General features: G+C 64.0%; 114 protein-coding genes, 1 tRNA gene and 2 pseudogenes (2 of these 117 only partly in view). 71 read left to right on the top strand and 46 right to left on the bottom strand.

Translation table 11 applies throughout. The features are described from left to right. Positions 1 to 337: the beginning of a tartrate dehydrogenase gene (locus ACQY46_RS17850; RefSeq protein WP_428697347.1), read on the bottom strand. It extends 740 nt beyond the left edge of the window; the window shows 337 of its 1077 coding nt (coding positions 1-337); its start codon is at positions 335 to 337; its stop codon lies beyond the left edge, outside the window. A 254-nt stretch (positions 338 to 591) separates the two neighbouring features. Beyond that, positions 592 to 1485 (bottom strand): LysR family transcriptional regulator, encoded by an 894-nt coding sequence (locus ACQY46_RS17845; protein ID WP_428697346.1) that lies wholly within the window; start codon positions 1483 to 1485, stop codon positions 592 to 594. 107 nt (positions 1486 to 1592) lie between these two features. Here ACQY46_RS17845 and ACQY46_RS17840 point away from each other — a divergent pair, with 107 nt between their 5' ends. From ACQY46_RS17840 to ACQY46_RS17825, 4 genes are all read left to right on the top strand, one after another. Beyond that, positions 1593 to 2504, top strand: a complete 912-nt coding sequence (locus tag ACQY46_RS17840) for an NmrA/HSCARG family protein (RefSeq protein WP_428697345.1) — start codon at positions 1593 to 1595, stop codon at positions 2502 to 2504. Continuing rightward, a complete protein-coding gene (locus ACQY46_RS17835; RefSeq protein ID WP_428697344.1) occupies positions 2497 to 2757 on the top strand; it encodes a DUF2798 domain-containing protein in 261 nt (86 codons plus the stop codon). The genes ACQY46_RS17840 and ACQY46_RS17835 overlap by 8 nt, the downstream gene beginning before the upstream one ends. A 152-nt stretch (positions 2758 to 2909) precedes the next feature. Then, positions 2910 to 3125 (top strand): DUF1697 domain-containing protein, encoded by a 216-nt coding sequence (locus ACQY46_RS17830; RefSeq protein ID WP_428697343.1) that lies wholly within the window; start codon positions 2910 to 2912, stop codon positions 3123 to 3125. After that, positions 3122 to 3700, top strand: a complete 579-nt coding sequence (locus tag ACQY46_RS17825; protein WP_428697342.1) for a helix-turn-helix domain-containing protein — start codon at positions 3122 to 3124, stop codon at positions 3698 to 3700. Before ACQY46_RS17830 ends, ACQY46_RS17825 begins: the two co-directional genes overlap by 4 nt. Here the strand turns inward: ACQY46_RS17825 and ACQY46_RS17820 are convergent. After that, the gene (locus tag ACQY46_RS17820) at positions 3697 to 4410 is read right to left on the bottom strand and encodes an aspartate/glutamate racemase family protein (RefSeq protein ID WP_428697341.1); all 714 of its coding nucleotides are present in this window, start codon (positions 4408 to 4410) and stop codon (positions 3697 to 3699) included. The genes ACQY46_RS17825 and ACQY46_RS17820 overlap by 4 nt on opposite strands. A gap of 55 nt (positions 4411 to 4465) precedes the next feature. Beyond that, positions 4466 to 5161, bottom strand: a complete 696-nt coding sequence (locus ACQY46_RS17815) for a TetR/AcrR family transcriptional regulator (protein WP_428697340.1) — start codon at positions 5159 to 5161, stop codon at positions 4466 to 4468. 194 nt (positions 5162 to 5355) lie between these two features. Between ACQY46_RS17815 and ACQY46_RS17810 the strand changes: the two genes are divergently transcribed. Then, the gene (locus ACQY46_RS17810; protein ID WP_428697339.1) at positions 5356 to 5844 is read left to right on the top strand and encodes a RidA family protein; all 489 of its coding nucleotides are present in this window, start codon (positions 5356 to 5358) and stop codon (positions 5842 to 5844) included. A gap of 27 nt (positions 5845 to 5871) precedes the next feature. Here the strand turns inward: ACQY46_RS17810 and ACQY46_RS17805 are convergent, their stop codons facing one another. After that, entirely contained in the window at positions 5872 to 6765 is an 894-nt protein-coding gene (locus ACQY46_RS17805; protein ID WP_428697338.1) for a LysR family transcriptional regulator, read from the bottom strand. Between the two features lie 159 nt (positions 6766 to 6924). On the opposite strand from ACQY46_RS17805, the gene ACQY46_RS17800 reads away from it, so the two are divergent. Together ACQY46_RS17800 and ACQY46_RS17795 are read left to right on the top strand one after the other, a co-directional pair. Next, a complete protein-coding gene (locus ACQY46_RS17800; protein WP_428697337.1) occupies positions 6925 to 7557 on the top strand; it encodes a nitroreductase family protein in 633 nt (210 codons plus the stop codon). Between the two features lie 152 nt (positions 7558 to 7709). After that, positions 7710 to 8597, top strand: a complete 888-nt coding sequence (locus tag ACQY46_RS17795) for an EamA family transporter (protein WP_428697336.1) — start codon at positions 7710 to 7712, stop codon at positions 8595 to 8597. Positions 8598 to 8624: 27 nt separating this feature from the next. On the opposite strand, the gene ACQY46_RS17790 is transcribed toward ACQY46_RS17795, so the two are convergent. Beyond that, positions 8625 to 8903 carry a PilZ domain-containing protein gene (locus tag ACQY46_RS17790; protein ID WP_428697335.1) on the bottom strand — a complete coding sequence of 93 codons (279 nt, stop codon included), beginning with the start codon at positions 8901 to 8903 and terminating at the stop codon, positions 8625 to 8627. 129 nt (positions 8904 to 9032) lie between these two features. Further along, a complete protein-coding gene (locus tag ACQY46_RS17785) occupies positions 9033 to 9368 on the bottom strand; it encodes a TraR/DksA family transcriptional regulator (RefSeq protein WP_428697334.1) in 336 nt (111 codons plus the stop codon). A 156-nt stretch (positions 9369 to 9524) separates the two neighbouring features. Here ACQY46_RS17785 and ACQY46_RS17780 point away from each other — a divergent pair, with 156 nt between their 5' ends. The 5 genes and pseudogenes from ACQY46_RS17780 to ACQY46_RS17760 form a co-directional block, all read left to right on the top strand. Continuing rightward, a complete protein-coding gene (locus ACQY46_RS17780; RefSeq protein WP_428697333.1) occupies positions 9525 to 10100 on the top strand; it encodes an NnrU family protein in 576 nt (191 codons plus the stop codon). Positions 10101 to 10270: 170 nt separating this feature from the next. Next, the gene (locus ACQY46_RS17775) at positions 10271 to 10945 is read left to right on the top strand and encodes a tetratricopeptide repeat protein (RefSeq protein ID WP_428697332.1); all 675 of its coding nucleotides are present in this window, start codon (positions 10271 to 10273) and stop codon (positions 10943 to 10945) included. After that, positions 10945 to 12291: a PQQ-binding-like beta-propeller repeat protein gene (locus tag ACQY46_RS17770; protein ID WP_428697331.1), complete on the top strand. Its 1347-nt coding sequence runs from the start codon at positions 10945 to 10947 to the stop codon at positions 12289 to 12291. Before ACQY46_RS17775 ends, ACQY46_RS17770 begins: the two co-directional genes overlap by 1 nt. Positions 12292 to 12437: 146 nt before the next feature. Next, positions 12438 to 13904 carry a ribosome biogenesis GTPase Der gene (gene der, locus ACQY46_RS17765; protein ID WP_428697330.1) on the top strand — a complete coding sequence of 489 codons (1467 nt, stop codon included), beginning with the start codon at positions 12438 to 12440 and terminating at the stop codon, positions 13902 to 13904. Between the two features lie 337 nt (positions 13905 to 14241). After that, positions 14242 to 15321, top strand: a pseudogene (locus ACQY46_RS17760) (adenylate/guanylate cyclase domain-containing protein); the annotation flags it as partial. A gap of 44 nt (positions 15322 to 15365) precedes the next feature. Here ACQY46_RS17760 and ACQY46_RS17755 read toward each other — a convergent pair. Next, positions 15366 to 16124 (bottom strand): DUF599 domain-containing protein, encoded by a 759-nt coding sequence (locus tag ACQY46_RS17755; RefSeq protein WP_428697329.1) that lies wholly within the window; start codon positions 16122 to 16124, stop codon positions 15366 to 15368. 525 nt (positions 16125 to 16649) lie between these two features. On the opposite strand from ACQY46_RS17755, the gene ACQY46_RS17750 reads away from it, so the two are divergent. The 4 genes from ACQY46_RS17750 to ACQY46_RS17735 all read left to right on the top strand — a co-directional run bounded on the left by ACQY46_RS17750 (position 16650) and on the right by ACQY46_RS17735 (position 20199). After that, on the top strand, positions 16650 to 18134 hold the full coding sequence (locus ACQY46_RS17750) for a methyl-accepting chemotaxis protein (protein ID WP_428697328.1): 1485 nt from the start codon (positions 16650 to 16652) through the stop codon (positions 18132 to 18134). A gap of 151 nt (positions 18135 to 18285) precedes the next feature. After that, positions 18286 to 18555 carry a hypothetical protein gene (locus tag ACQY46_RS17745; protein ID WP_428697327.1) on the top strand — a complete coding sequence of 90 codons (270 nt, stop codon included), beginning with the start codon at positions 18286 to 18288 and terminating at the stop codon, positions 18553 to 18555. Between the two features lie 51 nt (positions 18556 to 18606). Next, complete coding sequence (locus tag ACQY46_RS17740; protein WP_428697326.1) at positions 18607 to 19008, top strand: DUF6157 family protein; 402 nt, start codon at positions 18607 to 18609, stop codon at positions 19006 to 19008. Positions 19009 to 19785: 777 nt separating this feature from the next. Then, positions 19786 to 20199, top strand: a complete 414-nt coding sequence (locus ACQY46_RS17735) for a rhodanese-like domain-containing protein (protein WP_428697325.1) — start codon at positions 19786 to 19788, stop codon at positions 20197 to 20199. Between the two features lie 6 nt (positions 20200 to 20205). Here ACQY46_RS17735 and ACQY46_RS17730 read toward each other — a convergent pair whose 3' ends face one another. Beyond that, positions 20206 to 20778: a hypothetical protein gene (locus ACQY46_RS17730; RefSeq protein WP_428697324.1), complete on the bottom strand. Its 573-nt coding sequence runs from the start codon at positions 20776 to 20778 to the stop codon at positions 20206 to 20208. Between the two features lie 107 nt (positions 20779 to 20885). Between ACQY46_RS17730 and ACQY46_RS17725 the strand changes: the two genes are divergently transcribed. The 3 genes from ACQY46_RS17725 to ACQY46_RS17715 all read left to right on the top strand — a co-directional run bounded on the left by ACQY46_RS17725 (position 20886) and on the right by ACQY46_RS17715 (position 25310). Then, positions 20886 to 21533 (top strand): glutathione S-transferase family protein, encoded by a 648-nt coding sequence (locus ACQY46_RS17725; protein ID WP_428697323.1) that lies wholly within the window; start codon positions 20886 to 20888, stop codon positions 21531 to 21533. A gap of 149 nt (positions 21534 to 21682) precedes the next feature. Beyond that, positions 21683 to 23290, top strand: a complete 1608-nt coding sequence (locus ACQY46_RS17720; protein WP_428697322.1) for a carboxyl transferase domain-containing protein — start codon at positions 21683 to 21685, stop codon at positions 23288 to 23290. Positions 23291 to 23354: 64 nt separating this feature from the next. After that, the gene (locus ACQY46_RS17715) at positions 23355 to 25310 is read left to right on the top strand and encodes an acetyl/propionyl/methylcrotonyl-CoA carboxylase subunit alpha (RefSeq protein WP_428697321.1); all 1956 of its coding nucleotides are present in this window, start codon (positions 23355 to 23357) and stop codon (positions 25308 to 25310) included. A 12-nt stretch (positions 25311 to 25322) separates the two neighbouring features. Here the strand turns inward: ACQY46_RS17715 and ACQY46_RS17710 are convergent, their stop codons facing one another. Continuing rightward, a complete protein-coding gene (locus ACQY46_RS17710; protein ID WP_428697320.1) occupies positions 25323 to 26210 on the bottom strand; it encodes an NAD-dependent epimerase/dehydratase family protein in 888 nt (295 codons plus the stop codon). A 144-nt stretch (positions 26211 to 26354) separates the two neighbouring features. Here ACQY46_RS17710 and ACQY46_RS17705 point away from each other — a divergent pair, with 144 nt between their 5' ends. Then, positions 26355 to 26789 (top strand): DUF1489 family protein, encoded by a 435-nt coding sequence (locus ACQY46_RS17705; RefSeq protein ID WP_428697319.1) that lies wholly within the window; start codon positions 26355 to 26357, stop codon positions 26787 to 26789. Positions 26790 to 26810: 21 nt separating this feature from the next. On the opposite strand, the gene panC is transcribed toward ACQY46_RS17705, so the two are convergent. Next, positions 26811 to 27677, bottom strand: coding sequence for a pantoate--beta-alanine ligase (gene panC / locus ACQY46_RS17700; protein WP_428697318.1), 867 nt, complete (start codon positions 27675 to 27677; stop codon positions 26811 to 26813). A gap of 153 nt (positions 27678 to 27830) precedes the next feature. Here panC and ACQY46_RS17695 point away from each other — a divergent pair, with 153 nt between their 5' ends. The 3 genes from ACQY46_RS17695 (at position 27831) to ACQY46_RS17685 (ending at position 29732) form a co-directional block, all read left to right on the top strand. Next, positions 27831 to 28574: a VWA domain-containing protein gene (locus tag ACQY46_RS17695; protein WP_428697317.1), complete on the top strand. Its 744-nt coding sequence runs from the start codon at positions 27831 to 27833 to the stop codon at positions 28572 to 28574. A gap of 94 nt (positions 28575 to 28668) precedes the next feature. After that, positions 28669 to 28908 carry a DUF3955 domain-containing protein gene (locus ACQY46_RS17690; protein WP_428697316.1) on the top strand — a complete coding sequence of 80 codons (240 nt, stop codon included), beginning with the start codon at positions 28669 to 28671 and terminating at the stop codon, positions 28906 to 28908. A gap of 110 nt (positions 28909 to 29018) precedes the next feature. Next, complete coding sequence (locus ACQY46_RS17685) at positions 29019 to 29732, top strand: DnaJ domain-containing protein (protein ID WP_428697315.1); 714 nt, start codon at positions 29019 to 29021, stop codon at positions 29730 to 29732. A gap of 48 nt (positions 29733 to 29780) precedes the next feature. Here the strand turns inward: ACQY46_RS17685 and ACQY46_RS17680 are convergent, their stop codons facing one another. After that, the gene (locus ACQY46_RS17680; RefSeq protein WP_428697314.1) at positions 29781 to 31250 is read right to left on the bottom strand and encodes a serine hydrolase; all 1470 of its coding nucleotides are present in this window, start codon (positions 31248 to 31250) and stop codon (positions 29781 to 29783) included. A 648-nt stretch (positions 31251 to 31898) separates the two neighbouring features. On the opposite strand from ACQY46_RS17680, the gene ACQY46_RS17675 reads away from it, so the two are divergent. The 6 genes from ACQY46_RS17675 (at position 31899) to ACQY46_RS17650 (ending at position 37589) form a co-directional block, all read left to right on the top strand. Continuing rightward, positions 31899 to 32231: a phasin family protein gene (locus tag ACQY46_RS17675; RefSeq protein WP_428697313.1), complete on the top strand. Its 333-nt coding sequence runs from the start codon at positions 31899 to 31901 to the stop codon at positions 32229 to 32231. Positions 32232 to 32777: 546 nt separating this feature from the next. Further along, positions 32778 to 33107, top strand: a complete 330-nt coding sequence (gene clpS, locus ACQY46_RS17670; protein ID WP_306028376.1) for an ATP-dependent Clp protease adapter ClpS — start codon at positions 32778 to 32780, stop codon at positions 33105 to 33107. 9 nt (positions 33108 to 33116) lie between these two features. Further along, entirely contained in the window at positions 33117 to 35549 is a 2433-nt protein-coding gene (gene clpA / locus ACQY46_RS17665; RefSeq protein ID WP_428697312.1) for an ATP-dependent Clp protease ATP-binding subunit ClpA, read from the top strand. A gap of 140 nt (positions 35550 to 35689) precedes the next feature. Continuing rightward, positions 35690 to 36478: an AzlC family ABC transporter permease gene (locus ACQY46_RS17660; protein ID WP_428697311.1), complete on the top strand. Its 789-nt coding sequence runs from the start codon at positions 35690 to 35692 to the stop codon at positions 36476 to 36478. Beyond that, positions 36475 to 36828: an AzlD domain-containing protein gene (locus ACQY46_RS17655; RefSeq protein WP_428697310.1), complete on the top strand. Its 354-nt coding sequence runs from the start codon at positions 36475 to 36477 to the stop codon at positions 36826 to 36828. Before ACQY46_RS17660 ends, ACQY46_RS17655 begins: the two co-directional genes overlap by 4 nt. Before the next feature lie 110 nt (positions 36829 to 36938). Then, positions 36939 to 37589, top strand: a complete 651-nt coding sequence (locus ACQY46_RS17650; protein ID WP_428697309.1) for a glutathione S-transferase family protein — start codon at positions 36939 to 36941, stop codon at positions 37587 to 37589. A 33-nt stretch (positions 37590 to 37622) separates the two neighbouring features. On the opposite strand, the gene ACQY46_RS17645 is transcribed toward ACQY46_RS17650, so the two are convergent. From ACQY46_RS17645 to ACQY46_RS17630, 4 genes are all read right to left on the bottom strand, one after another. Then, the gene (locus tag ACQY46_RS17645) at positions 37623 to 38051 is read right to left on the bottom strand and encodes an HIT family protein (protein WP_428700519.1); all 429 of its coding nucleotides are present in this window, start codon (positions 38049 to 38051) and stop codon (positions 37623 to 37625) included. Between the two features lie 222 nt (positions 38052 to 38273). After that, a complete protein-coding gene (locus ACQY46_RS17640; RefSeq protein ID WP_428697308.1) occupies positions 38274 to 39530 on the bottom strand; it encodes a GNAT family N-acetyltransferase in 1257 nt (418 codons plus the stop codon). A gap of 112 nt (positions 39531 to 39642) precedes the next feature. Further along, positions 39643 to 40416, bottom strand: a complete 774-nt coding sequence (locus ACQY46_RS17635; RefSeq protein ID WP_428697307.1) for a glycerophosphodiester phosphodiesterase family protein — start codon at positions 40414 to 40416, stop codon at positions 39643 to 39645. 25 nt (positions 40417 to 40441) lie between these two features. Further along, positions 40442 to 40906, bottom strand: a complete 465-nt coding sequence (locus ACQY46_RS17630) for a RidA family protein (RefSeq protein WP_428697306.1) — start codon at positions 40904 to 40906, stop codon at positions 40442 to 40444. Between the two features lie 194 nt (positions 40907 to 41100). Here ACQY46_RS17630 and ACQY46_RS17625 point away from each other — a divergent pair, with 194 nt between their 5' ends. Together ACQY46_RS17625 and ACQY46_RS17620 are read left to right on the top strand one after the other, a co-directional pair. Beyond that, positions 41101 to 41958, top strand: coding sequence for a cell envelope integrity EipB family protein (locus ACQY46_RS17625; protein ID WP_428697305.1), 858 nt, complete (start codon positions 41101 to 41103; stop codon positions 41956 to 41958). A 27-nt stretch (positions 41959 to 41985) separates the two neighbouring features. Then, positions 41986 to 42678: a hypothetical protein gene (locus ACQY46_RS17620; RefSeq protein ID WP_428697304.1), complete on the top strand. Its 693-nt coding sequence runs from the start codon at positions 41986 to 41988 to the stop codon at positions 42676 to 42678. 64 nt (positions 42679 to 42742) lie between these two features. Here the strand turns inward: ACQY46_RS17620 and ACQY46_RS17615 are convergent. The 4 genes and pseudogenes from ACQY46_RS17615 to ACQY46_RS17600 form a co-directional block, all read right to left on the bottom strand. Next, positions 42743 to 42946, bottom strand: a pseudogene (locus tag ACQY46_RS17615) (ion channel); the annotation flags it as partial. A 341-nt stretch (positions 42947 to 43287) separates the two neighbouring features. Further along, positions 43288 to 44640: a DNA polymerase IV gene (locus ACQY46_RS17610; RefSeq protein ID WP_428697303.1), complete on the bottom strand. Its 1353-nt coding sequence runs from the start codon at positions 44638 to 44640 to the stop codon at positions 43288 to 43290. A 29-nt stretch (positions 44641 to 44669) separates the two neighbouring features. Further along, positions 44670 to 45350 (bottom strand): hypothetical protein, encoded by a 681-nt coding sequence (locus tag ACQY46_RS17605; protein ID WP_428697302.1) that lies wholly within the window; start codon positions 45348 to 45350, stop codon positions 44670 to 44672. Then, positions 45347 to 45649, bottom strand: coding sequence for a DUF3572 domain-containing protein (locus ACQY46_RS17600; RefSeq protein ID WP_306028390.1), 303 nt, complete (start codon positions 45647 to 45649; stop codon positions 45347 to 45349). Before ACQY46_RS17600 ends, ACQY46_RS17605 begins: the two co-directional genes overlap by 4 nt. 154 nt (positions 45650 to 45803) lie before the next feature. On the opposite strand from ACQY46_RS17600, the gene ACQY46_RS17595 reads away from it, so the two are divergent. Together ACQY46_RS17595 and ACQY46_RS17590 are read left to right on the top strand one after the other, a co-directional pair. After that, positions 45804 to 46172: a response regulator gene (locus ACQY46_RS17595; protein WP_067216017.1), complete on the top strand. Its 369-nt coding sequence runs from the start codon at positions 45804 to 45806 to the stop codon at positions 46170 to 46172. A 15-nt stretch (positions 46173 to 46187) separates the two neighbouring features. Then, complete coding sequence (locus ACQY46_RS17590; RefSeq protein ID WP_428697301.1) at positions 46188 to 47609, top strand: PleD family two-component system response regulator; 1422 nt, start codon at positions 46188 to 46190, stop codon at positions 47607 to 47609. A gap of 62 nt (positions 47610 to 47671) precedes the next feature. Here the strand turns inward: ACQY46_RS17590 and ACQY46_RS17585 are convergent, their stop codons facing one another. The 6 genes from ACQY46_RS17585 to topA form a co-directional block, all read right to left on the bottom strand. After that, the gene (locus ACQY46_RS17585) at positions 47672 to 48319 is read right to left on the bottom strand and encodes a DUF2799 domain-containing protein (protein WP_428697300.1); all 648 of its coding nucleotides are present in this window, start codon (positions 48317 to 48319) and stop codon (positions 47672 to 47674) included. A 764-nt stretch (positions 48320 to 49083) separates the two neighbouring features. Continuing rightward, a complete protein-coding gene (gene rpmG, locus ACQY46_RS17580) occupies positions 49084 to 49251 on the bottom strand; it encodes a 50S ribosomal protein L33 (RefSeq protein ID WP_306028395.1) in 168 nt (55 codons plus the stop codon). 158 nt (positions 49252 to 49409) lie between these two features. Continuing rightward, positions 49410 to 50153 (bottom strand): NUDIX hydrolase, encoded by a 744-nt coding sequence (locus ACQY46_RS17575; protein ID WP_428697299.1) that lies wholly within the window; start codon positions 50151 to 50153, stop codon positions 49410 to 49412. Next, on the bottom strand, positions 50150 to 50635 hold the full coding sequence (locus tag ACQY46_RS17570; protein WP_428697298.1) for a DUF983 domain-containing protein: 486 nt from the start codon (positions 50633 to 50635) through the stop codon (positions 50150 to 50152). The genes ACQY46_RS17575 and ACQY46_RS17570 overlap by 4 nt, the downstream gene beginning before the upstream one ends. Continuing rightward, the gene (gene rnr, locus ACQY46_RS17565; protein WP_428700518.1) at positions 50632 to 52872 is read right to left on the bottom strand and encodes a ribonuclease R; all 2241 of its coding nucleotides are present in this window, start codon (positions 52870 to 52872) and stop codon (positions 50632 to 50634) included. Before rnr ends, ACQY46_RS17570 begins: the two co-directional genes overlap by 4 nt. Positions 52873 to 52958: 86 nt before the next feature. Then, a complete protein-coding gene (gene topA, locus ACQY46_RS17560) occupies positions 52959 to 55646 on the bottom strand; it encodes a type I DNA topoisomerase (protein ID WP_428697297.1) in 2688 nt (895 codons plus the stop codon). Between the two features lie 445 nt (positions 55647 to 56091). Here topA and ACQY46_RS17555 point away from each other — a divergent pair, with 445 nt between their 5' ends. Continuing rightward, a complete protein-coding gene (locus tag ACQY46_RS17555; RefSeq protein ID WP_306028403.1) occupies positions 56092 to 56286 on the top strand; it encodes a hypothetical protein in 195 nt (64 codons plus the stop codon). Between the two features lie 257 nt (positions 56287 to 56543). Here ACQY46_RS17555 and dprA read toward each other — a convergent pair whose 3' ends face one another. From dprA to ruvX, 6 genes are all read right to left on the bottom strand, one after another. Beyond that, entirely contained in the window at positions 56544 to 57701 is a 1158-nt protein-coding gene (gene dprA, locus ACQY46_RS17550; RefSeq protein WP_428697296.1) for a DNA-processing protein DprA, read from the bottom strand. Then, positions 57698 to 58318: a glycerol-3-phosphate 1-O-acyltransferase PlsY gene (gene plsY, locus ACQY46_RS17545; protein WP_428697295.1), complete on the bottom strand. Its 621-nt coding sequence runs from the start codon at positions 58316 to 58318 to the stop codon at positions 57698 to 57700. The genes dprA and plsY overlap by 4 nt, the downstream gene beginning before the upstream one ends. Positions 58319 to 58350: 32 nt before the next feature. Further along, complete coding sequence (locus ACQY46_RS17540; RefSeq protein WP_428697294.1) at positions 58351 to 59646, bottom strand: dihydroorotase; 1296 nt, start codon at positions 59644 to 59646, stop codon at positions 58351 to 58353. Between the two features lie 11 nt (positions 59647 to 59657). Next, positions 59658 to 60614: an aspartate carbamoyltransferase catalytic subunit gene (locus ACQY46_RS17535; protein ID WP_428697293.1), complete on the bottom strand. Its 957-nt coding sequence runs from the start codon at positions 60612 to 60614 to the stop codon at positions 59658 to 59660. A gap of 85 nt (positions 60615 to 60699) precedes the next feature. Beyond that, positions 60700 to 61626: an AEC family transporter gene (locus ACQY46_RS17530; protein ID WP_428697292.1), complete on the bottom strand. Its 927-nt coding sequence runs from the start codon at positions 61624 to 61626 to the stop codon at positions 60700 to 60702. Continuing rightward, positions 61623 to 62129, bottom strand: coding sequence for a Holliday junction resolvase RuvX (gene ruvX / locus ACQY46_RS17525; RefSeq protein ID WP_428697291.1), 507 nt, complete (start codon positions 62127 to 62129; stop codon positions 61623 to 61625). The genes ACQY46_RS17530 and ruvX overlap by 4 nt, the downstream gene beginning before the upstream one ends. 138 nt (positions 62130 to 62267) lie before the next feature. Here ruvX and ACQY46_RS17520 point away from each other — a divergent pair, with 138 nt between their 5' ends. The 6 genes from ACQY46_RS17520 (at position 62268) to gatA (ending at position 67114) form a co-directional block, all read left to right on the top strand. After that, positions 62268 to 62975: a metal-dependent hydrolase gene (locus tag ACQY46_RS17520; protein WP_428697290.1), complete on the top strand. Its 708-nt coding sequence runs from the start codon at positions 62268 to 62270 to the stop codon at positions 62973 to 62975. A 187-nt stretch (positions 62976 to 63162) separates the two neighbouring features. Next, on the top strand, positions 63163 to 64011 hold the full coding sequence (locus tag ACQY46_RS17515) for an NYN domain-containing protein (RefSeq protein WP_428697289.1): 849 nt from the start codon (positions 63163 to 63165) through the stop codon (positions 64009 to 64011). A 71-nt stretch (positions 64012 to 64082) separates the two neighbouring features. Continuing rightward, positions 64083 to 64574: a nuclear transport factor 2 family protein gene (locus tag ACQY46_RS17510; protein WP_428697288.1), complete on the top strand. Its 492-nt coding sequence runs from the start codon at positions 64083 to 64085 to the stop codon at positions 64572 to 64574. A 186-nt stretch (positions 64575 to 64760) separates the two neighbouring features. Next, a complete protein-coding gene (gene gatC, locus ACQY46_RS17505; protein ID WP_428697287.1) occupies positions 64761 to 65048 on the top strand; it encodes an Asp-tRNA(Asn)/Glu-tRNA(Gln) amidotransferase subunit GatC in 288 nt (95 codons plus the stop codon). Between the two features lie 4 nt (positions 65049 to 65052). Further along, positions 65053 to 65541: a GNAT family N-acetyltransferase gene (locus ACQY46_RS17500; protein ID WP_428697286.1), complete on the top strand. Its 489-nt coding sequence runs from the start codon at positions 65053 to 65055 to the stop codon at positions 65539 to 65541. A 97-nt stretch (positions 65542 to 65638) separates the two neighbouring features. After that, positions 65639 to 67114, top strand: a complete 1476-nt coding sequence (gatA, locus tag ACQY46_RS17495; RefSeq protein ID WP_428697285.1) for an Asp-tRNA(Asn)/Glu-tRNA(Gln) amidotransferase subunit GatA — start codon at positions 65639 to 65641, stop codon at positions 67112 to 67114. Positions 67115 to 67369: 255 nt separating this feature from the next. Here the strand turns inward: gatA and ACQY46_RS17490 are convergent, their stop codons facing one another. Then, positions 67370 to 68005 (bottom strand): LysE family translocator, encoded by a 636-nt coding sequence (locus ACQY46_RS17490; RefSeq protein WP_428697284.1) that lies wholly within the window; start codon positions 68003 to 68005, stop codon positions 67370 to 67372. 283 nt (positions 68006 to 68288) lie between these two features. Here ACQY46_RS17490 and ACQY46_RS17485 point away from each other — a divergent pair, with 283 nt between their 5' ends. Then, positions 68289 to 68435 (top strand): hypothetical protein, encoded by a 147-nt coding sequence (locus tag ACQY46_RS17485; protein WP_428697283.1) that lies wholly within the window; start codon positions 68289 to 68291, stop codon positions 68433 to 68435. Here ACQY46_RS17485 and ftrA read toward each other — a convergent pair. Continuing rightward, positions 68417 to 69439 carry a transcriptional regulator FtrA gene (gene ftrA, locus ACQY46_RS17480; RefSeq protein WP_428697282.1) on the bottom strand — a complete coding sequence of 341 codons (1023 nt, stop codon included), beginning with the start codon at positions 69437 to 69439 and terminating at the stop codon, positions 68417 to 68419. The two genes, ACQY46_RS17485 and ftrA, sit on opposite strands and share 19 nt — an antisense overlap. A gap of 119 nt (positions 69440 to 69558) precedes the next feature. Between ftrA and ACQY46_RS17475 the strand changes: the two genes are divergently transcribed. Then, positions 69559 to 69963, top strand: a complete 405-nt coding sequence (locus ACQY46_RS17475) for a rhodanese-like domain-containing protein (protein WP_428697281.1) — start codon at positions 69559 to 69561, stop codon at positions 69961 to 69963. A 186-nt stretch (positions 69964 to 70149) separates the two neighbouring features. Continuing rightward, positions 70150 to 70623, top strand: coding sequence for a hypothetical protein (locus ACQY46_RS17470; RefSeq protein WP_428697280.1), 474 nt, complete (start codon positions 70150 to 70152; stop codon positions 70621 to 70623). A 98-nt stretch (positions 70624 to 70721) separates the two neighbouring features. Here the strand turns inward: ACQY46_RS17470 and ACQY46_RS17465 are convergent, their stop codons facing one another. Beyond that, positions 70722 to 71138 carry a hypothetical protein gene (locus ACQY46_RS17465; RefSeq protein ID WP_428697279.1) on the bottom strand — a complete coding sequence of 139 codons (417 nt, stop codon included), beginning with the start codon at positions 71136 to 71138 and terminating at the stop codon, positions 70722 to 70724. A gap of 244 nt (positions 71139 to 71382) precedes the next feature. On the opposite strand from ACQY46_RS17465, the gene ACQY46_RS17460 reads away from it, so the two are divergent. Then, a complete protein-coding gene (locus tag ACQY46_RS17460; protein WP_428697278.1) occupies positions 71383 to 71778 on the top strand; it encodes a hypothetical protein in 396 nt (131 codons plus the stop codon). A gap of 80 nt (positions 71779 to 71858) precedes the next feature. Here ACQY46_RS17460 and ACQY46_RS17455 read toward each other — a convergent pair whose 3' ends face one another. Continuing rightward, on the bottom strand, positions 71859 to 72116 hold the full coding sequence (locus tag ACQY46_RS17455; RefSeq protein ID WP_428697277.1) for a YjhX family toxin: 258 nt from the start codon (positions 72114 to 72116) through the stop codon (positions 71859 to 71861). Between the two features lie 316 nt (positions 72117 to 72432). On the opposite strand from ACQY46_RS17455, the gene ACQY46_RS17450 reads away from it, so the two are divergent. Further along, complete coding sequence (locus ACQY46_RS17450) at positions 72433 to 72744, top strand: phosphatidylglycerophosphatase (RefSeq protein ID WP_428697276.1); 312 nt, start codon at positions 72433 to 72435, stop codon at positions 72742 to 72744. 38 nt (positions 72745 to 72782) lie between these two features. Here the strand turns inward: ACQY46_RS17450 and ACQY46_RS17445 are convergent, their stop codons facing one another. Further along, positions 72783 to 73037, bottom strand: coding sequence for a DUF6455 family protein (locus ACQY46_RS17445; RefSeq protein ID WP_428697275.1), 255 nt, complete (start codon positions 73035 to 73037; stop codon positions 72783 to 72785). 175 nt (positions 73038 to 73212) lie between these two features. Here ACQY46_RS17445 and ACQY46_RS17440 point away from each other — a divergent pair, with 175 nt between their 5' ends. The 6 genes from ACQY46_RS17440 to ACQY46_RS17415 all read left to right on the top strand — a co-directional run bounded on the left by ACQY46_RS17440 (position 73213) and on the right by ACQY46_RS17415 (position 76858). After that, a complete protein-coding gene (locus ACQY46_RS17440; protein ID WP_428697274.1) occupies positions 73213 to 74469 on the top strand; it encodes a flagellar hook-length control protein FliK in 1257 nt (418 codons plus the stop codon). Next, a complete protein-coding gene (locus tag ACQY46_RS17435; RefSeq protein WP_428697273.1) occupies positions 74466 to 74735 on the top strand; it encodes an EscU/YscU/HrcU family type III secretion system export apparatus switch protein in 270 nt (89 codons plus the stop codon). The genes ACQY46_RS17440 and ACQY46_RS17435 overlap by 4 nt, the downstream gene beginning before the upstream one ends. Before the next feature lie 175 nt (positions 74736 to 74910). After that, complete coding sequence (locus tag ACQY46_RS17430; protein ID WP_428697272.1) at positions 74911 to 75936, top strand: fatty acid desaturase; 1026 nt, start codon at positions 74911 to 74913, stop codon at positions 75934 to 75936. Positions 75937 to 76007: 71 nt separating this feature from the next. Continuing rightward, positions 76008 to 76205, top strand: coding sequence for a hypothetical protein (locus ACQY46_RS17425; protein ID WP_428697271.1), 198 nt, complete (start codon positions 76008 to 76010; stop codon positions 76203 to 76205). A 6-nt stretch (positions 76206 to 76211) separates the two neighbouring features. Further along, positions 76212 to 76616, top strand: coding sequence for a type II toxin-antitoxin system death-on-curing family toxin (locus tag ACQY46_RS17420; RefSeq protein ID WP_428697270.1), 405 nt, complete (start codon positions 76212 to 76214; stop codon positions 76614 to 76616). A 62-nt stretch (positions 76617 to 76678) separates the two neighbouring features. After that, the gene (locus tag ACQY46_RS17415; protein WP_428697269.1) at positions 76679 to 76858 is read left to right on the top strand and encodes a hypothetical protein; all 180 of its coding nucleotides are present in this window, start codon (positions 76679 to 76681) and stop codon (positions 76856 to 76858) included. A 124-nt stretch (positions 76859 to 76982) separates the two neighbouring features. Here ACQY46_RS17415 and ACQY46_RS17410 read toward each other — a convergent pair whose 3' ends face one another. Beyond that, complete coding sequence (locus ACQY46_RS17410) at positions 76983 to 78509, bottom strand: P-loop ATPase, Sll1717 family (protein ID WP_428697268.1); 1527 nt, start codon at positions 78507 to 78509, stop codon at positions 76983 to 76985. Between the two features lie 380 nt (positions 78510 to 78889). On the opposite strand from ACQY46_RS17410, the gene gatB reads away from it, so the two are divergent. From gatB to ACQY46_RS17370, 8 genes are all read left to right on the top strand, one after another. Further along, positions 78890 to 80374: an Asp-tRNA(Asn)/Glu-tRNA(Gln) amidotransferase subunit GatB gene (gene gatB, locus ACQY46_RS17405; RefSeq protein ID WP_428697267.1), complete on the top strand. Its 1485-nt coding sequence runs from the start codon at positions 78890 to 78892 to the stop codon at positions 80372 to 80374. A 1158-nt stretch (positions 80375 to 81532) separates the two neighbouring features. Further along, positions 81533 to 83146 carry a glucan biosynthesis protein gene (locus ACQY46_RS17400; RefSeq protein ID WP_428697266.1) on the top strand — a complete coding sequence of 538 codons (1614 nt, stop codon included), beginning with the start codon at positions 81533 to 81535 and terminating at the stop codon, positions 83144 to 83146. Next, on the top strand, positions 83143 to 83559 hold the full coding sequence (locus ACQY46_RS17395) for a hypothetical protein (RefSeq protein ID WP_428697265.1): 417 nt from the start codon (positions 83143 to 83145) through the stop codon (positions 83557 to 83559). The genes ACQY46_RS17400 and ACQY46_RS17395 overlap by 4 nt, the downstream gene beginning before the upstream one ends. 57 nt (positions 83560 to 83616) lie before the next feature. Continuing rightward, positions 83617 to 85419, top strand: coding sequence for a glucans biosynthesis glucosyltransferase MdoH (gene mdoH, locus ACQY46_RS17390; RefSeq protein WP_428697264.1), 1803 nt, complete (start codon positions 83617 to 83619; stop codon positions 85417 to 85419). A gap of 127 nt (positions 85420 to 85546) precedes the next feature. Next, entirely contained in the window at positions 85547 to 86782 is a 1236-nt protein-coding gene (locus ACQY46_RS17385; RefSeq protein WP_428697263.1) for a DUF3419 family protein, read from the top strand. Then, complete coding sequence (locus ACQY46_RS17380) at positions 86779 to 87459, top strand: SAM-dependent methyltransferase (RefSeq protein ID WP_428697262.1); 681 nt, start codon at positions 86779 to 86781, stop codon at positions 87457 to 87459. The genes ACQY46_RS17385 and ACQY46_RS17380 overlap by 4 nt, the downstream gene beginning before the upstream one ends. Positions 87460 to 87495: 36 nt before the next feature. Beyond that, positions 87496 to 88005, top strand: a complete 510-nt coding sequence (locus tag ACQY46_RS17375) for an N-acetyltransferase family protein (RefSeq protein ID WP_428697261.1) — start codon at positions 87496 to 87498, stop codon at positions 88003 to 88005. A gap of 206 nt (positions 88006 to 88211) precedes the next feature. Next, positions 88212 to 88925, top strand: coding sequence for a glutathione S-transferase family protein (locus tag ACQY46_RS17370; RefSeq protein WP_428697260.1), 714 nt, complete (start codon positions 88212 to 88214; stop codon positions 88923 to 88925). A 20-nt stretch (positions 88926 to 88945) separates the two neighbouring features. Here ACQY46_RS17370 and ACQY46_RS17365 read toward each other — a convergent pair whose 3' ends face one another. Together ACQY46_RS17365 and ACQY46_RS17360 are read right to left on the bottom strand one after the other, a co-directional pair. Further along, a complete protein-coding gene (locus ACQY46_RS17365) occupies positions 88946 to 89314 on the bottom strand; it encodes a DUF2147 domain-containing protein (RefSeq protein ID WP_428697259.1) in 369 nt (122 codons plus the stop codon). 104 nt (positions 89315 to 89418) lie between these two features. Then, the gene (locus tag ACQY46_RS17360; protein WP_428697258.1) at positions 89419 to 89853 is read right to left on the bottom strand and encodes a DUF2147 domain-containing protein; all 435 of its coding nucleotides are present in this window, start codon (positions 89851 to 89853) and stop codon (positions 89419 to 89421) included. Between the two features lie 442 nt (positions 89854 to 90295). On the opposite strand from ACQY46_RS17360, the gene ACQY46_RS17355 reads away from it, so the two are divergent. Next, entirely contained in the window at positions 90296 to 90565 is a 270-nt protein-coding gene (locus tag ACQY46_RS17355) for a hypothetical protein (RefSeq protein ID WP_428697257.1), read from the top strand. Positions 90566 to 90821: 256 nt separating this feature from the next. Here ACQY46_RS17355 and ACQY46_RS17350 read toward each other — a convergent pair whose 3' ends face one another. The 3 genes from ACQY46_RS17350 to ACQY46_RS17340 all read right to left on the bottom strand — a co-directional run bounded on the left by ACQY46_RS17350 (position 90822) and on the right by ACQY46_RS17340 (position 93128). Further along, entirely contained in the window at positions 90822 to 91040 is a 219-nt protein-coding gene (locus ACQY46_RS17350; RefSeq protein WP_428697256.1) for a hypothetical protein, read from the bottom strand. Positions 91041 to 91216: 176 nt separating this feature from the next. Then, a complete protein-coding gene (locus tag ACQY46_RS17345) occupies positions 91217 to 91789 on the bottom strand; it encodes a helix-turn-helix domain-containing protein (RefSeq protein ID WP_428697255.1) in 573 nt (190 codons plus the stop codon). Positions 91790 to 92408: 619 nt separating this feature from the next. Continuing rightward, positions 92409 to 93128, bottom strand: coding sequence for a LuxR family transcriptional regulator (locus ACQY46_RS17340; RefSeq protein ID WP_428697254.1), 720 nt, complete (start codon positions 93126 to 93128; stop codon positions 92409 to 92411). Between the two features lie 262 nt (positions 93129 to 93390). Between ACQY46_RS17340 and ACQY46_RS17335 the strand changes: the two genes are divergently transcribed. The 5 genes from ACQY46_RS17335 to ACQY46_RS17315 all read left to right on the top strand — a co-directional run bounded on the left by ACQY46_RS17335 (position 93391) and on the right by ACQY46_RS17315 (position 98583). After that, positions 93391 to 93480: transfer RNA gene (locus ACQY46_RS17335), tRNA-Ser, on the top strand. 98 nt (positions 93481 to 93578) lie between these two features. Then, on the top strand, positions 93579 to 95282 hold the full coding sequence (locus ACQY46_RS17330) for a DUF6538 domain-containing protein (protein WP_428697253.1): 1704 nt from the start codon (positions 93579 to 93581) through the stop codon (positions 95280 to 95282). Between the two features lie 11 nt (positions 95283 to 95293). Further along, the gene (locus ACQY46_RS17325) at positions 95294 to 96265 is read left to right on the top strand and encodes a hypothetical protein (protein ID WP_428697252.1); all 972 of its coding nucleotides are present in this window, start codon (positions 95294 to 95296) and stop codon (positions 96263 to 96265) included. Positions 96266 to 96500: 235 nt separating this feature from the next. Then, a complete protein-coding gene (locus ACQY46_RS17320) occupies positions 96501 to 97598 on the top strand; it encodes a hypothetical protein (protein WP_428697251.1) in 1098 nt (365 codons plus the stop codon). Further along, positions 97591 to 98583, top strand: coding sequence for a site-specific integrase (locus ACQY46_RS17315; RefSeq protein ID WP_428697250.1), 993 nt, complete (start codon positions 97591 to 97593; stop codon positions 98581 to 98583). Before ACQY46_RS17320 ends, ACQY46_RS17315 begins: the two co-directional genes overlap by 8 nt. 23 nt (positions 98584 to 98606) lie before the next feature. Here ACQY46_RS17315 and ACQY46_RS17310 read toward each other — a convergent pair whose 3' ends face one another. Then, complete coding sequence (locus ACQY46_RS17310) at positions 98607 to 98975, bottom strand: helix-turn-helix domain-containing protein (RefSeq protein ID WP_428697249.1); 369 nt, start codon at positions 98973 to 98975, stop codon at positions 98607 to 98609. A 32-nt stretch (positions 98976 to 99007) separates the two neighbouring features. On the opposite strand from ACQY46_RS17310, the gene ACQY46_RS17305 reads away from it, so the two are divergent. From ACQY46_RS17305 to ACQY46_RS17280, 6 genes are all read left to right on the top strand, one after another. Beyond that, positions 99008 to 99463 carry a hypothetical protein gene (locus ACQY46_RS17305; protein WP_428697248.1) on the top strand — a complete coding sequence of 152 codons (456 nt, stop codon included), beginning with the start codon at positions 99008 to 99010 and terminating at the stop codon, positions 99461 to 99463. 360 nt (positions 99464 to 99823) lie between these two features. After that, a complete protein-coding gene (locus ACQY46_RS17300) occupies positions 99824 to 99994 on the top strand; it encodes a type II toxin-antitoxin system Phd/YefM family antitoxin (RefSeq protein WP_428697247.1) in 171 nt (56 codons plus the stop codon). An 11-nt stretch (positions 99995 to 100005) separates the two neighbouring features. Next, entirely contained in the window at positions 100006 to 103035 is a 3030-nt protein-coding gene (locus ACQY46_RS17295; RefSeq protein ID WP_428697246.1) for a type I restriction endonuclease subunit R, read from the top strand. Next, the gene (locus ACQY46_RS17290; RefSeq protein ID WP_428697245.1) at positions 103035 to 104357 is read left to right on the top strand and encodes a restriction endonuclease subunit S; all 1323 of its coding nucleotides are present in this window, start codon (positions 103035 to 103037) and stop codon (positions 104355 to 104357) included. The genes ACQY46_RS17295 and ACQY46_RS17290 overlap by 1 nt, the downstream gene beginning before the upstream one ends. Beyond that, positions 104357 to 105517 carry an anticodon nuclease gene (locus ACQY46_RS17285; RefSeq protein WP_428697244.1) on the top strand — a complete coding sequence of 387 codons (1161 nt, stop codon included), beginning with the start codon at positions 104357 to 104359 and terminating at the stop codon, positions 105515 to 105517. Before ACQY46_RS17290 ends, ACQY46_RS17285 begins: the two co-directional genes overlap by 1 nt. After that, the gene (locus tag ACQY46_RS17280; RefSeq protein ID WP_428697243.1) at positions 105514 to 107151 is read left to right on the top strand and encodes a type I restriction-modification system subunit M; all 1638 of its coding nucleotides are present in this window, start codon (positions 105514 to 105516) and stop codon (positions 107149 to 107151) included. The genes ACQY46_RS17285 and ACQY46_RS17280 overlap by 4 nt, the downstream gene beginning before the upstream one ends. Positions 107152 to 107566: 415 nt before the next feature. On the opposite strand, the gene ACQY46_RS17275 is transcribed toward ACQY46_RS17280, so the two are convergent. Together ACQY46_RS17275 and ACQY46_RS17270 are read right to left on the bottom strand one after the other, a co-directional pair. Then, complete coding sequence (locus ACQY46_RS17275) at positions 107567 to 108154, bottom strand: GNAT family N-acetyltransferase (protein WP_428697242.1); 588 nt, start codon at positions 108152 to 108154, stop codon at positions 107567 to 107569. A 217-nt stretch (positions 108155 to 108371) separates the two neighbouring features. Beyond that, a protein-coding gene (locus ACQY46_RS17270; RefSeq protein ID WP_428697241.1) for a LysR family transcriptional regulator crosses the window boundary here: on the bottom strand, positions 108372 to 108796 show its 3' portion. Its footprint extends 481 nt past the window's final position; 425 of the gene's 906 nt are visible here — the last part of the coding sequence; its start codon lies off the right edge, out of view; it ends in the stop codon at positions 108372 to 108374.

Raw genomic sequence — 108796 nt, 5'->3', positions numbered from 1 at the left:
GCACCGGGCGGAGGTTCACATACTGGTCGAAGCGGCGGCGGAACTGCAGCAGCGAGCCCCAGAGCGAGATATGGTCCGGCACCTTTTCCGGCCAGCCGACGGCGCCGAAGAAGATGCCGTCATAGCGGCTCAGCGTCTCGAACCAGTCGTCGGGCAGCATCTTGCCGTGCTTGAGGAAATAGTCGCAGGAGGAGAAGTCGAACCAGTCGAGCGAGAAGTCGAGGCCGAAGCGCCCGATGGCCGCTTCCAGGACGCGCACGCCCTCCGGCATCACCTCGGTGCCGATGCCGTCGCCCGGAATGACGGCGATGCGGCGGGCGGTGTTGGAAAGGCTCATGCGGATCTCCGGGGTTTCGGCGGTGTCCGGGCGCGCTTGCGTGCCGGGAAGGGACACGGCGCGGACCGGACGGCCAAGGGAAGAAAGGCGGGCAGGGACCGGCAGGTCGCCTGCTCGCCGCGCATGTTCGCGCCGCTCGCAAGCGATTTCAAGAGGTGCCGGCCGGTCATAGGTCCAGCCTATGGCACACGGGGTGCGGCGGGGCCGAAGGCAAGCCAGTCGACCTCCCGGTCGGTCGCGTTGGACAGGTCCGCTCAGAAGTCGTCCAGCCGCAGTCGTGTTGCCAGATAGTCGACAAGCGCGCGCGTTTTCGCGGGGGGCAGCCGGTTCTCCTGCCACAGCACATGGATCGGCACCGGCGTCGGTTCAAACTCCTCCAGCACCAGCCGGACCTCTCCCTTTTCCAGAAGATGCCCGATCTGCCAGAGCGGCGAGTAACCCAGGCCGAGCCCTGCTTTCACGGCGGAGTAGATTGCCGTCATGGTGTTGGAGCGAAACCGGCCGCGGACCTTGATCGAACGGACCTTGCCGTCGACCTTGAAGGTCCACTGGCCGGGACGCGTATCGACGGTTCTGACAATGCAGGAATGCCGGCGCAGGTCTTCCGGACGCTCAGGCCGCCCGTGCCGGGCAAAATACGATGGAGCCCCGAAGATGACACGCCGCAAGGCGCCGAGACGCTTTCCCTGCAATCCGGAATCCGGCAGGTCGGCGATGCGGATGACAAGGTCGAGCCCCTCGGCAGCAAGGTCCGTGAACGAATCCGAGAGATGGAGCTCCACCTCGACCTGCGGATAATCCTGCATGAACGTGGCGATGATCGGAACCAGGAAATCCGGGCCGAAGAGCACGGGAGCCCCGATCCGCAGAATGCCTGCCGGTTCGATGCGGCGGTCGGAAACCTCGCGCCGGGCCTCCTGAATTTCCGCCAGGGCGGGCTTCACCCTGAGAAAGAACGCGTGCCCGGCCTCGCTGAGGCTGGAATGGCGCGTGGTGCGATGAATGAGCTCGATCCCGACGTCGGCTTCCAGCGTGGCCAGGGACCGGCTGACGGCTTGAAGAGAGCGTCCAAGCTGGCGGGCGGCCTCCGTCAGGCTGCCGAATTCCGCCACCGCGACGAATGCTTCCAGATATTCGATGCGTCCCATTTTTCTCTCGAATTTCGGTATTTAGAATCAAAATTAACATCAATTGTTCCGTCTAACGAGAGATTTTATCTTGTCGCCAGTACCCGATATTCCTGAAAGGAAACGCAATGGGAAACGCGACGCCTACTGTCCTTGTCGTGGGAGCAACCGGCAAGTTTGCCGGATTGGTCGTCCCCGAACTGCTCAACCGGAACGTGACCGTGCGAGCGCTTGTTCAAGGCGAGGCACGGGGCGCGGTCGCCCGCTCCCTCGGGGTCACGGAGGTCGCCATAGGGGACCTGCGAAACCTCGACAGTCTCGCCAGGGCCGTTCAAGGCGTCGACGGGATATTCCATATCGGTCCCGCCTTCGCGCCGGATGAAGCGGCGCTCGGCGTTGCGCTGGTCGAGGCAGCGGATCGCGCCGGCGTGCGGAAGTTCGTGTTCTCGTCGGTGATCCAGCCGACCAACACGCGCCTCAAGAACCATGCGAGCAAGATACCGGTCGAGGATGCCCTCTACTCGTCCGGGCTGGAATACACCGTCCTGCATCCGGCCAATTTCATGCAGAACATCGCCATGGCCTGGCCCGCGATCATCGGGCATGGCGGATTCGGCGAACCGTTCCCCAAGGAGGCCAGGATCGCGCGGGTGGACTATCGGGATGTGGCGGAGGTCGCGGCGATCGCGCTGACCGAAGACCGGTTGGCCTTTGCCACACTCGAACTCTGCGCCGGAATGTCGAGCCGCATTGATGTCGTCGAGGCCTTGTCCGAAAAACTGGGACGCCCGGTGGAGGCTCTGGAGCCCGGTTTTGCGGACTGGGCGAAGGCGGCGCGACTGCCTTACAACGGGCATCAGCTGCAGATGCTGTCGAAGGTTCACGACCACTACCGGAAGCACGGTCTTGGCGGCAACAACCTGTCCCTGAAAGCCGCTCTCGGGCGCGATCCCCGGTCCTTGCGCGACTACATAGGGGACCTGGTGCAAGAGAAGACGTCCGCCGGGCACGACAATCTGCGGGAGGTTCGACATGCATAAGCATCAACACGGACCGTCCTGGCGGAAGCTTCCGCCCCGCTATGCGCGTTTCCTGATGCCGCTGGTTCTCTCGGTGTTCATGTCGGCCCTTGTCTCGGCGGTGGCGACGGTTGCGAGCGTCGGGCCGGGAGCGGCGTTTGTCGCCCATTGGCCCGGAGCCTGGGGTGTCTCGTGGCTGGTTGCATTTCCCGCCCTTCTCGTTGCAATGCCGCTCGCGCGCCGGCTGGTTGGCCTCCTCGTCGAGCAGCACTGAAGACCGGGCGAGTGCGACCCTGCCGCGTGGCATGGCGGGCCGCACCCGCCCGGTATTGAACGGCAAGGCCGATCGGTCCTACAAGGACAAGGAGCGTTTCACAGGGGGTGTCCGAGGCCCTTGGTGCGATGAACCGGAGGACACCGGCACCGATGCAGCAGCTCGTCTTTCTTCTTCGTGCGGTCAATGTGGGAGGCAACGGAAAGCTGCCGATGGCAGACTTGCGTGCGATGGCCGAAGCTTGCGGCTTGCGCGAGGCGCGTACCCGAAGCGGCAAGGACGGCGCTCGTGACCCGGCTTGCCGAGATGGCATGCAAGACGTGAGGTCGGGCGTCCTGCACTGGGTTGAAGAGAGGGACGCCGGATGAACGGTCCAGATGATACCCTGCCGGAGCGGGACGGGTTGCGCGCCGCCTTCGCCGCCGCCTTGCGGCGCGAGCGCGGGCTTGCCGGGCTTTCGGCGAGCGAGCTGGCGCGTCGCGCCGGGCTTGCCAAGTCGACGCTGTCGCAACTGGAGGCGGGACAGGGGAATCCCGGCATCGAGACCTTGTGGGCGCTCGCGAACGCGCTCGCCATTCCCGTCAGCCGGCTGCTTGAGGTGCCGCGCTCCGAGATCGAGGTGATCCGCGCCGGCGCCGGCAAGGGCCTGCGTTCCGGCCATGCCGACTATGTCGCAAGGCTGCTGTCCACAGCGCCGGCGGCCGGGCGGCGCGATATCTACATGATCGAGGCAGAACCCGGCGAGCCGCATCGCTCGCCGCCGCATGCGCCGGGCACGCGCGAGCATGTCGTGCTGCTTGCCGGGCGGGCGCGGATCGGGCCGCGAGGAAGCGAGGCGGAGCTTTCCGCCGGCGATTACATCGCCTATCCGGCCGATGTCGCCCATGTCTTCGAGGCGCTTGCACCCGGCACCCGGGCGGTTCTGCTCATCGAGCACTGTTAGGTGTTCAGTCCCGGCAATCGCTCCTCGACCGCGTGGCGCAGCGCGGCGCGGGCAAGCAACCGGGTCGAATCGAGCACCGGCAGCGGGGCGTTTTCCTCGTTCATCAGCAGCGGGATCTCGGTGCAGCCGAGCACCACGGCATCGCAGCCGTCATCTCCCATCCGCTGCATGATCCGCCGGAACGCCAGCTCCGCCTCCACCGTGAAGCGGCCATAGACGAGCTCGTCCATGATGATCCGGTTCATCTCCTCGCGCTCCTCCGCCAGTGGCAGGACAAGCGCGATGTCGCGCCGGCCGAGCGCTTCGCGGTAGACGCCGCTCTCCACCAGCCAGCGCGTTCCGGTCAGCCCGAGATGCCGGAAGCCGCGCCGGTGCGCCTCGGCGGCAACCGTGTCGGCGATGTGCAGGAAGGGCAGCGGCAGACGCCCCGCGATATGCGGCAGCGCCTGGTGGATGGTGTTGTCAGGGCAGACGAGAAACTCGGCGCCGGCAGCGGCCAGCCGTTCTGCCGTCTCCAGCATCAGGGCGCCGACGCCCTCCATGCATCCCGCCTCGAGATGGCGGACATAGTCGGCAAGCGAGGGCATGTTGAGGCTGATCGGCGGGTTGCCGTGCGGGCCGAGAGGCTCGGCCGCCTCGGCGCAGATGGTGCGATAGCACTCCGCAGCACCTTCGGCCGAGCAGGCCATGATGCCGATGTGAAGGGGCATGTGGGGCGTCCGTTGTTGCCAAACAACGTTCATTATATCGAACTTTGTTCGACGATCAACCGGCCGGCTTGAGAGGAAGTCCGTCCAGAAGGAAGCCCAGTCCCTTCCTGAAAGCGCCGTCCCAGTCCTCGTCCAGGAGCAGTCGAGATGCTTCGATCGCCGGATAACGTTCGCCGGGCCGTTCAAGGCGCTGCTGCGCGTCCCGCTTGCTGTCCTCGCTGGGGGTGCCGAAGTTCGTCCGGGTCACGGTGGCACCCATCACATGGTTCCAGATCGACCAGATCGCGGCGTTGAGGTCCGCCTCGCAGATGCCGGCCCGGGACAGCATTTCACTCAGGAGTTCCAGTCGGGCGAGGACGCTTGCCCCCAGCGCCCGGCGTGGCAGCAGTGCTGCCGACCAGGGGTGGCGCAGCATGCAGGCGCGCCAGTCCTCCAGCATGTGGATGACGTCCTCGCGCCAGTCCGGGGACGGGGAGGCCTGCGCCGGACCCCTGTACTCCATGACGGAATCGAGGGCCAGGTCAAGGACGCCTTCCTTGCTGTCGACATGCCAGTAGAGGCTCATCACGCCCGAGCCGAGGTGATCGGCCAGACGGCGCATCGTCAATCCGCCGAGGCCGCGGGCATCCATCAGTTCCACCGCGGCCTGCACGATACGCTCCAGCGAAAGAGGCGGTTCCTGCGTCGACTGAAGGGGCTTTCCGGTCCGTTGTGACCGCTTGGGCCCGGTGCTGCTGGATCTGGTGGCCATTCGTCATCCTGGGTGATCGGGTCGTCGAGCCTGGCCGACAATGCGACAGTTTTCGGTTTCGGGCAATTGACTCGTACGACGTACGGTGCAATCTGTTCGTACGGTGTACGAGTCGGCCGGCGGACGTTGAGCGGAATGGCAATCGCCCCGCTCGCCGGCCCCGTCGCCCGCGGAGCTCAGGGCCAGGGAAAATCATGTCACGCGCAATCAAGCATCTGCTTGTCGGAGGGCTACTCATCATGACCACGGGAATTTCCGCCGCGACGACGGCGAAGGCGAGCGATCTCACGCTGAAGATCGTGAACCCGCAAAACCTCTACGATCCCACGCCGAACGGATACAGCACGGCGGTGATCGTGCCGGGCGGCGCGCGCGTCGCCCATGTCTCGGGGCAGGGAGGGCAGGACGGCACGGGAGCACTGTCACCCGATTTCGCCGTCCAGGTCGAGCAGGCCTACGCGAATCTCGGCGCCGTTCTCGACGGGCTCGGCGCGCGGCCGGATCAGGTCGCCAAGCTTACCGTCTACGTGGTCGATCACGACATGTCGAAGCTCGAGGTCCTGACCCGGAACGTCAAGAAGATGTTCGGCGAGAGATTGCCCGCCCAGACCCTCGTCCCGGTTCCAAAGCTTGCCATCGACCCCATGCTGTTCGAGGTGGAAGCCGTGGTCATGCTTGACTAGACAGGGGCTCCTGAACGCCTCCCCCGCTCACATCTCCTCGCGCAGGTCCTCGGCGAGGAAGTCGACGAAGGCACGCACCTTCGGCAGCAGGTAGCGGCGCGAGGGATAGACGGCATAGACCTGCGTCACCACCGGGTCCCAGTCGTCCAGCGCTGTTTCCAGCCGGCCGGCGGCGATGTCGTCCTGCACATAGAGGCGGGGGATCAGGCTCACCCCGAAGCCGGCGCGCAGGGCATCGCGGATGGCAAGGCTTGATGTCACCTTGTAGCGGCCGGTGACCTGCACCTTCTGCGTCTCGCCGTCGCGGCTGAACTCCCATTCGCCGGCATGGCCGGAGAGCGAGAACTGCACGCAGTCGTGGCCTGCCAGCTCCATCGGCGTTTGCGGACGTCCCTTCGCGGCGAAATAGGCGGGCGCGGCGCATACGACATGGCGCAGGGCCATGATCCGGCGGGCGACGAGGCTCGAATCCTCCAGCCTGTCGCTGCCGCGAATGGCAAGGTCGAAGCCGTCCTTGACGATGTCGACGCGCCGGTCGTCGAGCTGCAGGTCGAGGGAGAGGTCCGGATAGGCCTGCATGAAGCGGACAACGGCGCCCGAGAAGCGGACGAGCGAGAGGCTCATCGGCGCGCTGACGCGCAGCAATCCGCTCGGGCTGTGGCTGAGGGGCTGCATCGAGCCGTCGGCATCCTCGAGGTCGTCGAGGATGCGGCTCACCTGCTGGTAGTAGCGGGTCCCGGCCTCGGTCAGGCTCATCCGCCGCGTCGTGCGGTTGAGCAGACGGACGCCGAGATGCGCCTCCAGTTCGCCGACATTCTTGCTGACGGCGGCCGGCGACAGGCGCAGCTTGCGCGCCGCGGCGGCAAAAGCACCCCCCTCCACCACCTGGCGGAAAACCCGAAGCGCAGTCAGTTGATCCATGATTATTCACTATCAGTTGTGAGTGTGACCATCGTAATGCGGATTATTGCCGGATCATAATTGAATTATCTGTTGCTCCAACGGGAGCGATCCCGCCCTTCGTTTCACCGCCCGCGCTGCGAATGCCGCCGCGCCGGGCCAGCCGAAAGGATTGGAACCATGACGGTACATGTCTTCCCGAGCGAAATCGTCTCCGCCATCGAAAGCCGCATCTCCGCCAATCTCTACGATCGCGACCATCTGCTTTCCAGGGAGCAGATCGAGGAGCTGGTGCGCCTCGCCAGCCTGGCGCCGAGCGCTTACAACCTGCAGAACTGGCGCTTCATTGCCGTTTCCAGCCCGGAGGCGAAGGCCCGGCTGACCGACGCCGCCTACGGCCAGCGCAAGGTTCTCGATGCGGCCGTGACCTTCATCATTGTCGGCCAGTTCCCCTCGCACAAGGCGCTGGCGCGGCGGCTGGAACCTTCGGTTGCCGCCGGATTCATGCCGCGTGAAATGGCCGAGAGCTGGGTCGGGGTCATCTCCGACACCTTCGACGGCAAGGCAAGCGCCAGCCATGACGAGGCGATCCGCTCGGCCACCTTCGCCGCCTCCTTCCTGATCTTCGCCGCCCAGTCGATGGGGCTCGCCAGCGGCGCGATGACCGGTTTTGAGGCCGAACGCGTTGCCCGCGAGTTCGGTCTGGGGGCCGGCGAGGTGCCGGTGATGTTGATGACCGTCGGACGGGCCGCCGAGGGCAACTGGCCGCAGAAGCCGCGCGTGCCGGTCGCCGAACTGATCGAGCATGTCTGATCAACGCCTGATCAACGCCTGAATACACACCTGAGCGAATGCGTGACCCTTGCGTTTCGACCCTTCCGGTCGAGACGCCGGGGCGCCCGGGAAAGCACCTGCCGGAAGGCTCCCGACAGGCTCCATCCGTTCTTGCCCAAGGGGGCTTTGCCATGACACGTCTTACGGACCTGCTTCTGACCGCGCTTGCGCCGGTTGTCTGGGGCAGCACCTATATCGTCACCACCGAGTTGCTGCCGCCCGGGCATCCCGTCTTCGTTTCCGCCGCGCGCGTGCTGCCGGCCGGCCTGCTGCTGCTCTTGCTGGTGCGGGAATTGCCGCGCGGCGTCTGGGTCTGGCGTTCGCTGGTGCTGGGCCTGCTGAACTTCGCCATCTTCATGGTGCTTCTGTTCGTTGCCGCCTACCGGCTCCCCGGCGGCATTGCCGCCACGGTCGGCGCCGTGCAGCCGCTGATCGTCATCTTCGTCGCGGCCGTGCTGCTCGGCACCGCGATCCGGCCGCTGGCCGTTGCAGCGGCCCTCGCCGGTCTTGGCGGCGTCGCGCTGCTGGTCCTGAGGCATGGCGCGGCGCTCGACACGGTCGGTATTGCCGCCGCTCTTGGCGGGGCCGTCTCCATGGCCTTCGGCGTGGTGCTCAGCCGACGCTGGCAGCCGCCGGTCTCGCCGCTGACCTTTGCCGCCTGGCAGCTCACGGCCGGCGGGCTGCTGCTGCTGCCCATGGCGTTTCTGATGGAGCCGGTGCCGCCGGTGCCGGATGCACGCAACCTGACGGGCTTCCTCTATCTCGGCCTTTCGAGCGCGCTCACCTATGTGCTGTGGTTCCGCGGCATCTCGCGGCTGGAGCCCTCGGCGGTCTCCTCGCTGGGCTTCCTCAGCCCGACGACGGCGGTGCTGCTCGGCTGGGTGCTGCTGGGTCAGGCCCTGTCGCCGGCGCAGCTGGCGGGCGTCGCCATCGTTCTGGCCAGCGTCTGGCTGGCCCAGCGGGCCGCGCGGCTGAGGGTGCCGGCACCGGCTCCCGCCGGCAAGCCGGTCGGGGCGTAAGGGTGCAGGCGGAGCGGGGCAGGAGCATCAGTCCGCCGCGGCGGACTGCTCCATGCGCTCGAACTGGACACCGAGCTCGGTCGCCGTGCGCCAGCGCACGACGGCCATCTCGCGGATGTCCTCGTTGACGATGCGCAGCTCGAAACGGTCGGGAATGCCGACGGTGCTGGGCAGCTTCAGAAGGGCACCGTCCTCGGACAGGTTTCGCACCCGGCAGTCATAGACCGTCGTGTGGTTGTCCGGCACGATCTTGCCGCTTTTCAGCGTGCGGTGGCGCGGACTGCTGCGCCGATCACGATCCGTCATCTCGTCCCCGCCTCTCCCAGCCAGCGGAATATGCCCTTAACGGAAGTGATTCTCCAAGCCACTTGGGGCTTCAGTAGGTCGGGAATCCGGTTTTTTTGGCGCAAGCCTCAGTTGCGCCCGGCAAAGGCCTCAGTTGCGCCCGGCACAGGCGATGCACAGTGCGGCGGCCGGGTCGACGGCGAGCCGGCGCGGGGCGATCGCGTCCCCGCATTCCAGGCAGTCCCCGTAGGCGCCGGTATCGAGGCGGTGCAGCGCGGCGGCGATCCGGCCCAGTTCCGCCGTCCGCTGTCGTTCGTTCGCCAGCGCCATCGCCTGGCCCTGCATGGCGTCCATGCGTGACAGGCGGCCAACGGACTGCTGGTCGAGTTGCACGACGTCGCGGGCCTCCCGCGCCGTTTCCGACAGGGCCTCGAGTTCCGCCCTGCGTGCCAGAAGTTGCGCACGGGCCGTCGCATCATCCGTCATCTGCTGCTCCGTCATCCGGCCGTCATGCCCCGTCAACGACAGTCTCGCGGGTGGCGACCCGCGTTGCAAGACGTGGGCGGGTCTGTGTCGTCCGGCTTGACCGGGGGCAGGGAAACCAGTCAAGTCGCCCGGTGACTTTGAGGGAGAATCTTTGCCATGACCTTGCTCGTGCTCGGCCTGGTCGCCTTTCTGGGCGTCCACATGCTGCCCATCCTGACCAGTGTGCGGACACGCCTTCGCACCCGCCTTGGCGAGAACGGCTACAAGGGTCTGTTCACGGTCCTGTCGATCGCCGGCTTTGTCCTGCTGATCTACGGCTATGGCGTTGCGCGCTCGCAAGGCCCGGCGATCCTCTACGATCCGCCGCTGTGGATGCGCCATGTCACCCTTCTGCTGATGGTGCCGGTGTTCGTTTTGCTGGTCGCTTCCAATGCGCCGGCGGGGCGGATCAAGGCGGCAACCAAGCATCCGATGATCCTGTCGGTGAAGATCTGGGCGCTGGCGCATCTGCTCGCCAACGGCGATGTGGCCTCGGTGCTGCTCTTCGCCGCCTTCCTGGGCTGGGCCGTTCTCGACCGGATATCGCTGAAGCGGCGCGGCAATGCCGGGGGCGCGGTGTCGGCGTCCCCCTCGATGGCCGGAGACGTGGTTTCCCTGGTGGTCGGTCTCGGCCTCTACGTCGCCTTCGTCCTTTATCTGCATGAGTGGCTGATCGGCGTTTCTGTCGTCTGAGCGGCCAGCGTCTGGCCGGCTGCCTCACTTGCGCCACGAAGACGCGCAAGGGGAGGGTGGCCATGCCCGAACGGGCCGTTTGCCAGTGCAGGGTCAAATGGATATGGTGGCGCCGCGCCGGGCCGGGAGGCCGGGTGCAGCCCACGCCAAGTTTCAGGAAATTGTAGCGTATGTCGGACATTTTTCGCGAGGTCGACGAGGAGATCAGGCATGAGCGCTTCAAGCGCCTGTGGGATCGGTTCGGTCCTTATCTGATCGCGCTTGCGGTCCTGATCGTCGTCGGCACCGCCGCCTATCGCGGCTGGCTCTACTGGCGCGAGACGCAGGCCCAGGCATCCGGCGACGTTTTCGTCAGCGCAACCCGTCTTGCCGAGGACGGCAAATTCGCGGAGGCCGAGGCGCGGCTGGCCGAGCTTGCCGACGCGCAGGGCGGATATCCGACCCTGGCGGGCATGCGCGCGGCTGCCCTGAAGGCGGAGGCCGGCGACCCGGCAGCGGCCATGGCCGCGTTCGACGCGATTGCCGACGACGGGCGCAAGGATCCGCTCCTGCGCGACATCGCAAGGCTCAGGGCCGGCTACCTGGCCATGGATCTTGAGGATTACGCCGGCGCCACGTCGCGGTTCCAGGTGCTCTCGGGCGACGACAACGCATGGCGCTTCCTGGCGCGAGAGGCACTGGCCCTGTCGGCCTGGAAGCAGGAGGACGCGGCCGCCGCGCGCCGCTGGATCGACGGCATCGTCGGCCAGGAGGGCGCGCCGAGCGACGTGGTGACGCGGGCGCGCACGGTCCTTGACCTGATCAATGCGGCTGAGGGCAAGCCGGACGAGGAGGCGAAGTCGTGATGGCGCGCGTATCCGTACGGCCGGCTTCTGGGCTCGCCTCGAAACTGGTCTTCGTGATGGTCTCGGCGCTGGCGCTTGGCGCCTGCGAGACCTTTACCGATCTCAATCCCTTCACCAAGGAAAAGATCCTTCCGGGCGAGCGCGAGGCGCTGTTCGACACCGCCGACCCGCTTGCCACCGAAGGCTCCGGCACGGCCAGCGTCGGAGCTGCCGGTTCCGTCGAATGGCGCCAGGGCGCGGGCGACGGCGCCAACAATTCGGGCAATGTCGCGGCGACGATCTCCGGCGGCCGGGCCTGGCGGGCGTCGATGGGCGGTGGCTCCGGCGGGGTCTTCTCCGGCACCGTGCGCACCGCGGCGCGGCCCGTTTCGGCCAATGGCCGCATCTTCGTCTACAGCCAGAACGGCGACGTGACAGCGCTGTCGACCAATGGCGGCCGGTTGTGGCGGCGCTCGCTGCGTCCCGAGGGCGAGCGGGACGTCGCCTCCGGCGGCGGTGTCGCGGCCGAGGGCAATCGCGTCTTCGCGGCGACCGGCTACGGCCAGCTCGTCGCGCTCGATGCCGGTTCCGGCGCCGTGATCTGGAACAAGGATATCGGCGCCCCGGCCCGTCAGGCTCCGGCCGCGTCCGGCGACGTCGTCGTCGCCGTCACCCAGACCGGCGAGGTCCACGCGGCCGCGCAGGGCGACGGCGAGGAGCGCTGGACCTATAGCGGCATTGCCGAGAACAGCGGCCTGCTCGCCTTCGCCAATCCGGCGATTGCCGGGGGCACCGTGATCGTGCCCTTCACCTCGGGCGAGGTGATGGCGCTCGATCTCAAGAGCGGCGAGCCGAAATGGATCGAGGGCGTCACGCGGTCCTACCGCACGCGCGCCGTCTCGGGCTTCGCCGATGTGGCCGCAAGCCCGGTCGTTGCCGGCGACATGGTCTATGCCTCGGGCGTCTCCGGCCGGCTGGTGGCCTCGAAGCTGCGCACGGGCGAGCGCGTCTGGGAGCAGGATGTCGGATCGCTGCACACGCCGGTCGTTTCGGGCGGCGCCGTGTTCCTCATCGACATTGAGGACCGCATGGTGGCGATCGACCGGCGCAACGGCGAGGCGCTGTGGCGCACCGTGCTGCCGAATGTCGAGGGCAAGAAGAAGCGGATCAACTGGGCCGGGCCGGTGCTGGCGAACGGCGTTCTCGTCGCGGTATCGAGCGACGGGCGGATGATCCGCATCGACGCCGCCTCGGGCCGGGTTGTCGGCACCTCGTCGACCTCCGAAGACATTTACGTGACGCCGATCATCGCCGGCGGACGGATGGTGACCATCACCTCCAAGGGCGACGTCGTCGCGTTCAACTGACACGAACGGGCGCTGGCGCCCGTTCTCATGTAGCCTTCCCGCATCCCGCGTCGCCATGGCGCGGGATGCATTCGTTCTTGCCGGATGCCCGAACCGGGACAATCATGTCCCGGTTCGGGCTTTCGCTTTGCCGGGATCTGGATACCGTGCCTGCCAAAATCGCAATCATCGGGCGGCCGAATGTCGGCAAGTCCACCCTCTTCAACCGTCTTGTCGGCAAGCGCCTGGCGCTGGTCGACGACACGCCGGGCGTCACCCGCGACCGCCGGGCGGGCGATGCCAAGCTCGGCGACCTGCGCTTCACCATTCTCGATACCGCCGGTCTCGAGGAGGCGGACGCACGCACCCTGGAAGGGCGCATGCGGGCCCAGACCGAGGAGGCCATCGCCGCTGCCGACGCGGTCCTCTTCGTCATCGACGCGCGCGCCGGCCTGACGCCCAGCGACAGCCATTTCGCCAACATGCTGCGGCGGACGAGCACGCCTGTCGTGCTGATCGCCAACAAGGCCGAGGGACGCTCGGGCGAGGGCGGTCTCTACGAGGCCTTCAGCCTCGGCTTCGGCGACCCGATCGCCATGTCGGCGGAGCACGGCGAGGGGCTTGCCGATCTCTACCGGGTGCTGTTGCCGATCGTCGATGCGGCCGATGCCGCCGACGAAGCGGCCGCGAGCGAGAAGGACGCGGTCGCGGCCGGCGAGATCGCCGTGACCGATGTCGATGTGGTGACCGAGGACGAGGACGAGGAGCCGGTCGACACGGGCCCCGCCGCGGGCAGTTCGACGCGGCCCTTGCGCGTTGCCGTGGTCGGCCGCCCCAATGCGGGCAAGTCGACGCTGATCAACCGGTTCCTGGGCGAGGAGCGACTGCTGACGGGCCCCGAGGCCGGCATCACGCGCGATTCCATTTCCGTCGACTGGGTCTGGCGCGACAAGCACGTGAAGATCTTCGACACCGCCGGCATTCGCCGCAAGGCGCGGGTGCAGGAGAAGCTGGAGAAGCTCTCCGTCGCCGACGCGCTGCGGGCGATCAAGTTCGCCGAAGTGGTGATCGTCACGCTCGATGCGACGATTCCCTTCGAGAAGCAGGACCTGCAGATCATCGATCTCGTCGCCCGCGAGGGCCGGGCGCTGGTCATCGCCATCAACAAGTGGGACCTGATCGAGGACCATGCCGAGACGATGCAGCGCATCTCCGATGCCTCCGAGCGCTATCTGAACCAGATCCGGGGCGTGCGCATCGTCACCCTGTCGGGCCTGCACGGGCGCGGGCTGGACAAGCTGATGGACGCGGCGTTCCAGTCCTACGACATGTGGAACCGCCGTGTCTCGACCTCGCGGCTCAACCGCTGGCTCGACGGCGTGCTGGTCCATCATCCGCCGCCGGCTGTTGCCGGACGCCGGGTGAAGCTGCGCTACATGACCCAGGTGAAGGCGCGTCCGCCGCACTTCGTCATCTTCTGTTCGCGGCCCGAAGTGCTGCCGGAAAGCTACACCCGCTACCTCGTCAACGGCTTGCGAGAGCGGTTCGAGATGCCCGGCACGCCGATCCGGCTGAGCTACCGCAAGGGCGATAATCCCTATGCGGCCAAGGCCCGCAAGCGCAAGATCCAGTAGCGACGCCGGCACCGGCCGACCGGATGCCTCGCGTGCTCCCGCCCGGCGCGACCACGCGAGGCGTCGGGGATCGCAACGGCGGCAGGGAGGGAAGTCGCGATCGGGTCTTTTTTTGGCCCGCCTCAATACCCATCTTGCGGATGACGCGGGGCCGGCAGGGTGCCCCGCCTTCTCCGATCGTCTGCCGCGCGTTCGCTCGCGGGTGCCGGCCGGCCGAACTGGGACGACCAATCCGCTTCCGCCAGGGTGCGGATCGGCCGCCCCAGGCATCGATACGAACAAGGTCGGGGATCCCGCTCGGTTTGCGGGAGGCGCCGGCGATCCAGGGGCGTGACGCATGACAATCAGTGCAAGTCTCATCGCCGCCGAAGTCATGGAATGGCTTCACGGCGACGCGGTGCGGATCGAGGACGCCTCGATGCTGGTGGAAACGCTGGCGATCCGGCTCAACGATGCCGGCGTTCCGGTCGACCGGGTCACCACCGGCATTTCCATCCTGCATCCCAATGTGCGCACCGAGGGCGTCACCTGGACCACCGATGCGGGCACCGAGCTGCGCCGCTACATGGAGACCCCGGAAAGCCTCAAGGCTTACCAGAGCAGTCCGTTCAAGGTGGTCTTTTCGGAGAGCCGCAGCGTGCGGATCCGTCTGCGCGGCCCCGCTCCGCTGCCCGACTACGGCATCGTGCCGGAGCTGGTCGAGGCCGGCTATACCGACTATGTCGCGCTGCCGCTTCCCTTCTCCGACGGTTCGATCAAGGGCGTGACCTTCGCCACCCGGGTCGGGGGCGGCTTCTCCAGCGCGCAGCTGTCGCTGTTCGAGACGATTGCCCGGCCGCTGGCGCTTCTGTGCGAGTTGCAGACACTCAAGAGAATGAGCCACACGTTGCTCGACACGTATGTCGGGCGGCGGGCCGGCGCGCGGGTTCTGGCCGGCACGGTCAAGCGCGGCGATGGCGAGACGATCTCCGCCGTGGTCGGCTTCTTCGACCTGCGCGGCTTCACCGAACTGTCCAACACGCTGCCGGGCGACAAGCTGGTCGGCCTGCTCAACGCCTATTTCGATGCGGTGACGCGGGCCGTGGAGGCGCATGACGGGGAGGTTCTGAAGTTCATCGGCGACGAGGTCATGGCGGTGTTTCCGTATGGCTGCGAGGAAAGCGCCCGCAACGCGGCGAGCCAGGCCCTGCTGGCGGCGCGCGAGGCGGGTGAGAACATCTCCGCGATCAACCGCACCTGCTGCGAGACCTCGCCCGAGCTTCGCGTCGGCATCGCCCTGCATGCTGGCGATGTCTTTTTCGGCAATGTCGGGGCGGAGACGCGGCTCGATTTCACGGTGGTCGGGCCGGTGGTCAACCTTGCCTCGCGGATCGCCGGGCTGACCCGGGAACTGAGCCAGGACATCCTCGTCTCCGAGACCATCGCCGATCTCATGGGTTGCCATGCCGGGGCGCTCGGCCATTACCGGGTGAAGGGGTTCACCGATCCCGTTTCGGTCTTCATGCCGCCGGCCGGCTCGATCGGGGCGGACGGCAGCTGGTGCAGCGACGCCGCCAGCGCCCTGGCGCGCGAGGCGAACTGACGCCGCGCCAGGACGGCGAGCACGAAGAAGGTGGTGGCGACCAGCAGGCGCGGGTCGACGAACCAGCCGAGATAGCCGATCGAGAAAAAGAAGGCCCGCTGGCCGCGGTTGAAGTGGTTTCCCGCCAGCACCATCACGCCGGCCGCCTTGTCGGCGAACGCTTCGCGCGTGGCGATTTCCGCCTCGTCCTCCGGCATGGCCCCCATCAGGATGGTGGCGTAGTTGAACAACCGGTAGGCCCAGCCGAACTTGAAGAAGGCATAGGCGTAGATCAGCGTCAGGCCGATGACCTTGAGCTCCCAGTTGGCGACGCTGTCGCCGTCTTCCAGCCCAAGGTCGCTCATGATCTTGAAGATCGAATCCGTCGAGGTCAGCAGTGCGAAGCAGCCGCCGATGGCGAGCAGCGAGGTGGAGGCGAAGAAGCCGGTACCCTGCTGCAGCCCGGCCGCGATCCCCACATCCATGATCCTGACCGGCCGGTGGCTCATCGTGCGCATCCAGCCGTGACGATGCAGGTCCATCTGGTAGGAGAGCGTCCGCCGTTTCAGTGGCGACAGCTCGACCAGGATGTTGAAACCGAGCCAGGCCGCGATAAACCAGGCAAGCGCGGCCAGATCCGTCGCCGACATGTCAATCATGCAGTCGTTCCCGTGCCGTTGGTCGCCATGTGTTCCGCTGGGCTGGTGTTTGGTTCCGGCGTTTGCATTCCCCGCAACAAGCGAGTTTGCAAGGCCGGGAATGTCCAGACAACGAGCAAAACGTATTCTCCGGCGGATCGCCCGCGTCTGGTATTGCTCGCCGCACCGTCGCTAACGGGTGCCAGATATCAGGTTCGATATACCAGCGATACCAACCGTCCGGGAGAGGCGCAACTCGCCCGGCGCGAAACTCCACTTCGATGAAGACGGTTTCATGTACCGCAGGTGATCTTCTTACGTTACGGGCCGCTTTTGTTCATTAGTACAAATACGCCCAATGTTTCTTGTGTTAACTTTGGTTGCGTATTTTTTTCTTTCATATCAAATGTATCTCACGGCTTCAATTTCGCGAGGCTTCTGAATATTTCAAGACCCAAGAATATCCTGATTTTTCGCAAGCCCCGTTAACGCCATTTCAACACGCTTCACCGCATTGTGCTGCCAAAGCAACGGAGATATGCGGCAATGGTCACTGTGCCTATGTTCTACGACAAGAAAAAAGCCCTTCTTGACGCGATCAGCCAGTCCCAGGCGATGATCGAGTTCACGCCCGACGGAAAGGTCCTCGACGCCAACAGCAATTTCCTTGCGGCGGTCGGATACGGCCTGAACGAGATACGCGGCAAGCATCACAGCATGTTTGTCAGGAAGAGCGAGCGCGACAGCGACGAATACAAGAAGTTCTGGGCGAACCTTGCGCGGGGCGAGGCGCAGACCCGCGAGTTCCGCCGTGTCGGCAAGGGCGGGCGGGACGTCTGGCTGCAGGCCTCCTACAATCCGGTCTTCGACCGGGCCGGCCGTACCGTGATGGTGGTCAAGCTTGCCACCGACATCACCGGCGAGAAGCGTCTCAACCTTGAAATGGCCGGCGAGATCGAGGCCATTCAAAGATCGCAGGCGATCATCAGCTTCGACATGGACGGCACGATCCTCAATGCCAATCAGAATTTTCTCGATGCGATGGGCTACACGCTCGACGAGATCCAGGGCAAGCATCACCGCATGTTCGTTGGTTCGGAGCATGCAGGGAGCGCCGAATATCGCCAGTTCTGGGACAGCCTGAAGACCGGCAAGTACCAGGCGAACGAGTATCTTCGTTACGGCAAGGGCGGCAAGGAAGTCTGGATCCAGGCCACCTACAATCCGATCCTCGACGAGGACGGCCGGCCGGTGAAGGTGATCAAGTTCGCCACCGACCGCACCGTCCAGGTGCAGATGCGCAAGCACCGCGAGAAGGTGCAGAAGCAGATCGATACCGACCTGGATTCCGTCGCCACCTCGATCGCGCAGGCCAACATGCAGGCGACCGACGCCTCGTCGTCGTCCCTTCAGGCATCGGCCAATGTCCAGGCGGTCGCGACGGCCACCGAGGAGCTTGCCGCGTCGATCGACGAGATCACCCGGCAGGTCAACCAGGCCATGGCTGTGGCCCAGCGGGCCGTTGTCGAGGCGCAGCAGTCGACATCCGTGATGACGGGGCTTGCCGCCGACGCGCAGAAGATCGGCGAGGTGCTGGAACTGATCGACAGCATTGCCGGGCAGACCAACCTCTTGGCGCTGAACGCGACGATCGAGGCAGCGCGCGCCGGCGAGGCGGGCAAGGGTTTCGCGGTCGTGGCTGGCGAGGTCAAGAGCCTCGCGGCGCAGACATCGAAGGCGACCGAGGACATCAACACCCAGATCGTCTCGGTGCAGAACTCCTCGTCGATGGCCGAGGCTTCCATCCGTTCGATCATGGGCATCATCGAGGAGATCAGCGGCATCTCCGCCAATGTCGCCTCGGCCATCGAGGAACAGTCGAGCGTCACCCGCGATATTTCCGACAACATGCACCAGGCCTATGCGGGCGTCGAGACGATCACGCGGAACATGCAGCACCTGTCGCAGGAGACCGGTCGGGTCGAACAGGCGACGGTCAAGCTGCGCGAGGCGTCGCGCTCCATCGCGTAAGCGGTCGAGCGCCGCTCCAGCCGTCGGCCGGCCGTCGCGCCCTTCGCTCGTGAAGGCGGACGCCGGCCGCTCCTGTGCCCGTTGCCGGCACAAATGCTAAACTCCTCACGCTGCGAGGTGAAAGGCGCGTCCTTTCCGCGGGAGGCGAGGCATGGACGAGGACGAACGGGAGCGGGCGCATCTGGTCTGGCTTGCGCGGAACATGCCGCTGATCGCCAGCGCGATGGGGCTTGCCGCCTATGCCGCAATCCGCATGGCCGGTCACGGCAACGGCAAGGCGATCCTTGTCGGTGCGATCATGTTCGGTTTCGCCCTCTCCATCTGGAAGTTGCGCCTGTGGTTCGGCATACGCGGCGCCATCGCTGTTGCGGGCTCCCTTGCGGTTCTCCTGTGGGCATTGCAGAAATACGGCTGGCTCTGATCCGGACCGGCCGGCCGAGCCTTGCCGGCTTGCGAACCGAAGCGGGACGTCATGCACACCACCAATTATTTCCAGACGCTCATTCTCGTCTCCGACGATTGCAAGCGCGATGGCCCGACGCCCCCCGAGCGCGCCGGATCGATCGCCGCCCTCCAGTTCGAGCTGTTGCAAGGGGCGCCGCATGCGATGTCGAGCGACGACCTCCTGTGGCGCGTCGAGGTGGCGCGCAACCCGGACCTTTCCGATACGGATGAAAACAGGCAGGCCTATTTCTCGAAGGGGCGGGCGTGCCTGCGGACCTCTCCGCTGGTCAAGTCATACGGCTGGGGCATTCACAGCGATGGAGAAGGCCGGGTGGCGCTGGTCGGCGGCGGCAGTCCCGAATATCTGGCACTCGTTGCCGACGGGGACGTGAAGAAGGTGCCGGGCATCCGCTCCTCGCGGAAAAAATAATCCCCGCATTTCACCGCAAACCGGGTGTCGGGGCGTTCCAGGACGAGACTTGTGTGCGCATCGGTCCCCTTGTCCCCTCCGGATCCCCGTTCCTCATTGGTCGATCAGGCCTCCGTCGCCGGCCCGGCCATGCGCATGTTTGATGCAATTTCGATATTGTTTGCGACAATTTTTCGAAGTTTTTTGTTCGAAATTGTCGAAATTGCACAAACTGAGCGGCTGGCGGATCGGTGTTTTCGACGAGGGGGCGGGTGTCCTTTTGCGGCGGGAAACCCGTCCGGCATGCGTGACGCGCACGGCAGGTCGCACATTTTTTGCGCTTGCGAAAAGATTGCCAAATCGTTAAATCCGCGTTCAGACCGAAGGCGGCACGGGGGCAATTCGTTCGCCGCGACAATCGGACAAAAGGGCTTCAATGGACGAACAGCTTCAGAAATCCTGTTGGGGCGTAACGGCTTGGGCCGTTCTCCTGGCAGGTGGCATTCTCGCGCTCATGTATGTGTTCGGCGGGGATGTGTCTTCCGCGACCGTGGTCGCGGTCCAGTAATTCCCGCGAGAGGCCCGGAGCGATCCGGGCCGGCGCGCGGCAGGGATCGCGACCGGCGAAAGCGACCGGTGAGCGGATCCTTCAGATTGCAGATCAGGGCGCGGGGGATATCCTCCGCGCCCTTTTTGCGTTTCGCGGGGATCACTGCTTGCCATCGGACGTCGGCGCGGAAACACTTGCCCGGCCGGACAGTCAGCCACACCGGCAGGAGACCAACGGGGAGGTTGAGGATGGGCGGAAAAATCACCAAGGGTTACAAGGCGTTGCTCGAGGAGGCGAATGCCGTCATCGAGACGCTCAGCGTGGCCGACGCGGTTGCCCTGCATGGCGACGATACGGTTGTCTTCGTGGATATCCGCGACGTGCGCGAGTTGCAGCGCGAGGGCAAGGTGCCGGGTGCCTTGCATGTTCCGCGCGGGTTGCTGGAGTTCTGGGTCGATCCGGACAGCCCCTACTTCAATCCCGCCTTCGGCGAGGACAAGCGCTTCGTGTTCTTCTGCGCCGCCGGCTGGCGCTCTGCGCTCGCCACCCGCGCCGTGCAGGAGATGGGGCTCGCCCCGGTCGCCCATGTGGATGGCGGGTTCGGCGCCTGGCGGGAGGCCGGCGGACCGGTAGAAGAGCCGAAGGCTAGGGCGGAAAGCTGAAGTTTCTCAATCCGCAAGGGCGGAAGGGGAGGGCCCGGGCCGGCGCGCGGGACGATCCTTGGGGCGGTTGCGGACAGTCATCTGGCGGAAGATCATCTGGCGAAGCCTGCGCACGCCCGACGGTGTGCTGGAGAGCATCCCGGCATAGGTCTCTGCGTCCAGTTCGAAGAGGACAAGCGTGACCGGACCGAGCCCTGGCCAGTCGACCTCGGCGCCCCATGTGGGGACCTCGGCCGCCGTGGACCGGCCGGTGATCGCGGGAATGTCCTCGCGCGCCAGGGTTATCCCCGTCTCCGCCGGCCATTCGATCCGCTCCAGTCCGCTGGGAATTCGCCACAGTTTCAACTGGGTGCCGATATCGAGCGTCAGTTCGCCGCCACCCTCCGCAAGGTCGATATGCACGAGCCGCTGATCGAAGCCGGTCGGCATGACGACGATCTCGCTGCCCTCGCGCGCCAGTGTGGCGGTGTTGGCGAGCCGATAGGCCACCGGCTCCGCGCGCACGGGAACAAGGCCAGCCAGAGCGGCAATGCCGGCGGCGGCAAGCAGGGCAACCAGAGAGCGGGAAGCTTGCAACATCAGCGTGTTCATCCGAATCTGACCCCGCGGGGCCGGTCGGGAACAGACTAGCGCCACCATATTTACGAAGGCTTGCACATTCGTGCGCCGAAGGCAGGGGATTTCGCATGAAACTGGTGATCGGCAACAAGAGATATTCCTCCTGGTCGCTCAGGGCCTGGCTTGCGGCGCGGCTGGCGGGCCATCCGTTCGAGGAAGTGCTCGTTCCTCTCGACACGCCAGAATTCTCCAGCCGGATCAGGGAGATAACGCCGGCGGCCCGGGTTCCGGTGCTGATCGACGAGGACATCACCGTCTGGGATTCGCTCGCCATCATCGAATATCTGGCCGAAACCTTTCCGCGCTCCGGCCTGTGGCCGGCGGAGCGGGCGGCCCGCGCCCATGCCCGGGCGATCTGCGCCGAGTTCCATTCAGGCTTTGCCGACCTGCGCGGGAATTACCCGATGAACCTGCGCCGTGTGCCGGCGCTTCACCCCGCCCAGCCCGACGCATCGCGCGATATCGCCCGGGTCGCCGGGATCTGGCGCGACTGCCGCGCGGCCCATGCGGGCGAGGGGGATTTCCTGTTCGGTGCCTTTTCCGCCGCCGACTGCTTCTACGCGCCGGTCGTCTCCCGGTTCCTGACCTACCTGTTGCCCATGAGCGAGGTCGAGCGCAGCTATGCGCAGGCGGTGATGGAGCATCCCCTGATGCTCGAGTGGCGGAGTGCGGCGGCAACCGAACCGTGGGTACTTCCGGCTGAAGAGGTCGATTAGATGCCATTCAACATTCTGTATTAAAACACGAAAACTGAAACTATTGACTAAAACGTAAGCGTCATTCAATGTCCGCGTGACAGGCGATAACGGCGGCGCGGGGAGGGAGCTTTCGGGCACCCGCGCGACACCAAACGGGGGGACACCAGGTGGCGATCCTGCGCAGCAATTCCACGACCCACGGACCCGAGGTGGAGGCCAATCGCGCCGCCTGGGGCGAGATCCGCGCCGACCTTGTCGACAAGCGGCGGACGGCCGCGCTCGGGGGCAACGAGCGTGCCCGCCAGCGGCACCTCTCACGCGGCAAGTTGCTCCCGCGCGAGCGTGTCGCCCGGCTTCTCGATCCCGGCAGTCCGTTTCTCGAGATCGGGGCGCTCGCCGCCCACGGCCTTTACGGCGACGCGATCCACGGCGCCGGGCTTATCACCGGCATCGGCCGGGTCTCGGGCCGCGACTGCATGATCGTGTGCAACGATGCCACCATCAAGGGCGGCACCTATTATCCCATGACGGTGAAGAAGCACCTGCGGGCGCAGGAAATCGCCATGGAGAACCGGCTGCCTTGCATCTATCTGGTCGATTCCGGCGGCGCCAACCTGCCCAACCAGACCGAGGTCTTCCCCGACCGCGACCATTTCGGCCGCATCTTCTTCAACCAGGCGACCATGTCCTCCATGGGCATTCCGCAGATCGCCGTGGTGATGGGATCGTGCACGGCCGGCGGTGCCTATGTGCCTGCAATGTCGGACGAAACCATCATCGTGCGGAAACAGGGAACGATCTTCCTGGCCGGCCCGCCGCTGGTCAAGGCGGCGACCGGCGAGGAAGTCTCGGCCGAGGACCTGGGCGGTGCCGACGTGCATGCCCGCGTTTCCGGCGTTGCCGATCACTATGCGGTCGACGACGATCAGGCGCTGGCCCAGGCGCGCGGCATCGTCGCCAACCTGAACACGGTCAAGGCGCCGGAACTGGCATTGTCCCCGCCGCGCGCGCCGCTGGTCGACCCGCGCGACCTCGACGCGGTGGTGCCGGTCGATCTGAAGAAGCAATACGATATCCGCGAGGTGATCGCCCGCATCGTCGACGGGTCGCAGCTCGACGAGTTCAAGGCGACCTATGGCACGACGCTGGTCACGGGCTTTGCCCGCATCCAGGGTATCCCCGTCGGCATCATCGCCAACAACGGCATCCTGTTTTCAGAATCCGCGCTCAAGGGCGCGCATTTCGTCGAGCTGTGCTGCCAGCGCCGCATTCCGATCCTGTTCCTGCAAAACATCACCGGTTTCATGGTCGGGCGGGAATACGAGGCCGGCGGCATCGCCAAGGACGGGGCCAAGCTGGTCACCGCGGTTGCCTGCGCGAAAGTGCCGAAGATCACGGTGATTGTCGGCGGCTCCTATGGTGCCGGCAATTACGGAATGTGCGGGCGGGCCTACTCTCCGCGCTTCCTGTTCATGTGGCCCAATGCGAGGATATCCGTGATGGGCGGCGAGCAGGCGGCGAGCGTTCTGGCGACCGTCAAGCGGGACAATATCGAGGCTGACGGCGGCAGCTGGAGCGTCGAGGAGGAGACCGCCTTCAAGACGCCGATCCGCGAGAAATACGAGGCGGAGGGCCATCCCTACCACGCCACGGCGCGGATGTGGGACGACGGCATCATCCTGCCGGAGGAGACCCGCACGGTGCTCGGCCTCGCCCTGTCCGCGACCCTCAACGCGCCGGTTCCCGAGACCCGGTTCGGCGTCTTCCGCATGTAATCCCCGCTGCGGGCCGTTTCGCCGGTTCGTGCAAGCCAAGCCTTTTACCACGAGGACCCATCCCATGCTGGAGTCGGTGCTGATCGCCAATCGCGGGGAAATCGCCTGCCGCATCATCCGGACCGCGCGCCGTCTCGGCCTGCGCACCATCGCTGTCTATTCGGAAGCCGATCGCGACGCGCTGCATGTGGCGATGGCCGACGAGGCGGTGGCGATCGGCCCGGCGCCGAGTTCGGAAAGCTATCTGGTGGGCGAGCGGATTCTCGACGCAGCCAGACAGACGGGCGCGGCCTCGATCCATCCCGGTTACGGCTTCCTGTCGGAAAACGCTGCCTTCGCGGAGGCTTGCGCTGTCGCCGGCATCGTCTTCGTCGGGCCGTCGGCCGCCGCCATCCGCGCCATGGGATTGAAGGACGGGGCCAAGACGCTGATGGAAAAGGCTGGCGTGCCGGTGGTGCCGGGCTATCACGGCGACCGGCAGGAGCCGGAATTCCTCAAGCAGAAAGCCTATGAGATCGGCTATCCGGTGCTGATCAAGGCGGTTGCCGGCGGCGGCGGCAAGGGCATGCGCCGCGTGGACAAGGCAATCGAGTTCGAGGCGGCGCTTGCCTCGGCGCAGCGCGAGGCGAAGTCCGCCTTTGGCGACGCGCGCGTGCTGATCGAGAAATTTGTCCTCAATCCGCGCCATATCGAGATCCAGGTCTTCGGCGACGGCAAGGGCAGTGCCGTGCATCTTTTCGAGCGCGACTGCTCCGCGCAGCGCCGCCACCAGAAGGTGCTGGAGGAGGCGCCGGCTCCCGGCATGACCGCCGAGACCCGCGCCGCCATGGGCGCGGCTGCCGTCGCGGCGGCCAAGGCCGTCAATTATGCGGGCGCCGGCACCATCGAGTTCATCGCCGACGGGTCTAGCACGCTCAGGCCCGACGGCTTCTGGTTCATGGAGATGAACACGCGGCTGCAGGTGGAGCACCCGGTGACCGAACTGGTGACCGGGCAGGACCTTGTCGAATGGCAGTTCCGGGTTGCCTCGGGCGAGGGACTGCCGCTGGCGCAGGACGAGATTTCGTTGTCCGGCCATGCGGTTGAGGTGCGGCTTTATGCCGAGGACCCGGACACGGGCTTCCTGCCTTCGACCGGGCGTCTCGACCTTCTCGACCTTCCCGGCGGCGAGGGCATCCGCATCGACACCGGCGTCGAGACGGGGGCGGAGATCTCCGCCTTCTACGACCCGATGATCGCCAAGATCATTTCCCACGGGCCAGACCGGGCGACCGCGCTCGACCGGCTGGCGGCGGCGTTCGACGGCTCTCTGATTGCCGGGCCGAAGAACAATCTCGCCTTCCTTTCGGCGCTCGTTGCCCATCCCGAGGTGCGTGCCGGCGGTTTCGACACCGGCCTGATCGACCGGGATCTGGCCGCGCTGACGAGCGGCGGCGTTTCCGATGCGACGGTGGCGGCGGCGGTCGCCGCCCTGGTGACGCCGGAGGCGGGTGCTGGCGAACCGACCGGGTGGAGCGATCCCTTTGCCGCGACGAGCGGTTTCGAGATGGCCGGCCCGCGCCGGTCCGGCGTTCCGGTCGAGGTCGACGGCGACCCGCGCCTCGTGACGCTCGGCTGGCGCGACGGGCAGGCGGTGGTGATCGACCCGGACACGGGGCAGGAAGCCGCCGCTGCCGGGGTGGCGGGGCGCGTGGTGCGTGCGGGAACCGACGTCTACGCCATCGAAGGCGGACGGGCCGTGCGGGTGACGCTTGTCGACCAGCTTTCCCGCGCCGCCGACGATGCGGACGGAGCTGCGGCGATCAAGGCGCCGATGCACGGCAAGGTGATCGCCGTCGATGTGGCTCCGGGCGATGTCGTTGCCAAGGGCGCACGGCTTGCCGTGGTCGAGGCGATGAAGATGGAACATGCCATCACCGCGCCGCGCGACGGCACGGTGGAAGCGGTTTTCGTCACCGAAGGCGCCCAGGTCGACCAGGGCGCGCCTGTGGTGGCGCTGGCGGAAGAGGCGGCCGATTGAGGCATCGCCCGTTCAGGCCGGCGCATCGACCAGTGCAAGCACAAGGCTTTCTGCATCGGTGAAACGCGGCCGCCAGCCGAGTTCTCGTCCCGCGGCCTCGCCGGAGGCGCGCTGCGACAGGGCGTAGCCGGCGGCGATGTCGAGATCGGGTGGGACGTCGGCGGCAGCGGGTTCCCGCTCCAGCCGTATGTCCGCGCCCCTGCGCCGCGCGACGAGGGCGGCGAGATCGCCGGCCGAGACCGCCTCGATGCCGCTGCCGATTACTTCGACGCGGCGATCCGATTCCACTACCAGCCTATAGAGATCCGCAAGATCGCCCGCCTCGACCAGCGGCCACAGCGTGCCCGCCCCGGCGCGGGTCACGAAGGGCTCTCCGCTTTCCGCCGCCCTGGCCATATCCGCCAAGGGACCGCTGTCCGGGGCGCAGACAAGCGCCGGATGGACGACCGCCAGCGAAAGTCCCTTGATCGCCTGCAGCTTTCGGATCGCCTCCGCGACATGGATGAAGGCCGGGATCGGTGCGAAGGGTACGGTCTCGTCCAAGGGAACGGGCGAGTTTTCCGGGTAGAGCCAGATGCCGCCGGTATGGACGAGGCGGAACGGCGTCTTGCGGTCGGGGACGGTCCGCGCGAGGGCATCGACGAGCGCCGTCTCGGCTGCCTGCGCGTCCGCATCGAAACTGTTGGCGAGATGAATGAGGGCATCGCCGGCGAGGGCGATGTCGAGCCACTCGGCAAGCTTGCCGATGTCGCCGCGCACCACCCGGGCACCGGCCTCCCGCAGCAGGGCGGCGCTTGCATCCGAGCGGGCAAGGGCGGTGACGCGGTGGCCGCGCCCGACCAGTGCGGAGAGAACGGCGCGCCCGATCGTGCCCGATCCGCCTGTGAGAAAGATGTTCATGGGCAGGGAGATAGGTCGGCCGGGCGCATGTGCAAGCGGTTCCGTGGCCCGTTGGGCGCGAAATTCCCGATCGCCTGTGCATAGCGGGCAAGCGGGCGGTCTTGCGGGGTTTGCGGGCGCACGTCAGGCCCTATAACTGGGACCATGGCGCTGAACCTGCTCAAACTCTGTGTTGGCGTGGAGTCCATCGAGGACCTGCAGGCCTCGATCGACTTCCGGCTGGAGGAAAAGCGCGCCAGCGGCGCGCCGGTCGAGCAATATCACACGACGCGGATGGTGCCCTCGCGGCGCGACGAGATCCTTGATGGCGGCTCGCTCTACTGGGTGATCAAGGGATCGATCCAGGTGCGCCAGTTCCTCACCGACATCCGTCCCTTCACCGACGCCGCCGGTATCAAGCGCTGCCATCTGGTGCTGGAGCCGGTGCTGCATCCGACACGGCCGCAGCCGCGCCGTCCGTTCCAGGGCTGGCGCTATCTCACGGCCAAGGATGCGCCGCCCGATATCCGCAAGCTGGAGGGCGGCGGCGACATTCCCGACGCGATGCGCCGGGAACTTGCCGAACTCGGCCTGATCTGAAGCGATAGAACCGCTTGCTCCTCAGCGCCAGCCGTTGGCCGGGCGGGCAAGGCTCATGTTGTCGATCAGCCGGGTCTGGCCCAGCTTCGCGGCGACGAGCACCCGTGCCCTGGCGCTTTGCGCGTCGACCGGCGCCAGCGTTTCGGCGTCCCTGAGTTCCAGGTAGTCGACCGCGAAGCCCCCTTGCGTGAGCCTTGCCGTGCCCTCGGCGAGGACGGTGGATGCCTCTTCACCGGCATCGATGCGCTCGATGGCCTCGTTGAGCACCTGCGGGACGAGGGCTGCCGTCCGGCGGGCTTCTGTGCCGAGATAGCGGTTGCGCGAGGACATGGCGAGACCGTCCTCCTCGCGCACGGTCGGACCGCCCAGGATCTCGACCGGAATGTCGAGATCGCGGACGAAGCGCCGGATGACGCAGAGCTGCTGGTAGTCCTTTTCGCCGAAGATCGCGACGTCGGGCAGCGCGGCGAGGAGCAGCTTGGTGACGACGGTGGCGACGCCGCCGAAGAAATGCGGCCGGGTGGCGCTTTCCAGCCCTTCGGCCGGGCCGCCGACCGACACGACCGTCGCGAAGCCCGGCGGATAGATCTCCGTCGCCGGGGGCATGAAGACGCCCTCGACGCCGAGACCCGCCAACAGCTTCAGGTCGGCCTCCGAATCGCGCGGATAGGCGTCGAAGTCCTCCGTCGGGGCGAACTGGGTCGGATTGACGAAGATCGACACGATGACATGCCCGGCATGCTCGCGCGCGGCGCGCACCAGCGACAGGTGTCCCTCGTGCAGGGCACCCATGGTGGGAACGAGCGCGACGCGCTCGCCTGCCGCTCGTGCCGCGTCAACGGCCTGGCGCATGTCGGCAACGGTCTCGTAAACCTTCGGCCCGATCATTCTTCCGGTGTCCTCCCGTATCGATCGCCGGTCCCGCGCCGGCGCCGGGTACGCTGTTTAGCGTCTTTTGCGGGCGGGGTTTGGTTTTTTCCGCAATGGGCGCCATATGCAAACCGACTGCCCGCAGGCAGGCGCGCAGGATGAGGGGACGACGTGGCAGACGAGCGCAAGATCGAGACGACACGCAGTCGCACGCCGGCCGGGACGAGGGACGGCAAGCCGCCCGCCGCATCGGCGCGAAGCGAGATCGCCGCGTTTCTCGGTGCAGCGAAGGAGACGCGCGATCTTGCACAGGCCGGGCGGCTGGTGATCGCGCTGGACGCGACGATGAGCCGGCAGCCGACCTGGGATCGGGCCTGCACCATCCAGGCCGAGATGTTTGCAGCCGCCGGCAAGGTCGGCGAGCTTGCCATGCAGCTTGTCTATTTTCGGGGCTTCGGCGAGTGCGCCGCCTCCAAATGGGTGAGCGATGCCAGGGCGCTGGCCGGGCTGATGACCGGGATCGACTGCCGGGGCGGGCAGACCCAGATCCGCAAGGTCCTGCGCCATGCCATCGACGAGACGAAGCGACGCAAGGTGCAGGCGCTGGTCTATATCGGCGACTGCGTCGAGGAAGACGTCGATGCCCTTTGCGCGAGAGCCGGCGAACTGGGGCTGCTCGGCGTGCCGGCCTTCGTTTTCCAGGAAGGTCGGGACGGGCACGCGGAAACGGCCTTTCGCGAGATCGCCCGCCTGACCGGCGGCGCGCATTTCCGTTTCGACAGCTCTTCGGCGAGCGAACTCGCAGACCTGCTCAAGGCCACCGCCGTCTACGCAACGGGCGGGCGGGGCGAGTTGGAGAAGCTGATGCGGAGCGGCGATGGCGGCGCCGGGAAACTGCTGTCCCATCTGCGCTGAGAAGAGTTCCGCGGGTGTTCATGTCGGGTTCAGGCGCGCGCGCCTAATCCGAGTGCCGGACGGCGCGTGTGTCTGCGCCGGGCGGGAGTGCGTCATGAAAACCTATTCGATCCTGTTCATCATCGGTTGTGCCGGGCTTGCCTGCGGCCTTGCCTACAATGTCATCGGTTCGCGGATCGACGCCTACGGCCACGTCGAGGAGCCGTTTTTCCTGATCCCCGTTGGATTGCTTCTTTCCCTTGCCGGTTTCGGCGGAATGGCGCTGGCCGGCATCTGGCGTGCCGCGCGCCTGCTTCTGAAGAGGGGGCAGGAAGCAGGCCGCATCGACGAGTGAGGCAGGGCGGCAGCCAAAGCGGTGCGCAGAAAGTATTGCGGTCTCGAAGGAGACGCTTGCTGCCCCTATATTCCCTGCCACGACACATTTGATGCAAGGGGACGAAGCGAATGGGATATCTGCTGCTCGGCGTCGGGGCGCTGGGTCTTTTCCTGGCATTCGCGCAGATGGTCACCCGGCGCAATCCGGCCGATCTTGCCCGGCATGTGAAGACGGTCGGCGGCGTCGCCTTGCTGGTGCTGGCGGTCGTGTTCCTCGTCGTGCGGCGGATCGACCTGGCGATGCTGGCGGCCGGCGGCGGGCTGACGCTTCTGGGCCTGCGCGGAGCGCGCGGATTTCGTCCTGCGGGAAACGGTTCGGCCGGCGCGGGCGCCGGCCAGGTATCCATCGTCAGGTCCGCGTATTTCGAGATGTGCCTCGATCACGAAAGCGGGGCAATGACCGGCGAGGTGCTGGCAGGCCGTTTCGAGGGCAGGGCGCTCGACGGGGTGTCGCGCGCGGAGCTTGTCGAGCTTTACCGGGAGACGGCCGCCGATGGCGACAGCCGGGCCCTACTTGAAGCTTATCTCGACCGCCGGGAGCCCGGCTGGCGTGTAGACTTCGATGCGGATGCCACAGCGGGGCATCGACCCGCGCCGGGCACGGGCGCCATGACCGAGCAGGAGGCCTACCAGGTTCTGGGGCTTGCGCCCGGCGCCGGCGAGGCGGAAATCCGGGCGGCGCACCGCCGTCTTATGAAGCGTCTCCACCCCGACCAGGGAGGAAGCGGATTTCTCGCTGCCAAACTCAACGAGGCGAAGGACCTGCTTCTCGATCGTCATTGAACTCACCAATACGCGTGACAAAGTGATCTTTGGCGGCGCGGCCTGCCTTTACTGGTAGACCGCGTAACAGTTGAACCGCTTGCGCTTCAGGCTGCTGCAGGCATTCCAGGCAGCGGTCTTGGTCTCGAAGCCGATGAAGCGGGCGCGGTAAAGTGTCGTGCCGCCCGACTCGACCGGCTCGGTATAGGGGTCGTAGCCGCGCAGGCCGGAGCCGAGCGCGCCCTTCGCCTTCTTCAGCATGGCAATCGCGGCATGCTCGGATTCGGCCGCGGCGATCTGCACCTGCCAGCCGGGAACCGGGTCGGCGGCATTGTTGGCGGCGACCGTGACGGAAGCGTTGGCCGGTGCATCGGGCAGGTCCGGCGCCATTGCGGCCGGAGCGGCGGCGGCCACGGCATCCGGCTTTGCCGTGACGCGGATGGTCTGGGTCTTGACGCTGCGCACGGCCGGCGCACGCGGTGCGGCAACGGGAGCACGGGGGGCGTTGAGCGAGGCAACCTGCAGGGCCTTCTGGCGAAGCATCGCCTTGAGGTCGGGCTTCTGCGGAACCGGGATGATCGAGCCGGTGACGATCTCGGCCTGGTCGGCCTTGCTTGCCTGGGCAAGCTGGATGAGCTGAGCCTGCGGCTTGATGTCGGGAACCGGCACATTGCGCAGTTCGGCATAGGCCAGCGGCTTGGGGGCGGCCACGGCCGGCGCACGGGCGACGAGGGCCGGTACGGTCCGCTTGCCGCGGGTCGCCTTGGGCAGGTACTGGCCGATCAGCTTCTTCATCTGGGCATTGCGCGAGGCGCCCGAGCGGCCGCCCATGACAACGGCGACGATGTGCCGGCCGCCGGTCTTGACGTTGGTCACCAGGTTGAAGCCCGAGGCGCGGATGTAGCCGGTCTTGATGCCGTCGACACCCTTCACGCGGCCGAGAAGGCGGTTGTGGTTGCCGTAGCGCCTGCCCTTGTAGGTGTAGGAACGGGTGCCGAAATACTTGTAGTACTTGGGGAAACGGTCCTGGATGGCGCGTCCGAGAAGGGCCATGTCGCGGGCCGTCGTGATCTGCTTGGAATTCGGCAAGCCGGACGGATTGTGGAAATTCGTGCGCTTCATGCCGATCTGGCGGGCCGTGCGCGTCATCCTCTTGGCGAAGGCAGGCACCGAACCGGATACGTTCTCCGCGACGACCACCGCGACGTCGTTCGCCGACTTGGTGACGAGCGCCATGATCGCGTCCTTGACCCGGATGGTGCTGCCCTTGCGCAGACCCAGCTTGGAGGGCGGACGGCTCGCGGCATGCGCGGACACCTTCAGCGGTGTCTGCAGCGACATGCGGCCGGCCTCAAGCTCCTCGAACAGGACGTAAAGCGTCATGATCTTGGTCAGCGAGGCGGGGTACCGCTTGGTGTCGGCCTTGTAGCTGTAGAGCGTGCGTCCCGACTTCACGTCGACGACGATGCCCGAATATTTGGAATTGGCGAATGCGGGAGCAGAGAGGGCTGCCGTCAGTCCGAGGGCCAGACCGGCCACGATCGTTCCGCGAAGCCCGATTGCCATGGCGCGCCATGCACGCCGCACACCTTTACTCAGCACAATGTCACCCCATCGGGTCAGGTGTTTCGTGAGCGGAGACGTCGGTTCCCTGCCGGTCCCGCCGCCCGTCTCCGCGCGTTCTCTCAAGCATGCTCGAAATACGGTTACGAATGTCCAAACGCGATCGAACAGGAAAACCGATTTTCGAGACTTTCAGCCGATTTGTCGTCGGCACCTTGTGAGCGAAGAGTCGCAAATGGCAGTTAATGCGCCGTTACCGATGGCCGGCAAACTGCACGCAAATCGTGCGGCAAGCGGCCGGCAATCGCAAGGCTTGCCGAAAACGCCCGTGCGTGCGGCCACTTGACCCTCTGCCGGGGGCCGGGTCCCGCCGCTGTCCGTAGTGTTTCTTAGGTCGAATGTTTATGCTGCAGTGCAAAATGGATTCTTGACAAAAATTTGTGCACCGCATATATCTGGGGTCGTTATCAAGCGCTCGACGTCGAGGCGTGCCCCGCGGCCGATCCAACGGATCGGCTCACGGACGACAGGACATTCGGGCACATGACATGTCGCCGGATTGACGATGTCGATCGGCGGGCAGGCACACGGCCACCGCGCCAAACTCAACGCTCAGAGGTCACTATGATGAACAATTTCGAAGACATCCAGAAGCTCGGCAAGGACAACATGGACGTCATGATGCAGAGCTTCGGCACCATGACCAAGGGCTTCCAGGCGATTGCGTCGGAAGTTGCCGACTACCAGAAGAAGTCCTTCGAGGAAGGCTCCGCCGCCGTCGAGAAGCTGGTCGGCGCGAAGTCGCTGGACAAGGCCTTCGAGGCGCAGAGCGACTACGTCAAGACCGCCTACGAGAGCTTCGTCGGCGAAGTCACGAAGATCGGCGAGATGTATTCCGAGATCGCCAAGGACGCCTACAAGCCCTACGAGGACGTGCTGGCGAAGGTCGGCAAGTAAGCCTCACCGTCTCCCGAGACGATCGCAGGCGGCGCTCACGCCGCCCGAACATCCCGCGTCCCATGGCCGCGGGATGTTTTCGTTTCAGCCCGCGCCCGTCGCGGGTTTTTTGCGTTTGACGGCGGGGACAGGCGGACTTCTGCAACAAATCGACGTGTTGCGAAGGCGAACGCATGTTGGCAGCATTGAGCTTGGCGACGGATGCCATACATTAAGGAACGAAGCGGTCGGCCTGTCCTGTTTCGGCAGGCCGCCGAAAGGCCGGCCGCACCAGCGTCGGGGGCCTGGCATTGAAGTCGCAAGGCGATGTCCGCGGTGGCGGGCCGGAAGCCAGGGACAAGACAAACGTCCCGACTCCGGCGATGCTGCCAGCGGGGCGGTGCCCCGGCATCGCCGCAGCCGGCGAGACAGTCCGACGCGAACGCAACCGCCGGCATGACCGGCAGACCGACCGAAGGACGCGTATGTGACCGCAGCGAAGACGACAACACGGGTGCCGGCACCGGCCGCAACACCCGGCTGCGGAACAGGGGCGATGGAGAGGCAATGACGAACGGACCGAAACGCGGCGATGGCGACGACACGGGCAACCTGGTCGTTACCAAGACGCGGACCGTCGCCAAGCGGCCGAACCTTTATCGCGTCCTGCTCTTGAACGACGACTACACACCGATGGAATTCGTCGTGCACGTGGTGGAGCGGTTCTTTCAGAAGAACCGCGAGGAAGCCACGCGCATCATGTTGCACGTCCATCACCATGGCGTCGGGGAATGCGGTGTCTTTACCTACGAGGTGGCTGAGACCAAGGTCACGCAGGTCATGGACTTTGCCCGCAAACACCAGCATCCTCTGCAATGCGTGATGGAAAAGAAATAGGGGTCGCCCGTGCCGTCATTCTCTCGAAGCCTTGAAAAGGCCCTGCATCAGGCACTCTCGTATGCCAACGAGCGCCAGCAGGAATACGCGACCTTGGAACACCTGCTGCTGGCCCTGATCGACGATCAGGACGCGGCGGCGGTGATGCGCGCCTGCAGTGTCGATCTCGACACGCTGAAGCGGAACCTGGTCGAATATATCGATACCGAACTGGAAAACCTCGTCATCGACGGGGATGACGATTCGAAACCGACGGCCGGATTCCAGCGCGTCATCCAGCGCGCCGTGATCCATGTCCAGTCGTCGGGCCGCGAGGAGGTGACGGGGGCCAACGTGCTCGTGGCGATTTTCGCCGAGCGCGAGAGCCACGCCGCCTACTTCCTGCAGGAGCAGGACATGACCCGTTACGACGCGGTCAACTACATCTCGCACGGCATCGCCAAGCGGGCCGGCATGTCCGAGGCCCGGCCGGTGCATGGCGCCGAGGAGGAGGCGACGATCGAGGAAGGCGCGGAAAAGCCCAAGCAGAAGACGGATGCGCTCGAAGCCTATTGCGTCAACCTCAACGAGAAGGCCAAGTCCGGCCGCATCGATCCCCTGATCGGGCGCGCGGCCGAGATTTCGCGCACCATCCAGATCCTCTGCCGCCGCTCCAAGAACAACCCGCTCTTCGTCGGCGATCCGGGCGTCGGCAAGACGGCAATCGCCGAGGGCCTTGCCAAGCGCATCGTCGACGGCGACGTGCCGGACGTGCTGATGGATGCGACCATCTTCTCGCTCGACATGGGCGCGCTGCTCGCCGGCACCCGCTATCGCGGCGATTTCGAGGAGCGGCTGAAGCAGGTCGTCAAGGAGATCGAGGATTATCCCGGCGCGGTGATGTTCATCGACGAGATCCACACGGTGATCGGCGCGGGTGCGACTTCGGGCGGGGCGATGGACGCCTCGAACCTGCTGAAGCCTGCGCTCGCCTCGGGCACGATCCGCTGCGTCGGCTCGACCACCTACAAGGAATACCGGCAGTTCTTCGAGAAGGACCGGGCGCTGCTGCGCCGGTTCCAGAAGATCGACGTGAACGAGCCGACGATTTCCGACACGGTCGAGATCCTCAAGGGGCTGAAGCCCTATTTCGAGACCTTCCACAAGGTCCGCTACACCAACGACGCCATCAAGACGGCGGTGGAACTGTCGGCGCGCTACATCAACGACCGCAAGCTGCCGGACAAGGCGATCGACGTGATCGACGAGTCCGGTGCCTCGCAGAAGCTCGTTCCCGAAGGCCGGCGGCGCAAGACCATCGGCGTCAAGGAGATCGAGACCACGGTCGCGACCATGGCCCGCATCCCGCCGAAATCCGTTTCCAAGTCGGACGAGGAGGTCCTGTCGAACCTCAACGCGACGCTGAAGCGGATGGTCTACGGCCAGAACGACGCGATCGAGACCCTGTCGTCGGCGATCAAGCTTTCCCGGGCGGGCCTTCGCGAGCCGGACAAGCCGATCGGCAACTACCTGTTCTCCGGTCCCACCGGTGTGGGCAAGACCGAGGTTGCCCGCCAGCTTGCCGCCTCGCTCGGCGTCGAGCTGCTGCGCTTCGACATGTCGGAATACATGGAGCGGCACACGGTCTCGCGGCTGATCGGCGCGCCCCCGGGCTATGTCGGCTTCGATCAGGGCGGTCTTCTGACGGACGGCGTCGACCAGCATCCGCATTGCGTGCTGCTGCTGGACGAGATCGAGAAGGCGCATCCGGACCTGTTCAACATCCTGTTGCAGGTGATGGACCATGGCCGGCTCACCGACCACAACGGCAAGCAGGTCGATTTCCGCAATGTCATCCTGATCATGACGACCAACGCGGGCGCCTCCGACATGGCCAAGGAGCCGATCGGCTTCAACCGGGTCAAGCGCCAGGGCGAGGACCAGGAGGCGATCAACCGGCTGTTCACGCCCGAGTTCCGCAACCGGCTCGACGCGGTCATTGCCTTCGGCTCGCTGCCGACAGAGGTGGTGCACCGGATCGTCGAGAAGTTCGTCATGCAGCTCGAGGCACAGCTTGCCGATCGCGGCGTGACCTTCGAGCTGACGGAGAACGCCATCGCCTGGCTTGCCGACAAGGGCTATGACGAGCGCATGGGCGCCCGTCCGCTTGCCCGCGTCATCCAGGAGCACATCAAGCGGCCGCTGGCCGACGAGGTGCTGTTCGGCAAGCTGCGCAAGGGCGGCACGGTCAAGGTCTCGGTCTCCGAGGACGCGGCCGGGCTGCTGCTGGAGAGCGTCGAGGAGACACGGGTCAAGCCGAAGACGGAAAAGCCGAAGACCGCGAAACCGAAACGTCGCCGCAAGCCGGCCGCGAAAAAGGCGGAAGCAGTCGAACCGACGCCGAAAAAGGGCGGTGGCTCCTCCAAGAAGAGCCTGATCCCGAAGGTTCCGCTGGCCGATTGAGGCCCCGGTTTCGGATTTTTGTGCAGACGGCGCCCTTCGCGGCGCCGTTTTGCATTTCGCCGCGTTGCTGTTAGGAAAGGGGCCTCCCTCAGGCGGTCCGTCTTTTGCGATTCGACCGCGATGCTCCCGGTTCCCTGCCCATGCCGACGCCACCGTCCGCACCTGATTCATCCGCGCCCGATCCTTCCGAGCCTGCCGATCAAGGCGCTGGCGGCGACGCTGTTGCCGCCCATGTCTGGGCCCTGCGCGGCATGCGCGCGGCGGTCTCCATTCCCGCGCTGATCCTGACAGCCGCCTTTGTCGGTTATGCGGGCCTGGCACGCGAAAGCGGCCTGACGCTCGGCGAGACGCTGGCCATGGCGGGTCTCGTCTGGGCGTTGCCCAGCATTGTCGTCCTGACCGGGGCGATCTCGGCCGGCATGGGACTGTTGCCGGCCGCCGTCGCGGTGGCGCTGGCTTCCGTGCGCCTGATGCCGATGACCATGGCCCTGATGCCGATCATCCGCGTCGAGGGCAAGACCCGGAAATGGCACCTGCTGGTCGCCTCGCATTTTGTTGCGGTGACGGCCTGGGTCTTTGCCATGCGTAATCTGGAAAACTATCCGCGCGAGGCCCGGCTGCCGTTCTTTATCGGCTTTGGCGGCGGCCTGACCGGTTTCGTCTTCTGCATGACCGGCGTCGCCTATCTGCTGGTCGAACGGATGCCGGTGCTGCTGGCCGGGGCGCTGTTCATGCTGACGCCGGTCTATTTCGTCTGCTCGCTGTGGGGGGCGGCGCGCGCCGCGGCCGACAAGGCGGCGATGATCGCCGGGCTGGCGCTCGGCCCGCTCTTCCACCTGCTGCTGCCGGGTCTCGATCTTCTGTGGACCGGACTTGTCGGGGGTACGCTCGCCTATGGCGCGACGCGGGCATGGCGGAGGTTCTCATGACCGGCGCCGGCGATATCTGGTGGTGGCCCTATGTGATGATCCTCGTCGCCGGCTGGCTTGCCACGGATATCTGGCGCTGGCTGGGGGTTTTCGCCAGCGGCCGGATGCGCGAGGACAGCGAGGTGATGGTCTTCGTGCGCTGCGTGGCCACCGCGCTCGTTGCCGGCGTGATCGCCAAGCTGATCCTGTTTCCAACGGGAGCGCTGGACAATGCGCCGGTGGCGCTCAGGATCGGGGCGGCCGTCTGCGGGTTTGCCGCCTTCTTTGCCTCGCGGCAAAAGGTGGTGGTCGGAGTTGCCGTCGGCGAGGTCGTTCTGGTCGGCGGCTGGCTGCTGCTCGGTATCGGTTAGGGCGTGCGCCCCATCGAAGACTGCTGACACAAGGCTGTCAGGAGGGGGCTGTTAGGACCCACGTCGACGGCGCGAGGGCGCGCCCTCGACAGACGACGAGGAAACCGACGATGTCCGATGACAAGCTGACGCTCTATTACACCCCCCAAAGCCGCGCCAGCACCACCCGCGTGCTGCTCGACGAGCTTGGCGCTCCCTATGACCTCCATGTGCTCAACATGCGTGCCGGCGAGCTGAAGTCTCCCGAGTTCCTCGCCATCAATCCGCTCAGCCGGGTTCCGGCCCTGCGTCACGGCGAAACGATCGTCACGGAATCGATTGCCATCGCTCTTTACGCAGCGGACCTTTTCCCGCAGGCGGGGTTGACGCCGGGGCTCGACGATCCGCGTCGTGGCGCCTATCTGCGCTGGATGGTGTTCTACGGATCGTCCTTCGAGCCGGCGGTGGTCGACAGGGCGTTCGAGCGCGAGCCGAGCCCGCAATCGCCCTATGGCACCTATGAGCAGGTGATGGATCTCCTGGCCGAGCAGCTTGGCAAGGCGCCCTACATCCTTGGCGACAGGATTTCCGTCGCCGACATCCAGTGGGGCTCGGCCCTGCGCTGGACGCTGATGTTCAAGATCGTGCCGGACCTGCCGGTCTTCACCGAATATGCCGAGCGCATCACCTCGCGGCCGAGCTTCCAGCGCGTCTTCGAGGACGAGGCCCGGCTCGTGGCCGAGCACGAGGCCGCCGCCGCCAGGTCCGGCAGCGGCGCTTAGGCGGGGCCCTGCCGGGGCTCAGGCCGGCGAGGCTCAGGCGAGGGCGGCGCGGATCTTTTTCGCGTTTGCCTCGAGCTCGGCCTGGTCGGCCATCTCGCCGGTATGCGGGCGCAGCGAGACGCCGGCAAAGCGCGGGATCACATGCACATGCGTGTGGAACACGACCTGGCCGCCGGCGCTTTCGGAAAACTGCTGGATGGTGGTTCCGTCGGCGTTGAAGGCGCGGGCCACCGCATGGGCCATCTTCTGCACGGTGGCCATGACGGCGAAGAGGTCGTCATGGCCGATGTCGAAAATGTTGCGCGAGGGTGCCTTGGGAACGACCAGGACATGGCCGTCGCCGCGCGGCATGATGTCCATGATGACGATGGTCTTGTCGTCCTCGTACACCTTGTGCGCCGGAAGCTCGCCCCGCAGGATTTTCGCAAAGACATTCTGGTCGTCATAGGCGACGGCTTCTATCGGCATGTTCTGCTCCCGTGATGCGCCCGCGCGGGCGGTGTCTCGTTCCAGTCTTCTTGGCAGCACAGGCGGCGGTGCGGTTCAAGTTCTGATTCAGATTCAAGCTGAGAAATCGAATCAAGACCTTGCGCCGCCGCCTGAGCCGGACGTGATCGGCGGGTTCGGAAACTGATTCAGCCCTGGCCAATTCGCGAGTCGGAAGAATCGGTTGCCGGCCGGCCTTCACCCTTTGCGAAAGGGCGTGTGTTCTGCGGCGATCACCGCGCTCTCGTGCTCGACGGCGCGGCGTTCGCGGGAGAGGTAATCCTCGACCGCGTCACGCAATCCCGGATGCGCGATGAAGTGGGCCGAGCGGGTCACTGCCGGAAGGTAGCCGCGGGCAAGCTTGTGCGCGCCCTGCGCTCCCGCCTCGACGCGGGCAAGGCCGTTTGCGATGGCGAAGTCGATCGCCTGGTAGTAGCAGACCTCGAAATGCAGGAAGGGGTGGTCTTCGAGGCAGCCCCAGTTGCGGCCGAACAGGGCGTGCGAGCCGATCAGGTTGAGCGCCCCGGCGATATAGCGCCCCTCGCGCCGCGCCATCACCAGGAGCACCCGTTCGCCCAGCCGCTCGCCAAGCAGCGAGAAGAAGGTCCGGTTGAGGTAGGGGCGCCCCCACTTGCGGGCGCCGGTGTCCTCGTAGAAGGCGTGGAAGGCGTCCCAGTGGTGCTCGCCGATGTCGGATCCGGTCAAGCATTCGATCTCGATGCCGGAGCCAAGCGCTTCGCGGCGCTCCTTTCTGATCTGCTTGCGCTTGCGCGAGGCAAGGTCTCCCAGAAAGCCGTCGAAATCCGCGTAGTCGCGATTGTGCCAATGAAACTGCTGGTCGAGGCGTTGCAGGTAGCCCTCAGCGCCCGCCACGTCCCATTCGGCCTCTGTCATGAAGGTGATGTGGGCGGAGGAGGCCTGCCGCAGCCGGCACAGGTCGCGCAGGCCGCCGGACAGCGCGGTGATGGCGGCGTCGCGATCGATCTTGCGGGAGGTGAGGAAGCGACGCCCGGTTGCCGGCGTGAAAGGTACCGAGCACTGGAGTTTCGGATAGTAGCGTCCCCCGGCGCGCTCATAGGCATCGGCCCAGGCGTGGTCGAAGACATATTCGCCCATCGAGTGCGACTTCAGATAGGCGGGCAGGGCGGCGACGGGCTCGCCGTCCGGATCTTCCAGGACCAGGTGCTGGGGCAGCCAGCCGGCGGCCTGTCCGACGCAGCCGCTCTCTTCCAGGATCGAAAGAAAATCATGCGATATGAAGGGGTTGTATTCCGTTTCCGGAGAATCTGATTCAACGCCTTGCGATTCTGATTCAGGATCGGCGACGGGCGCCCCGGCGTCTGAAAGCCGCCAGCCGGGATTGGCCATCGCATCCCATCGCTCGCGCGTGATCTCGCTGAGCCCGCCAATCGCCTTGAGGCGGAATTCGCGGGTTTCGTCATCGCATGCGGTCACTCGGGCAGACCTCGGACATTGCGGCGGTCCGGCGCGGGAAGGGGCGGCGGGCCGCGAATGAAAGACCGGTTCCGAACTTAGGGCGCGATGGCCGGCCTTGCAAAGGCGGATGTCAGCGCGGGGCGGTTGCCGCGTCGGGATCGAAACCCTCGAAGACGATCTGGTCGGCAAAGGCGCGGGCCCTTGCAAGATCCTCGGGCGTGCGCACCGTCCAGGCGATGATCGGCAGGCCGAACAGCTTGCGATGGATCGAGGGAGCGAGCGCCGGCAGGTCCTTGACCCAGTAGGAGACGAAGCTCGGCCGGGTCCGCAGGCTGTGCAGCATGTGGCGCAGGGCAAAGCGCTCGATGCGGCTGGCGCGGCCCCACTCCTTCATGTCGCGCGCGCCATCGCCGAGCGCGCCGCGCGGAATGTCGGGGGCTGCCTCGCGCATCAGCGCCGTCATTTCCGGATCGAAGGACTTCACCGCGACGGGCCCGTCATAGCGGGCAAGGCTTTCGGCGATCGCCTTGACGAAGGCGCGCTCGGGGGTGCGGCCGAAACGCGACTTGATCTCGATGCAGAGCCCGACCCTGCCGTCGACGAGTGCCAGGAGATCGTCCAGCCGCCAGAGCCGGTCGTCGGTGCCGCGCATCATGACGCGGGAGAGCTCGTCGGCGGTTCTGGCGCGGACCGGACCGGTCTCGAAGGTGAGCCTGTCCAGCGTGTCGTCGTGGAAAACGACGGGGACGTCATCGGCGCTTTGCTGGAGGTCGACCTCGATGGAGAAGGACTTCTCCACCGCAGCCGAGACGGCCGAAGGGCTGTTCTCTATGCAGCCCTTCGCCGCGTCATGATAGCCGCGATGGGCGATCGGGCGGGTGGTCAGCCAGGAAATGTCACGCATGATCCGCCCGCCCGCCCGGATAGTGTCATTCGACTTCGAAGATACCTTCGACCTCGACGGCGACGCCGAAGGGAAGACCCGCGACGCCGACGGCGGAGCGGGCATGGCGACCGGCATCGCCGAGCGCTTCCACGAGGAAGTCGGACGCGCCGTTCATCACCTTCGGCTGGTCGCCGAAATCGGGCGCGGAATTGACGAAGCCGACGATCTTGACGAGGCGGACGACCTTGTCGAGGTCGCCGAGGGCGGCCTTTGCCTGGGCCAGAAGGTTGATCGCGCAAAGGCGCGCTGCAGCCTGGCCGTCCTCGACGGAGACCCCGGCGCCAAGCTTGCCCTGGTATTCGATGCCGCTCGCGCCCATCGGAATCTGCCCGGAGACGAAGAGCTGGTTGCCCGTGCGCACGAAGGGCACGTAATTGGCCGCCGGCGCGGCCGCCTGCGGAAGCGTTACGCCCAGTTCGGCAATGCGTGCCTCAATCTTACCCGACATCCGTGTCCTCCTTTGCGACTGCGGCCGCGACATTGGCGCAATTCCCGTGCTGCTTCAAGCCGGCGCGCCGGGCGAGGGAACAGAAACGCGTGGACGATCCCGCGCGCTGACGGTTTGCCGCCTGCGAATGGGGCTGGTGGCGCGGCGCAGGATGGGCAAGACTGTTTCGCGAGTGTTCGAAGGAGACGTGCTTGATGGTTCATATTGGCAAGGGGCGGGCGCTGGCGATCGCCACGGTGGCGGCGACGACTGTTGTCCTCGGCGCGGGTGTCGTGCCGGCTGGCGCAAGCGGGGCGCTGCAGCCGCACAGGGCGGTCTATGACCTGGCGCTTGCCGACACGTCCCAGGCAGCCGGTGTTTCCGGCGTTCGCGGGCGCATGGTCTACGAGTTCACCGGCGGTCCCTGCGAAGGCTACAGCGTGTCGTTCCGCTTTGTGACGCAGGTCTCCGACGAGGGCGGCAACGTCCGGGTCACCGATCTCCAGACGAGTTCCTTCGAGGAGCCGGCCGGCAAGGCGTTCCAGTTCGTTTCCAAGACCTTCGTCAACCAGAAGCTCAGCGAGGAGACGCACGGACGGGCGGAGCACAAGAGCTCCGCCATCGCGCTGGACCTGAAGAAGCCGGCGGCGGAGGAAGTGACGCTGCCCGGCAACGCCCTGTTCCCGACCGAGCACCTGACCCGGCTGATCGAGAATGCCAGCAACGGCAAGCCGATCTTCGTCGCAGATATCTTCGACGGCTCGGATTCCGGGCAGAAGATCTACGAGACCACGGCGGTGATCGGGCTCAAGCGCGACGGGCCGGGGGCCGCGGAAAAGGACGACCCGAAGGCGGTCGAGACGATCGGCGGGCACCGGCACTGGCCCGTGACGATCTCCTATTTCGACGGCTCGGGCGACCATACCGGAGAACGCACGCCGATCTACCAGCTCAGCTTCCTGCTCTACGAGAACGGCATCAGCCGCAGGCTGCTTCTCGACTATGGCGACTTCGAGCTGCGCGGCAACCTGGTGGAACTGACGCCAATCGACGCGACGCCCTGCAAGGACTGAGGCGCGCGCCGGCAGAAAGGCATCGCCGTGTACTCGACGCTCAAAAGCACGATCGGAGTTACCGCGGCGCTTGGGCTGACCCTTGTTGTCGCGGGACCCTATTACACGGCACAAGCCAACGGGTGCCCGATTGCCATCGATCTCAATGACGACGGACGCATCGGCATTACCGGCCTGGGTACCTCGCGGCTGAAGCCCTACAACCTCTTCGTTCCGCTTTTCAATGTCCTGTTCGACCTTGACGGCGATGGCGAGAAACAGTCGGTCGAATGGCTTGACGGCGAGGGCGACGGCTTTCTGCTCGACATGCGCAATTTCGACGGAACCGGCCAGCCCACTGGCAACAATCTGTTCGGCACGGCTGGCGGCTACGAGAACGGCTTCGTCAAGATCGCGGAACTCGATGCGGATGGCGACGGTGTGCTGCGTGGCGGCGAACTGGATTTCGTCGGGGTGTGGCAGGACGACGGCGATGCGGTTTTCCAGCCGGCCGAACTGAGGAAACTGGCGGATTTCGAGATTGTCGAAATCCGGGTCATTCCAAAGGAGGTGCCTGGTCCGGACGATCTTCCGTTGCTTGTGAGTTCCGCCGTTTCCGCCTCAGGCGAAATCTATATGGAAGATATCTGGTTGCTGGACGCGTCGGTTGCCTGGTCCTTGGCGGATCTTGCCGAGAGGTGGTCGAGGCCGCTTGCTCGGGACCGGGTGCCTGAAGCATAGAGCCTATGATGATGCCGCTGGCGAAGGGCAGCATGAACGTGCCGATGAAGGCCTCAAGGCCCGCGAACAGGCGGATATGCTCGCAAGGTTTGAAGTCGCCGTATCCGAGCGTGGTGAAGGTGACAATCGAAAAATAAAGCGTATCGGAGAAACCGATATCGACTGTGTCTTCTTGGGCTGAAGTGTCGACTATTCCAAAATAGTAATAAATAACTGCGAATAGAAGTATTGTCTTTGTGAAATTCGACAATATAAAAACAAGAGTCATCGCCGGAGTTATGCGCTGGGAGGGTGTTCCTGGAGGGCGCGAAATCAGGTTTCTAGTGAAATCAAAGGCCGGAACAATCAGAATTCCGGCGATAACGACATAGATCGAAACGAAGACAAGATCTTGTGCTATCGCGTCCACGTAGATATAGCGGCAAGCTGTCCGAGGGCCGGTTTCACTAACAATCAGGGCGCACAGCCCCGCCACCAACGAGATTTCCAGAAAAATATACAGGTAGAATCGAGTTTTATTATTCATGCCGGCATGCACTCAAAACTGGTTGTGATGCGCCTTTTTGCTACCATTAGATAAAGATCGGCCGGCTGTAAACGCCGAGCCTTTCAGCCGTCGCGCTGGCGGCGCGGGTCGCCGGATCGCGCGAGGCCGAGTTCCACCGCCTGCTTGCCGAATTTCGAGCGCAGGGCATCGATCGCCCGCTCCGCTTTGGCGCGCTGGCCGGCGGCCGGATCGACGAGATCGTCGGGATCGGCCTGCGCCGCGCCGGCAAGTTCCGATACACCGATGCCGATCAGGCGAAAACGCCGCCCGTCCGCCACAGTGCGCAGCAACTCGTCGCCGGTGCGGAAGATGCGGTCGGCCAGCTGGGTCGGATCGCCGAGGCTGCGCGAGCGCGTTACGGTCTTGAAGTCCCCGGTCCGGAGTTTCAGCGTGACGGTGCGGCCGGACAATTCGGCGGCCTTGAGGCGTGCGGACACTTCCTCGCTGAGGCGGCGAAGGATGGCACGCAGCTTCTCAGGGTCGGAAATGTCGGTGTTGAAGGTGGTTTCGCTGGAAACGCTCTTGGTCTCCCGGTCCGGCGAAACGCGGCGATCGTCCCGGCCCCAGGCAAGGCTTGCAAGACGCAGGCCCATGGCGCCGTAACGCCGGGCGAGGGTCGTCGCGTCCATCTCCTGAAGCTGGCCGATGGTTTTCAGCCCGTCGGCGGCGAGCTTTTCCTGGAAGACCCGCCCGACGCCCCAGATCAGGCCGATCGGCTGCCTGGCCAGAAATTGCGAGGCCTCCTGCGCGCCGATCACCGAGAAGCCGCGCGGCTTGTCGAGGTCGGAGGCGATCTTGGCGAGGAACTTGTTGGGAGCAAGCCCGATGGACACGGTGACGCCGATGTCACGTTCGATTTCTCGGGCAAGGCGGGCAAGGATCTCTACCGGCGGTGCATGGTGCAGGCGCTCGGTACCGGTCATGTCGAGAAACGCCTCGTCGATCGACAGCGGCTCCACCAGCGGGGTCAGTGCGCGCATGCGCTCGCGGATCTCGCGGCCGACCCCGACATATTTGGCCATGTCCGGCTTGATGACGATCGCCTCGGGGCAGGCCTCGCGCGCCTTGAACATCGGCATGGCGGACCGCACGCCGTGGATCCGGGCAATGTAGCAGCAGGTCGAGACGACGCCCCGGGTTCCGCCGCCGATGATCACCGGCTTGTCGAGAAGGTCGGGGTTGTCGCGCTTTTCGACGGAGGCATAGAAGGCGTCGCAGTCGATATGGGCGATGACGAGATTGTCGAGTTCGGGATGGGAGAGCACACGGGGGCTGCCACAGGCGGCGCAGCGCGGGCGCCCGGCGCGCGCGGGGGCCGGTGCGCGCGATCCGCAGTCGCGGCAGAGCACGGGCGCCCGGGCCGTGCCGCCGCCTCCGTCCGCCGCTTTCGCACCACGCCCGACCGTGCCGGTCATGCCCGCACCTTTCGCCCTGGCGCCTGCCGTCAGGCGCCGATCCGGTTGCGAATATAAGCTCCCGCGTCGCGCCAGTCATGGGTCTTCAGCGCGACGCCGTCGATCTCGCCGGCGCCGGTGAAGAAGCGTCGGTCCGCGATGAAATGGACAAGCGTGCTCATGGCATGACTGTTGCGCACGGAGAGAATGTTGGTGGCGCTGTCGTCGATAAAGATCACCGGTGCCCGGCGGCCCGCTGCCAGGGCGGCGACCGCGCCGCCCTTGGGGCCGGAATTGGTGAGCAGCGGGTACTTCATGCCGTGACCGGCAAGGTTGGAGATGCGCGGTTCCCGGTTCCAGTCGCCGGGAAGATTTGTCAGAAAGACGATGTCGGCCCTGTCGGACAGGGACCGCAGCGCCTCGGCCGCACCCTCGACCGGCTCCTGTCGGGGTGCCCAGTCGTCGAAAAAGCCCTGGATCAAGGCGCGCACGGCGGGTCCGTCGAGCAACCGGCCGGCGGTGTCGGCGATATTGCCTGTGAGCTTGTACTCATGCGACAGGAAGGCGAATCCCTGTTCGCCGAGATGCACCTCGAAAGGCGCAAGGAAATGCAGCACGACCTCGTCGACATCGCAGATGACGAGGGCGCGCTCCGGATCCGCCGGATGACGCCTCTCGTGCTCGCGGATCTGGGCCAGCGTCCGGGGCAGGACCGGGGTCGGCTGGCTCATTCCAGCGGACCTTCCGCTCCGCCATCCAGCGCATAGCGGGCCGTGGCGATGGATGTCGGGCGCAAACCGCGTGCCTCGCAGAAGGCAAGCAGCAGCGATTCGTGCGCCATGTAGAATTCCAGCACGCCGACGAGGAAGCCGGGCTCCCTGGCCGCGTCGCGCAATTCCGCCGGGCCGATGCCCGCGAGCGCCAGGAAACGGCCGAGATGTTCAAGGTCCGCAGCGAGATAGCCGAGGGCGTCGGTTGCGAGCGCCTCCGCTTCATCCGCGCCAAAACGGGTCGGGTGCCGCGCCGTCATTTGCGTTTGCCTTTCCGAAACGAATTACGTCTACGATATATGGTACCTATCGTGGGAAAGGGGCCGACGCCAGTCACGCTCTCGCCATGCCGGCGCATCTTCGCCCGGCACGTGAGCCGCAGGTGGCCCGGGCGCGGGGACGAAGGCGAGTATTATGGCTAAGACCGTGCTGATTGTTGAGGACAACGAACTCAACATGAAGCTGTTTCATGACCTCCTGGAAGCACATGGCTACCAGACGCTCCAGACCCGCACGGGCATGGAGGCGCTGGAGCTTGCGCGCGAACATCGCCCGCAACTGATCCTGATGGATATCCAGTTGCCGGAAGTGTCGGGCCTCGAGGTCACGAAATGGATCAAGGAAGACGACGACCTCAAGACCATTCCCGTCATCGCCGTCACCGCTTTCGCGATGAAGGGCGATGAGGAACGAATCCGGCAGGGGGGCTGCGAGGCCTATATCTCCAAGCCGATCTCGGTCGCGAAGTTTCTCGAAACCGTTCGTTCCTATCTGGGCGACTGACCAACAGGCGGAGGCATGAGCGGGCGCATACTCGTTGTCGACGACGTCAAGGCGAATGTAAGGCTTCTGGAAGCCCGGCTTGGCGCGGAGTATTTCGATGTCCGTTCCGCCGCCAATGGCGAGGAGGCGCTCGCGCTGATCGCCTCCTGGCCGTGCGACATCGTCCTGCTCGACGTGATGATGCCGGGGCTCGACGGCTTCGAGGTCTGCCGTCGCATCAAGTCCGACCCGCGCAGCGCTCATATCCCCGTCATCCTGATCACCGCGCTGGACCGGACCGATGACCGGATCCAGGGCCTGCGTGCCGGGGCCGACGAATTCCTGACCAAGCCCGTCAACGATGTGGCGCTGGTGGCACGGGTGAAGAACCTGGTGGCGCTGAAACGTGTCACCGACGAGTTGCGGCTGAGGGCCCAGACAGGCTCGCAGCTCGGCCTGACGACGCCCTTCGATCCTTCGGGGGAGGAAGAGGCGCGGCTGCTGCTTGTCGACGACCGGCCGACCTCCAGTTCACGGCTGGTGGAGGCGCTGGGACGCGACTGCGCCGTCGACATAGAGGGCACGGCGCCGCAGGGACTGATCGCGGCGGCGGAAAAGCCCTATGACACGATCCTGATCAATCTCGGCCTTGCCTCCTACGACGCCCTGCGGCTCGTGTCGCAGCTTCGCGCGCTGGAGCGCACGCGGCTGGTGCCGATCGTTCTTATTGCCGATCCCGACGATACCGCCCGCACGACGCGGGCGCTGGAACTCGGCGTCAACGACTATGTCCTGCGCCCGGTCGAGCGGACGGAGTTGCTGCTGCGGGTACGGTCGCAGATCAGCCGCAAACGGGGCAACGACCGGCTGGCGGCGGATGTGGAGCAGACCATCGCGATGGCGATCACCGACCCGCTCACGGGCCTGCGCAATCGACGCTATCTGGAGACCCACCTTGTCAGCCTGGTGAGGCAGGCGCGCGAGGCGGAGCTGCCGCTGTCGGTGCTGGTCATCGATATCGACCACTTCAAGCGCATTAACGATCTTCACGGGCACGATGCCGGCGACAGGGTGATCCGCGAGGTGGCGCGGCGCTTGCGGGCGCACACACGCAGCCTGGACATGGCCTGCCGCTACGGGGGCGAGGAATTTGTCATCCTGATGCCGGAAACCACGCTGGACACGGCGGAAGGCGTTGCCGAGCGCCTGCGCAAGCTGATCGAGGCGGAAGCCTTCGCGCTGCCCTCGCAGGACGAGATGCTGGTCACGGTCAGCATCGGCGTCGCCGGGTTCGCGGGCCGGGACGACAATGGCGACGCGATGATCAAAAGGGCCGACCAGGCGCTGTACGAGGCCAAGGGCGCCGGGCGCAACAAGGTGGCGCGGGACCGCAAGACCGTGGCCCCGCAGCCGCCGGAGACACATGCCGGGTCCGGCAGGGCCGCCCTGACCGGATAGGCCGGCGTCCGACTGCCGGAGGAGGCCAGGGCCGGAAGGCGAGGGGCCCGGCCAGGAGATCCCTATTGCGGCACGTATCCGGGGATCGTGCGGGCGGCGTCGCGGTCGACCCGTGCCAGTGTCAGCTCGTAGTCGCGCCGCCGGTCGTTCAGCTCGAAACGGGCGTCCTGCAGGTCGAAGCGGGCATCCTGCACTTTCTGGCGCAGGTCGTTGCGCCGGTCGCGGCACCCGGCCCGCTCGTCACCCTTGAGGCTGCGACAGTCGAGCCTGTCGAGATCCGAACGAAGCCGGTCGATCTGCCGGTCACGATCGGCAATGCGCCGTTCAAGCCGCTCGACACGGTCGCGCGCCACCCAGATCCGCGTGCCGAGCCTGTGCGCGCCGTCCACTTCGCCGGCGAGATGGGGCGGGCAGATGGGAGAAACCCGCCGGTTCTGGCGGCCGAGACGGAACCCGTTCATCGGCGTGCAATACAGCAGGACGCCCGAGTTCCAGCCGGCCAGATAGGCCTGCGGGTCCGGGGTGATGCCGTGGCGGCCGCAATCCTTGGCGACATCCTCGAAACGGGAGGAGGGATGCCCCTGCGCGGCATCGGCACGCCCCAGTTCCGACCAGTCGCCGGCGACGCATTGTTCCTTGGAAACCGTCTCGCAGCCGGCGAGAAGAAATGCGCCAAGAACGACGGAGACAACACAAATCCAGGGCTTCATTGTCGAAATCCATGAAACTGAATGAGCGTGAAAAGGCAGGGCCGGCCGGCCGGCCGGGGCGGGACAGGACAGGCCCTGTTTAAAGGCAGTGCGGCGGGGAGCGCAATGGCAGCGGGCCGGCACTGCGGCGAAGGCCGGAACGGGCGAAAAGGCCAGAGCGGTTGTTCCTGCGTGCGGCGCGTCGGCAGGACGCCGGCGGAGGCTCCGCCAGACGCGTGGCCGGGCACGGCTGATGCCGAAGGGCATGGAGGATTCAGGCAAGGAAATCACGGTGCTTGAGCAAGAATGTTGCGCGTTCGGACCGTTAACCGAATTCATTTACATAAAAGGAAAATAAATTCTTAACAAAACGCTCCGGTCTATTGATTCGAAAGGAGCTTTGGGTAGTCTGCCGTTGAAAGAACGGTGGTGTTTCGCACTGGAACATCGGCGTCCGACCCGGAAGCGCGCCGCAGCAGTGGCCAATCCGGGCAGTTTCCCACGGAAGGTTCAGGTCCGCCGCATCTCCTGACACCGTGGGTTTGATCGGCGTCCCGCGGGTTGGAGTGGCCTCCTCGTGTAAGCCCGGCAGGGACGCCGATCGCCTCTTTCCTCCAGAAAATCCGATACTATCGGGTGCCGCATTCGGCAGTCCGGCCATGCCCGGTTGCCTGCCGCTCACGCGGGCTTCGGCGCCGCGTCGGTTCCCGGCCGTACGGGCGAGCAGAATCGAAAAAGGCTCCCGAAGGAGCCTCTGTCTCTGTCGCCTGCGGAAAGCCCGGATCTTACTTGATCTTGGCTTCGCGGAACTCGACATGCTTCTTTGCGACCGGATCGTACTTCCGCTTGACCATCTTCTCGGTCATCGTGCGGGAATTCTTCTTCGTCACATAGAAGAAGCCGGTGTCGGCGGTCGACAGCAGCTTGATCTTGATGGTGTTCGCCTTGGCCATCGTTCTTGTCCTTGCACTGGTGTCCGGCCGTACGTCGGAGGCTCCGTAAGATTCGGAGAAGACGCTCCACCGGGTATTCTTTGGAAACTGAGCGCGCACCATACGTTTCGCGCGCCCAAAGTCAAGCAGGATCGCGGGCCTGCCGCAGGCATTCGGCGTCAGATTTCCTCGCGGACGAATCCCGAGCCGCGCCAGTAGTAATAGGGCACCGGAGTCGCCGGGTCGAGATCCGGATCGACGGCCAGGCGCGCCTGCAATTCCTCGATAATCGTCAGCGTGATGGTCGGCAGCTCCAAGGCCTTTGCATCGTCCAGCGACAACCAGTGGACGTCTTCCAGCTCGCCGGACGGGCCGGTGCCGGAGGGCAGGCGGTCGGCGATGGCGTCGGCGAATACGGCGAGGAAGCGGGTGTCGAAGCGCCGCGGCCGGCGGGGCGGAGTGATGGCCCTGGCGATCAGGCGGATCGGCGTCAGGTCGGGCAGCAGGCGGCGTTCCGAGAAGGCGGCCATGTCGTCCTTGCCCTGCCAGGCAAGATCGCTGGGGGTGCCGACCAGCAGGCCGGCTTCCTCATAGGTCTCGCGAACCGCCGCCACCGTGAAGGCACGCGCGCGCGCCTCGGTCCTGGGAGCCTTCATGGCATGGGTGAGCTTGCGCGCCACTTCCGGATGATAGCTGCCCGTCACCGGTATGCGACTGTCGGCCGGATCGACCCGGCCGCCGGGAAAGACGAACATGCCCGGCATGAAGCGGTGGCGCATGTGCCGGCGACCCATCAGGACGCGCGGGCTGCCGCCGCCGCTGCGATCGAGAACCAGCAGTGTCGCCGCATCCTTCGGCCGCAGGTTCGGGTTGTTCATGTGGCGCTCGGCCTGGGAGAGGCGTTGCACGAGATTCTCGCTCATGCGGGTTTGCCATCGCCGCCGAAATCGATGCCCGGCTCGTCGTCGCCGATCGCGTTGGGATCGAACCCGTGCATGTAGTTGGCCCATTGCAGGCCGATCAGCGCGCCCTTGATCGGCGGCAGGCAGAACAGCGTCATCGCCACGATGAGCGGCAGCCAGAGCACGAAATGGACCCACATGGGGGGCACCATCATCACCTCGACGGCCAGCGCGATCGGCAGCACCACATGCCCGACGACGAAGATCGTGCAATAGGGCGGGGCATCGTCGGCGCGGTGGTGGTGAAGTTCCTCGCCGCAGGACGCGCAGACCGGCTCCACCTTGAGGTACTTGCCGTAAAGACGGCCGGTGCCGCAGTTGGGGCAAAGTCCCTTGGCGCCGAGCAGCATCGCGCGGGCGACATCGCGTCGGGGCTTCGCGGCCACGGAAGCAGGGGTGGCGGGGCCACCGATGCCGGCGGTACCAGCGTAGGTCACAGTCATTTGCGCCGTCCTTTCGGGGGGCCGCCGGGTTTCCCGGTTCGGCCGGCGCCACCGCCGCGTGCGTGCTTGCGGTTGCGCGAGATCGTGCGCTCGCGCGCACTCTTTCGCTTGTGATAGTGACCTTCGCTCAAAAGTTCAAACCGCAGCGCACCGGCATAGGGGGCCGCTTCGACCAGTCGTACCTCGACGCGGTCGCCCAAAGCGAAGGTTTCGCCTGTGGTTTTGCCGCTCATCGAATGCGACGATTCGTCGTAATGATAATAGTCGTCGCCGATGGTCGAGGCGGGCACGAAGCCGTCGGCGCCGGTATCGTCGAGCCGCACGAACAGGCCGGACTTGACGACGCCGGAGATGCGGCCGGTGAAGCGGGCGCCAACCTGGTCGGCGAGCCACAGCGCGATCAGTCGGTCGACGGTGTCGCGCTCGGCCAGCATGGCGCGACGCTCCGCGCTCGACACATCGGCGCCAATCGCCTCCAGCTTCGTCTCCATACCATCGGGAAGGCCGTCATCGCCGATCTTCAGCGCGCGGATCAGGCCGCGATGGACGATGAGGTCGGCATAGCGGCGGATCGGCGAGGTGAAATGCGCGTAGCGGCGCAGGTTGAGGCCGAAATGGCCGATATTCTGCGGCGAGTACTCGGCCTGGGCCTGGCTGCGCAGGATCACCTGGTTGACCAGTTCCGCTTCGGGCGTGCCGGCGACCTTGTGCAGGATCGTGTTGAAGGCGGAAGGGCGCAGCCCGCCGCTGGCGGCGAGCCTGACGCCCAGGGTCGAGAGGAACTCCTTGAGCGCCTCGAGCTTTTCCGGGCTGGAGGCATCGTGCACCCGGTACAGCAGCGGCACGCCGGCCTTTTCCAGGGTTTCCGCCGCCGCGACGTTGGCCTGGATCATGAACTCCTCGATCAGCTTGTGCGCATCGAGGCGTTCGGGCGTGTAGACACCCTCGACGGTGCCGTCGGGCTTCAGCCGGATCTTGCGCTCGGGAAGATCCAGATCGAGCGGCTCGCGGGCGTCCCGTCCGCGTTTCAGGCAGGCATAGGTCGCCCAGAGAGGCTTGAGAATGTCCTCCAGGACGGCCTGCGGGACCTCTTGCGAGGTGCCGTCGATGGCGCCCTGGGCCTCTTGGTAGGAAAGTTTCACAGCCGAGCGCATCATCACCCGGTGGAAACTGTGGTGCAGCTTGCTGCCCTTGGCGTCGAAGACCATGCGCACGGCCAGGGCCGGCCGGTCCTCGCCTTCCTTGAGCGAGCACAGGCCGTTCGACAGCGCCTCCGGCAGCATCGGGATGACGCGATCGGGAAAATAGACGGAATTGCCGCGCAGATGGGCTTCCCGGTCAAGCGGCTCGCCGGGACGCACGTAATAGGCGACATCGGCGATGGCGACGGTCGCCACATAGCCGTCCGGATTGGCCGGGTCGGTGTCGGGCTCCGCGTGGACGGCGTCGTCATGATCCTTGGCGTCGGCCGGGTCGATCGTGATCAGCGGCAGCTTGCGCCAGTCCTCGCGCCCCTTCAGCGCCGCCGGCTTCGCGCTCTCGGCCGCCTCGATCACGCGGTCGGGAAAGCTGTGCGGGATGCCATGTGTGTGCAGTGCGATCTCGGAGACCGCCATCTCCGAATGCATCGCGCCGATGCGCTTGTCGATCCGGCCGCGGGGGGCGCCGTAGCGGCCGGACCGGGCGATGGCGACCGTGACGAGGTCGCCGTCGACGGCGTCCTTGAGGTCGCTCGTGTCGATGTCCATCTCCTTCTGGCGCCGGTCGATCGGCTCCAGGAAGGTCCGGGGTCCCGATTGCCGCAAGATGCCCAGCACGCTTGCCGCCTGCCGCTCGAGCAGCTTGACGACGCGTCCCGCACGGGTCGCTTCGGCGCCCGGATCGTCGGAGGACAGGCGGATCAGCAGGCGGTCGCCAAGACCCGGCGCGCGCGTTTCGGAGCGCTTGCGATCGGGGACCACGAGGATCTTCGGCGGTGCGCCGTGCTCCTCCGCGTCCCAGCTGGCCGGCTCGGCGACCAGTTCACCGTCCGCGTCGCGGCCGCTCACATGCACGACCAGCACAGGCGGCAGGTCGCCGGGGCGGGCAAGCTTCTTCTGGCGCTTTTCCAGCAGGCCGTCATCGGCCATCTCGCGCAGCAGGCGCTTCAGGTAGATGCGGGCGCCGCCGGTGATACCGAAATGACGGGCGATCTCGCGCTTGCCGGCCATTGCCGGGTTGGCGGCGACAAAGGCCATGATCTCGTCGCGGCCAGGGAGTTCGGCGCTGCCCTTTGCCTTGGCGCCCTTTTGGGCTGCGGGCGGACGTTTGGGACCCTTTGTGCTCAAGAGCCGCCATCCGTGGTCGCGGCCGTCTTTTTCGATGCCGCCTTCTTCGCAGGCGCTTTCTTGGCCGCCGGATTCTTGGCGGGGGCCTTCTTGGCCGCCGGCTTCTTGGCGGCAGCCTTCTTGGCCGGAGCCTTGCCGGATTTCGCCGCCTTGGCGTTGACGAGCTCGACCGCTTCCTCAACCGTGATGGTGAGCGGGTCCTTTCCCTTGGGCAGGGTGGCGTTGACCTTCGCCCATTTCACGTAAGGACCGTAGCGTCCGTCCTGGACGGTCATCGCGCCGCCATCGGGATGGTTGCCAAGCTCCTTCAGCGGGGCTGCGGTGGCGCGGCCGCGGGCGCCCTTGGCACGCTTTTCGGCCAGGGCGTCGACAGCACGGTTGATGCCGACCGAGAACACTTCCTCGGCGCTTTCCAGATTGGCATAGGTGCCCTCGTGCAGGACGAAGGGGCCATAGCGCCCGATGCCGGCGGAGATCATCTTGCCGTCTTCGGGATGCGGGCCGACGTCGCGCGGCAACGACAGGAGCTGGAGGGCCTTGTCGAGGTCCATCTCGGACGCCTGCCAGCCGCGCGGCAGGGACGAGCGCTTGGGCTTGGCTTCCTCGCCGAGCTGCACATAGGGCCCGAACCGGCCCGAGCGCAGGGTGACGTCGAGGCCGGTTTCCGGATCCTGGCCAAGCAGCTTCGGGCCGTCGGCGATCTCGGTGTCGCCGTCGCCGTTTCCGGCGGACAATTGCCGCGTGTATCCGCAATGGGGCGGGTTCTCGTTGGGAACCTTGCCCTCGAGCTTTTCCTTGTCGTAGTGGGAACATCCCACGAAGGCGCCGAAACGGCTGACCTTCAGCGACAGGCGGCCGCTGCCGCAGGCCGGACACTTGCGCGGATCCTCGCCATTGCCCGCGTCCGGGAAGACGTGGGCGGCGAGCATCTCGTTGAGCGCCTCCAGCACCTCCGATACGCGCAGATCCTTGATCTCGTGCACGGTGTTGGAGAATTCCTTCCAGAAATCGCGCAAGACATCCTTCCACGACAATTCGCCGGCGGAGATGCGGTCGAGCTTCTCCTCGAGCGCAGCGGTGAAGTCGAACTCGACATAGCGGTCGAAGAAGCTTTCCAGGAAAGCCGTGACCAGACGGCCCTTGTCCTCGGGAACGAGGCGCTTGCCGTCGAGATTGACGTATTCGCGGTCGCGCAGGGTCTGCAGCGTCGAGGCGTAGGTCGACGGGCGCCCGATGCCGAGCTCTTCCATCTTCTTGACGAGCGTTGCCTCGGTGAAGCGGGCAGGGGGCTCGGTGAAGTGCTGGGCGGTCTCGACCGACTGGCGGCTGACGGCCTCGCCCGCCTCCATTGCCGGCAGCCGGCGGCTGTCCTCGTCCTCCTCGTCGTCGCGGCCTTCCTGGTAGAGCGACAGGAAGCCGTCGAACCGGACCACCTGGCCGGTCGCACGCAGGACGGCCGTGCCGGACGGCGCCTTGGCGTCGATGTCGGCCGTGGTCCGTTCCAGAACAGCCGATTCCATCTGCGAGGCGATGGTGCGCTTCCAGATCAGTTCATAGAGGCGCGCCGCATCCGGATCGAGATAGCGGGCAACGTCGCGCGGGCGCCGGGTCAGTTCCGTCGGCCGGATGGCCTCGTGCGCTTCCTGGGCGTTCTTCGCCTTGGAGGAATAGTGGCGGGGCTTTTCCGGCACGTATTCGGGACCGTAGTCCTTGCCGATCACCTTGCGGGCGGAGGCGATGGCCTCGCCGGCGATCTGCACGCCGTCGGTACGCATATAGGTAATGAGACCGACGGTCTCGCCGCCGATATCCGCGCCCTCATAGAGCTTCTGCGCGACCTGCATGGTGCGGGCGGCGGCGAAGCCGTATTTGCGCGAGGCCTCCTGCTGCAGCGTGGAGGTGGTGAAGGGCGCTGCCGGATGGCGGCGCTGCGGCTTGGATTCGACATTGGCGACGGTCAGCGTGGCGGCGCGCAGGGCGGCGGCGATCTTTTCCGCCTGCTCCTCGTTGGCAATGTCGAGGCGCCCGAGCTTCTTGCCCTCGAAGGTCGCGATGCGCGCCTGGAAGGCGGCGCCGGCCGAGGTCTGCAGGTTGGCAAGCACCGACCAGTATTCCTGGCGCACGAAGCGCTCGATCTCCGCTTCCCGGTCGCAGACGAGACGCAGCGCGACCGACTGGACGCGCCCGGCGGAGCGGGCGCCCGGCAGCTTGCGCCAGAGGACCGGCGACAGGGTGAAGCCGACGAGATAGTCGAGCGCGCGGCGCGCAAGATAGGCATCGACCAGCGGTTCGTCGATGTCGCGCGGATTGGCCATCGCGTCGAGCACCGACTTCTTGGTGATGGCATTGAAGACCACGCGCTGGACCGGCATGTCCTTCAGCGCCTTCTTCTGCCGGAGCACCTCCAGCACGTGCCACGAAATGGCCTCGCCCTCGCGGTCGGGGTCAGTGGCGAGAATGAGCCTGTCGGCGCCTTTCACGGCACGGACAATGTCGTTCAGGCGTTTCTGGGACTTGGCGTCCACATCCCAGGTCATGGCGAAGTCGTCGTCCGGAAGGACGGACCCGTCCTTGGCGGGGAGGTCGCGGACATGGCCATAGGAGGCAAGGACCTGATAGTCCGAGCCAAGGTACTTGTTGATTGTCTTGGCCTTGGCCGGCGATTCCACGATGACGATATTCATGAGACCCCAAAAGGAACACGGGCGCTCCGCTCCGGCGGAGCGGCGGTACAATTTTGACCAGCATGCGCGACTGACGCGGGACGATCCCCCAATTGCATGGCCGCTGTCAAATGACCTTTCCCGCGGGACGGGTCAAGGGCTGCAGGGCGCACAGGGGGCCGATTGTCCTGCGGACAGCGGACGCAGCGGGAACAATTCTGCTCCCGCCAGTTGCGGGACGAGGCCCGGCATCCTCTCGCGGGAGAGCGGGTCGGAGGTGGGCGCAGCGCTTTTCGTCGGTCAGGGAAAGGATCGAGAAGCGCCTTCACCTGTCCGGTTGGCGACAATTGAAAATCGAAGGGCTACCTTGCAACCAATCGTTTTTAACGTGTAGTATGATTGTAGAAAACCAAAGGTTGTATAACTTTCGCCAGCCGTCAAAATCGGCCAATTATCGGGTCACGAAATGCCGATCGAATCCCACAAGGACCGCTCCGAAGCCGCGCGCTACTGCGCCCAGATATGCCGGGAGTTGAGGGATCTGGCATCTCATAACGAATTGGATTTCTTAGCATATTTACTTGAGATGGCACGCGTTGAAGCTTTCGACCGGCATGCCGACATCGAGCATGCGACCGCGGAAAAGGTCGCGCAAAGGTGAATTTTACCTGAGGTTGTGTTCGTAGCGGAAGTTGCACGGTGTCTTGATGACCTTTGCAGAACTCCAAAAATAGGTTGTATTTTATGCAATCACAACCCAACCCGGGGTAGGCAGCGGCGCCATTCGGGTTGTTGGCGTTCCCGATGAAGACGTGACGACGACGGCTATGCCCGGGAACGGCAATGCCGATCGGATTTGGCGAACCCGCTTTGCGATCGGCAACAGTTTGATTTTACGGATGGAAATCCGCCTGGCGGTCAGCGGCTGTCGATCAGGCTGATCTTCTGGCCGCGGTGGCGCTCAAGGCGACCGGCAAGCTCGAGTTCCAGCAGGATGACATGGACGATGCGCGCCTCGACGCCGGTGTGGCGGATGACCTCGTCGACCTCTACCGGCGAACCGCCAAGCGCCGCAAGAACCCTGTCTCTCGCCGTGTCGTCGACGCTCGGCGGACGAGGCTGATGGTCGGGAGCGGCAGGTTCGGCGATGTCCAGCGGTATGATCGGATCGCCGAGCTGCCGGCGGGGGCCGAGGCTTTCCAGCACGTCCTCGCCGCTGGCAACCAGTGTCGCACCCTCGCGAATGAGGCGGTTGCCGCCTTCGGAACGCGGATCCAGCGGCGATCCGGGAACGACGAAGACCTCGCGGTTCTGCTCGGCGGCGAAGCGGGCCGTGTGCAGGGAGCCGGAGGCGCGCGCCGCCTCGATCAGGACGGTTGCAAGCGACATGCCCGAAATCAGGCGGTTGCGGCGCGGGAAATCGCGGGCGCGAGGCTTCCAGCCGAACGGCATCTCGCTGACGATGGCGCCGCCGCGCTCGGCTATATCCCGGTAAAGGTCCCGGTTTTCCGGCGGATAGACGACATCGACGCCGCCGGCGAGGACGGCGAGGGTGCCGCCGGCAAGGGCGGCGCGATGGGCGGCCGCGTCGATCCCGCGGGCAAGGCCCGAGACGATCGTGTAACCGGCGGAGGAGAGATGAGCGGCGATTTCGGTCGCGATCTTCTGCCCGGCAAGCGAGGCGTTGCGGGCGCCGACCATGGCGATGGCGTCCTCTTGGGCGAGGCGGTCGTCCGAGCCGAGCACGGCGATCAGCGGCGGCGCCCCGTCGACATGGCGCAGCAGCGGCGGGTACCCGTATTCGCCCAGTGCGCGGAAGCGCCCGCCGAGACGCGTCAGTGCTGCGGTCTCTTCTTCCGCCTCGGCCTGCGAGGCGACGCGAATGGTTCTCTTGCCGCCCTTGCGGGAAAGCTCGGGCAGGGCGGCAAGCGCGGCCTCGGCCGAACCGGTGTGGTTGATCAGTTCGCGAAAGGTGATCGGCCCGACATTCTCGGAGCGGATGAGGCGCAGCCAGGCAAGCCGCTGGCGATCCGTCAGGACGCGGCCGCGCCCCGCTTCGGATCGCTCCGTGGTCATCCCTTGGATCCGATGCGGCCTTCAGTGCCCTTGAGAAGACGTCCGATGTTCTCGTGATGCCTGGCCCACAGGATCAGTGACAGGAGACCCATCAGTTCGGCGAACTGCACCCGGTCGAAGACGAGGTAGAGCAGGAGCGGTGTCGCGAGACTGGCGACCAGCGCCGAGAGCGAGGAATAGCGGGAGACAAGGGCGACGCCGATCCAGATGACGGCGAAGGCAAGCGCTGCCGGCCAGAACAGGCCGAGCAGGATGCCGAGATAGGTGGCAACGCCCTTGCCGCCGCGAAACTTCAGCCAGACCGGAAAGAGATGCCCGAGGAAAGCGCCCAGGCCGGCCATCACCATGATGTCGGGTCCGCCGAAGCGCCCGGCCACCCAGACGGCGAGCGTGCCCTTCAGCATGTCGCCGATGAGGGTCAGTGCGGCGAGATGCTTCTTTCCGGTACGCAGCACGTTGGTCGTGCCGATATTGCCGGAGCCGATCTTGCGAATGTCCCCTTCGCCGGCAAGGCGGGTGATGACAAGGCCGAAGGGTATGGAGCCCAGCAGATAGCCGAAAACGAGGGCTGCTAGAAAATAGGGCAGGGCCAGGCTCCAGCTGATCGGGTCGGGCACGCGCAGCCTCCGGTTGTGATCGTGGTGCAATCCTAGGACGAGACGATGCGTCCCGCAACGATGGTCTGGAGGACCTGCCCGGAAAACCGCGCGTCCTCGAAGGGCGTGTTCTTCGAGCGTGAGCGGATCCGGGCCTTGTCGAGAACCCAGGGCCGGTCCGGGTCGAAGACGACGAGATCGGCCGGAGCGCCTTTGGCAAGGCTTCCCCCCGGAAGACCGAGACGGCGGGCGGGATTGCAGGTCATGGCCGCCAGCAGGGCCGGGAGCGGCACCTCGCCGGCATGCACGAGCCGCAGCCCGGCCGCCAGCAGGGTTTCCAGGCCGATGGCGCCGTCGGCGGCCTCCGCGAAGGGATGGCGCTTGGTCTCGACGTCCTGCGGGTCGTGATTGGAAACGATGACATCGATCGTGCCGGCGGCGAGCGCCGCGACCATGGCCAGGCGCTCTTCCTCGGCGCGCAGCGGCGGCGACATCTTGAAGAAGGTCCGGTAGGGGCCGATGTCGTTCTCGTTCAGCGTCAGGTGATTGATCGAGATGCCGCAGGTGACGTCGAGGCCGTTCTGCTTCGCGCGGCCGACGGCGGCGGTACTGTCGGCGCAGGAGATCGTCTGGGCGTGATAGCGGCCGCGCGTCAGCGCGGCGAGGCGCAGGTCCCGCTCGACCATGATGATCTCGGCCTCGCGCGGGCTGGAGGGCAGGCCTTTCCAGCTCGCCGAAAGGCTCTCGTTGATGACGCCACCGCCGGCCAGGTCCGGATCCTCGGTATGGTGCATCACCAGCGCGTCGAAGTCGCGGGCATAGGTCAGCAGCCGCCGCATCATGCCGGAATGGGTGACGGAGCGATGGCCGTTGGAGAAGCCGACGGCGCCGGCCTCGCGCAGCAGGCCGATCTCGCTCATCTCCTCGCCGCCGAGCCGCTTGGTGAGGGCGGCAAGCGGGTGGACATTGACCACCGCCGTGTCGCGGGCGCGCCGCAGGATGAAGTCGACGAGCGCCGGATCGTCGATGACCGGGTCGGTCTGCGGCGAGGTGACGATGGTCGTGACGCCGCCGGCCGCCGCCGCCTGGCTGGCGCTTGCAAGCGTCTCGCGGTGTTCGCCGCCGGGTTCGCCGACGGTGACGCCGATGTCGATCAGGCCGGGGGCCACGACCGCGCCGGCCACGTCGATCACCTGCGTGCCCTCCGGCATGCCCTGGTTGAGGGCGCTTGCCCCGGCAGCGGCGATGCGGCCGTCGATGAGCAGCACGGAGCCTGGTTCATCAAGACCGCCGGCCGGGTCGATGACGCGGGCATTGGCGAGAAGGATCGGGGTCGGGATCGCCGCCATGGTTGTCCTCCTCAATTGTTCGGCAGGTGGGCGGCAAGCGCCTCGAGAACGGCCATCCGCACGGCAACGCCCATTTCGACCTGCTCGCGGATCAGGCTTTGCGGCCCGTCGGCGATCTCCGGATCGATCTCCACGCCCCGGTTCATCGGGCCGGGATGCATGACGAGCGCGTCCGGTTTGGCGCTGTCGAGCTTGTCCCGGTCGAGGCCGTAATAGCGGAAATACTCGCGCACGGAGGGAATGAAGGAGCCGGCCATGCGTTCGCGCTGAAGCCGCAGCATCATGACGATGTCGGCACCGGCCAGCCCCTTGCGCATGTCCTGGAACACCTCGACACCCATCTGGGCGATGCCGTTCGGCAGCAGGGTGGAGGGCGCGACGACCCGCACCCTTGCACCCAGCGCATTGAGCAGGATGATGTTGGAGCGGGCGACACGCGAATGCAGGATGTCGCCGCAGATGGCGACCGTCAGGCGGGCGATCCCGCCCTTGTGGCGGCGGATCGTCAGGGCGTCGAGCAGTGCCTGGGTGGGGTGCTCGTGGGCGCCGTCGCCGGCATTGACGACCGAGCATCCGACCTTCTGCGCCAGAAGATGCACCGCGCCGGCTGCGTGATGGCGAACGACGATGATGTCGGGATGCATCGCGTTCAGCGTCGCGGCCGTGTCGATCAGCGTCTCGCCCTTCTTCACCGAGGACGAGGAGACCGACATGTTCATGACGTCCGCGCCGAGCCGCTTGCCGGCGATCTCGAAGGACGACTGCGTCCGCGTCGAGGCCTCGAAGAAGAGGTTGATCTGGGTGCGGCCGCGCAGGACGGACTTTTTCTTCTCCACCTGCCGGCTGATCTCGACGGCGGCTTCCGCCCTGTCGAGAAGGGCGGTGATCTCGTGGGGCTGCAGGCCCTCGATGCCGAGAAGGTGGCGGTGCGGATAAAGCTCCGCGAGAGGAGATGTCGGTGTGCTCATTAAAGCCTACCCTATAGGCGCTGCGGGCCAGGGGCTCAAGCGCCGAGACTGCTTCTCCACCGGGTTGGCCGCACGCATAGCGCTGCTAGGCGGCAAGAAGCAGGACAAGCGGCATGGTGACGGCCGCGACCAGCGTCTGCAGTGTCAGGATCTCGGCCATCAGCGGTGCATCGCCCCCCATCTGGCGGGCCAGAAGATAGGCATTGCCGGCGGAGGGAACCGACATGGCGATCATCACCGCCGTGAAGGCCGGCCCGTGCACGCCGATCAGGGTGGCGAAGAGGAAGCCGAAGAGCGGCATGACGGCGAGCTTGAGGATGGTGGCGCTCGTCAATGCGGGGCCGGGTCGGCGCAGGGAGCCCAGATTGAGCCCGGCGCCGACGCAGACGATGCCGATGGGCAGTGCCGCGCTGCCGAGGATCTCCAGCGTCGACCAGGCGAAGCGCGGCAGCGGCAGGCCGGTCACGTTGATCGCAAGCCCGACGGCGGTCGACCAGATCAGCGGGTTGCGGGCGAGGTCGAGCGCGATCTTGGCGGCGCCCGGCGCCTCGCCGCTGGCAAAACGCGACAGCACCAGGACGTTGATGATGTTGAGAAGCGGGATCATCGCCACCACCGCCACGGCCAGCAGGGCGACGCCGTCGGCGCCCAGCAACTCGTCGGCGATGGCCAGCGCGACAAAGGTGTTCCAGCGCGTCGCGCCCTGGAAGACGGAGGAAAAGCGCGGGCCGTCAATGCCGAAGCTGCGCTTGAGGAGCGGTTGAAGGGCAAGGGTCAGCGCCGTCATCGCGAAGATGGACAGGACCAGGGCGGCACTCATCTCGAAGGCGGGAATGGCCATGAAGTCGGTGCGGGCGACGGTCGAGATGATGATGGCGGGAAACAGCAGGAAATAGGCGATCTTCTCGATGCCGCGCCACTGGTCGCCGGTGATGAGGCCCATGCGGGCAACGACATGGCCGGCGGCAATGACGAGGAGGACCGGAACGAGCGCGTTGAGGATGCCGTTCACGGCGAGAGATCCCGTTGCTGCGCGCTGCGCGCCAGATGGGCGAGACGGTCGAGATAGCCCTGGAGGATGAAGGCCGCGGCCATCTTGTCGACCAGTTCGGCGCGGCGCGCGCGCGAGCGGTCGGCCTCGATCAGCGTGCGCGTGACGGCGGCCGTCGACAGGCGCTCGTCCCAGGCGGTCATCGGCAGGTCCGTCAGCGGTGCCAGGTTGCGGGTGAAGGAGCGGGTTGCCTGGACCCTGGGCCCCTCGGAACCGTCCATGTTCAGCGGCAGCCCGATGACGAGGCCGCAGATCTCGTGTTTGGCGCAGACTTGCAGCAGGAGGGCGGCGTCGAGACCGAACTTCTTCCGGCGGATGGTCTCCAGCGGCGAGGCGATGCCGCGCCCGAGATCCGAAAGCGCAAGGCCGATCGTCTTGGTGCCGAGATCGAGCCCGAGCAGCCGGCGCCCCGGGGGCAGGACAGCGGCGAAATCTTCGTGCGACAGGAGTGGATCGTGGGCCATCTTCCGGCTTTAGCACGGCGATGCGCGGGCGAACAGATCGCGGGATTGCCCTCGCTGCACAGGCGGCTAGATTCCCACCGGACATTCAGCCTGCGGGAGCGGATCCCGGGGCAAACCCGAAAACCTTGAGGCAACGCAATGAAGATCACCCATCTCGGCCATGCCGCCTTTCGCGTGGAAATTCCCGGCGCGACGATCCTGATCGACCCGTTCCTGTCGCAAAGCCCGTCCTTTCCCGCCGATATGAGCGTCGAGCAGGCAAGCGAAGGGGTTACCCATATCCTGCTGACCCACGGGCATGACGACCATATCGGCGACACGATCGCCATCGCCAAGGCGACCGGTGCGCAGGTCACGGCGAATTTCGAAGTGGCCATGTGGGTGCAGTCGCAGGGGCACGAGAACATCAACCCGATGGGGTGCGGCGGGACCGTCGATGTGGGGCCCTTCACTGTGTCGCTGACCCAGGCGCACCACAGTTCTTCGTCGCTCGCCGGCGGCTGGCCGCCGGTCTATATGGGCCAGCCGAACGGCGTGGTGGTGCGCGCCGCCGGACAGCCGGTGCTCTACCACATGGGCGATACAGACATTTTCGGAGACATGGCGCTGGTCAACGAGCTCTACGCGCCGAAGGTCGGCATCGTGCCCATTGGCGACCGCTTCACGATGGGCGCGCGCACGGCCGCACTCGCCTGCCGGCGCTTCTTCGACTTCGACACGGTCATTCCCTGCCACTTCGGCACGTTCCCGATCCTCGACCAGTCGGCGGATGCCTTCGTCGCCGAGATGGGCGACCAGGCGGACCGCGTGAAGGTGACGGCGCCCGGCGGATCGCTGGAGGTGTGAGGCCGGGGCCTTGTCTGGGCGTGTTTGTTGCCTATGTATCGATCGAGTGCGCCGCCTATTGCACGGCAGGGGCGGTTGTGCGAATAATCGATTACTCCGTTGCGTCCCGCTACGTTTTAAGGTCGTAACGGCATAAAAGGGCTCCTGCGGGAGCCCTTGCTATTTCTGGATCTTGATTGGATTGCGAATGGATCGTTGCGCCGTTTTCGTAGACGCGGGCTATCTTTTTGCGCAGGGAAGCGCGGCAATCACAGGCAGCAAGAAGTCGCGTGACCAATTGCTTCTGAATGCCTCGGTTGCTGTTGATGCGTTGATAGCGTTTGCCTGCAGGAAAGCGACGGATTGCCGGATTCTCCGAATCTACTGGTATGATGGCGCGATAGGTGGAGTACGTCCCACATCCGACCAAGCCCTCGTTGCGAACTTTGATAATGTGAAACTGAGGCTTGGCTTCGTAAACAGTCATGGTCAGCAGAAGGGCGTCGATTCCCTCATTGTGACGGATCTTATCGAACTTGCCCGCCTGAAGTCGATTACGGATGCTGTTTTGCTTTCTGGCGACGAAGACGTCCGTGTCGGCGTTCAGATTGCTCAGAACTATGGCGTGCGGGTCCATCTGCTTGGGATCGCACCAAGCCGCGGCTCGCAGTCGCAGCAGCTTATGCAGGAAGCCGATACGACGAGCGAGTGGGACGGCGGGTTCGTGTCGACATTCTTGAGCTTGCGTGAAGGGTCCGGTGCCCCTTCGGAGGCGGCAGAACTGGCAGCGGCAACACCACTCGCCGACAACGGAACGTTCGACACCGATAAGATCAAAATTGCCGTGACGTCCTTTGTCGAGAAGCTCGAAGAGACGGACATCAAGGGAATTGAGGCGTACTGGGAGATGAATCGTGGCGTTCCGCCGGATCTTGACCGGAAACTGCTCCCCTTCTGTGGTTCTGCCCTTCGGCGAAACCTCGAGAAAGACGAAATCCGGTTTATGCGATCTTTTTTTCGAGCAGTCGTGAAAGCGCGGGGCAATTCGCCGAGCTGAAGCATGCCAGACGTCTGGACAGACAGAGAATGTTCACGTAATGTTCTCACCTGTCCAGAACGGGTGTCGCCATGACCAACATTGTCCGTCCCTTTTCTCCCGGTGCGAAAGCGTTGCCGTTTCGTTCCCGCCTTGACGATTACATCGTGGCCCTGTCGCGCGGCGACCTTGCCGGTGCCGCCCGCGCCCATTTCGCGCCCGACATCCGTCTCTACGACAACGGCTCGCTCGCCGCCGACGGGCTCGAGGCGGTGCTGCGCAAGATGATGCCGGTGTTGCGCCGGTTCACCATGCTGCGCGGCACGGTCGACGATCTCGTCTGCGACCGGGCCCGGGAAATGGCGGAGTTCGCCTGCCGCTTCGACGGGGTGGATGTCGACGGCCGGATGGTGCGCGAGACGGTGATCTTCCGCCAGAGCTGGCGGCTGGGGCGGATCGTGGAGGAACGCCAGGAGCGGGGCGGGCGCGTCGACCGGGCCTTTGGCGACGACCGGCTGCTGCGCAGTCTCGTCAGCGGCGCGCGGGCGATGCCCGCTGGCGACGGCGGGCGTATTTGCGCCTGAGCGTGGGCATGAGCGCGGGCCTGATCGTGGGCTGTGTCTTGCAGGCCGAAGGAAGCGGGTGGTATAGGCCGTCGGGCAAGGCGGAGCGTTCGCGTCGCCAGCCGTCATTCTGGAGAGGCCGTACCGGGTTGTCCCGCGTGGGGCCGCCGGAGGAACGGGCCGGTTCCAAGCTTCTGGAGAATTCGCATGTCCGTCGATATCGATACGGTGAAGCGCGTCGCCCATCTGGCGCGGATCAAGGTCACGGACGACGAGGCCGGGAAGATGACCGGCGAGCTCAACACGATCCTGGCCTTTGTCGAGCAGCTTGACGAGGTCGACGTCGAGGGCGTCGAGCCGATGACCTCGGTGGTCAAGCAGGAGATGAAGAAGCGTCAGGACGTGGTCACCGATGGCGGCTATCCGGACAAGGTGACGGGCAACGCGCCGGCTTCCGACGACAATTTCTTCATGGTCCCGAAGGTCGTGGAATAGGATCATGGCCTTCGTGGTGGGTGTCGAAAGCCCGCTGAGCAACGAGATGCGGAGCCTGATCGGCGAGTTGAACGCCGTCCTGCTGACGCTGTCGCCGCCCGAGCACTGCCATCACATGAGCGTCGAGGAGATGGCGGCTCCGGACACGACCGTCTTCGTCGCCCGCGATGCGGAAAGCCGAGCGGCGCTGGGCTGCGGCGCGCTGCGCCGGCATGGCGGCGGCATCGGCGAAGTGAAGCGCATGTATACCCGCGCGGCGGCGCGAGGGCTTGGCGTCGGCGGCGAAATCCTCGGCCGCGTCGAGGCCCTGGCGCGCGAGGAGGGGCTTTGCGAACTGGTGCTGGAGACCGGCGGCCGGCACGAAGCGGCCTGGCGGGTCTATGAGCGCGGCGGCTTTTCCCGCTGCCCGCCGGTCCTCGATTATCCCGATACGCCCTTTTCCGTCTTCTACCGCAAGGCGCTGGCGGAGGCCGGCGAGGCCTTGCGGACTTGACGGGAGCCGCGCGGGGCGCGAGACAGGCGCAACGACATGCCGTGACCGTGCGGCGCAGACCATTCCAGCGTGACCAAGTCCCAGCGAGACGACCCTGATGACCGAGCTGACGAAACTGACCCTGGCCGAGGCCCGCGACCGGCTCGCCGCCCGCGAGATCAGCGCAACCGATCTGACGAACGCCTATCTTTCGGCGATCGAGGCGGCCAATCCGTCGATCAACGCCTATGTCGCGGTCACGGCCGACCGGGCGCGGGAGATGGCGGCGCGCTCGGACGAGAAGCTCGCCCGGGGCGAGGGCGGGGCGCTGGAAGGCATCCCGCTCGGCATCAAGGACCTGTTCGCCACCGAAGGGGTCCACACCCAGGCCTGCAGCCACATCCTCGACGGCTTCAGGCCGCCGTATGAATCGACCGTGACCGCCAATCTGTGGGCCGATGGCGCGGTCATGCTCGGCAAGCTGAACATGGACGAGTTCGCCATGGGGTCGTCGAACGAGACGTCCCATTACGGCAATGTCGTCAATCCGTGGCGGCGCGCCGGCTCCAACGAGGCGCTGGTGCCGGGCGGCTCGTCGGGCGGTTCGGCCGCGGCCGTTGCCGCATCGCTGTGCCTTGGCGCGACGGCGACGGACACGGGCGGCTCGATCCGCCAGCCGGCGGCGCTGACCGGCACTGTCGGCATGAAGCCGACCTACGGGCGCTGCTCGCGCTGGGGCGTCGTCGCCTTTGCCTCCTCGCTCGACCAGGCCGGACCGATCACCCGGACGCTGCGCGACAACGCGATCATGATGCGCTCGATGGCCTCGACCGATCCGAAGGACACGACCTCGGTCGACATGCCGGTCCCCGACTACGAGGCGGCGATCGGCCGTTCGGTCAAGGGGCTGAAGATCGGCATTCCGGCCGAGTACCGCGTCGAGGGAGTGCCCGACGAGGTCGACGCGCTGTGGGCCAAGGGCATCGAGTGGCTGAAGGCGGCCGGCGCCGAGATCGTCGAGATCAGCCTGCCGCACACGAAATACGCGCTGCCGGCCTATTACATCGTCGCGCCGGCGGAGGCCTCGTCCAATCTCGCCCGCTATGACGGCGTGCGCTATGGCTTGCGGGTTCCCGGCGAAGACATTGCCGACATGTATGAAAACACCCGCGCCGCCGGTTTCGGAGCCGAGGTGAAGCGGCGCGTGCTGATCGGCACCTATGTGCTTTCCGCCGGCTATTACGATGCCTATTACCTGCGTGCCCAGAAGGTCCGCACCCTGATCAAGCGCGACTTCGACGTGGCTTTCGAGGCCGGCGTCGACGCGATCCTGACGCCGGCAACGCCGGATGCGGCCTTCGCGCCGGGCGCCTTCAGCGGCGATCCGGTGCAGATGTATCTCAACGACATCTTCACCGTGACGGTGAACATGGCCGGCCTTCCGGGGCTTGCCGTGCCGGCCGGCCTCAACCGCGACGGGCTGCCGCTCGGGCTGCAGCTGATCGGCCGTCCGTTCGACGAGGAAACGCTCTACACGCTCGGCCATGTGCTCGAGGAGGCCGCCGGCCGCTTCGAGCCGGCGAAGTGGTGGTAGGCGGATCCTGAATCAATTTTCGCGCAGAATCCTGCAGGAATTGCGCGAAACATTATCGAAATTGTCGCATCGAATTGCGCGTCAACAGGCCCGGAAGGTACGCCGTCCGGGCTTTTTTCGTTTTCCGGCCGCCTGTACGCCCCTCAATCCGGTCCAGTGCCGGCGGATCATGCGCCGGAACAGGCTCCAAAACAGGGCTCCAGAATAGGCGCACAAACAGGAGCGGGGACAGACAAGGGCGTGCGCTTCCGGATTTCAGCTCGCGGCGGCGCGCCGCCAGCCGGCGGCCAGTAGGCCGGCGCCGATCATCATCGAACCGCCGGCCCGGTTGATCCACATCCGCACACCGGGCTTGCGGATGCGGGTGCGGACCATCGACGCCATCAGCCCGTAGGCGGCGGCGTTGAGCGTGGCCAGCGCGATGAACGTCACCTCCAGGATCGCCATCTGCGGCAGCAAGGGCTGCGCCGTGTCGAGGAACATCGGCAGGAAGGCGACGAAGAAGACGATGCTCTTCGGGTTGAGCGCCGTCACCGCATAGGTGTGCAGGGCGATCCGCAGGGCCGGCGCGCGCGGTGCGCCGGGTTCGACATCCGGGGTGACTGCCACCGGCGCCCGCCACAGCTTGATCCCGAGCCAGACGAGATAGGCGCCGCCGATCCATTTCAGCGCGGTAAAGAGCGTCGCCGAGGTGGCCAGCAGCGCGCCGAGGCCCAGCATCGAGGCCGTCATCGCGGTCAGGTCCCCAAGGGCGACGCCGATGATCGTCGCCGAGGCCGCCGCGCGGCCGTGCCCGAGCGCGTAGGCGACGACCAGCAGAATGGTCGGGCCCGGGATGGCGAGAAGCACGAAGGAGGCGGCGGAAAAGGCCAGCCATGTTTCAAGGGTCATGCATTGCTCCTGTGTCTGTTCGCTCCGCGAAGCAATCCACAGTCGCGCGCGCCTGAAAAGGGAAAAACGGGCCGGATGTCCTTTTGGGTAGAGAGGCGGTTCGCGAAGGGCCGTCCTTTGGGCGGACTGGCACCCTGGCGGGCTGGCACCCTGGCGGGCTGGCACCTTGGCTGACTGGCACCCTGGCGGACTGGCACCCTGGCGGACTGGCACCGGGGAACCAACCGGGGTGCGATGCGTTGGCCCAACGTGTCCCAACCCGGCTCAAGGACCGAATTGTTCAATGAACGATACCCCCACCGAGAAAACCCCGCAGGAGGTCCGGCAAGGCCGTCGCGGCCGTCCGGTGCTGCTTGTGCTTGTCGTCAGTGCCGCGATTGCCGCGCTTGGCCTGGCCATCGTCGGCCTGATCTATTCCGCCGGCGCATGATCTCCCGTCGAGGAACCGGACAGGCCGCGCCGACCATCGGCCGAAGGCGGTCCGAAACGCCTGCGATAGCTTGACGGCGTCACGCCGAAACGCGCGCGGAACTGCCGCCGGAGACTGTCCGCGGAGCCGAAGCCGCAGGCAAGCGACACGTCCTCGAGCGGCCGGTCGGGCCGTGTTTCGAGCAGCAGTTGCGCGGCGCGCAGCCGCTCCCGCAGGACGAAGGCGCCGGGCGTCAGCCCGGTCGCGCCGATCACGCGACGGTGAAACGTCCGCTCGCTCATGCCGGCACGCCGCGCCAGGGCGTCGATGCTGATCGGGGCGCCGAGGTTGGCCCGGATCCAGTCGAAGACCGGGCCGAGCCGGCCGCTTTCATGCGCGCGCGGCACCGGAGCAGCGACGAACTGCGCCTGGCCGCCGTCGCGATGCGGCGGCACCACCAGGCGGCGGGCGACATCGTTGGCGAGGCGCGCGCCGAAGTCGCGGCGCACCACATGCAGGCAAAGGTCGATGCCGGCAGCGGACCCGGCCGCCGTCAGGATGTCGCCCTCGTCGACATAAAGCGTGTCCTCGATGAAGTCGATTTCCGGAAAACGGTCTTTCAACACAGGCAGATAGCGCCAGTGGGTCGTCGCGCGGCGGCCGTCGAGAATGCCGGCCTGCGCCAGCACGACGGCTCCCGAGCACAGCGACATCAGCCGCGCCCCGCGCCGGTGCTGTTTCCTGAGGGCCTCCGTCAACCGGTGCGGGACCGGCTCGGCAAGGCCGCGCCAGCCGGGAATGACGATGAGATCCGCCTCGTCCAGCGCGTCCAGCCCGGCATCGACCGAGACGGAGAGCCCGCCTGCGGCCCGCAAGGGCCCGTCCTCGGCGGCGCAGACGGAAAAGCGGTACCAGCCGGGACCGGCTTCCGGCCGGGGCAGGCCGAAGACCTCGTAGGCGACACCGAACTCGAACGTGCAGAGCCCGTCATAGGCGATCACATGGACATTGGGCGGGGTGTTCATGCGGGGGCTCGCGACGACGGGATTGGCAGGATCTGTCGGATCATAGTTCTTCCTGCCACTGGCCGCCAGCCGGCGTGCCGCGCAATATCGGCCGGCAACATCCTGACCGGAGAATTTTCATGGCCAGCCCCGTTACCGAAATCGCGCCTGCCACCGCCGACGTGGTGCTCGCGCATTACCGCAAGCGTCTTTCCTTCGAGACCGACTGCGCCGATGTCCATGCGGCGCAGGCAGCGGGCGCGGCGGACTTTGTCCTCTGCGATGTGCGCGGCACGGAGGCCTACGGACGGGCGCATGTGCCCGGCGCGATCAGCCTGCCGGTCGGCAAGATGAGCGAGCGGCGCATGGCCGAGTGGCCGGCGGAAACGCTCTTCGTCGTCTATTGCGCCGGGCCGCATTGCAACGGCACCGACAAGGCGGCGATCCGCCTCGCGAGCCTTGGCCGCAAGGTGAAGGTGATGATCGGCGGCATGACCGGCTGGGCCGACGAAGGGTATGCCTTTGAGGGGGAGGGGGTGCCGTGAGCGCCGCCGGGCGAAGGGCGGCGATCCGGTGGGACATGGCGCGTCCGGTGTCGTCGCCTTCGGCTGCTGCTCAGGCGATACCGGATGCTCGGCAGCCAGTATCTCCAGTGAGGTGGCAGGATCCGGCAGAAGTTACGAAGGCGTTTTAACGTCAATCCGTTATGAAGAAGCAGTGCCAGGCGACATGTGCTTTCCGAAAACCGCTATGCTTTGGGAATTGCCGCCCAAGGCGGCCCGAAGAAGAGTGCGCGTCACACGGGCTTCGTCGGCGGCGGCGAAGCCGCAGATGCGCCCCTGATCGAGAGGGTTGGAATGAACGGTATCGAGCTTGAAGACTGGCTTCTTATACTGGTCGTATTGGCGATACCGGCCGTGGCCATCGTCGCGTTCAGATGTTCCTCCATCGCTTGGGTCAGGAGAATTTGGTGGATTCCGCTGACCCAACTCTTCTTGATGTTGGCGCTAATTTTCATAGACGAGCAGTGCGAAGGCGGATTTAAGTTTCCATGGGTCAACTGCGGTTATAAATTTTTGGATCAGTATGCAAATTCAATAGCCGGTCTGCTCGTCGTCAATATGATGTCAATTGCGTTCCTCCTTCCGGTAGCACTTGTAGCTCTAGCGATTACAGAAGTGATCTTGCGAAGAAACCGAAGATAACGCTCCTGCACTGGCAAGATTGGATGCATACCGTCCGGAAGACGGAACGGGAACTACCGCTAGAGACGCCCCAAAAACAGGGGGGCGCTACCGCCATTCTAGTCTCTTCCCGAAAAATACAGTTTCTTAGCGGCCTCATTGAAGACAATTACGGCGTTATGACTAGGGTTTGTCATTATTAAGTTGTCATTTTTCCCGTGAAATTCCATGAATTCATCTCTGATGCGATTGTCTGCGCATGCTTTTCCGGAAAGCAGTGTTATGCCGATGAATTGTGCTTCGAGAGACTCTTCGCTCTTGTAATTGGAAACGACGAAACCACCGGTTTCGATGCTGTCGGGATCGAAACGTTCGATATCATAAACCGCGAGCGTGCAGTCCATTTGCGAATTGAAGTATGTCAGCCTTGCGATCTCGAACCCGCCCGGGATTTGGGAACGGACCGCCGGTTCATACAACAAGTCGCACCCAAGCAAGACCGAGCACATGAGAACCGGAATGATCTTTTTCGGCATCGCGTTGGTTCATCTTGTTTGAGCTACCAACGGGTTCCTATCGTATGGGAATTGCATAATCCATCGGAACAGGTCCGGGTTTTCCATAGATTGGCGCAGAGCGAATTCGCGGAGCCTGACGGTCGGCAAGGTGAGCGATTTGCTATTGCCGAAATAAACTGTTGTCTCTATTCGATGGGACAATTGTTCACTGAATCAGTTTCCGCACTTTTTGAAAAGTAGCTGCAAATCGAGGTTGGTTGGCATGCGCAAGTGGTTTGTTCGATTAGTAGCTTTGGTAGTAATCGCGGGTGGAAGTTACACTGCCTATGATTATTACCGCGCCGGGTTTCATAAGCGACCAGATATGCCCGAGGGGGCTTTCTCCCACTCTTATAAAAATGGGCTGCGCGCTATCCTAGTTGGCATTTCGAACGAGGAAAAAACAAGGCGATATTTTGGCTTTCCTTTTGATGTTCCGTTCTATCTCAAAGATGAGTGGTCGTTTTGCTTCTCACCGGGTGAGGATGACCAAGAGAACGTCGTAGCTTTCATGAAAGAAAGAGATTGGCCTGGAATGAGATTCGAGGCCATTTGCAAGATCGAGGTGGGCGACGAAACTGTAGTGCGTGGTGTCATCGCATCGGTCCCGAGGCTTTAGCGACGCGCGAAGGCGTCAGGCGTTCTGCGGTTCGGCACTCCACCCCGGGAAGCCATTCCAGGCTCCCCGGGGGTTGGCTTCTACCTGTTGTCGACCTGGGCGCGCACGCGCACCAGCCCGAGCCGCGTGATGCGGTAGGGGCCGGAGTTGGACGAGGCGATCAGGCGGCGGCGCTTGAGCTTGCGGAAGAGCTCCAGCGTCATGCCGGCATGGTGCCAGCCTTCGCGGGTGACAATGCGCAACACGTCGATGCGGCCGCGCTCGTTCTTTTCGACGAGCACGCAGCCGCCCTGAGCGAGCAGGTGCAGGACCCGCTGCTCGGTCCTTGAAATATCCATCGGGATGTCAGTTCCGGAAGATGCAATTCGACCGTCGACTGCCGCAGCCCTTTTCGCATGCGGCGTCGTTCTGGGTTCTCGCCCGGTCGTCAATCAGGACCGGGCTTTACCGGGCCTCGCGGTTTCCGCGCATAAAATCTCCATCGAAAGACGATATCCCGATACCGCCAATGGCCGGCGGTTGCAATCGCGCCGGCAAGGAGGGCGGTCGCTCCGCCCGCCACCGTTGCGGATTTGCCGCAAGCGGCGGGTGCGTTGGTCGCAGGTCTGGTGGCAGGTCTGGCGGCTTTCCTTTTCAGCGCGGCGGACCTAAAACATGCTCATGACACCCGCCGAATCCCTTTCGCTGCTCTTCGGCCTGGCCGGCCTTCTCAACCCGTTCGCGCTGCTGATCGGCGCGGTGCTCGGCTGGTACGCGGATGCGCGCGCCAAGCTGATCATCGCCGCCTTTGCCGCGGCGGCCTTGAGCGTTTTGATCGACGCCTCGCTCAACCTGAGCGGGGTGCGCCCCGTCGGCGGCTATGACGGCGGGCCGCTGGCCGTGCTGCCGTTCCGCTTCGTCGGGGCGCTGCTGATCGCCATGTTCGTCTACGGCATCCGCAAGCGCGCGCGCCGCAAGCGCAAGTAGACCGGGCGAGGCTCAGTCCCGGTTTTCAGTCCATGTTTTCAGTCTTGGCCGGTCCAGCGGGCGAACAACTCGCCGTTGCGGCAATAGCCGGGCGTCCGCTCGGCACCGTCCTCATGCGCATCGAGCCAGCCGGCGCAGTCTCGCGGCCGGTCGCAGCCCATGCAGCGGTGGATGGCTGAGCGCAGCGTCGCCTCGAGGGTGATGTCCTGCGGCATCGCGTCGGTCGCCCCGACAGTGCGCATCATCCGGCCCATCAGGCCGGCCCTCTCGTCCAGGCGTTTCATCAGTCCCATTGTCGCGTCCTCCTGCTCCTCGCCATGCGGCGCCGGACCCCAGCCTATAATGGTTGCGGGTGAAACCGTTTGATCAGGATCAAGGCGAGAGGCGGGAGAAAGGCGGGCCGCGCCAAGCTCTCCGCGAATCTGCTAATGTCGCAGCGGTGCAACATCCGCACAGGCGGGGCTCCGCATGATCTCGCGTGTTTCGACCCCGACGGGCGTTGTTGCCGTCACCCCGATCACCAGGCTGCCGCCGCTCAATGTCGGCGATGTCATTGCCGTGCGGGTCGCCCGCCACATGGCCGACAATGTCATGCGCCTCGTCTCCGGCACGTTCCAGCTCGATGTCGAGGGCGAGGAGATGCTGCCCGTCGGGGCGCGCGCGAAACTTGCCGTGGAGCGGGGCGCGGACGGCGTGCGCTATCACGTCAGCCCCGAGGGCGAGAGCGCCGGGCGCTTCGCTGCCGCGGGTGCAGGCGCGCCGGCCCGCGAAGCCGCCGCCCTTGCCCGCATCACCGACCTGGCGACACGGCTGGCGGCGGACCAGGACGGGCTGGCGCCGCTTTACGCCGGCGCATCGGCCGCGGCACGCACCATGGCCGCCCTGCCGCCCGGCAACACGCTCTTTCCCCCGGCGGTGGCCGGCGCGCTGGCCGCGATCCTCGGGTTCCGGCTCGACGCGGGCGGGCGGCTCGATGGCACGGCACTGCGTCAGGCCTTGATGCGGATCGCCGGGCAGTCGGCGGGCGGCACGGGGCAGCCGCCGCCGGGCCTCGACACGCTTGACGAGGCGCTGGCCGGGCTGCTCCGCGCCTTGCGCGGCACGGCGGGAGAGCGGCAGGCGCCATCGCGCCAGGCCACCCCGCCGCCGCTGCCCGGCCTGACCCGACATCCGCGCGGGGAACGCCCGGCCCGGGCCAGCGGCGAGTTGCTCTCCGCGCTCGGCCGGCGCGATGCGCAAGGGGCGGCCGCGATGCTTGCGGCCAAGAGCGAGGCGGCACTGGCGAGGGGGCGGCTGGCGGCGCTTGCCTCGCGCGGGCTGCTTGCCGATGCGGGGGCGGGCGGCGACGCGGCGCTGTTCGACCGGGTGCTCGACCTGCCGCTGCTGATCGGCGGCGAGACGGCAGTGATTTCGCTGCAGGTCGGCCGCGACGACACGCCCGGCCACGAGGGCGAGGGCGCCCACGCCGCCTGGCGGCTGCGCTTTGCGCTCGACACGGACGGCACCGGCCCGGTGGAGGCGGTGGTCGGGCTCGACGGCGCCCGGCTCTTCGCCAGCATCTGGGCGGTGCGCGAGGAAATCCGCATGGCGCTCAACCAGCGCCTGCCGCGCCTTGCCGTGACGCTTGCCGATCTGGGGCTGGAGGTGATGGACCTCAAGGTGCTGGTCGGCCTGCCGGACGATCCGCCGGCGGCCTCCGGCCAGTTCGTGGACCGGGTCTCGTGAGCGGCGAGCGGCGGGAGCCGCCGGCCGTTGCGGTTGCGCTTCGCTACGACCATGCGGGTGCGCCGCGCGTCACCGCGAGAGGGCGCGGCGCCGTTGCCGCCCGCATGCTGGAAATCGCCGTCGAACACGGCGTGCCCGTGGAAGAGGACGAGGCGCTGGCCGAAGCGCTGTCGCAAGTGGAACTCGACCGGGAAATCCCGATCGAGCTCTTTGAGGCGGTTGCCGCCGTGCTGCGCTTCATCCTGGCGGAAAAGGGGCGGCTTTGAGGGAAGCGGACGCGCTGCGGCAACGAAATGACTTGCCAAACCTGAACCGAAATGGGAGTTCCGTCTCCCAAGCCGCCCGCACGCGCCCCCCTGGCGCGGCGGGGCAGTGTTCCGGGCGGGTCGTTATCTCATCCCCTCCTTCAGGGGGCTCGCTCCCAGGATTGGAAAGCCATTGTTGAACACCGACTGCCCGCCGAAGGAAAAGCCCCGCTCCTGGAACGCCTCGCTTGCCAGGTACCGCGAACCGAGCACGGCGCGCAGCGTCTTCGAGATCCTCGCCAGCCTGCTGCCCTTCGCGGCCCTGTGGGCGGCGGCGGCGCTGTTGGTGGCCAACGGCCAGTGGTGGGGCCTCGTCCTGACCGTGCCGGCGGCCGGGCTGCTGGTGCGGCTGTTCATGTTGCAGCACGATTGCGGGCACGGATCGCTGTTTACGCGGCGCGGGCTCAACGACTGGACGGGGCGGGCGCTCGGGGTGCTGACCTTCACCCCCTATGACTACTGGCGGCGCACCCATGCGATCCATCACGCCTCGACCGGCAATCTCGACCAGCGCGGCATCGGCGATGTCGACACGCTGACGGTGCGCGAATACCAGGCGCTGCCCCGGGCCGGCCGGCTGCGCTACTGGCTCTACCGGCATCCGCTGGTGATGTTCGGCCTCGGCCCGGCATGGCTGTTCGTGTGCCAGTACCGGCTGCCGGTCGGCCTGATGCGCGGCGGGCTGGAGCCGTGGGTCTCGACCCTTGCCACCAATTTCTGCATCGCCGGCATGGCAGCGCTGCTGATCTGGGCGGCCGGGCCCGTCCCGTTCCTGACGGTCCAGGGGCTGATCATCCTGATCGCGGCGACGGTCGGCGTCTGGCTCTTCTACGTGCAGCACCAGTTCGAGGAAACGCACTGGTCCGAGGCAGGCGAGTGGAACTACACGACCGCAGCGCTGGAGGGCAGCTCGCATTACGACCTGCCGCCGGTCCTGCAGTGGTTCACCGGCAATATCGGCATCCACCACGTGCATCACCTGTCGAGCAAGATCCCGTTCTACCGCCTCACCGAGGTGATGCGCGACTTTCCCGAGCTGCACGACATGAACCGCATCACCCTGCGTGAGAGCCTTGGCTGCGTGAAGCTGGTCCTGTGGGACGAAGACACCCGCCGGCTGGTCTCGTTCCGCCAGGCCCGTATGGCAAGGGCCGCGGCCTGAGGGGGAGAGGGGTGAGTTGATCATTCCGGCGGGCGGCGCCATATTGCCTGTCTGGCAATGGAGATGCGCGAATGTCCGCCCCGAACGCCCCGCCTGACAACAAGACCCGCAGCGACACCGGGCACGGCGCCAAGCCGCGCAAGCCGGGTTTCACCGTCGAGACGGCGGCCCAGCTGCGTGAGCAGGGTGCGGCGCGCCCGTCGGTCAAAGAGATTGTCACGGACACCAATATCCGCTTTGCCGAGACGCTTCGCCGCCTCGGCGAGTGATCTGCGATGCTGCAACCCGACTGGCTGGACCCGCGCGACATCGACGAAATCGTCGCGCAACTGGCCGTCGCCTTCCCCTCGCATCTCATCCGACCGCTCGCCGCCAAGCAGAACGATCTGTTGAGCGGCCTCGACCGACCGTGTCAGCGGTTCGCCTATGGTGGTGACGGGGACCTTTTGAACCTTGCGGCCGAATATGTCTTCGGCATCACCAAGGCCCATGCATTTGCCGATGGCAACAAGCGGGTGGCACTGCATGCGGCGCTGGTCTTCCTTAGCCGCAACTACGTCACCATTGACGAGCCCGTTCCCGGCTATCTCGACCTGCCGATCCGCCGGCTGGTGACGAACGAGCTTTCGGTCGAGCAACTGGGCGCGATCCTGCGGGAGCATGCGCGATTTCTGGTTTGAGAAAAGTGGCGGAAGACTGCCAACTTGCGCTAGTCTCGGGCGAAGACCGGGAGAGCATCGCCATGAACGACAATCCGCATATCGGCGAAAGCTTCGAGAGCTTCCTTCGTGACGAAGGGATCCACGAGGAGGTCACGGCAACCGCGATCAAGCGCACGCTGGTGATGCAGATCGAGCAGGAGATGGCGGCAAACAACATCTCCAAGTCCGAGATGGCGCGGCGCATGAAGGGCAACACCTAGTAGCTCACCCGCTCACTCGACATGGGGCACGGCCGCATCCAACTCGACACGCTCATCCGCGCCGCCGCTGCGGTGGCGGGCGGGGGATCGGTGGATCTGTGCGAGCTGGAGCCGTCTACGTACCTTACTCATCGTCGACTTCTGCTCCGACAACATCATCTAGCTTTCGTTCAATAATACGAACAATTCTGGGATCCGAAACAGAGTACCTGTTTACAGGCTTGCCGCCTAACTCGCTCGGCACAGTTCCGTCTTGACGAACCAGTCCAGCTTCTTCCCACAGTTTAATTTTATTCCTAGCGCCCTGGTCGCCAATCTTAAATTTTGACTGAACATCTTTATTGACGAAAGATGGGAGGCCAAGGCGCAAAACTTGTTGAACTAATTTTGTTTTGTACCAAGTGCCTATCGTCTCTGTGCAATACTTATCACATGCATTGTCTACGTCGTTTTCAGTTATAAGGCCATCCACTCCTCTGGAATCGTGCTCTCGAATTATCATGTCGAAAAGACGAATGATCTCCCGAGGAGATCGAATAGCTAATTTGATCAAATCAGCAACCAGCAGATCAAAGTCAATGTCGGGTTCAAAAAAATTCGCTAAGATCAATTTTCCATCTGAGAAATATGCAATCCTAGCATCCAGCATTTCTCGAAGTCCCAACTCGTTCCAAGTAATATTTGCATGTGTAATTTTGTCCAGGCGCACAGTTAATTTTTCTCCTTGGAAATGACCCTGAACATTACTCCAAAGAAAAAACGTCCATGCGAAGCCTGGAACTTCAAGTAATTGTATGTGTGCAAGGATAGGATAAACAAGCTCAGCAGTGGATTCTGCAGAATTTGTAGTTAAATGTGTTTCGTCGATTTTATCCAGAAGAACGCATATGCCAGAAAACCCCAGACTTTTGGAGAGTTCTACAAGTTCATTCAAAATTGCCCTAGATGTATTACTTGATAATGATTTAAGAGATGAAATTATCTCTTCTATTTCTTTAGATACATCGGTATTTGTTTTAGTCTTGTTTGCTAGAATGGCTGCGAGGCAACTGCTGAAAATTTTGTTTATTGGGTCCCATCGACGAGCCAGCCATGTGGCGCTCTTTGTTGTCCATGCGGCATTTAATAAACGAAACGCCTCAGAGCTGGATAACTTTCTGTCCATCTCAGGAATTGGAGAATAGAATTCTTCGATGAGAGCTATGAAACGCGCGCGTTCGCTGTTGTTGATTCCTTCGAGATAGATTGCTCTCTCTTCTTCAGGGAGCGAAGAGAACCAAATTAATGATTGTTCGATGACAGCAAACGCTATTATTTTCACAATCTTGTTGTCGTCTAGTGTGCCTTTTTGTAAGTAGGGAAGCAGCGTCGAAAAGTCTGTGACATTGACGGTTAAGGGATGGCGGTTTCCGCCACTTTCATTCGATGCCCTCTCCCAGAGGTCATTGAAGACAGTGATGCGTGTGGCGCTTTTACCGGCACCTCTGTCACCAAACAGAATAAACGAACCGAGCGCGCTGTTACGTTCTACGATAGTGGCTAGATAAGGTGGGCGAACAGCATATCGTGCAATATTCGGCTCGGTTTCTGCGGCATAGTGTTCAAACGGATTTGCTGTTAGATTGAGTTTGTATTTTATAGTCTTTGTCATTTTAAACCTTTTATATTTCTTAAAGTCGTTGTCGTCAGCTGGAATTTTTCGATACTGATTTTAAGTTTCGGGATTCGTAATGTATTTCTACTGATGTCTATTGATTTCAATATTGCATCATGTTCATTCTATCGAAAATATGCCGATGAACGCAAGCGGATGAATTGATCGCGCCTAGTGCAGTGCCCGAGTCCACTCCCCCACCTCCCCCCTTGCGGGGAGGGCAAAGACCCACTACCCACACACTCAAGCGTTCTGGCGCGCGTTTCGGCGCGCGGGGCACACGTTTCAGGACATGTCCGTTCCCCGTTTTCGCGCGCGTGCGCGGGGGCTTGAGGGAGCGGGCGACAGGCACGACAAAACGGGCAGGATCAAACGGCATGAGCATCGTCGATACCCGCACCCCCGACCCGAAGAAGTTCATCAAGGGCGCCACGGGCGACTGGGAAATGGTGATCGGGCTGGAGGTGCACGCACAGGTCACCTCGAACGCCAAGCTCTTCTCCGGCGCCTCGACCGAGTTCGGCAAGGAGCCGAACGCCAATGTCAGCCTCGTCGACGCGGCGATGCCGGGCATGCTGCCGGTCATCAACGAGGAATGCGTCAAGCAGGCCGTGCGCACCGGGCTGGGCCTGAAGGCGGCGATCAACAACAAGTCGGTGTTCGACCGGAAGAACTATTTCTACCCGGACCTGCCGCAGGGCTACCAGATCTCCCAGTTCAAGCAGCCGATCGTCGGCGAGGGCGAAGTGCTGCTCGACATGCCCGGCGGCGAACAGGTGACGGTGGGCGTCGAGCGGCTGCATCTGGAGCAGGACGCGGGCAAGTCGCTGCACGACCAGCACCCGACCATGTCCTTCGTTGACCTCAACCGGTCGGGCGTCGCGCTGATGGAGATCGTCTCCAAGCCGGACCTGCGCTCGGCCGACGAGGCGAAGGCGTATCTGACCAAGCTGCGCACCATCCTGCGCTATCTCGGCACCTGCGACGGCAACATGGACCAGGGCTCGATGCGCGCCGACGTCAATGTGTCGGTGCGCGCGCCGGGCGGCGATTTCGGCACGCGCTGCGAGATCAAGAACGTCAACTCGATCCGCTTCGTCGGCCAGGCGATCGAATACGAGGCGCGCCGCCAGATCGGCATCCTGGAGGACGGCGGCACAATCGACCAGGAGACGCGACTGTTCGACCCGGGCAAGGGCGAGACGCGCTCGATGCGCTCCAAGGAGGAGGCGCATGACTATCGCTACTTCCCCGACCCGGACCTTTTGCCGCTCGAATTCGACCAGGCCTTTGTCGACGCGCTGGCCGTCGATCTGCCGGAACTGCCGGACGACAAGAAGGCGCGCTTCGTTGCCGACTATGGCCTGAGCCCCTATGACGCCGACATCCTGGTGGCGGAAAAGGCCTCGGCCGACTTCTTCGAGAAGGTGGCGAAGGGGCGCGATGCCAAGCTTTCGGCCAACTGGACGATCAACGAGTTCTTCGGCCGGCTCAACAAGGAGGGGCTCGACCTCGTCGACAGCCCGCTCTCGGCCGACCAGCTCGGCCGGCTGATCGATCTCGTCGTCGACGGCACGATTTCCGGCAAGATCGCCAAGGACCTGTTCGAGATCGTCTGGAGCGAGGGCGGCGATCCGGCCGAGATCGTCGAGGCGCGCGGCATGCGCCAGGTGACGGATCTCGGCGCCATCGAGGCGGAGGTCGACAAGATCATCGCGGCCAATCCGGACAAGGTCGAGCAGGCGCGGGCAAAGCCCGGCCTCATCGGCTGGTTCGTCGGACAGGTGATGAAGGCGACCGGTGGCAAGGCCAACCCGCAGGCGGTCAACGACCTGCTGAAGGCCAAGATCGGCATTGAGTAAGGGGGCTTCGTCTCTCCATCCCTGTGCGCTTCTGCTCTCCCGCGCCAGTCTCCCGCGCCAGACCTCACCGTTCGTCACCCCGGGCAAGGCGAAGCCGTGACCCGGGACCGGAGAGGCACCGCGCTTGCGGGTTTCCTTCGGAGTGCGCGCCATATGCCCTCGGCTCTCCGGTCCCGGATCGGCGCTGGCGCGCCGTCCGGGAGGACGCGGGGAGAGGGGCTGCGATCAGCACGCCGCCGGAGAGCGCAGTGCGGGCGGGATGATGCCGGAGGTGGGGCGCGCTCCCGCGCAAGACCTCGCCGTTCGTCACCCCGGACGCAGGCGAAGCCGGAGATCCGGGGCCGGAGAGGCACAGGTGCTTGCGGGTTTCCTTCGGAGCGCGCAGCGCTTGCGGGGTTCCTTCGGAGCGCGCGCCATATGCCCTCGGCTCTCCGGTCCCGGATCGGCGCTGGCGCGCCGTGCGGGAGGACGCGGGGAGGGGGGCTGCGATCAGGACGCCGCCGGAGAGCGCAGTGCGGGCGGGATGATGCCGGAGGTGGGGCGCGCTCCCGCACAAGACCTCACCGTTCGTCATCCCGGGCAAGGCGAAGCCGTGACCCGGGACCGGAGAGGCACAGGTGCTTGCGGGTTTCCTTCGGAGCGCGCAGCGCTTGCGGGGTTCCTTCGGAGCGCGCGCCATATGCCCTCGGCTCTCCGGTCCCGGATCGGCGCTGGCGCGCCGTCCGGGAGGACGCGGGGAGAGGGCTGAGACAGGGTGACGTCTGAGAGGCTCGTTCACCCGTATCAGGCGGGAGAGCCCTGCGGAACCTGATCCTGCAAGATGCTCTTGCGCCGGGATATTTTGCAGTGCAATATATATCAAGGTGGCGGGAAGGCGTTTGCCCCTGCCATCCAATTGCCGCGATTGCGTCTGATTTTCCCAAACATCTTGGTGAGATAGCTTGGCTCGCCGGAACGTGCTGCCTGTCCGCGGGCATGCGGAACCAAACTCCGCATGCTGCGTTTGCACAGTGGATTGGCATGCCGGTTCGCACGCGGGTCGGGCAAGGAAGTATGGGGTGATCCGGGATGCGGGTCGCGAGCCGGGCGGGCCATGTGTGCCGTGTCCCGGAGGCCGCGAACCGATGCACATCCCTGATCGAAGTGCCAGTAGGTGACATGACAACGATCGACAAGCGCAGTTTTCTGACCGGCAGTGCCGGCTTGCTCGCAACCCTGCTTGGAAGCGTTGCGCTGCCGGCGTTCGCCGACGAGGCAGCTCCGGCAACGCCCCCGGCGGGAAGCGAACCGCCGGCCAAGGCGGCCGGCACGCCATTCGACTGGGAGGGACTGGTCGCCCGGATGAAGGCCAGGGCAGGCGAGCCCTACGAGGCGCAGGCAACGGAGTTTCCCGAGGCCATCGCCAATCTCACCTATGACGCCCACCGCGCGATCCGCTTCCGGCCCGATCATGCCCTGTGGAAGAGCGAGGAGCGGAATTTCGAGCTTCAGGCGTTCTATCCGGGCTGGGTCTTCGCCCATACGGTCGACATGTTCGAGGTCGTCGAGGGCGAGGCCCGTCCGATGGGCTTTTCGGCCGGAGATTTCGAGTATCGCGAGCCGCTCGACCCGGCAGCGTTCAACGGTGTCGCCTTTCCGGGCGCGGCCGGGTTCCGGCTGCATTATCCGCTGAACCGCAACGACTATCGCGACGAGCTCATCACCTTCCTGGGCTCGAGCTATTTCCGGGCGCTGGGGCGCGGCAACGTCTACGGCCTGTCGGCGCGCGGGCTGGCGGTCGACACCGCCTCGGGGAGCGCGGAGGAGTTTCCCCGCTTCAGCCGGTTCTATATCGAGCGGCCGGAAAGCGGTGCGCGCGAGATCCGGCTCTATGCGGAGCTGGAAAGCCCGCGCGTTTCCGGCGCCTATGCCTTCACCATCCTGCCGGGCGTGGAGACGCTCATCGACGTGGAGGCGGCGATCTTCCTGCGCGGCGACGTTTCGCGTCTCGGCCTTGCCCCGCTTACCTCGATGTATCTGTTCGGCGAGAACGACCGGACCGGCTTCGACGATTTCCGCCCGGAGGTGCATGACAGCGACGGGCTCGCCCTCCTGCGCGGCAACGGGGAGCGGGTCTGGCGGCCGCTTGCCAACCCGGCGCGGCTGCAGCTTTCCGTCTTCGGCGACGAGAACCCGCGCGGGTTCGGCCTGCTTCAGCGCGACCGCGCGGCCGACAACTATCTCGACGCCGAGGCCCGCTACGAGCGCCGTCCGTCGGTGTGGATCGAACCTGTCGGCGACTGGGGCAAGGGCGCGGTGCTGCTGGCCGAGATCCCGACCGATTCGGAGGCGAACGACAATGTCGTTGCCTTCTGGATGCCGGAAGGGGGGCTGTCGGCCGGTTCCGAGCACCGGCTGCGCTACCGGATGATCTGGGCGCGGGACGTGGAGGGCGATGTGCCGCTGGCGCGGGTGCTGCGCACGCGCACCGGCCGGGGCGGCAACTCGGCCGCCGAGGGCGATGCCAATGTCCGCAAGTTCCTGGTCGATTTCTCCGGCGAGACGCTTGCCGGGCTGGGCGAGGAGTCCGCCGTTGAGGCCAAGCTCGGCGTCAACAACGGAAAAATCGCGCACCTGATATTGAACCAGATGCCGGGTAGCGACGTTTGGAGACTGATTGTCGACGTCAAGCGGGTCGATGCGGACCAGCCCGTCGAACTCTCGGCCGCCCTTCTGCTGGAAGGGGAGCGCCTGACCGAAACCTGGACCTACCAATGGGGGCAAGCCACATGATCGCTGAAGTCCTTTCGCCGGAACCGGACCTCGCCCTCCCGCCGGAGGAAGCCGGGAACCGGCGGGCGTTTCTCGACCGGTTGCGCCAGCATTTCGATCGCCACGATCTCGACGACGCGGCGCTTGAAGAGGCTGTGACCGATGCCGTCGGACGCCTGTGCGACGGGGAGAAGGGCGCGGTGCTGGAGCGTCTTTACGCGGGCCGTGCCAGCGCGGACCTCCTGCAGAGCCTTGTCGTGTCGCTCTGCCTGCCGGCGCCGCGGGCGGCTCTTGCCATGCCCGTGCAGGTGCTGGAGCGCCGGGGCGCCAGGGCGGGCGGCCTGTTGCCGCGGCTCCAGATGCCCCGGTTGCAGAGGCCCCGCTTTCAGACGCTTCGGGCCTTCTCCCGCCGCGATCGCGTCGGCGAGAGATAGGGCCGGGCCGTGTCATCGCGGCGCCGGAGGACGGTGCCGCCGTTCGGGAGTGGGTGAATGCAGCCGGGTGTTTCCAAGCCATCGCTGAAGGACAGCGTCCTGGTCGGCGTTCGCCGGACCGGCGCGGTCGTGCTGACGCTCGCACTGACGGTCGCGGCCGCCGCGATGTTCGGGTCGGTGGCGGTTGCCGACGGGTTCGACTGGGTCGACGTCCTGCGCGTGTCGCTCGTCGCCTTCTGCGCGCTGTGGCTGTCCTGGGGCGCGTGTATCGGCATTCTCGGACTGATCTTTTCCAACGACAAGGTGCCGGTGCACGAAGGCCGGCCGAGCGGCCGGACGGCCGTCGTCATCCCGGTCTACAACGAGGCCGCCGACGCGGTCTTCGCCCGGCTCGATGCCATGTATCGCGCGCTCGACGAGCTGGGCGTGATCTCCACCTTCGACTTTCACGTCCTTTCGGATTCCACCCGGGAAGAGGCGGCCGCGGCCGAGCGGGCGCTTCACCGCCGCGCCGTCGAGGTGCTGGGGGCGGGCGGGCGGCTGTTCTATCGGCACCGTTCGCCCAATACCGGCCGCAAGGCCGGCAACATCGCCGATTTCATCCGCACCAGCGGCGGCGCCTACGAGTACATGCTGGTGCTCGATGCCGACAGCCTGATGAGCGCGGACACCATCGTGGAGATGGTGCGGCGCATGGAGGCGGCTCCCGGCCTCGGCCTGCTGCAGACGGTGCCGTGCATCATCGGCCGCAAGACGCTGTTCGGCCGCATGATCCAGTTCTCGGCGAATTTCTACTCGCCGGTCTTCTCGCGCGGGGTCGCGGCGCTGCAGGGCCGGCAGGGCCCGTTCTGGGGCCACAACGCCCTGATCCGCACGCGGGCCTTCGCGGCCACCTGCGGGCTGCCGGCGCTGGCCGGCAAGCCGCCCTTCGGCGGCGAGATCCTCTCCCATGACACGGTGGAGGCGGCGATGCTGGCGCGCGGCGGCTGGCAGGTCCGGCTCGACGCGGATCTCGGCGGTTCCTACGAGGAGGCGCCCGCCAATCTCATCGAATACGCCAAGCGCGACCGGCGTTGGTGCCAGGGCAACCTCCAGCATGCCCGCGTGGTGTTCGCGCCCGGACTGCCGTTCTGGAGCCGCATCAACATCCTGCAGGGCATCATGGCCTATCTGGCCTCGCCCGTGTGGCTCATGTTCCTGCTGGCCAGCGTCGCCGCGCCGCTGTTCGCGCCGGCGCCCGTCTATTTCATTTCCGGCTCGCCGTTTCCGCGCTTCCCCCATCCGGAGACGGAAAAGGGGCTGGCGCTTTTGTTCGGCGTCGTCGGGCTTCTCATCCTGCCCAAGGCCCTGCTGCTCCTGCGCGCCGTGCTGACGCGCGGAGCTGAGGCCTATGGCGGTCCCGCTCGGGCGGCGGTGTCGGCGCTCTACGAGTTGCTGCTCGCCTCGCTGATGGCGCCGATCCACATGATGTTCCAGAGCCGCTCGGTGTTCCAGGTGCTGTCGGGGGCGGATTTCGGCTGGCCGTCAAGCGACCGCGAGGACGGTTCGCTGGATCTTGCGACAAGCGCGCGGGCGAGCTGGTGGATGGTGCTGTTCGGCGCCGCGACGCTTGCCTTCGCCTATTACTTCGCATCCGGCCTGCTTGCCTGGCTGCTGCCGGTGACCCTGCCGCTGGTGCTCGCGCCGCTGGTCATCTACTGGACGGCCTCTCCTGACGCCGGGGCGCGGGCACGCCGGCGCGGCCATTTCATCACGCCGCAGGAATGGCGCGACGTTCCCGTGATCACGGCAGCCGCGCTTGCGCGGGACACCTATCGCCGTCCCGACACGGGCTCGGAACAGGCACGCGAGGTCGCCTGAGGAGGCGTGCGGCCGGCCCCGGCGCTCCGTTCGAACACTGCGCGCGGACGCGGCCTGTCATCATCCCGTTACGAGAACGGCTTACCCGGCTCACCTCAAGGAAACTCGAGCGAGTCGGGAGGTCTACATGCTGACTGGTCAGTCGAATGCGGGCAGGGGCGAACTGCTTGGCCGTGCGGTCCATCGCAACAAGGCCTTGTCGGGCGAGGGCGCGCTCGAGCGTCTCTTCACCTGGGCGTTCAAGGGGCTTGTCTACCCGCAGATCTGGGAAGACCCCGAGATCGACATGGAAGCGCTGGAAATCGGCCGCGACCACAACGTCGTCACGATTGCCTCCGGCGGCTGCAACGTCCTGTCCTACCTGACCGCCGACCCGGCCTCGATCACGGCCGTCGATCTCAACCAGGCGCATGTGGCCCTGACGCGGCTGAAGCTTGCCGCCGCCCGTAACCTGCCGAGCCACGAGGCCTTCTACCGGTTTTTCGGCAAGGCGGACGAGGCTGCCAATATCGAGGCTTACAACCGGTTCCTGCGCGACCGGCTCGATCCGGACAGCTGTGCCTACTGGGAAAAGCGCGGGCTAACCGGCCGCAAGCGGATTTCGCTCTTTGCCCGCGATCTCTACCATCATGGCCTGCTCGGCTACTTCATCGGCGCCGGTCACCTGGTCGCGCGCGTCTACGGCATCAATCCCAAGGAGATGCTGCGGGCCCGCTCGCTGGAGGAGCAGCGCACGTTCTTCGACACGGCGCTGGCGCCGCTCTTCGACAAGCGCATGGTGCGCTGGGCGACGTCGAAGCGGGTGTCGCTCTACGGGCTCGGCATCCCGCCGGCGCAATACGAGGCGCTGGCCGGCGGCGGTTCGATGGCCACGGTGCTGCGCCAGAGGCTGGAGCGGCTTGCCTGCGGCTTTCCGCTCTCGGAGAACTACTTTGCCTGGCAGGCCTTCGGCCGCGGCTACGCCAATGACGAGGCGGGCCCGCTGCCGCCCTATCTCCGGGCCGAGCATTTCGACACGATCCGCGAGCGGGCCGAGCGCGTCAGCGTCGTCAACCGCTCCTTCACCGACCATCTGGCCGGCCTCGAGCCGGCGAGCGTCGACCGCTATGTGCTGCTCGACGCGCAGGACTGGATGTCGGATGCGGTGCTGAACGGGCTCTGGGCGGAAATCACCCGCACGGCGCGCCCCGGCGCGCGGGTCGTGTTCAGGACGGCGGCCGAGCCGAGCCTGCTGCCGGGGCGGGTCGAGCCGGCGATCCTCGACCAGTGGCGCTATGACGCCGAGCGGTCCCTCGATCTTGGTCTCAGGGATCGCTCGTCGATCTATGGCGGCTTCCACATCTACGTGAAAGACGCGGCGTGAGTGCCGGTCCGCGCAGCGCTGCCCCGGCCGGCAGCGCGGATCTGATGGACGGCATCTACAGGTGGCAGCGCCATATCTACGATGCCACCCGCAAATACTATCTGCTGGGCCGCGACCGGTTGATCGAGGAGCTGGCTCCGCCGCCGGGCGGCACCGTCCTTGAGATCGGCTGCGGCACGGCCCGCAACCTGATCCTTGCCGCGCGGCGTCATCCGGACGCCCGATACCTTGGCATCGACATCTCGGCGGAGATGCTGGCGAGCGCCAAGGCCTCGATTGCCCGGGCCGGGCTGGGCGAGCGCATCACCGTTGCCGAGGGCGATGCGGCGGATTTCGACATGCGGGCCCTGTTCGGCATCGAGCATGCCGACCGCGTGTTCTTCTCCTACAGCCTGTCGATGATCCCGCCCTGGCGCGAGGCTCTGGCCGCCGGTGCTGCCGCGCTGGCGCCCGGCGGCCGGCTGTCGGCGGTCGATTTCGGGCAGATGGGCGGCTATCCGGCGGTTTTGCGCCGACCGCTCCGCGCCTGGCTGGCGGCCTTTCACGTGGAGCCGCGCGGAGGGTTTGCCGAAGCCCTTCGCGAGGTTGCCGGCGCCCACGGCCTTGATGCGACAACGCGCGAGCTCTATAGCGGTTATGCCGTCCACGGCGTCATCGCTCCGCCCGCGTCGTCCTGACGCGGGCCTTTCGCCCGCTCCGTTTTCGAGGTTTTCATGTCGCAGACTGACGATGTGCGCGCCAGCAACCTGCCGCCCGTCGAGGGCCTGGTGATCGAGCCGGCCCGCGAAGCCGACATTCCGGCCTGCGTCGCCTTGATGAGCGCCAATGCCACCGGTGCCCGGGTGGGGCAGGAGGTGGAAGACCTTGCGCCCTATCTCGATGCCTTCCGCCGCATGGCCGAAGGCGGGCGCACGGTGCTGCACGTGGCGCGGCTTCCCGGCATGGGGCCGGGCGAGATCGCCGGCATGTTCGAACTCACCATCCTCGACGGACTGTCCTTTGCCGGGCGCCCCAGGGCGCAGGTGGAGAGCGTGCATGTCGACCCGGCGCTGCGCAGCCAGGGGCTCGGCGCGCGGATGATGGCCTTTGCCGAGGAGCACGCCCGGGCGCGGGGCTGCGTTTTGCTGCAGCTTGCCTCCAATGCCGAGCGCACACGCGCCCATGCCTTCTATGAGCGGATCGGCTACGACCGCTCGCATGTGGGCTTCAAGAAGGTGCTGTAGGCGGATGCCGATCCGTCCGGGCGCGAATATCATTCGCATGACTTGATCCAGCGTTCAGTCTGCGGGATTTTCACGGTGACGGTCGACCTTGGGCGTTGCGGGTGCCCGGTCGGGCCCCACTTGAAGGAGCGACCCGGCAGTTCCCGCCAGCGATCTTTCTTCCGGCCCGGACTGCCACATCCCGATGTAAAGACGGAGTTTCCCGAATGAGCACAGAGCAGAAGACGCCGATCGAGCTGCACTACTGGCCGACACCGAACGGCTGGAAGGTAACGATCCTGCTGGAGGAGCTGGGCGTTCCCTACGAGGTGAAATACGTCAATATCGGCGCCGGCGACCAGTTCAAGCCGGAGTTCCTGAAAATCGCCCCGAACAACCGCATGCCGGCCATCGTCGACCCGGAAGGGCCGGGCGGGGAGCCGATCTCGATCTTCGAATCCGGGGCGATCCTGCAGTATCTCGGCCGCAAGTTCGGCCGGTTCTACCCCGCCGACGAGCGCAAGCGGGCGAAGGTGGAGGAATGGTTGATGTGGCAGGTGGGCGGCTTCGGCCCGATGCTTGGCCAGAACCACCATTTCCGCGTCTACGCGCCGGAAAAGCTGCCCTATGCGATGGATCGCTACCTCAACGAGACCCATCGCCTGTATGGGGTGCTGGACAGGCAGCTAGAGGGGCGCGACTTCGTGGCGGACGAGTATTCCATCGCCGACATGGCGATCGTCGGCTGGGCGACCGGCTGGGAGCGGCAGGGCATGGAGCTTGAAAAGGACTTCCCCAACGTGGCGCGCTGGCTTGCCGCGCTGAAGGCCCGCCCGGCGGTGGAGCGCGGCCTTGCCGTTGGTCGCGACATGCGCGAGCAGCTGGATCTTGCCAGCAACAAGGACGCCCAGTCGGTGCTGTTCGGACAAAGGGCGCGCTAAAGGGAGACGAGGGCGCCGGACTACTTCGCCCGGCGCCAGACCTCCGTCCGGCACATGTCGACGACCACCCGGACGCAGCCGCGAAGACGAAGGCGGCCGGGCGGATCGAGCGTGGCGCTTACAGAGGCGCTCAGCCCGCGGCGTGGATCGTAGGCGCGCCCGCGCCAGCCATTCTCCCCGTCGCTGGACAGGTTCCACAGGACCGGAATGCCGAGCAACTTGCGGTCGCGCTTCTTCCGGTCGCGGTTGTTGGCATCCCGGGTGGTCTCACGCGTGAAGCCCGGCGGCGGGGGAAAGTCGACGAGCAACCCGCACGGGGCCTCGCCGCAGGGGCCGATGCGCACCAGGCCGTTGTCCGGAGTGACCCACTCGCCGAAGATCGCCTCCATGCCCTGTGCCGGCGCCGATACGGGCAGGGCCAGCGCAAGCGCGAGCGAGAGCGCGGCGGCGTGGCAGACGACCCGGAAGGCGGCCCGACCGGTGGAGCGAAAGGCTAGCGCACCCGCGTCCAGGTCTCGCCCTTGCAGATGAGGCCGCCAAGCACGCAGCCCTCCAGCTTGAGACCGTTGTTGCCGACCAGCGTCATCACGCCGCTGTAGGTCTTGCCGTCTTCCGCGTTGTAGACCTTGCCCTTCCAGCGATTGTCGCCGGACGGTTTCATGCCGATCACCGTCCGCGTGCCGAGGAGCGGCCGGCTGTGCTTCGAGGCGTCCGGATTCTTCGTGTCGTTGCGGGGTTCGCGCAGCCAGACGATCTTGCCGCAAAGGGCGGACCCGCAAGGGGCGATCTGGATCTGCGAGCTGCCGCTCGGCCGCTTCCAGACCCCGGTTGCCTCGCCCGCCCGTGCCTCCATGCCCGTTGCGAACAAGAGGGCGATTGCCGCCATCGCGGCCAATGCGGTTGCTGTCCCTGATACTGTCCTGGCCATTGCCCTTGCTCTCCTCCTCCGGCGTCGGGATCCTGTTCATGTCATTCCCTTTACGCAAACGTAACCTATCGAGAGTGGGTCGCTGAGACCAGCCGTGACGTAACGGCAGATGGCGGATTTTTTGTGTCGGCGTGCGCCGAACATTTTTTTCCTGTTTCAGACAAGGTGAATCAAGGGTTTCCGGAGCGATGAAAGTTCGATTCAAAGATGTCTGATTCCAAAGCGCTTTCGGCAGGAAATAGATGAATCCTTCGTGAAGTTTACCGATTGGTCTTGAACTGTTTGCTTCCTGTTAAGCGAGAATTTTAAGCGCTCGTTGAAGGCGTCCGGACACACTCGAACGTGAAGATTGCAGGCAGCAAGGACAAGAGGCCGGCAGGATCTTCACCAGGCCCGACCCGGCAGAAGCCGGTCGGGGTCCAACGAAAGACAGGAGTGTGAAATGGCTCGTTTGGATCTTGGAACTCCCGATCTTGCCGCGATGGGCGGTCAGCCCGCAGGACCGGACATTCTGCTGCAGATGGGACTCGACTGCGCCTGCGGCCGCCACGGCGTCGCCGACCTGGTCGCCGCGCACAAGTGGTTCAACATCGCCGCCATGAAGGGCAGCACGGACGCGGTGCGCTACCGCAAGGAGATTTCCGTGGAAATGAGCCGGGGCGACATCGCCGACGCGCAGCGCGCGGCCCGCGAGTGGCTTGCCCTGCATTGAACGTTTCGGCCGCCCGTCCCGGCGACAGGGACATGCCGACGATCGTTCTCAACCAGACCACGGCGCGCTGACAGGTTTCTTCCGCCCGCGCCGTGGTTGGTGTCCGGCCCGCCCGGATGCCTCGATCTCTTGAGATCGCGTTTCCTGCCGCGCATCCGCACCGCGCGATCCGGCCCGACCCTGGTGGCTCATGCCCGCCGGGCGATATACGGCCCGATACTGCCGGCCAGCTCCGGCGCTCGCCACCGACACGCCATCACCCGTTCTTGCCGTCTTCCGGTTCCCGACCGAAGGGTCTTGCCTCTTCCTGCAGGGCGGGCCGGGCCGCCGCAAGCTGCAGGGCTGCCAGCTTCCGGATTTCCCTGAGCCGTTCCGACAGAGACGACAGTTCCGGATGCCGCGAGAGCATGCCGATGACGCGCGTCAACCGCTGCTCGATCTCGTCACAGGCGGCGCGTCGCTTGTCGCTGTCCATCGGTCGATCCCCAAACTCCCCGCTCCGGCCAATGCTCCGGATGCCATCTGTCAGCGACCGGGTTGCAATGTCGCCCGTCTTTAAACCACCATGACATATGCGTGGCGGCGAACCGTTCGTCCATCGTGGAAAAGCGGGATTGATTTCCAGCGGATACATGCGGTCGCCGCGCCGTGTCAGGCAATCACGCCCAGGCGTAGCGCCTTCGTGACCAGGTGAACCTTGTTGTTTGCGTTCAGTTTCCGGCGGGCAGCCCCGATATGGGACGCAACGGTTGCCGGAGCAATTCCCAGGATGCCGGCGGTCTCCCACTCCGTCTTGCCTTCCGCCGCCCAAAGCAGGCAGTCGAGCTCGCGCGGGGTCAGGGCGGGAGGCTCGGGGCGGGGGCGCTGATCCTTCTGGAACTGCGCAAAGCCCCGCTGCGAACGTTCGTCGATCCACTGGGAATAGACAATCAATGCGGGCATGCCGTCGGCCATCTGCGTGGGAAGAATAATGCGGAGATATGTGATCGGATCGGGTGTCTGCAATGTCTGAAAAGCGCCGCTGGTCACGACCTCCGCGACCGGTGTCTTCTCGCTTGCCGAGAGGAAATACCCGCGTTTCAACGCGCGCCGGTACTCCTGCGGAAAGTGCCGGACCGGCGAGCCTGCCCGCAGCCCGGTTCTCACCGATTTTGCAAGTGTCCGGTCTCCAATGAAGAGAAGGTCCGGCGCGTCGTCGGGGCAGGGGCGGCCGCTGGCAATCACGATCCTTGATGCGTTCTGAAGAATGTTTCCGTCAACGGATGGCGACGTCTTCCAGGCGGCATGCAGCCTGCGGGCGGTCTCGTCCGCCCTGTCGTCGATGGCGCTGGCAAAGGGTATGAAATCAATGTCCGTGTTCATGCGCTTCGCTCTATGGATATCCATAATCATCTGATGATTTTCGATGACGGATCAATAATAAAAACAAAATCAGTCCGTAATTCTAGTATTTCAGTGGAGCGGTATTTCTGAAATCCGAACTGCGTATGACGCAGCTCCTGCAAGACACGATGTCTTTGATTGATCGTGGCCGGTCACTCGTGTGTGTAGAAAATGATAGGATCCACCCATGGGTTGCTTGAAACAAACACTGCAACTTTTCGCGCGGGTGTCGCTCCGCCGAACGTGCGCCTCGCGTTCGGGACGATGCCTGACGCAGTCGACGGGCCATGGCAGCGCCTCCCGGCTGCATGAGGGTGCCCAACGACGGGGCTCCTTCGCGTCCGGCATGTTCTGCTCTGGCTTGGCCCGTCCCGGATGCATGGCGCGCCACGGACGCTTGCGAGGCCGACTTCATATCCGGGCAGAGAGCGGTTCTCCGCCGCACGGAGCGATGCGGATCCTACCGGATGAGCCCGATGCGGAATGCCCTGGCGACCAGGTGGGCCTTGTTGCTGGCATCGAGCTTGCGTCTTGCCGCGGCGAGATGGGAGGCGACGGTTGCCGGTGCAATACCCAGGATGCCGCCGGTCTCCCATTCGGTCTTGCCTTCCGCCGTCCACAGAAGGCAGTCGTACTCACGCCGTGTAAGGGGACTGCGGACCTCGTCCAGGGCGGTCAGGGAAATCGCCTGCTCCGCCGCGAAGCTGGCGGCCAGGGCGAGGAAGCCGACAGCAGGCGGCGGGATCTCGATCCGGTCGCCGCCGAGCGACAGGCTGCCCCTTTCTCCCTGTCGTCCGGCGAAGGGCACGGCGAATCCGGCCGCCAGCCCGTGTTCCCGCGCCTCGCCCATCATCCGCCGGGCGGTCTGAATGTCGTCGGGACGGGCGCGGGCGTCCCGCCAGTCGAAGATGTCGCCGGCCGTCAGCACCTTTCGGATGACCGGGTCGACCTCGACATAGCGCCGCTCGACATATCGATGGAGCCAACTGTCCGGCCAGTTGTTGAACAGGATGGCGCCGCGCGCCTGGCTTGGCGGAGTGTTCGCCCCGGGGATCGTTCCGCACATCACGTGCTCGATGCCGAACCCGGCTCCGAATGCCAGCAGTTTCGAACGTATCAGATCGGGTGTTGGCGCGTTGCGGATCGCTTCCAGATGTTCCGTGACCATGTCGAGCCGCATCTCTCACCCCCCGGTTCGGCGTCGCGATAACGGCAATCTATTGTTGTTTTTAATGTTCCTGCAATTTCCAGGACATGCCGCGCGAGCGGTCGCCGCCGCCTGCCGGGAGGGCCGGGGAGCGAGTCGGGAGGAGACGGAGCGCTTGCAAAGGGCGTTGTCAAAGCGGTTTGGGCGACCTTTGTCGGCGGCAAGACGCATTCCTCCACAAATCTCGACGGGATGCTCTTGCCAAACCGGTGCAAATCTCCGAAAAGGACGCCACGGAGAGGTGGCCGAGTGGTCGAAGGCGCTCCCCTGCTAAGGGAGTATACCGGAGACGGTATCGTGGGTTCGAATCCCATCCTCTCCGCCACTTGACCTGTAACCCTCTGGTCAAGCTTATCTTTTCCAAGCGTGAAACTGGCCAGATCGGCTCCTGCTACAGCCAACTGCTACAGCGGGACGCCAAGGATGGGCTCGACACTTCACCTCGTTCGGCGCGGGACCGTCTTCTATTTCCGCCGAGCCGTGCCTGAGCACCTTGTGGCGAAGGTCGGACGAACGGAGGTCTCGGCCTCGCTTCGAACTGTCAATCGCCGCGAGGCGACGATAAGATGCCGCCAGATCAGCACCTCGCTGGATGTCTATTTCCAGAGGCTTTGCATGGCGAAAGGCCCTACCACCGAAGAGATCGACGCCGAGATCAAATCGTATTTCCAACGCGCCCTGAACTGGTCGATGGAATACACTGAAGTGCTGATGGAAGATCAGGCTTTGGGCGCCGAGATCGAAGCTGCTGGCATGCCCATGCTGATCGAACACTATCAGCGTCAGTTGAAGGCGGGAAAGTTCGACAGCGTCCTACAGAGCGACGCCAACGATCTTCTGGCTCCCATTCTTCCCAACGGTAATAAGGCCGATGTCGGCGCGTTCAAACACGCCTGTCGCGGCATCGCCTTGGCGAAGATCGAGCAATATCGTCGTCTGATCGGTGATCTGACTGGAGAGCCGACGTCCAGCACCAACGATCCCCGCTTCGTCGGCATGTCAGCAAACGGCTATCCGCCACACCATAGCGACGGGACCAGCGACCAACCCGAGACGCTGCAATCAATTGCAAATCGGTACCGGAACCACCGGAAGACCCATGGCGATGCCGACAAGACGCTGGCCGATTTCGATATTTCGATGCGCTTGGCCAGGGAGGTCATCTCTCAGGAGAAACCCATTCAAGCGCTAAACGACGCGGACATCCGGGCTCTGAGAGATTTGATCGACGCCATTCCACCGAATGCGCTTAAATCGAAGACGACGCAGGGCAAGACGTTTCGCGAACTCGCCGAGAGCAATGAGGCCGGGCTCCGGCTATCCTATAAGACACGAGAAAAGCGTCTCTGGTTCTTTCGAGCCATGCTCAATTGGGCGTCCGACGAGGGCTATATCACCAGCGTTCCGGGCAAGAAAATTTCGGTCGGCGGGAAAAAGGATAAAGGCAAGCCTGTCGATCCCTACGAGAAGTCCGACCTGGAACGCATTTTTTCGACACCGGTCTATTCCGGTCGTATTAGCTTGGCGCGACCGGGCACGACAGGAGATCAGGTTTTCAAGGATGGCAAATTCTGGGTGCCGTTGATCGCCCTCTATTCGGGCATGCGCTTGGGCGAAATCGTTCAACTTCACCGAAACGACGTGCGTCAAACCGACGGTGTCTGGGCCTTCGATATCAATCGTGCCGAGGATGATGATAAGAAGGTCAAGACGGAAACCAGCCTTCGTAAAGTTCCTGTCCATAAGGTGCTTATCGATTTAGGCCTTATCGCCCGTTGCCATGACACTAAGCTTGGGAAGCGGTTGTTTCCTGACCTTCCTGCTGCTCAAAACGGCTATTACTCACACAACTTTTCAAAGTGGTGGGGGCGCTACGGTGAAAATTTTGGCTTTCGGACAACGCGGAAGGTCTTCCACTCCTTCCGCCATTTGTTTGCTGATGCGCTGCGTGACCTTGAGGCTCCCGAATATGTGCTCAAATCGATCATGGGTCATGCGGATAGTAGCACGACGCACAAATACGGCCTCGGAGTCGGCTTGGATGTCCGCCGCTCCTACGTGGACAGCATAGATTTCGATATTGTAGCATTGAAATCGGTCATCGAGCGCGAAAGAATTCAAGAGTAAAGGGTTGATATTTGGCGATCACGATCTCTAAGAAAAAGGTGGCGACGCATAACAAGAACAAAACCACCCCTAAAACTCCAGAGAAGATTACTCCCTTCATCGATCGTATGACGGTTGGGGTGAACTACGAACCCAACGATCTATCAGCAGACATTCACAGCAATATCTGGACCCAGACGAACGACACCTCAGTCTTTGCAGCGGTGAAACCTGGAGGCAGCTATAAGAGAGCGTGGCGGATCAAACTGAATGCCGCAGTGCAGATCAAGCATTTCCCGGTCATGCGGTATAGATATGCTGAAGGGTGCGCCGCTCGACTGTCTCTGACCTTCTCGCCGCATGACCTCGGCCCGAAGGGGCTTGAGGAACTCCATGCTGTACTCGTATCGATCGTTCCCCAAGGCTGGGGATCAATCGTTGAGGATGGGCAGGTGACAATGCTCGAAGTTTCCATCGATCTGCCTGGTATCCCGATCGGGAACTGTCATCCGCTTATGCAGCAAACAACGGTGGTGAAAAGCTGGTCCACTGGCGGAAAACTCGAAACGCTCTTGTTCGGAAAAAAATCGGGCAACCAGACGCGAATGTATGACCGTGGGCAAAAGCGGAAGAGCAAGAAGCAGGCATGGCCTCATGGTGAAACAACTCGGATCGAACGCGTGCTGCGCGGCCAGCACCTACCAATCCAACAGCTGCCGGAGTTAGCAAACCTGTTTGCCGGGATGAATTTCATTGACTTGCCGCCGAAACCTCCTCCAAGCGAGCCGGAGCAGAAACATTACATCTGGTATATGTTTTGTGACGCGGTTTCGGTGCGGGGCCTCCCTGCGGCTCTGAAATTGCTTCCGGCGGATACTTATCGAAAGCGATATCGAGCTTGGCTTGCCCAACATCCGCAAGCGTGGTGGAAACCGGACGCTATTTGGACCGAATGGAAGCCGATGATTGAAAAGCACAAGCTCAGTAGTACGAACTGGATTTGAAATGTCGCCGGGACAGTTTCAGAGACATTCGATGTGTCGTGCAATCAATTGCAATTCAGCACATCTTGGAGAAATAAAAAGCGGAAATTCGGGAAGGTTCTGTCGAGAGACATTCGAGTGCCCAATCCCAAAACTGGTTTCAGAACGCCGATTTCTCTTTCATAGGGTGACCATAAGGTTACGCTCATAGTGGGTCAGAAGTCCCTGATCTCCCCTCGCACGAAGGAGAGATCGAATGGACACGACAGACCGAATAGACCCGTTCCGTAACGCGCTGCTGGCGGCGGCAAATGACGGGAGGCAATTTTCCCTTCCCGACCCGTTGCACATCTCGCCCTGGGTGGCGATGAGCCTTCTCCAGAAATCGGTGCGGCGTGGCTCGTCCAATCTTGCGATGCGGTCTGCCGCGACGCTGATGCGCGATGCCCCGGACCGCCTCTGGCGGCGGCTCGGCGGGATCGCCTATGAGGATGTCGGCCTCGGCTGCCTGCAAACCGTGGGCATGACTGCCGCCGCATTAACCGGAAAGCGCTTCCGCCGTTCGGCGGGGGGGGACTGGGCCGTGGCCTCGGTCGTCATCGACGCGCTGGTGAAGGCGAGGAAGAGCCGAGCCACCGATGATCTCTACATGACGCTGGAAGTGCTGCCTTCCCTCGTGCAGAAACGGAAGAAACTCGCCGCTGAAAGCAATCCGCGCCTGCGGCTGATCGCGCTGACGACGCCCTGCCTCTACGTCCGTGCACTGGCTCTCCTTTTTCTTCTCGGCACCGATCGCCCGGGCGGAAAGTTCCCCGCCCGTCGAGGTGAACCGGGGTTGGCCTTCGATCTGCTTGATGAACTCGGCGTTGCTCCGACGACACTCGCGATCTGCCGTGAGGGGCATCGCAAGACCGGCGAGGCGTTGCCGCCGCTGCTGGCCCTGCTGGCTCTAGAGAACGGCCTGCGCGAGGGAACGTCCGATGATCCCATGCCGCCAGAGGTGATGATGGGCGGCGTCCCCAGCTGGGCCTTCGATATGTTCACCCGCGAAGGAAAGATTGCGCTCTCGCGCCTCCTCTCGACGAATGCAGGCATTGCAGAATTTGCTCGCGCGATGGTGTCCAAAGCGCAGTGGGTCGGTTTTCTCGGTCAGGTGTTGTTCCGGGTTGAGGGTGGCGTTCTCACTCGCCGTGTCGGAGGCGATCTGAGCGACCGCCTCCATGCCCAGCTGATGTTTGGGACACTGGGGATTGAACCCGGCCACGCGGTCCAGGCGCTCGATCTGATGCGAGGCGACATACCGTTACTGAACCGCATCCGCCGCTCGGTAATCGGAGGAATGCAGGATGACTGATCCCGGCCACACCTCCGATAATATTCACATATCGGAGCCTCAGAACGGCGGAGTAGCCTTCGCAAATTCCGTTGCAATCAATTGCAATTCAGAAGCGGAAAAGCGTCTGGAGCGGTTGACTTCAGCTAGTCTCGCCGAGAACACAAAACGGGCCTACCTCGCCGATCTGGCCCATTTCGTTAGCGCCGGGGGCGAGTTTCCGGCGACCCCGGAAATGGTGGCGATCTATGTGTCGGCGTTTGCTGAACAGCTGGCCGTCTCGACTTTGACAAGGCGGCTAGCAACGCTGAGCAAAATCCATAAGGCGAATGGATGGCCCAACCCCTGTGAAGCGGAGATCGTCCGTTCTGCCATGCGCGGACTGCGGCGACTGCAAGGAAGCGCCCAAAAGCAAGCCAAACCGCTTTGCCGCGAAGACCTCTTTTTGGTTCTCGACAGCCTGTCGGCGACAAACAGGGACATGAGGGACAGGGCTCTGCTTCTGACCGGGTTTGCCGGGGGGTTCCGGCGTTCGGAATTGGTCGGCTTGAACTGGCGCGACATTCGGGAGGTTAGAGAAGGGTTGGTCGTTTGTTTGCGGCGTTCGAAGACCGACCAGACCGGGGTTGGGCGAAATGTTGGCATACCGCTCGGCAGAACGAGACATTGCCCGGTTCGCGCAGTGCTTGAATGGCGAGAGGTCTCCCAAGATGTCCATGAGGCTGTGTTCCAGCCTGTGGACTGGTTAGATCGCGTTCAGCGAGCACGGCTCTCGAGCGAGGCTATTCCGATTGTCCTCCGAGAGCGCATGGCGGAAGCGGGGCTCGATCCGACCGGGTTCTCCGGCCATTCACTGCGGGCCGGTTTCGCCACAAGCGCGGCCAAAGCCGGAGTGCCGTCGTACAAGATCAGACAGCAGACAGGGCATAAATCCGACGCCATGTTGGGCCGCTACATCCGAGACGGAGAATTGTTCGAAGACAATGCTGCGGTAGCTCTCTTATGAGAGCCCATCCTATTCGAGCCAGATCAGACGCGTTTCGCTGCCAGCGCTTCGATCTGGATCGCAATCATTTCAAGCGCCTCATTCGATACGCCCTGTGCGGCAGATTGAACGCGCTGGACCAACAGATCGCGAGGCGACGCTCTCGGTATTTCATCAAGCCCGAGGAGCTGGTTTGGCGTCGCTCCCAGCGCGTTTGCAATACGAACGAGGGTCGCCAAGTCGGGCTCACGGTCGCCGCTGACATAATGCGCATAGCGCCGCTCGCTGAGGCCGCTGCGGCGGGCGACCTCGGCGTTTGCAATGCCGAGGTCCTCTGCTCGCTTCTTCAAATTCCTACAGAAGGCATCCATAGGAACGTTTTGTTCTGGAAACGCCGCACGGGCTATGTACAATACGGGCTCATAAATAGGACCGTTTTGTTCAAATGGTGATGCAGATGAAGCTCGCTTGCATTCTTCTTACGGCAACGTTCGCGTTGATTGGCTTCCCAGCAATCGGGGCAGGTCTCGGAACACAGCCGACCACCCCGAACGCAGTAGAGCAAGCCGAGATCATCCCGATCAGCGAAGGGCAATTGATCGTGTGCAGCACCTACGCGGCGACACAGACGATGTACACGCTCGTCGCGAACGGCCAAATACAGAACCTTGACGGCTGCTGGATCGTTGCCGCTCCGATGGAGGTCATCGTTTTGCACCCCGGTTCGCAGATCAGCAGCATAACGTATCGAACTCGCGTCACTCAGGCGGACGTCGATGCCCGAATTGCTGAAGGCCGGACCAGTTCGGCAGAGCATTTGCGGAACAGGCTGGAAAACGACCCATGGTCGCCTTGGTATCAGAGCCCCGCATGGGCGTTTACTGCTTGGCTTCAACCTTGAGATAGCCGAGCGCGGCTGCATGAATTTCGACGCGCTTCCGACATCCGGCTCAGGGAAGGACGCTCAATGCCGGGAAATTTGGTGGAAATTTATACGGGTACATTTTTGCAGTTAATTGCAACGAACCATTGTACTTGGCGCTGTGTAGAACTCATCCTAATTCGGCGTAGGCTTGCTTTTCATTCAATATCTTATCGGCTCAGCACGTACTAAAGGCTTTTCGGTGAAGCTCTTTGCCTTGAGGGCCAAAACGCCATGGTCGAGCCTTTAAGCCCTTGTCGCTGTAAACGTCCGCCAAACGCCTCGATTGCGTTTTCGGCCAAAATGGCCAAAACTTTGAAATCGGGGCGGAGGGAATCAATGGAAATCCTGAGCGCGAAAGATGCCAAATATGGATTTGGCAAGTTGATAGATATTGCCCGTGTAGAGCCGGTTGCGGTGGCGAAACACGGAAGGCCGGTGGTTGTTGTGTTGTCCGTCGAGGAGTTTGAGCGGTTGAAGGCAATTGAGGCTGGTACGGAAAAGTCGTAGGAGAATTTCAGATGACCGTGCACACACCCGAAAGGGGCCTTGAGAATAGCCTAATTTCCAAGCTCAGAGACCTCAAATACACCTATCGCGACGATATCCGCGACAAGGCCGCGCTCGATGCCAATTTCAGAGAAAAGTTCCAAGAACTCAACCGCGTCAAGCTAAGCGATGGCGAGTTCAAGCGGCTCATCGAAGACATCATCAAGCCTGACGTGTATGAAGCTGCGCGCACTTTGCGAAGCCGCGAGACCTTCATACGTGATGATGGCACGCCGCTGAATTACACGCTCGTCAACATCAAGGACTGGTGCAAGAACCAATTTGAAGTGGTGAACCAGCTGCGGATCAACACCGACAACAGCAATCACCGCTACGACGTGATGATCCTGATCAACGGTGTGCCTGTCGTTCAGATTGAACTGAAAAATCTCGGCATCAGTCCGCGCCGGGCGATGGAGCAGATTGTCGATTACAAGAACGATCCGGGCAACGGATACTCGCGGACACTCCTCAGCTTTGTGCAAGTGTTCATCGTCAGCAACCGAACGGAGACCCGGTACTTCGCCAACAACAATGCCCGCCATTTCGCCTTCGACGCGGATGAGCGGTTCCTGCCAATCTATCAGTTTGCAGAGAAGGACAACACAAAGGTCAACCATCTGGACGACTTCGCCGACAAGTTCCTGGCGAAATGCACACTCGCCCAGATGATCAGCCGCTATATGGTGCTCATCGCCAGCGAGCAGAAGCTGATGATGATGCGCCCGTATCAAATCTATGCGGTCAAGGTGATTGTCGATTGCATCGATCAGAACAGCGGCAACGGCTATATCTGGCACACAACCGGTTCGGGCAAGACACTTACATCGTTCAAGGCGTCAACGCTCCTCAAATCGAACGAGAGCATCCACAAATGCTTGTTCGTTGTGGACCGTAAAGACCTCGACAGGCAGACGCGTGAAGAGTTCAATCGCTTTCAGGAAAACTGCGTCGAGGAGAACACCAATACGGCCTCACTCGTCCGGCGGCTCCAGTCGGATGATTACGCCGACAAGGTCATCGTCACGACCATCCAGAAACTCGGCCTTGCCCTCGATGAGAGCAGCAAGCACAACAAGCGCAAGATTGCGCGTGGACAAGAGACCTACAAGCAGCGGCTGGAACCCATTCGCGATAAGCGCATGGTTGTCATCTTCGACGAATGCCACCGCTCACAGTTTGGTGAGACCCACAAGACCATCAAGGAATTCTTCCCGAACGCCCAGCTGTTCGGGTTCACCGGCACACCGATTTTCGAACAGAACTCGAGCGTCAAGCAGTTCGAAGGTGATATGGGTTCGATGCGCACGACGGAGGACCTGTTCCAGCAGGAGTTGCACGCCTACACAATCACGAATGCCATCGAGGACAGGAATGTCCTGCGCTTCCATGTCGATTATTTCGAGCCGAAGGGCGCGGCGGGCAAGCCGGGCCAGACACTGACAAAGCAGGCGATTGCACAAGCGATCATTGACAAGCATGACGCGGCGACGGCTAACCGTCGCTTCAATGCCCTGTTTGCCACAGCATCTATCAATGACGCGATTGAGTATGTGGACGAGTTCAAAAAACTGCAAAAGAAGATCAAGGCAGATCATCCTGACTATGTGCCGCTGAAGATCGCAGCGGTGTTCTCGCCGCCCGCCGAAGGCGATCCGAATATCAAGCAAATCCAGGAGGATTTGGAGCAGGAAAAAGAAGATTACCAGAAGGACCCGGACGCCAAGAAGAAGGCGCTGCAAGCCATCATTGCCGACTACAACGCGGCCTATGCCACAAACCACAAGATCACGGAATTCGACCTCTACTATCAGGACGTCCAGAAGCGCATCAAGGATCAGGAATTCCCGAACCGTGATCTGCCGAAAAAGGGCGCGGAGAAGATCGACATCACAATCGTGGTCGACATGCTGCTCACCGGCTTCGACTCGAAATATCTGAACACGCTCTACGTCGACAAGAACCTGAAAAACCATGGGCTGATCCAGGCGTTCTCCCGCACGAACCGCGTTCTGAACGCCACCAAGCCCTACGGCCATGTTCTCGATTTCCGCAACCAGCAGGACAATGTGGACGCGGCAATTGCGCTCTTCTCCGGTGCGCAAACAGAGCGCGCCCGTGAAATCTGGCTGGTGGACAAGGCTCCGGTCGTTATCGACCAGCTCAAGCAGGCGGTGACCGATCTCGGCGATTTCATGAAGTCGCAGGGCGTCGATGCTGCGCCCGAGCAGGTCAACAACATGAAGGGTGATGATGCCCGCATCCAGTTCGTCAAACGCTTCAAGGAAGTGCAGCGCCTGCAAACGCAGCTCGACCAATATACCGACCTGACGGAAGAACAGCGCGCCGAAATCGAGCGGACGCTGCCGAAGGACGAGTTGCGCGCCTTCAAGGGTGCTTATCTGGAAACGGCGCAACGGCTGAAGGAGCAACAGGGCAAGCGAACGCCGGAAGGCGATCCCGTCAATGCAGATGTCGACCAGCTCGATTTCGAGTTCGTGCTCTTTGCCTCCGCCGTCATCGATTATGACTACATCATGAAGCTGATTGCGAAGTTCTCCGGGCAGGACCCGAAGAAGCTGAAAATCAGCCGTGAGCAGCTGATTGGCCTCATTCAATCCGATGCCAAGTTCATGGATCAGCGTGAGGAAATTACGGAATATGTGCGCTCGCTCAAAGAAGGCGAGGCATTGGATGAAGCGGCTGTGCGGTCAGGCTATATGCGCTTCAAGGCCGAAAAGCAGGCCAAGGAAATCGCGGCGCTCGCAGGCAGGCACGGACTGGAAACGGAGGCGCTTTCATGCTTTGTCGATACCATCCTGCAGCGCATGATCTTCGATGGCGAGCAACTGACCGACCTGATGGCGCCGCTTGGCCTTGGCTGGAAACAGCGGCGCGAGCGCGAGTTGGCGCTGATGGCGGACCTTGTGCCCCTTCTCAACAAGCGCGCCCAGGGCCGCGACATTGCCGGCCTCAATGCCTATGAGCAGGAGAGCGCTTGATGGCGGCGGCGAAGCAAAAGCAATTGGTGCCGAAGCTGCGGTTTCCCGAGTTTACCGATGAACCAGGTTGGGCGACCCCAACCTTCTCATCCATTTATCGCATCAAACGAAATAACACGTTTTCTCGCGAACGACTCAGTTACACGACAGGAGAAGTCCGTAACATTCACTACGGCGACATTCATACGAAATTTCGCCCATTGTTCGATTTGAGCAAAGAGCATGTCCCATATGTGTTGCCGGAGTACATGGCCGAGCTACCGAATGATGAAGCACTATGCGAAGTTGGGGACATAGTATTCGCCGATGCCTCAGAAGACCTTACAGATGTAGGCAAAGCGATCGAGTTGGTTGCGCTACACAGCGAAGCCGTGGTTGCAGGCACGCACACGATCCTTGCTTCACGAAAGGAAAAACTGCCTGTAGTCGGCTTTGGGGGACAGCTTTTTCAATCCAAAGCCGTCCGTGCTGCAATTATGAAAGAGGCTCAAGGAGCAAAGGTTTGCGGAATATCGGCCAATCGTATTTCGGGAATGCCCATCCCGCTCCCGCCAACCGAAACGGAACAACAAAAAATCGCCGATTGCCTTGGCTCGCTGGACGATCTGATCGATGCGGAGAGCCGGAAGCTGGAAGCCCTGCGCGACCACAAGAAAGGGCTGATGCAACAGCTCTTCCCCCAGCCCGGCGAAACCATCCCCCGATTGCGCTTTCCAGAGTTTCAGAACGCAGGCGGTTGGGAGGAAACGAAAATCGGAATGATGTTCGACACCGGCTCAGGGGGTACTCCGACGCGCTCGAAGCCTCAGTACTGGGAAGGAAAAATCCCTTGGATCACGACTTCCGATATCGACTTCAACGTCATCAACACTACGACGCAACGAATAAGCGAATCCGGTCTTAAAAACTCCTCAGCGAAAACGTTTCCTGCTGGAACTGTTCTCGTTGCAATGTACGGCGAAGGCAAAACTAGAGGAAAAGTTGGAATTCTCGGGATCGCTGCCGCAACGAATCAAGCATGTGCAGCCATCTATCCAAGTGACAAAGTGCTTCCATTTTTTGTCTTCCAAAATCTTGCTGGACGGTACGATGAAATGCGAGGGCTGAGTAACAGTGGGGGGCAAAAAAATCTTAGCCAAGCACTTATTTCAGAGATGCCCTTCTGCTACCCAAGTGATCCAAGAGAGCAACAAAGAATTACAGATTTCATAATACTTGCCGATAGATTGATTGAACGTCATTCGAAAAGAGTGGTTGCCCTCAAAATCTATAAACGCGGCCTGCTCCAACAGCTCTTCCCCTCGTTGGAAGGTAATGAGTGATGAGCAATCCGCCGAAGGTGCACAAGTTCAAAAGTCTCAAATCACTCGCGACGCGCCTCCGCAGTGATGTGAGGGATATCGATTGTGTGCTGGTCTATGCCTACAACCGCACAGGCAAGACGCGTCTTTCAACCGCGTTCAAGGATGCTGGAAAGAAGATTGGTAAAGATGGTCAGGTCAAAAGTCGCGATACCCTTTATTTCAACGCGTTCACCGAGGACCTTTTTGTCTGGAACAATGACCTCGACAACGACACGGATCGATATCTGAAGATCAATGAGGCGTCGTCATTCTTCGAGGGTCTGAGAAGTCTGGCGCTTGAGGTCGATATCAAGGGGTATCTGTCGCGCTACGCCGATTTCGATTTTGATATCGACTACAGCAAATGGACCGTCTCTTTCCGCAAAGGGGCCGACGACAAGATCAAGATATCGCGCGGCGAAGAGCGCATTTTCATCTGGTGCCTTTTTGTGGCGATCTGCGACCGCGTTGTCGCTGGTCTGGATTCCTACAGCTGGGTCAAGCACCTCTACATCGACGATCCGGTCTCATCGCTGGACGACAACAATGCGATTGCAATCGCCTGCGATCTGGCCGCGCTTATTCGCAGAGCGGCGACAAGGCAGGACGATAAAGGCGAACCCGCGCCGTTGAGAACCGTCTTTTCTTCGCACCACTCCCTGTTCTTCAACGTGATGTGCAGTGAGATGGGCCGCACACAGGAAGGGCAGCAGAAAGTCAGCACCAAGCGCTATTTTCTGCACCGGCCGGATGCTGATGGTACGTTCACGCTGCGGGCAACGAATGACACGCCCTATTTCCACCATGTGGCAACATTGGCCGAACTCCAGCGCTGCGTGAAAGAGGACAAGCTTTACACATACCATTTCAATGCGCTGCGCAGCATTCTCGAAAAGACGGCCAGCTTCTTGGGTCATGATGATCTACGCATCTGCCTTGCCGGTCTGGACGATGAAGCGCTCTACAACCGCGCGCTGAACCTTCTGAGCCACGGCAAATACGACATCACCCAACCCGTTGAGATGGTTGACGACAACAAGGACCTGTTCCGACGTATTCTGAGCGACGTTCTCGACCGTTTCAAATTCGCAGTGCCTGACCTTGCGCCTGCCGAACCTGCCAAGAAGGCCACGCCATGACCGAACCAGAACAAAAACAGCTCGGAAAAACGCTCTGGGGCATTGCGGACCAACTGCGTGGTGCGATGAACGCGGACGATTTCCGCGACTACATGCTGGCTTTCCTCTTCCTCCGCTATCTCTCGGACAATTACGAACAGGCGGCACGGAAGGAGCTTGGCAGCGATTACCCGGACCCTAACGCTATCGGCAATGGCGGGCGCTCGTCTCTCTCAGTCTGGTATGAGAACAACCCGGATGACGTTGCCGCTTTTGAAAAACAGATGCGGCTGAAGACACATTACGTCGTTCGGCCCCAGCATCTTTGGGCCAGCATCGCCCATATGGCCAAAACGCAGAACGGCGAACTGCTCAACACCCTGCAGGAGGGTTTCAAATACATCGAAAACGAGTCGTTCCAGAGCACATTCTCGGGGCTCTTTTCGGAGATCAATCTCGGCTCCGAAAAACTCGGTAAGACGTATGATGCGCGCAACGCCAAACTGTGCTCGATCATCTCCAAGATTGCCGAGGAACTTAAAGGGTTCTCAACCGACAGCGACACGCTGGGCGATGCTTACGAATATTTGATTGGCGAATTCGCTGCCGGTTCCGGCAAGAAAGCCGGTGAGTTTTATACGCCGCAGCGGATCTCCGACATCCTGTCCGGAATTGTGGCGCTCGACAGCCAAGACCCGAAGTCAGGCAAGCGCAAACACCTGGCAAGCGTTATGGATTTCGCCTGTGGGTCCGGCTCGCTTCTGCTCAACGTCCGGCAGCAAATGAAAAAAGCTGGCGGTAGCATCGGCAAAATCTTCGGCCAGGAAAAGAACATCACCACCTACAACCTGGCGCGCATGAACATGCTGCTGCACGGGGTGAAGGACACCGAGTTTGAAATCTACCACGGCGACACGCTGACCAATGAATGGGACATGCTGCGGGAGACGAACCCGGCCAAGAAGCCTGCGTTCGATGCCGTGGTTGCCAACCCGCCCTTCAGCTACCGCTGGGAACCGACTGAAGCGCTTGGTGAAGACATGCGCTTCAAGAACCACGGACTGGCACCAAAATCAGCTGCCGACTTCGCTTTTCTGCTTCACGGCTTCCACTACCTGAAGGATGACGGCGTGATGGCAATCATCCTGCCGCACGGTGTCTTGTTTAGGGGTGGTGCGGAAGCGAAAATCCGCGAGAAGCTGCTGAAGGATGGGCATATCGACACCGTTATCGGCCTGCCGGCCAACCTGTTCTACTCAACCGGCATTCCAGTCTGCATTCTTGTCCTAAAGAGGTGCAAGCAGCCCGACGATGTTCTCTTCATCAACGCGTCTGAGAGCTTCAAAAAGGGCAAGCGCCAGAACTACATGACGGACGAGCATATCGCCGAAATCATCGAGACGTATCAGCAGCGTCCGGAAGAGAGGATTGATCGATATGCCCGCCGCGTGAGCATGGATGAGATCGAGGCCAACGACTTCAATCTCAACATCACGCGGTACGTCAGTACAGCCGAGGAGGAAGCGGAAATCGACCTCGCGGCCACGCACAAGGAATTGGTTGGGATTGAGAAAGATATCCGCGAAGCAGCCAAGAAGCATAACGCGTTTCTCAAGGAGCTCGGCCTTGATGCACTGCCAGGCTACGATCAGTAGCAGTCTCACGAAAAGCAATTACCCGAACAGAGACTAGCAATTCTCTGGCCGAGTTTCATGCTTCCCTTTGTCCAGTCATCTGCTACAGTTCTGTAGCACCGTAGGGGCTGGCTGGTCCGTATCCCCTTGGAAAACCTACGGCGGATAAAGTGGAACATTCTCCCATCCTCTCCGCCATTGTTTCGCTCACGGCAGTTTCGCTTCTCTCAACGCCTCCGCGGGGGCGGGCGAAAGCCCGGGCCGCGGTCGCGGCCTGTGACGCCGAGTTCAAAATGTCTCTCCCACTCTCCGCCATTCCCCGATTGCCCTCGACAACTCGCTATCACCGCGCTCCGGCTACGCGGCGATGAAAGCCGCCGTTTTTACGCTCCCGATATATCTTGAAGATTGACCTGCAGCTTTCGACCCATCGGCCTTACAGCAGATCTTTAAGCAGTCTGACTGCAGGCGCAAAATCCGCCGCGATCGTTCCAGCGAACCGATATCCTGCAGCTTCGTAGAATGGACGAGCTCGCTCGCCAGCTACGACGTGTAGTGTTCGTGCCCCGAGCATTGCGGCACGATACTCGGCTTCGGCGAGTAGTTTTCTACCTACCCCCATTCGCCATACTTCAGGCGCGACGAACAGGTCCTCCAGTATGGCCTGCATAGCGCCTTTACCAGAAAGGACCGTTACAAAGCCCACAATCTCCCCTTCAAGCTCCGCGACAATGGCATGCGGCACGTGCGCGATCGGGACCTCTCTCGCTTCTGGAAGTGCTTGCAGTTCTTCAATATGATCTCCCCAAGCCAGCGAAGACCGCAACTTAAGTGCTCCCAGGGCATCCTTGTCCTCGACATGTGCCTCTCGAATGAAAACTGCCATCAAAACTCCCATCCTTGCCGATCCGTTCTTTCTCAAATCAGCGAAAAGTCCCACATCACGGCACGGCCACCAGTGAAATAGACGGTGGTCAAACTGGGCAGGATCGATCGCTTTTGGTCGCTTGGTCTCTGCGAGCAAGGTGACGTGCTCCCCTTTTGTCCGCGTCTATAAGTTAGCCCTGTTCACGTTGTGGTCCGATCTGGACCGGGTTGCAAATTCGTTCGGTGTCAGCCCATCTAGGCCTCGCATAAGCTCGGACGGCCCTTGGCCTTGCGAACCCTGCGCGTTCGAAATGTCTCCGCGGTGCTCCGCCATTTCCTGCCGGTTGCCTTCCACCGCGCGATATTGCCGCTGATCAACAGACCTTTCCGCGTTCGGCAAGGAAATCGAGAAGCGCCCTGATGCGCGACGGCAGCGGTCCGCCCTGGCCGATATGGATGGCGTGGAAAGTTTCCCGATCTCGCGGGTTAAGATGTTCGAGCACCGGAACGAGACGACCGGCGGCAATATCGTCGCGCACGGTGAAGGCGGCGAGGCGCGCAAGCCCGCTCCCGCCCAGCGCAAGTTGCCGCAGCCCCTCGCCGTCACTGGCCTGTACGCGGCCGACTGCCGGAATGACCACAATGTCGTTGTTCTTCCTCATCGGCCAGCCATCGACCTTGCGAACATAGCCAAATCCCAGGCGGTTGTGCCGGTCGAGATCATCGATGCTTTCCGGCTCGCCGAAGCGGCCAAGGTATTCCGGGGCTCCGACAATGATCATGGCGGTATCCCCGAGCT

Source organism: Stappia sp. (assembly GCF_965276915.1).
GTDB lineage: Bacteria > Pseudomonadota > Alphaproteobacteria > Rhizobiales > Stappiaceae > Stappia.
Note: the sequence above shows the minus strand (reverse complement) of the source record. Positions and strands in the feature narration are given on the sequence as shown.

Excerpts from the sequence above, each read along its gene's own strand:
- ACQY46_RS17465 (WP_428697279.1), bottom strand. The coding sequence starts at position 71,138 with ATGCCGAAAAAGATCATTCCGGTTCTCATGTGCTCGGTCTTGCTTGGG.
- ACQY46_RS17385 (WP_428697263.1), top strand. The coding sequence starts at position 85,547 with ATGCTGACTGGTCAGTCGAATGCGGGCAGGGGCGAACTGCTTGGCCGT.
- ACQY46_RS17705 (WP_428697319.1), top strand. The coding sequence starts at position 26,355 with ATGGCGCTGAACCTGCTCAAACTCTGTGTTGGCGTGGAGTCCATCGAG.
- ACQY46_RS17835 (WP_428697344.1), top strand. The coding sequence starts at position 2,497 with ATGCATAAGCATCAACACGGACCGTCCTGGCGGAAGCTTCCGCCCCGC.
- ACQY46_RS17785 (WP_428697334.1), bottom strand. The coding sequence starts at position 9,368 with ATGACGGATGATGCGACGGCCCGTGCGCAACTTCTGGCACGCAGGGCG.
- ACQY46_RS17845 (WP_428697346.1), bottom strand. The coding sequence starts at position 1,485 with ATGGGACGCATCGAATATCTGGAAGCATTCGTCGCGGTGGCGGAATTC.
- ruvX (WP_428697291.1), bottom strand. The coding sequence starts at position 62,129 with ATGGCCCACGATCCACTCCTGTCGCACGAAGATTTCGCCGCTGTCCTG.
- ACQY46_RS17355 (WP_428697257.1), top strand. The coding sequence starts at position 90,296 with ATGGCTCGTTTGGATCTTGGAACTCCCGATCTTGCCGCGATGGGCGGT.
- ACQY46_RS17590 (WP_428697301.1), top strand. The coding sequence starts at position 46,188 with ATGAGCGGGCGCATACTCGTTGTCGACGACGTCAAGGCGAATGTAAGG.
- ACQY46_RS17815 (WP_428697340.1), bottom strand. The coding sequence starts at position 5,161 with ATGGCCACCAGATCCAGCAGCACCGGGCCCAAGCGGTCACAACGGACC.
- ACQY46_RS17305 (WP_428697248.1), top strand. The coding sequence starts at position 99,008 with ATGGTGATGCAGATGAAGCTCGCTTGCATTCTTCTTACGGCAACGTTC.
- ACQY46_RS17425 (WP_428697271.1), top strand. The coding sequence starts at position 76,008 with ATGTCCGCCCCGAACGCCCCGCCTGACAACAAGACCCGCAGCGACACC.
- ACQY46_RS17795 (WP_428697336.1), top strand. The coding sequence starts at position 7,710 with ATGACACGTCTTACGGACCTGCTTCTGACCGCGCTTGCGCCGGTTGTC.
- ACQY46_RS17655 (WP_428697310.1), top strand. The coding sequence starts at position 36,475 with ATGACCGGCGCCGGCGATATCTGGTGGTGGCCCTATGTGATGATCCTC.
- ACQY46_RS17445 (WP_428697275.1), bottom strand. The coding sequence starts at position 73,037 with ATGGGACTGATGAAACGCCTGGACGAGAGGGCCGGCCTGATGGGCCGG.
- ACQY46_RS17350 (WP_428697256.1), bottom strand. The coding sequence starts at position 91,040 with ATGGACAGCGACAAGCGACGCGCCGCCTGTGACGAGATCGAGCAGCGG.
- ACQY46_RS17520 (WP_428697290.1), top strand. The coding sequence starts at position 62,268 with ATGAAGATCACCCATCTCGGCCATGCCGCCTTTCGCGTGGAAATTCCC.
- ACQY46_RS17800 (WP_428697337.1), top strand. The coding sequence starts at position 6,925 with ATGACGGTACATGTCTTCCCGAGCGAAATCGTCTCCGCCATCGAAAGC.
- ACQY46_RS17725 (WP_428697323.1), top strand. The coding sequence starts at position 20,886 with ATGAAACTGGTGATCGGCAACAAGAGATATTCCTCCTGGTCGCTCAGG.
- rnr (WP_428700518.1), bottom strand. The coding sequence starts at position 52,872 with ATGGCCTTTGTCGCCGCCAACCCGGCAATGGCCGGCAAGCGCGAGATC.
- ACQY46_RS17570 (WP_428697298.1), bottom strand. The coding sequence starts at position 50,635 with ATGACTGTGACCTACGCTGGTACCGCCGGCATCGGTGGCCCCGCCACC.
- ACQY46_RS17745 (WP_428697327.1), top strand. The coding sequence starts at position 18,286 with ATGGACGAGGACGAACGGGAGCGGGCGCATCTGGTCTGGCTTGCGCGG.
- ftrA (WP_428697282.1), bottom strand. The coding sequence starts at position 69,439 with ATGAACACCCCGCCCAATGTCCATGTGATCGCCTATGACGGGCTCTGC.
- ACQY46_RS17500 (WP_428697286.1), top strand. The coding sequence starts at position 65,053 with ATGGCCTTCGTGGTGGGTGTCGAAAGCCCGCTGAGCAACGAGATGCGG.
- ACQY46_RS17450 (WP_428697276.1), top strand. The coding sequence starts at position 72,433 with ATGCTCATGACACCCGCCGAATCCCTTTCGCTGCTCTTCGGCCTGGCC.
- ACQY46_RS17575 (WP_428697299.1), bottom strand. The coding sequence starts at position 50,153 with ATGAGCGAGAATCTCGTGCAACGCCTCTCCCAGGCCGAGCGCCACATG.
- ACQY46_RS17375 (WP_428697261.1), top strand. The coding sequence starts at position 87,496 with ATGTCGCAGACTGACGATGTGCGCGCCAGCAACCTGCCGCCCGTCGAG.
- ACQY46_RS17510 (WP_428697288.1), top strand. The coding sequence starts at position 64,083 with ATGACCAACATTGTCCGTCCCTTTTCTCCCGGTGCGAAAGCGTTGCCG.
- ACQY46_RS17460 (WP_428697278.1), top strand. The coding sequence starts at position 71,383 with ATGCGCAAGTGGTTTGTTCGATTAGTAGCTTTGGTAGTAATCGCGGGT.
- ACQY46_RS17650 (WP_428697309.1), top strand. The coding sequence starts at position 36,939 with ATGTCCGATGACAAGCTGACGCTCTATTACACCCCCCAAAGCCGCGCC.
- ACQY46_RS17515 (WP_428697289.1), top strand. The coding sequence starts at position 63,163 with ATGGATCGTTGCGCCGTTTTCGTAGACGCGGGCTATCTTTTTGCGCAG.
- ACQY46_RS17605 (WP_428697302.1), bottom strand. The coding sequence starts at position 45,350 with ATGAGCCAGCCGACCCCGGTCCTGCCCCGGACGCTGGCCCAGATCCGC.
- ACQY46_RS17600 (WP_306028390.1), bottom strand. The coding sequence starts at position 45,649 with ATGACGGCGCGGCACCCGACCCGTTTTGGCGCGGATGAAGCGGAGGCG.
- ACQY46_RS17805 (WP_428697338.1), bottom strand. The coding sequence starts at position 6,765 with ATGGATCAACTGACTGCGCTTCGGGTTTTCCGCCAGGTGGTGGAGGGG.
- topA (WP_428697297.1), bottom strand. The coding sequence starts at position 55,646 with ATGAATATCGTCATCGTGGAATCGCCGGCCAAGGCCAAGACAATCAAC.
- ACQY46_RS17360 (WP_428697258.1), bottom strand. The coding sequence starts at position 89,853 with ATGGCCAGGACAGTATCAGGGACAGCAACCGCATTGGCCGCGATGGCG.
- ACQY46_RS17290 (WP_428697245.1), top strand. The coding sequence starts at position 103,035 with ATGGCGGCGGCGAAGCAAAAGCAATTGGTGCCGAAGCTGCGGTTTCCC.
- ACQY46_RS17750 (WP_428697328.1), top strand. The coding sequence starts at position 16,650 with ATGGTCACTGTGCCTATGTTCTACGACAAGAAAAAAGCCCTTCTTGAC.
- ACQY46_RS17365 (WP_428697259.1), bottom strand. The coding sequence starts at position 89,314 with ATGGAGGCGATCTTCGGCGAGTGGGTCACTCCGGACAACGGCCTGGTG.
- ACQY46_RS17825 (WP_428697342.1), top strand. The coding sequence starts at position 3,122 with ATGAACGGTCCAGATGATACCCTGCCGGAGCGGGACGGGTTGCGCGCC.
- dprA (WP_428697296.1), bottom strand. The coding sequence starts at position 57,701 with ATGACCACGGAGCGATCCGAAGCGGGGCGCGGCCGCGTCCTGACGGAT.
- ACQY46_RS17820 (WP_428697341.1), bottom strand. The coding sequence starts at position 4,410 with ATGCCCCTTCACATCGGCATCATGGCCTGCTCGGCCGAAGGTGCTGCG.
- ACQY46_RS17775 (WP_428697332.1), top strand. The coding sequence starts at position 10,271 with ATGTCGGACATTTTTCGCGAGGTCGACGAGGAGATCAGGCATGAGCGC.
- ACQY46_RS17730 (WP_428697324.1), bottom strand. The coding sequence starts at position 20,778 with ATGTTGCAAGCTTCCCGCTCTCTGGTTGCCCTGCTTGCCGCCGCCGGC.
- ACQY46_RS17535 (WP_428697293.1), bottom strand. The coding sequence starts at position 60,614 with ATGAGCACACCGACATCTCCTCTCGCGGAGCTTTATCCGCACCGCCAC.
- ACQY46_RS17770 (WP_428697331.1), top strand. The coding sequence starts at position 10,945 with ATGGCGCGCGTATCCGTACGGCCGGCTTCTGGGCTCGCCTCGAAACTG.
- ACQY46_RS17610 (WP_428697303.1), bottom strand. The coding sequence starts at position 44,640 with ATGACCGGCACGGTCGGGCGTGGTGCGAAAGCGGCGGACGGAGGCGGC.
- ACQY46_RS17585 (WP_428697300.1), bottom strand. The coding sequence starts at position 48,319 with ATGAAGCCCTGGATTTGTGTTGTCTCCGTCGTTCTTGGCGCATTTCTT.
- ACQY46_RS17340 (WP_428697254.1), bottom strand. The coding sequence starts at position 93,128 with ATGCGGCTCGACATGGTCACGGAACATCTGGAAGCGATCCGCAACGCG.
- ACQY46_RS17735 (WP_428697325.1), top strand. The coding sequence starts at position 19,786 with ATGGGCGGAAAAATCACCAAGGGTTACAAGGCGTTGCTCGAGGAGGCG.
- ACQY46_RS17285 (WP_428697244.1), top strand. The coding sequence starts at position 104,357 with ATGAGCAATCCGCCGAAGGTGCACAAGTTCAAAAGTCTCAAATCACTC.
- ACQY46_RS17540 (WP_428697294.1), bottom strand. The coding sequence starts at position 59,646 with ATGGCGGCGATCCCGACCCCGATCCTTCTCGCCAATGCCCGCGTCATC.
- ACQY46_RS17660 (WP_428697311.1), top strand. The coding sequence starts at position 35,690 with ATGCCGACGCCACCGTCCGCACCTGATTCATCCGCGCCCGATCCTTCC.
- ACQY46_RS17455 (WP_428697277.1), bottom strand. The coding sequence starts at position 72,116 with ATGGATATTTCAAGGACCGAGCAGCGGGTCCTGCACCTGCTCGCTCAG.
- ACQY46_RS17475 (WP_428697281.1), top strand. The coding sequence starts at position 69,559 with ATGGCCAGCCCCGTTACCGAAATCGCGCCTGCCACCGCCGACGTGGTG.
- ACQY46_RS17440 (WP_428697274.1), top strand. The coding sequence starts at position 73,213 with ATGATCTCGCGTGTTTCGACCCCGACGGGCGTTGTTGCCGTCACCCCG.
- ACQY46_RS17295 (WP_428697246.1), top strand. The coding sequence starts at position 100,006 with ATGACCGTGCACACACCCGAAAGGGGCCTTGAGAATAGCCTAATTTCC.
- gatC (WP_428697287.1), top strand. The coding sequence starts at position 64,761 with ATGTCCGTCGATATCGATACGGTGAAGCGCGTCGCCCATCTGGCGCGG.
- ACQY46_RS17315 (WP_428697250.1), top strand. The coding sequence starts at position 97,591 with ATGACTGATCCCGGCCACACCTCCGATAATATTCACATATCGGAGCCT.
- ACQY46_RS17625 (WP_428697305.1), top strand. The coding sequence starts at position 41,101 with ATGGTTCATATTGGCAAGGGGCGGGCGCTGGCGATCGCCACGGTGGCG.
- gatA (WP_428697285.1), top strand. The coding sequence starts at position 65,639 with ATGACCGAGCTGACGAAACTGACCCTGGCCGAGGCCCGCGACCGGCTC.
- ACQY46_RS17370 (WP_428697260.1), top strand. The coding sequence starts at position 88,212 with ATGAGCACAGAGCAGAAGACGCCGATCGAGCTGCACTACTGGCCGACA.
- ACQY46_RS17635 (WP_428697307.1), bottom strand. The coding sequence starts at position 40,416 with ATGCGTGACATTTCCTGGCTGACCACCCGCCCGATCGCCCATCGCGGC.
- ACQY46_RS17420 (WP_428697270.1), top strand. The coding sequence starts at position 76,212 with ATGCTGCAACCCGACTGGCTGGACCCGCGCGACATCGACGAAATCGTC.
- ACQY46_RS17595 (WP_067216017.1), top strand. The coding sequence starts at position 45,804 with ATGGCTAAGACCGTGCTGATTGTTGAGGACAACGAACTCAACATGAAG.
- ACQY46_RS17840 (WP_428697345.1), top strand. The coding sequence starts at position 1,593 with ATGGGAAACGCGACGCCTACTGTCCTTGTCGTGGGAGCAACCGGCAAG.
- ACQY46_RS17755 (WP_428697329.1), bottom strand. The coding sequence starts at position 16,124 with ATGATTGACATGTCGGCGACGGATCTGGCCGCGCTTGCCTGGTTTATC.
- ACQY46_RS17410 (WP_428697268.1), bottom strand. The coding sequence starts at position 78,509 with ATGACAAAGACTATAAAATACAAACTCAATCTAACAGCAAATCCGTTT.
- ACQY46_RS17690 (WP_428697316.1), top strand. The coding sequence starts at position 28,669 with ATGAAAACCTATTCGATCCTGTTCATCATCGGTTGTGCCGGGCTTGCC.
- ACQY46_RS17830 (WP_428697343.1), top strand. The coding sequence starts at position 2,910 with ATGCAGCAGCTCGTCTTTCTTCTTCGTGCGGTCAATGTGGGAGGCAAC.
- panC (WP_428697318.1), bottom strand. The coding sequence starts at position 27,677 with ATGATCGGGCCGAAGGTTTACGAGACCGTTGCCGACATGCGCCAGGCC.
- clpS (WP_306028376.1), top strand. The coding sequence starts at position 32,778 with ATGACGAACGGACCGAAACGCGGCGATGGCGACGACACGGGCAACCTG.
- mdoH (WP_428697264.1), top strand. The coding sequence starts at position 83,617 with ATGCAGCCGGGTGTTTCCAAGCCATCGCTGAAGGACAGCGTCCTGGTC.
- ACQY46_RS17675 (WP_428697313.1), top strand. The coding sequence starts at position 31,899 with ATGATGAACAATTTCGAAGACATCCAGAAGCTCGGCAAGGACAACATG.
- ACQY46_RS17395 (WP_428697265.1), top strand. The coding sequence starts at position 83,143 with ATGATCGCTGAAGTCCTTTCGCCGGAACCGGACCTCGCCCTCCCGCCG.
- ACQY46_RS17685 (WP_428697315.1), top strand. The coding sequence starts at position 29,019 with ATGGGATATCTGCTGCTCGGCGTCGGGGCGCTGGGTCTTTTCCTGGCA.
- ACQY46_RS17280 (WP_428697243.1), top strand. The coding sequence starts at position 105,514 with ATGACCGAACCAGAACAAAAACAGCTCGGAAAAACGCTCTGGGGCATT.
- ACQY46_RS17715 (WP_428697321.1), top strand. The coding sequence starts at position 23,355 with ATGCTGGAGTCGGTGCTGATCGCCAATCGCGGGGAAATCGCCTGCCGC.
- ACQY46_RS17330 (WP_428697253.1), top strand. The coding sequence starts at position 93,579 with ATGGGCTCGACACTTCACCTCGTTCGGCGCGGGACCGTCTTCTATTTC.
- rpmG (WP_306028395.1), bottom strand. The coding sequence starts at position 49,251 with ATGGCCAAGGCGAACACCATCAAGATCAAGCTGCTGTCGACCGCCGAC.
- ACQY46_RS17790 (WP_428697335.1), bottom strand. The coding sequence starts at position 8,903 with ATGACGGATCGTGATCGGCGCAGCAGTCCGCGCCACCGCACGCTGAAA.
- ACQY46_RS17415 (WP_428697269.1), top strand. The coding sequence starts at position 76,679 with ATGAACGACAATCCGCATATCGGCGAAAGCTTCGAGAGCTTCCTTCGT.
- ACQY46_RS17320 (WP_428697251.1), top strand. The coding sequence starts at position 96,501 with ATGGACACGACAGACCGAATAGACCCGTTCCGTAACGCGCTGCTGGCG.
- ACQY46_RS17555 (WP_306028403.1), top strand. The coding sequence starts at position 56,092 with ATGCCGATCGAATCCCACAAGGACCGCTCCGAAGCCGCGCGCTACTGC.
- ACQY46_RS17300 (WP_428697247.1), top strand. The coding sequence starts at position 99,824 with ATGGAAATCCTGAGCGCGAAAGATGCCAAATATGGATTTGGCAAGTTG.
- ACQY46_RS17400 (WP_428697266.1), top strand. The coding sequence starts at position 81,533 with ATGACAACGATCGACAAGCGCAGTTTTCTGACCGGCAGTGCCGGCTTG.
- ACQY46_RS17490 (WP_428697284.1), bottom strand. The coding sequence starts at position 68,005 with ATGACCCTTGAAACATGGCTGGCCTTTTCCGCCGCCTCCTTCGTGCTT.
- gatB (WP_428697267.1), top strand. The coding sequence starts at position 78,890 with ATGAGCATCGTCGATACCCGCACCCCCGACCCGAAGAAGTTCATCAAG.
- ACQY46_RS17810 (WP_428697339.1), top strand. The coding sequence starts at position 5,356 with ATGTCACGCGCAATCAAGCATCTGCTTGTCGGAGGGCTACTCATCATG.
- ACQY46_RS17740 (WP_428697326.1), top strand. The coding sequence starts at position 18,607 with ATGCACACCACCAATTATTTCCAGACGCTCATTCTCGTCTCCGACGAT.
- ACQY46_RS17780 (WP_428697333.1), top strand. The coding sequence starts at position 9,525 with ATGACCTTGCTCGTGCTCGGCCTGGTCGCCTTTCTGGGCGTCCACATG.
- ACQY46_RS17710 (WP_428697320.1), bottom strand. The coding sequence starts at position 26,210 with ATGAACATCTTTCTCACAGGCGGATCGGGCACGATCGGGCGCGCCGTT.
- ACQY46_RS17630 (WP_428697306.1), bottom strand. The coding sequence starts at position 40,906 with ATGTCGGGTAAGATTGAGGCACGCATTGCCGAACTGGGCGTAACGCTT.
- ACQY46_RS17485 (WP_428697283.1), top strand. The coding sequence starts at position 68,289 with ATGAACGATACCCCCACCGAGAAAACCCCGCAGGAGGTCCGGCAAGGC.